The organism is Klebsiella sp. X13 (assembly GCF_003323835.1).
GTDB lineage: Bacteria > Pseudomonadota > Gammaproteobacteria > Enterobacterales > Enterobacteriaceae > Klebsiella > Klebsiella ornithinolytica.
The window spans coordinates 1,540,620-1,655,962 of record NZ_CP030874.1; the positions used below are offsets into that span (position 1 = coordinate 1,540,620).

The 115,343-nt window shown below is 56.6% G+C and carries 93 protein-coding genes, 1 tRNA gene and 1 pseudogene (2 of these 95 cut by a window edge); 56 read left to right on the forward strand and 39 right to left on the reverse strand.

Going from position 1 to position 115,343, the window contains the following annotated elements:
• From nuoJ to nuoN, 5 genes are all read left to right on the forward strand, one after another.
• A protein-coding gene (gene nuoJ, locus DSD31_RS07545; protein ID WP_015583796.1) for an NADH-quinone oxidoreductase subunit J crosses the window boundary here: on the forward strand, positions 1-529 show its 3' portion. It extends 26 nt beyond the left edge of the window; only the last 529 of its 555 coding nucleotides appear in the window; its start codon lies off the left edge, out of view; it ends in the stop codon at positions 527-529.
• Positions 526-828 carry an NADH-quinone oxidoreductase subunit NuoK gene (gene nuoK / locus DSD31_RS07550; protein ID WP_004865088.1) on the forward strand — a complete coding sequence of 101 codons (303 nt, stop codon included), beginning with the start codon at positions 526-528 and terminating at the stop codon, positions 826-828. The genes nuoJ and nuoK overlap by 4 nt, the downstream gene beginning before the upstream one ends.
• Positions 825-2,666 carry an NADH-quinone oxidoreductase subunit L gene (gene nuoL / locus DSD31_RS07555; RefSeq protein ID WP_015583797.1) on the forward strand — a complete coding sequence of 614 codons (1,842 nt, stop codon included), beginning with the start codon at positions 825-827 and terminating at the stop codon, positions 2,664-2,666. Before nuoK ends, nuoL begins: the two co-directional genes overlap by 4 nt.
• A 239-nt stretch (positions 2,667-2,905) precedes the next feature.
• Entirely contained in the window at positions 2,906-4,435 is a 1,530-nt protein-coding gene (gene nuoM / locus DSD31_RS07560; RefSeq protein ID WP_015583798.1) for an NADH-quinone oxidoreductase subunit M, read from the forward strand.
• A gap of 6 nt (positions 4,436-4,441) precedes the next feature.
• Positions 4,442-5,899: an NADH-quinone oxidoreductase subunit NuoN gene (gene nuoN, locus DSD31_RS07565; RefSeq protein WP_015583799.1), complete on the forward strand. Its 1,458-nt coding sequence runs from the start codon at positions 4,442-4,444 to the stop codon at positions 5,897-5,899.
• 109 nt (positions 5,900-6,008) lie between these two features.
• Here the strand turns inward: nuoN and rnz are convergent, their stop codons facing one another.
• Positions 6,009-6,929 carry a ribonuclease Z gene (gene rnz, locus DSD31_RS07570; RefSeq protein WP_015583800.1) on the reverse strand — a complete coding sequence of 307 codons (921 nt, stop codon included), beginning with the start codon at positions 6,927-6,929 and terminating at the stop codon, positions 6,009-6,011.
• Positions 6,930-6,983: 54 nt separating this feature from the next.
• Between rnz and DSD31_RS07575 the strand changes: the two genes are divergently transcribed.
• From DSD31_RS07575 to menE, 7 genes are all read left to right on the forward strand, one after another.
• The gene (locus DSD31_RS07575; protein ID WP_015583801.1) at positions 6,984-7,445 is read left to right on the forward strand and encodes a GNAT family N-acetyltransferase; all 462 of its coding nucleotides are present in this window, start codon (positions 6,984-6,986) and stop codon (positions 7,443-7,445) included.
• 161 nt (positions 7,446-7,606) lie between these two features.
• Positions 7,607-8,902, forward strand: a complete 1,296-nt coding sequence (menF, locus tag DSD31_RS07580) for an isochorismate synthase MenF (RefSeq protein WP_032717988.1) — start codon at positions 7,607-7,609, stop codon at positions 8,900-8,902.
• Between the two features lie 76 nt (positions 8,903-8,978).
• The gene (gene menD, locus DSD31_RS07585; RefSeq protein WP_088883750.1) at positions 8,979-10,649 is read left to right on the forward strand and encodes a 2-succinyl-5-enolpyruvyl-6-hydroxy-3-cyclohexene-1-carboxylic-acid synthase; all 1,671 of its coding nucleotides are present in this window, start codon (positions 8,979-8,981) and stop codon (positions 10,647-10,649) included.
• Complete coding sequence (menH, locus tag DSD31_RS07590; RefSeq protein WP_015583804.1) at positions 10,646-11,404, forward strand: 2-succinyl-6-hydroxy-2,4-cyclohexadiene-1-carboxylate synthase; 759 nt, start codon at positions 10,646-10,648, stop codon at positions 11,402-11,404. Before menD ends, menH begins: the two co-directional genes overlap by 4 nt.
• A 14-nt stretch (positions 11,405-11,418) precedes the next feature.
• A complete protein-coding gene (menB, locus tag DSD31_RS07595; protein WP_032686654.1) occupies positions 11,419-12,276 on the forward strand; it encodes a 1,4-dihydroxy-2-naphthoyl-CoA synthase in 858 nt (285 codons plus the stop codon).
• On the forward strand, positions 12,276-13,241 hold the full coding sequence (gene menC / locus DSD31_RS07600; RefSeq protein ID WP_064368159.1) for an o-succinylbenzoate synthase: 966 nt from the start codon (positions 12,276-12,278) through the stop codon (positions 13,239-13,241). Before menB ends, menC begins: the two co-directional genes overlap by 1 nt.
• Positions 13,238-14,614: an o-succinylbenzoate--CoA ligase gene (gene menE, locus DSD31_RS07605; RefSeq protein WP_064359088.1), complete on the forward strand. Its 1,377-nt coding sequence runs from the start codon at positions 13,238-13,240 to the stop codon at positions 14,612-14,614. The genes menC and menE overlap by 4 nt, the downstream gene beginning before the upstream one ends.
• Positions 14,615-14,646: 32 nt before the next feature.
• Here the strand turns inward: menE and nudI are convergent, their stop codons facing one another.
• A complete protein-coding gene (nudI, locus tag DSD31_RS07610; protein ID WP_015583808.1) occupies positions 14,647-15,072 on the reverse strand; it encodes a nucleoside triphosphatase NudI in 426 nt (141 codons plus the stop codon).
• 229 nt (positions 15,073-15,301) lie between these two features.
• On the opposite strand from nudI, the gene DSD31_RS07615 reads away from it, so the two are divergent.
• The 6 genes from DSD31_RS07615 (at position 15,302) to yfaU (ending at position 21,510) form a co-directional block, all read left to right on the forward strand.
• Positions 15,302-15,844, forward strand: coding sequence for a YfaZ family outer membrane protein (locus DSD31_RS07615; RefSeq protein ID WP_015583809.1), 543 nt, complete (start codon positions 15,302-15,304; stop codon positions 15,842-15,844).
• A 103-nt stretch (positions 15,845-15,947) separates the two neighbouring features.
• Positions 15,948-17,144 (forward strand): nicotinamide mononucleotide deamidase-related protein YfaY, encoded by a 1,197-nt coding sequence (locus DSD31_RS07620; protein ID WP_015583810.1) that lies wholly within the window; start codon positions 15,948-15,950, stop codon positions 17,142-17,144.
• A 204-nt stretch (positions 17,145-17,348) separates the two neighbouring features.
• On the forward strand, positions 17,349-18,131 hold the full coding sequence (locus tag DSD31_RS07625; protein ID WP_015583811.1) for an IclR family transcriptional regulator: 783 nt from the start codon (positions 17,349-17,351) through the stop codon (positions 18,129-18,131).
• 13 nt (positions 18,132-18,144) lie between these two features.
• Complete coding sequence (gene rhmD / locus DSD31_RS07630; RefSeq protein ID WP_113990927.1) at positions 18,145-19,350, forward strand: L-rhamnonate dehydratase; 1,206 nt, start codon at positions 18,145-18,147, stop codon at positions 19,348-19,350.
• 52 nt (positions 19,351-19,402) lie between these two features.
• Positions 19,403-20,692: an MFS transporter gene (locus tag DSD31_RS07635; RefSeq protein ID WP_015583813.1), complete on the forward strand. Its 1,290-nt coding sequence runs from the start codon at positions 19,403-19,405 to the stop codon at positions 20,690-20,692.
• A 14-nt stretch (positions 20,693-20,706) separates the two neighbouring features.
• On the forward strand, positions 20,707-21,510 hold the full coding sequence (gene yfaU, locus DSD31_RS07640) for a 2-keto-3-deoxy-L-rhamnonate aldolase (protein ID WP_015583814.1): 804 nt from the start codon (positions 20,707-20,709) through the stop codon (positions 21,508-21,510).
• Positions 21,511-21,745: 235 nt separating this feature from the next.
• Here yfaU and glpC read toward each other — a convergent pair whose 3' ends face one another.
• Genes glpC through glpA form a run of 3 tightly spaced genes read right to left on the reverse strand, consistent with a single transcriptional unit; the run spans position 21,746 to position 25,792 of the window.
• Positions 21,746-22,924, reverse strand: a complete 1,179-nt coding sequence (glpC, locus tag DSD31_RS07645; RefSeq protein WP_015583815.1) for an anaerobic glycerol-3-phosphate dehydrogenase subunit GlpC — start codon at positions 22,922-22,924, stop codon at positions 21,746-21,748.
• Positions 22,921-24,180, reverse strand: a complete 1,260-nt coding sequence (gene glpB / locus DSD31_RS07650) for a glycerol-3-phosphate dehydrogenase subunit GlpB (RefSeq protein WP_015583816.1) — start codon at positions 24,178-24,180, stop codon at positions 22,921-22,923. Before glpB ends, glpC begins: the two co-directional genes overlap by 4 nt.
• Positions 24,170-25,792, reverse strand: coding sequence for an anaerobic glycerol-3-phosphate dehydrogenase subunit A (glpA, locus tag DSD31_RS07655; protein WP_048023213.1), 1,623 nt, complete (start codon positions 25,790-25,792; stop codon positions 24,170-24,172). Before glpA ends, glpB begins: the two co-directional genes overlap by 11 nt.
• A gap of 270 nt (positions 25,793-26,062) precedes the next feature.
• On the opposite strand from glpA, the gene glpT reads away from it, so the two are divergent.
• Both glpT and glpQ read left to right on the forward strand, forming a co-directional pair.
• Complete coding sequence (gene glpT, locus DSD31_RS07660) at positions 26,063-27,409, forward strand: glycerol-3-phosphate transporter (protein WP_004864901.1); 1,347 nt, start codon at positions 26,063-26,065, stop codon at positions 27,407-27,409.
• Positions 27,410-27,418: 9 nt separating this feature from the next.
• Positions 27,419-28,489 (forward strand): glycerophosphodiester phosphodiesterase, encoded by a 1,071-nt coding sequence (gene glpQ / locus DSD31_RS07665; protein WP_004864899.1) that lies wholly within the window; start codon positions 27,419-27,421, stop codon positions 28,487-28,489.
• A 77-nt stretch (positions 28,490-28,566) separates the two neighbouring features.
• Here the strand turns inward: glpQ and yfaE are convergent, their stop codons facing one another.
• From yfaE to ubiG, 4 genes are all read right to left on the reverse strand, one after another.
• Positions 28,567-28,821, reverse strand: a complete 255-nt coding sequence (yfaE, locus tag DSD31_RS07670; RefSeq protein ID WP_004201692.1) for a class I ribonucleotide reductase maintenance protein YfaE — start codon at positions 28,819-28,821, stop codon at positions 28,567-28,569.
• Positions 28,821-29,951, reverse strand: a complete 1,131-nt coding sequence (gene nrdB / locus DSD31_RS07675; protein WP_015583818.1) for a class Ia ribonucleoside-diphosphate reductase subunit beta — start codon at positions 29,949-29,951, stop codon at positions 28,821-28,823. Before nrdB ends, yfaE begins: the two co-directional genes overlap by 1 nt.
• A 103-nt stretch (positions 29,952-30,054) precedes the next feature.
• Positions 30,055-32,340: a class 1a ribonucleoside-diphosphate reductase subunit alpha gene (gene nrdA / locus DSD31_RS07680; protein ID WP_004864894.1), complete on the reverse strand. Its 2,286-nt coding sequence runs from the start codon at positions 32,338-32,340 to the stop codon at positions 30,055-30,057.
• A gap of 356 nt (positions 32,341-32,696) precedes the next feature.
• Entirely contained in the window at positions 32,697-33,425 is a 729-nt protein-coding gene (ubiG, locus tag DSD31_RS07690) for a bifunctional 2-polyprenyl-6-hydroxyphenol methylase/3-demethylubiquinol 3-O-methyltransferase UbiG (RefSeq protein ID WP_004864892.1), read from the reverse strand.
• A 234-nt stretch (positions 33,426-33,659) separates the two neighbouring features.
• Here ubiG and gyrA point away from each other — a divergent pair, with 234 nt between their 5' ends.
• A complete protein-coding gene (gene gyrA, locus DSD31_RS07695) occupies positions 33,660-36,299 on the forward strand; it encodes a DNA topoisomerase (ATP-hydrolyzing) subunit A (protein ID WP_004864890.1) in 2,640 nt (879 codons plus the stop codon).
• Positions 36,300-36,466: 167 nt separating this feature from the next.
• Positions 36,467-39,322 (forward strand): two-component system sensor histidine kinase RcsC, encoded by a 2,856-nt coding sequence (rcsC, locus tag DSD31_RS07700; protein ID WP_097357955.1) that lies wholly within the window; start codon positions 36,467-36,469, stop codon positions 39,320-39,322.
• 63 nt (positions 39,323-39,385) lie between these two features.
• Here the strand turns inward: rcsC and rcsB are convergent, their stop codons facing one another.
• Positions 39,386-40,036, reverse strand: a complete 651-nt coding sequence (gene rcsB / locus DSD31_RS07705) for a response regulator transcription factor RcsB (RefSeq protein WP_002913007.1) — start codon at positions 40,034-40,036, stop codon at positions 39,386-39,388.
• Between the two features lie 16 nt (positions 40,037-40,052).
• Entirely contained in the window at positions 40,053-42,710 is a 2,658-nt protein-coding gene (gene rcsD, locus DSD31_RS07710; protein WP_015583820.1) for a phosphotransferase RcsD, read from the reverse strand.
• Between the two features lie 774 nt (positions 42,711-43,484).
• On the opposite strand from rcsD, the gene DSD31_RS07720 reads away from it, so the two are divergent.
• From DSD31_RS07720 to mgtE, 6 genes are all read left to right on the forward strand, one after another.
• The gene (locus DSD31_RS07720; protein ID WP_004864882.1) at positions 43,485-44,597 is read left to right on the forward strand and encodes a porin OmpC; all 1,113 of its coding nucleotides are present in this window, start codon (positions 43,485-43,487) and stop codon (positions 44,595-44,597) included.
• Between the two features lie 102 nt (positions 44,598-44,699).
• Positions 44,700-45,752 carry an FAD:protein FMN transferase ApbE gene (gene apbE, locus DSD31_RS07725; protein ID WP_015583821.1) on the forward strand — a complete coding sequence of 351 codons (1,053 nt, stop codon included), beginning with the start codon at positions 44,700-44,702 and terminating at the stop codon, positions 45,750-45,752.
• 72 nt (positions 45,753-45,824) lie between these two features.
• The gene (ada, locus tag DSD31_RS07730) at positions 45,825-46,889 is read left to right on the forward strand and encodes a bifunctional DNA-binding transcriptional regulator/O6-methylguanine-DNA methyltransferase Ada (protein ID WP_064359085.1); all 1,065 of its coding nucleotides are present in this window, start codon (positions 45,825-45,827) and stop codon (positions 46,887-46,889) included.
• A complete protein-coding gene (gene alkB, locus DSD31_RS07735) occupies positions 46,889-47,545 on the forward strand; it encodes a DNA oxidative demethylase AlkB (protein WP_015583823.1) in 657 nt (218 codons plus the stop codon). The genes ada and alkB overlap by 1 nt, the downstream gene beginning before the upstream one ends.
• A 68-nt stretch (positions 47,546-47,613) precedes the next feature.
• On the forward strand, positions 47,614-49,257 hold the full coding sequence (locus DSD31_RS07740; protein WP_004864873.1) for a multidrug ABC transporter permease/ATP-binding protein: 1,644 nt from the start codon (positions 47,614-47,616) through the stop codon (positions 49,255-49,257).
• Between the two features lie 142 nt (positions 49,258-49,399).
• Entirely contained in the window at positions 49,400-50,836 is a 1,437-nt protein-coding gene (gene mgtE, locus DSD31_RS07745; RefSeq protein WP_004864871.1) for a magnesium transporter, read from the forward strand.
• Here the strand turns inward: mgtE and DSD31_RS07750 are convergent.
• Positions 50,799-52,046 (reverse strand): SulP family inorganic anion transporter, encoded by a 1,248-nt coding sequence (locus DSD31_RS07750; RefSeq protein ID WP_064356828.1) that lies wholly within the window; start codon positions 52,044-52,046, stop codon positions 50,799-50,801. The genes mgtE and DSD31_RS07750 overlap by 38 nt on opposite strands.
• 274 nt (positions 52,047-52,320) lie before the next feature.
• Here DSD31_RS07750 and mqo point away from each other — a divergent pair, with 274 nt between their 5' ends.
• Positions 52,321-53,952, forward strand: coding sequence for a malate dehydrogenase (quinone) (gene mqo / locus DSD31_RS07755; protein ID WP_015583824.1), 1,632 nt, complete (start codon positions 52,321-52,323; stop codon positions 53,950-53,952).
• 52 nt (positions 53,953-54,004) lie between these two features.
• Here the strand turns inward: mqo and eco are convergent, their stop codons facing one another.
• From eco to DSD31_RS07780, 5 genes are all read right to left on the reverse strand, one after another.
• Entirely contained in the window at positions 54,005-54,496 is a 492-nt protein-coding gene (gene eco, locus DSD31_RS07760; RefSeq protein WP_004864866.1) for a serine protease inhibitor ecotin, read from the reverse strand.
• Positions 54,497-54,850: 354 nt separating this feature from the next.
• Entirely contained in the window at positions 54,851-55,960 is a 1,110-nt protein-coding gene (locus DSD31_RS07765) for an AI-2E family transporter (RefSeq protein WP_044349592.1), read from the reverse strand.
• 232 nt (positions 55,961-56,192) lie between these two features.
• Positions 56,193-56,269: transfer RNA gene (locus tag DSD31_RS07770), tRNA-Pro, on the reverse strand.
• A gap of 77 nt (positions 56,270-56,346) precedes the next feature.
• Positions 56,347-58,107 carry an LPS biosynthesis-modulating metalloenzyme YejM gene (gene yejM / locus DSD31_RS07775; protein WP_113990928.1) on the reverse strand — a complete coding sequence of 587 codons (1,761 nt, stop codon included), beginning with the start codon at positions 58,105-58,107 and terminating at the stop codon, positions 56,347-56,349.
• A 19-nt stretch (positions 58,108-58,126) separates the two neighbouring features.
• Positions 58,127-58,354, reverse strand: coding sequence for a YejL family protein (locus DSD31_RS07780; RefSeq protein ID WP_015583825.1), 228 nt, complete (start codon positions 58,352-58,354; stop codon positions 58,127-58,129).
• Between the two features lie 189 nt (positions 58,355-58,543).
• On the opposite strand from DSD31_RS07780, the gene yejK reads away from it, so the two are divergent.
• Positions 58,544-59,551 (forward strand): nucleoid-associated protein YejK, encoded by a 1,008-nt coding sequence (gene yejK, locus DSD31_RS07785; RefSeq protein ID WP_004864857.1) that lies wholly within the window; start codon positions 58,544-58,546, stop codon positions 59,549-59,551.
• Between the two features lie 48 nt (positions 59,552-59,599).
• Here the strand turns inward: yejK and DSD31_RS07790 are convergent, their stop codons facing one another.
• Positions 59,600-60,364 carry a DeoR/GlpR family DNA-binding transcription regulator gene (locus DSD31_RS07790; RefSeq protein ID WP_113990929.1) on the reverse strand — a complete coding sequence of 255 codons (765 nt, stop codon included), beginning with the start codon at positions 60,362-60,364 and terminating at the stop codon, positions 59,600-59,602.
• Between the two features lie 81 nt (positions 60,365-60,445).
• On the opposite strand from DSD31_RS07790, the gene DSD31_RS07795 reads away from it, so the two are divergent.
• Positions 60,446-61,066, forward strand: a complete 621-nt coding sequence (locus tag DSD31_RS07795) for an NUDIX domain-containing protein (protein WP_004864852.1) — start codon at positions 60,446-60,448, stop codon at positions 61,064-61,066.
• Here the strand turns inward: DSD31_RS07795 and DSD31_RS07800 are convergent.
• Positions 61,063-62,376 (reverse strand): serine hydrolase domain-containing protein, encoded by a 1,314-nt coding sequence (locus tag DSD31_RS07800; RefSeq protein WP_064359083.1) that lies wholly within the window; start codon positions 62,374-62,376, stop codon positions 61,063-61,065. The genes DSD31_RS07795 and DSD31_RS07800 overlap by 4 nt on opposite strands.
• A 105-nt stretch (positions 62,377-62,481) precedes the next feature.
• Here DSD31_RS07800 and DSD31_RS07805 point away from each other — a divergent pair, with 105 nt between their 5' ends.
• Positions 62,482-63,372 (forward strand): LysR family transcriptional regulator, encoded by an 891-nt coding sequence (locus tag DSD31_RS07805; RefSeq protein WP_004864847.1) that lies wholly within the window; start codon positions 62,482-62,484, stop codon positions 63,370-63,372.
• A 56-nt stretch (positions 63,373-63,428) separates the two neighbouring features.
• Here DSD31_RS07805 and rplY read toward each other — a convergent pair whose 3' ends face one another.
• Both rplY and DSD31_RS07815 read right to left on the reverse strand, forming a co-directional pair.
• The gene (gene rplY / locus DSD31_RS07810; RefSeq protein WP_004864846.1) at positions 63,429-63,713 is read right to left on the reverse strand and encodes a 50S ribosomal protein L25; all 285 of its coding nucleotides are present in this window, start codon (positions 63,711-63,713) and stop codon (positions 63,429-63,431) included.
• Positions 63,714-63,850: 137 nt separating this feature from the next.
• Positions 63,851-65,608 carry a DEAD/DEAH box helicase gene (locus tag DSD31_RS07815; protein WP_032717968.1) on the reverse strand — a complete coding sequence of 586 codons (1,758 nt, stop codon included), beginning with the start codon at positions 65,606-65,608 and terminating at the stop codon, positions 63,851-63,853.
• Between the two features lie 147 nt (positions 65,609-65,755).
• Here DSD31_RS07815 and rsuA point away from each other — a divergent pair, with 147 nt between their 5' ends.
• From rsuA to DSD31_RS07835, 3 genes are all read left to right on the forward strand, one after another.
• Positions 65,756-66,475 (forward strand): 16S rRNA pseudouridine(516) synthase RsuA, encoded by a 720-nt coding sequence (rsuA, locus tag DSD31_RS07820; RefSeq protein ID WP_004864842.1) that lies wholly within the window; start codon positions 65,756-65,758, stop codon positions 66,473-66,475.
• The gene (locus DSD31_RS07825; RefSeq protein ID WP_004864839.1) at positions 66,472-67,668 is read left to right on the forward strand and encodes a Bcr/CflA family multidrug efflux MFS transporter; all 1,197 of its coding nucleotides are present in this window, start codon (positions 66,472-66,474) and stop codon (positions 67,666-67,668) included. Before rsuA ends, DSD31_RS07825 begins: the two co-directional genes overlap by 4 nt.
• Before the next feature lie 333 nt (positions 67,669-68,001).
• Positions 68,002-68,346 (forward strand): YejG family protein, encoded by a 345-nt coding sequence (locus DSD31_RS07835; RefSeq protein WP_004864837.1) that lies wholly within the window; start codon positions 68,002-68,004, stop codon positions 68,344-68,346.
• A gap of 3 nt (positions 68,347-68,349) precedes the next feature.
• Here the strand turns inward: DSD31_RS07835 and yejF are convergent, their stop codons facing one another.
• From yejF to DSD31_RS07880, 9 genes are all read right to left on the reverse strand, one after another.
• Positions 68,350-69,939 (reverse strand): microcin C ABC transporter ATP-binding protein YejF, encoded by a 1,590-nt coding sequence (gene yejF / locus DSD31_RS07840; RefSeq protein ID WP_064359082.1) that lies wholly within the window; start codon positions 69,937-69,939, stop codon positions 68,350-68,352.
• A 1-nt stretch (position 69,940) separates the two neighbouring features.
• On the reverse strand, positions 69,941-70,966 hold the full coding sequence (locus DSD31_RS07845) for a microcin C ABC transporter permease (RefSeq protein WP_004864833.1): 1,026 nt from the start codon (positions 70,964-70,966) through the stop codon (positions 69,941-69,943).
• A complete protein-coding gene (locus DSD31_RS07850) occupies positions 70,966-72,060 on the reverse strand; it encodes a microcin C ABC transporter permease YejB (RefSeq protein WP_004864831.1) in 1,095 nt (364 codons plus the stop codon). The genes DSD31_RS07845 and DSD31_RS07850 overlap by 1 nt, the downstream gene beginning before the upstream one ends.
• Before the next feature lie 9 nt (positions 72,061-72,069).
• Entirely contained in the window at positions 72,070-73,881 is a 1,812-nt protein-coding gene (locus DSD31_RS07855) for an extracellular solute-binding protein (RefSeq protein WP_113990930.1), read from the reverse strand.
• Positions 73,882-73,924: 43 nt separating this feature from the next.
• On the reverse strand, positions 73,925-75,487 hold the full coding sequence (locus DSD31_RS07860) for a cyclic di-GMP phosphodiesterase (RefSeq protein WP_004864826.1): 1,563 nt from the start codon (positions 75,485-75,487) through the stop codon (positions 73,925-73,927).
• 187 nt (positions 75,488-75,674) lie between these two features.
• Positions 75,675-76,247 (reverse strand): bifunctional murein DD-endopeptidase/murein LD-carboxypeptidase, encoded by a 573-nt coding sequence (gene mepS / locus DSD31_RS07865; protein WP_004864824.1) that lies wholly within the window; start codon positions 76,245-76,247, stop codon positions 75,675-75,677.
• 425 nt (positions 76,248-76,672) lie between these two features.
• Complete coding sequence (locus DSD31_RS07870; protein WP_004864822.1) at positions 76,673-77,380, reverse strand: phosphatase PAP2 family protein; 708 nt, start codon at positions 77,378-77,380, stop codon at positions 76,673-76,675.
• Between the two features lie 42 nt (positions 77,381-77,422).
• Positions 77,423-78,400: a CobW family GTP-binding protein gene (locus DSD31_RS07875; protein ID WP_004864820.1), complete on the reverse strand. Its 978-nt coding sequence runs from the start codon at positions 78,398-78,400 to the stop codon at positions 77,423-77,425.
• Between the two features lie 121 nt (positions 78,401-78,521).
• Positions 78,522-79,988 (reverse strand): mannitol dehydrogenase family protein, encoded by a 1,467-nt coding sequence (locus DSD31_RS07880; RefSeq protein WP_113990931.1) that lies wholly within the window; start codon positions 79,986-79,988, stop codon positions 78,522-78,524.
• A 206-nt stretch (positions 79,989-80,194) separates the two neighbouring features.
• On the opposite strand from DSD31_RS07880, the gene uxuA reads away from it, so the two are divergent.
• Positions 80,195-81,385, forward strand: a complete 1,191-nt coding sequence (uxuA, locus tag DSD31_RS07885; protein ID WP_004864817.1) for a mannonate dehydratase — start codon at positions 80,195-80,197, stop codon at positions 81,383-81,385.
• Between the two features lie 587 nt (positions 81,386-81,972).
• Here the strand turns inward: uxuA and yeiP are convergent.
• Positions 81,973-82,545, reverse strand: coding sequence for an elongation factor P-like protein YeiP (gene yeiP, locus DSD31_RS07890; protein ID WP_004864815.1), 573 nt, complete (start codon positions 82,543-82,545; stop codon positions 81,973-81,975).
• 149 nt (positions 82,546-82,694) lie between these two features.
• Between yeiP and DSD31_RS07895 the strand changes: the two genes are divergently transcribed.
• On the forward strand, positions 82,695-82,949 hold the full coding sequence (locus tag DSD31_RS07895; RefSeq protein WP_015583834.1) for a YkgJ family cysteine cluster protein: 255 nt from the start codon (positions 82,695-82,697) through the stop codon (positions 82,947-82,949).
• On the opposite strand, the gene setB is transcribed toward DSD31_RS07895, so the two are convergent.
• Complete coding sequence (gene setB, locus DSD31_RS07900) at positions 82,946-84,127, reverse strand: sugar efflux transporter SetB (RefSeq protein WP_032717962.1); 1,182 nt, start codon at positions 84,125-84,127, stop codon at positions 82,946-82,948. The two genes, DSD31_RS07895 and setB, sit on opposite strands and share 4 nt — an antisense overlap.
• 331 nt (positions 84,128-84,458) lie before the next feature.
• Here setB and fruB point away from each other — a divergent pair, with 331 nt between their 5' ends.
• From fruB to fruA, 3 genes are read left to right on the forward strand one after another with little or no spacing between them, the layout of a single operon-like run.
• Positions 84,459-85,589, forward strand: coding sequence for a fused PTS fructose transporter subunit IIA/HPr protein (fruB, locus tag DSD31_RS07905; RefSeq protein WP_015583837.1), 1,131 nt, complete (start codon positions 84,459-84,461; stop codon positions 85,587-85,589).
• On the forward strand, positions 85,590-86,528 hold the full coding sequence (gene fruK, locus DSD31_RS07910; protein ID WP_004864796.1) for a 1-phosphofructokinase: 939 nt from the start codon (positions 85,590-85,592) through the stop codon (positions 86,526-86,528).
• 16 nt (positions 86,529-86,544) lie between these two features.
• Positions 86,545-88,236 carry a PTS fructose transporter subunit IIBC gene (fruA, locus tag DSD31_RS07915; protein ID WP_004864795.1) on the forward strand — a complete coding sequence of 564 codons (1,692 nt, stop codon included), beginning with the start codon at positions 86,545-86,547 and terminating at the stop codon, positions 88,234-88,236.
• 115 nt (positions 88,237-88,351) lie between these two features.
• Here the strand turns inward: fruA and nfo are convergent, their stop codons facing one another.
• Both nfo and DSD31_RS07925 read right to left on the reverse strand, forming a co-directional pair.
• The gene (nfo, locus tag DSD31_RS07920) at positions 88,352-89,209 is read right to left on the reverse strand and encodes a deoxyribonuclease IV (protein ID WP_004864792.1); all 858 of its coding nucleotides are present in this window, start codon (positions 89,207-89,209) and stop codon (positions 88,352-88,354) included.
• A gap of 93 nt (positions 89,210-89,302) precedes the next feature.
• Positions 89,303-90,352 (reverse strand): YeiH family protein, encoded by a 1,050-nt coding sequence (locus tag DSD31_RS07925; protein ID WP_004864791.1) that lies wholly within the window; start codon positions 90,350-90,352, stop codon positions 89,303-89,305.
• Positions 90,353-90,723: 371 nt separating this feature from the next.
• Here DSD31_RS07925 and yieE point away from each other — a divergent pair, with 371 nt between their 5' ends.
• The 5 genes from yieE (at position 90,724) to DSD31_RS07945 (ending at position 97,486) form a co-directional block, all read left to right on the forward strand.
• A complete protein-coding gene (gene yieE, locus DSD31_RS07930) occupies positions 90,724-91,590 on the forward strand; it encodes a DNA-binding transcriptional regulator YeiE (RefSeq protein ID WP_004864789.1) in 867 nt (288 codons plus the stop codon).
• A 191-nt stretch (positions 91,591-91,781) separates the two neighbouring features.
• Positions 91,782-93,251 carry an amino acid permease gene (locus tag DSD31_RS07935; RefSeq protein WP_004864786.1) on the forward strand — a complete coding sequence of 490 codons (1,470 nt, stop codon included), beginning with the start codon at positions 91,782-91,784 and terminating at the stop codon, positions 93,249-93,251.
• Positions 93,252-93,309: 58 nt separating this feature from the next.
• Entirely contained in the window at positions 93,310-93,576 is a 267-nt protein-coding gene (locus DSD31_RS26135; protein ID WP_004864783.1) for a hypothetical protein, read from the forward strand.
• The gene (cirA, locus tag DSD31_RS07940; protein WP_015583841.1) at positions 93,564-95,537 is read left to right on the forward strand and encodes a catecholate siderophore receptor CirA; all 1,974 of its coding nucleotides are present in this window, start codon (positions 93,564-93,566) and stop codon (positions 95,535-95,537) included. Before DSD31_RS26135 ends, cirA begins: the two co-directional genes overlap by 13 nt.
• Before the next feature lie 425 nt (positions 95,538-95,962).
• On the forward strand, positions 95,963-97,486 hold the full coding sequence (locus DSD31_RS07945; RefSeq protein ID WP_004864779.1) for an EAL domain-containing protein: 1,524 nt from the start codon (positions 95,963-95,965) through the stop codon (positions 97,484-97,486).
• A 75-nt stretch (positions 97,487-97,561) separates the two neighbouring features.
• Here DSD31_RS07945 and fghA read toward each other — a convergent pair whose 3' ends face one another.
• A complete protein-coding gene (gene fghA, locus DSD31_RS07950; protein ID WP_086816104.1) occupies positions 97,562-98,395 on the reverse strand; it encodes an S-formylglutathione hydrolase in 834 nt (277 codons plus the stop codon).
• 370 nt (positions 98,396-98,765) lie between these two features.
• Between fghA and folE the strand changes: the two genes are divergently transcribed.
• The 6 genes from folE (at position 98,766) to mglC (ending at position 105,802) form a co-directional block, all read left to right on the forward strand.
• Positions 98,766-99,434, forward strand: coding sequence for a GTP cyclohydrolase I FolE (gene folE, locus DSD31_RS07955; protein ID WP_004864775.1), 669 nt, complete (start codon positions 98,766-98,768; stop codon positions 99,432-99,434).
• A 17-nt stretch (positions 99,435-99,451) separates the two neighbouring features.
• Complete coding sequence (gene yeiB / locus DSD31_RS07960) at positions 99,452-100,609, forward strand: DUF418 domain-containing protein YeiB (protein ID WP_004864773.1); 1,158 nt, start codon at positions 99,452-99,454, stop codon at positions 100,607-100,609.
• Positions 100,610-100,764: 155 nt separating this feature from the next.
• Positions 100,765-101,787 carry an HTH-type transcriptional regulator GalS gene (gene galS / locus DSD31_RS07965; RefSeq protein WP_004864771.1) on the forward strand — a complete coding sequence of 341 codons (1,023 nt, stop codon included), beginning with the start codon at positions 100,765-100,767 and terminating at the stop codon, positions 101,785-101,787.
• Between the two features lie 293 nt (positions 101,788-102,080).
• A complete protein-coding gene (gene mglB, locus DSD31_RS07970; RefSeq protein WP_004864769.1) occupies positions 102,081-103,079 on the forward strand; it encodes a galactose/glucose ABC transporter substrate-binding protein MglB in 999 nt (332 codons plus the stop codon).
• A gap of 176 nt (positions 103,080-103,255) precedes the next feature.
• Entirely contained in the window at positions 103,256-104,776 is a 1,521-nt protein-coding gene (gene mglA / locus DSD31_RS07975; protein ID WP_004864767.1) for a galactose/methyl galactoside ABC transporter ATP-binding protein MglA, read from the forward strand.
• Between the two features lie 15 nt (positions 104,777-104,791).
• Positions 104,792-105,802, forward strand: a complete 1,011-nt coding sequence (gene mglC / locus DSD31_RS07980; protein WP_004864765.1) for a galactose/methyl galactoside ABC transporter permease MglC — start codon at positions 104,792-104,794, stop codon at positions 105,800-105,802.
• Between the two features lie 240 nt (positions 105,803-106,042).
• Here the strand turns inward: mglC and sanA are convergent, their stop codons facing one another.
• The 4 genes from sanA to DSD31_RS08000 form a co-directional block, all read right to left on the reverse strand.
• Positions 106,043-106,756, reverse strand: coding sequence for an outer membrane permeability protein SanA (gene sanA / locus DSD31_RS07985; protein WP_004864763.1), 714 nt, complete (start codon positions 106,754-106,756; stop codon positions 106,043-106,045).
• 126 nt (positions 106,757-106,882) lie between these two features.
• Positions 106,883-107,767 carry a cytidine deaminase gene (cdd, locus tag DSD31_RS07990; protein WP_004864761.1) on the reverse strand — a complete coding sequence of 295 codons (885 nt, stop codon included), beginning with the start codon at positions 107,765-107,767 and terminating at the stop codon, positions 106,883-106,885.
• 127 nt (positions 107,768-107,894) lie between these two features.
• Positions 107,895-108,590, reverse strand: coding sequence for a CidB/LrgB family autolysis modulator (locus DSD31_RS07995; RefSeq protein WP_004864760.1), 696 nt, complete (start codon positions 108,588-108,590; stop codon positions 107,895-107,897).
• Complete coding sequence (locus DSD31_RS08000; protein WP_113990932.1) at positions 108,580-108,987, reverse strand: CidA/LrgA family protein; 408 nt, start codon at positions 108,985-108,987, stop codon at positions 108,580-108,582. The genes DSD31_RS07995 and DSD31_RS08000 overlap by 11 nt, the downstream gene beginning before the upstream one ends.
• A gap of 369 nt (positions 108,988-109,356) precedes the next feature.
• Between DSD31_RS08000 and dusC the strand changes: the two genes are divergently transcribed.
• The 5 genes and pseudogenes from dusC to DSD31_RS08025 all read left to right on the forward strand — a co-directional run.
• The gene (gene dusC, locus DSD31_RS08005) at positions 109,357-110,289 is read left to right on the forward strand and encodes a tRNA dihydrouridine(16) synthase DusC (RefSeq protein WP_004864755.1); all 933 of its coding nucleotides are present in this window, start codon (positions 109,357-109,359) and stop codon (positions 110,287-110,289) included.
• Between the two features lie 352 nt (positions 110,290-110,641).
• Entirely contained in the window at positions 110,642-112,006 is a 1,365-nt protein-coding gene (locus tag DSD31_RS08010) for a carbohydrate porin (protein WP_113990933.1), read from the forward strand.
• Positions 112,007-112,182: 176 nt separating this feature from the next.
• Positions 112,183-113,016 (forward strand): transcriptional antiterminator BglG, encoded by an 834-nt coding sequence (gene bglG, locus DSD31_RS08015; RefSeq protein ID WP_004864750.1) that lies wholly within the window; start codon positions 112,183-112,185, stop codon positions 113,014-113,016.
• A 31-nt stretch (positions 113,017-113,047) separates the two neighbouring features.
• A pseudogene (bglF, locus tag DSD31_RS08020) lies at positions 113,048-115,017 on the forward strand (PTS beta-glucoside transporter subunit IIABC).
• A 15-nt stretch (positions 115,018-115,032) separates the two neighbouring features.
• A protein-coding gene (locus DSD31_RS08025; RefSeq protein WP_004864744.1) for a glycoside hydrolase family 1 protein crosses the window boundary here: on the forward strand, positions 115,033-115,343 show its 5' portion. It continues 1,084 nt past the right edge of the window; only the first 311 of its 1,395 coding nucleotides appear in the window; its start codon is at positions 115,033-115,035; its stop codon lies off the right edge, out of view.

Below are 115,343 nucleotides of genomic sequence, written 5' to 3' on the forward strand. Positions count from 1 at the left end.
CCTCATCGCCATCCTCGCAACCCTGCGGGTGATCACCCACACCAATCCGGTGCATGCGCTGCTGTACCTGATTATTTCGCTGTTGGCGATTGCTGGGGTGTTCTTCTCGCTGGGCGCCTACTTCGCCGGGGCGCTGGAAATCATCGTCTACGCCGGGGCCATCATGGTGCTGTTCGTCTTCGTGGTGATGATGCTCAACCTGGGCGGCAGCGAAATCGAGCAGGAGCGCAAGTGGCTGCAGCCGGGGATCTGGATTGGCCCGGCTATCCTGTCCGCGGTACTGCTGGTGGTTATCGTGTATGCCATCCTCGGTCTTAACGATCAGGGCATTGAAGGCAACGCGATAAGCGCGAAAGAGGTCGGTATTACGCTGTTTGGGCCGTATGTACTGGCGGTGGAGCTGGCCTCCATGCTGCTGCTGGCCGGTCTGGTTGTTGCCTTCCACATTGGCCGCGAAGAGCGCGCCGGTGAAGTGCTGAGCAACCGTCAGGGCGATAGCGACAAAAGAAAAACGGAGGAACACGCATGATTCCCTTAACACATGGGCTGATCCTCGCCGCGATCCTGTTTGTGCTCGGCCTGACGGGTCTGGTTATCCGCCGCAATCTGCTGTTTATGCTGATTAGCCTGGAAATCATGATCAACGCCGCGGCGCTGGCTTTCGTGGTGGCAGGCAGCTACTGGGGTCAGACCGACGGTCAGATAATGTATATCCTCGCCATCAGCCTTGCGGCTGCGGAAGCGAGTATCGGCCTGGCGCTGTTGCTGCAGCTCCATCGTCGCCGCCAGAACCTGAACATCGATTCAGTAAGTGAGTTGCGTGGATGAACATGCTTGCCTTAACCATTCTTCTGCCATTGATTGGCTTTGTTCTGCTGTCATTCTCCCGTGGCCGCTGGTCGGAAAACCTCTCCGCCACCGTGGGAATGGGGTCAGTCGGCCTGGCGGCGCTGGTGACCGCGTTTGTCGGCGTCGACTTCTTTGCTAACGGCAAACAGGCGGTCAGCGTACCGCTGTGGACCTGGATGTCGGTGGGTGATTTCAACATCGGTTTTAACCTGGTGCTGGACGGTCTCTCGCTGACCATGCTTTCCGTGGTGACCGGCGTTGGCTTCCTGATCCACATGTTCGCCTCCTGGTATATGCGCGGGGAAGAGGGATACTCCCGCTTTTTCGCCTACACCAACCTGTTTATCGCGAGCATGGTGGTGCTGGTACTGGCCGATAACCTGCTGCTGATGTACCTCGGCTGGGAAGGCGTGGGCCTGTGCTCCTATCTGCTGATCGGTTTCTACTATACCGATCCGAAGAACGGTGCCGCCGCAATGAAAGCCTTCGTGGTGACCCGTGTCGGTGACGTCTTCCTCGCGTTCGCACTGTTCATTCTCTACAACGAGCTGGGCACCCTGAACTTCCGCGAAATGGTCGAACTGGCGCCTGCGCACTTTGAAGCCGGCAATAATATGTTGTGGTGGGCAACCCTGATGCTGCTGGGCGGTGCGGTCGGTAAATCGGCACAGCTGCCGTTGCAGACCTGGCTTGCGGACGCCATGGCCGGCCCGACGCCGGTTTCTGCCCTGATCCACGCCGCCACCATGGTTACCGCGGGCGTTTACCTGATTGCCCGTACCCATGGCCTGTTCCTGATGACCCCGGAAATTCTCCATCTGGTCGGTATCGTCGGAGCGGTGACGCTGGTGCTGGCAGGCTTTGCCGCGCTGGTTCAGACGGACATCAAACGCGTACTCGCTTACTCCACTATGAGCCAGATTGGCTACATGTTCCTGGCGCTGGGCGTCCAGGCATGGGATGCGGCGATTTTCCACCTGATGACCCACGCGTTCTTTAAAGCGCTGCTGTTCCTCTCGTCCGGCTCGGTCATTCTGGCCTGCCACCACGAGCAGAACATCTTCAAAATGGGCGGCCTGCGTAAGTCGATTCCGCTGGTGTATGTCTGCTTCCTGGTGGGGGGCGCGGCGCTGTCCGCACTGCCGCTCATCACCGCAGGCTTCTTCAGTAAGGACGAAATCCTCGCCGGCGCGATGGCGAATGGTCATATCAACCTGATGGTTGCGGGTCTGGTCGGCGCATTTATGACTTCGCTCTACACCTTCCGGATGATCTTCATCGTCTTCCACGGCAAAGAGCAAATCCATGCGCACGCAGGGAAGGGGATTACCCACCACCTGCCGCTGATTGTGCTGCTGATTCTGTCGACCTTCGTTGGCGCGCTGATTGTTCCGCCGCTGCAGGGCGTACTGCCGCAGACAACCGAACTTGAGCACGGCCGTGTGATGACGCTGGAGATTGCCTCCGGGATTATCGCCATTGCCGGTATTCTGATCGCCGCCTGGCTGTGGCTGGGTAAACGCACGCTGGTGACCTCTGTCGCCAACAGCGCGCCGGGCCGTCTGCTGGGTACCTGGTGGTACAACGCATGGGGCTTCGACTGGTTGTACGACAAAGTGTTCGTGAAACCATTCCTCGGCATCGCCTGGCTGCTGAAGAGCGATCCGCTGAACGCCATGATGAACATTCCGGCCATCCTCTCCCGCTTTGCAGGTAAAGGCCTGCTGCTAAGCGAGAACGGTTATCTACGCTGGTATGTGGCGTCTATGAGCATCGGCGCGGTTGTCGTGCTGGCGTTGCTGATGGTATTGCGTTGAGTTTGTTGGCTGGATGAGCGATTGCCTGCTTATCCGGCCGACAAACCCTAAAAGAATTTTAGAATTCGTTGAAAATCTGTTCCTGAGGTACAGGCGTCATCGGCGAAGTCAGACCGGAGACCGCCAGCGCAGAGCAACCGCAGCGTACTAAAGTACGTGAGGAGTGCGAGCACTGCCGGAATTCGGGCTGACGAGCGAGATAGCCTGAGCAGGAGTAAATATAAGGGACATACTCAGCTATGTTATTACCCTGGTTAATACTCATCCCCTTTATCGGCGGGTTTCTGTGCTGGCAGACTGAACGCTTTGGCGTGAAGATGCCGCGCTGGATTGCGCTGATTACCATGGGACTGACGCTGGTGCTCTCCCTGCAGCTGTGGCTACAGGGCGGTTATTCGCTGACGCAATCCGCGGGTATTCCGCAGTGGCAGTCAGAATTCGTGATGCCGTGGATCCCACGCTTCGGTATTAGCATTCATCTGGCTATCGACGGTCTGTCGCTGCTGATGGTGGTGCTGACCGGTCTGCTCGGCGTGCTGGCCGTGCTCTGTTCGTGGCGCGAAATCGAAAAATACCAGGGCTTCTTCCACCTCAACCTGATGTGGATCCTGGGCGGCGTTATCGGCGTGTTCCTTGCCATCGACATGTTCCTGTTCTTCTTCTTCTGGGAAATGATGCTGGTGCCGATGTACTTCCTGATCGCGCTGTGGGGCCATAAGGCTTCCGACGGTAAAACGCGTATCACGGCGGCAACCAAGTTCTTCATCTATACCCAGGCGAGCGGCCTGGTGATGCTGATTGCCATCCTGGCGCTGGCCTTCGTTCACTTTAACGCGACCGGCGTGTGGACCTTCAACTATGAAGACCTGCTGAAAACCCCGATGTCCCATGGCGTCGAATACATGCTGATGCTCGGCTTCTTCATCGCCTTTGCGGTGAAAATGCCGGTGGTTCCGCTGCACGGCTGGCTGCCGGATGCCCACTCTCAGGCACCGACCGCTGGTTCCGTTGACCTCGCCGGTATTTTGCTGAAAACGGCGGCCTACGGTCTGCTGCGTTTTGCGCTGCCGCTGTTCCCGAATGCCTCCGCCGAGTTTGCTCCCATCGCCATGTGGCTGGGCGTTATCGGTATCTTCTACGGCGCGTGGATGGCTTTCTGCCAGTACGATATCAAACGCCTGATTGCTTACACCTCCGTTTCCCACATGGGCTTCGTGCTGATTGCTATCTACACCGGCAGCCAGCTGGCGTACCAGGGGGCGGTGATTCAGATGATTGCCCACGGTCTGTCCGCGGCGGGCCTGTTTATTCTGTGCGGCCAGCTGTATGAACGCCTGCACACCCGCGATATGCGTCTGATGGGCGGTCTGTGGAGCAAAATTAAGTGGCTGCCGGCGCTGTCGATGTTCTTCGCCGTGGCAACGCTGGGGATGCCGGGTACCGGTAACTTCGTCGGCGAATTCATGATTTTGTTCGGCAGCTACAAAGTGGTGCCGGTGATTACCGTGATCTCCACCTTTGGACTGGTCTTCGCTTCCGTCTACTCGCTCTCAATGCTGCATCGCGCGTACTTCGGTAAAGCGAAGAGCGAGATCGCGGCGCAGGAGATGCGGGGAATGTCTCTGCGTGAACTGTCGATTGTTCTGCTGTTGGTGGTTCTGCTGGTGCTGCTGGGCTTCTTCCCTCAGCCGATTCTGGACACCTCACACGCTGCGATGAGCAACATTCAGCAGTGGTTTGTTAATTCCGTTTCTACTACAAGGCCGTAATTCGCCATGACAATAACTCCACAACAACTGATCGCACTGCTACCGCTGCTGATCGTCGGCTTGACGGTGGTGGTTGTGATGCTCTCCATTGCGTGGCGACGCAATCATTTCCTTAATGCCACGCTGTCGGTTCTTGGTCTGAACGCTGCGCTGATCTCACTCTGGTTCGTGGGTCAGAACGGCGCGATGGACGTGACGCCGCTGATTCGCGTTGACGGCTACGCCATGCTCTATACCGGGCTGGTGCTGCTGGCAAGCCTGGCCACCTGTACCTTCGCGTACCCGTGGCTTGAGGGATACAAGGACAACAAAGAAGAGTTCTACCTGCTGGTGCTTATCGCCGCGCTGGGTGGCATTCTGCTGGCGGGCGCCAACCATCTGGCGGCGCTGTTCCTCGGTATCGAATTGATTTCGCTGCCGCTGTTCGGCCTTATCGGTTATGCCTTCCGCCAGAAGCGTTCGCTGGAAGCGAGTATTAAATACACCATTTTGTCTGCCGCAGCCTCTTCATTCCTGCTGTTCGGTATGGCGCTGGTCTATGCGAACTCGGGCAACCTGTCCTTCCTGGCGCTGGGTAAAAGCCTGGCTGATAACACCCTGCACGAACCGCTGCTGCTGGCGGGTCTGGGCCTGATGATCGTCGGCCTCGGCTTTAAGCTGTCTCTGGTTCCGTTCCACCTGTGGACGCCGGACGTTTACCAGGGCGCGCCGGCGCCGGTATCAACCTTCCTGGCAACCGCCAGCAAGATTGCTATCTTCGGCGTGGTGATGCGTCTGTTCCTGTACATGCCGGTGGGCAACAGCGAAGCGGTACGCGTGGTGCTGGGCCTGATTGCCTTTGCCTCTATCATCTTCGGTAACCTGATGGCGCTGAGTCAGACCAATATTAAACGTCTGCTCGGCTACTCCTCCATCTCGCATCTTGGCTATCTGCTGGTGGCGCTGATTGCCCTGCAGAGCGGTGAAATGTCGATGGAAGCCGTGGGTGTCTATCTGGCCGGCTATCTGTTCAGCAGCCTCGGCGCGTTCGGCGTAGTGAGCCTGATGTCCAGCCCATACCGTGGTCCGGATGCCGACTCGCTGTACTCCTATCGTGGCCTGTTCTGGCATCGTCCGATTCTGTCGGCGGTCATGACGGTGATGATGCTGTCGCTGGCGGGTATCCCGATGACGCTGGGCTTTATCGGTAAATTCTACGTGCTGGCCGTCGGTGTACATGCGCACCTGTGGTGGCTGGTTGCCGCCGTGGTGATCGGTTCGGCGATTGGTCTGTACTACTACCTGCGCGTGGCGGTGAGTCTGTACCTGAGCGCGCCGGATAAACTGAATCGCGATGCGCCGTCGAACTGGCAGTACAGCGCCGGCGGTATCGTGGTGCTGATCTCCGCGCTGCTGGTCCTCGTGCTTGGCGTGTGGCCGCAGCCGCTGATTAGCATTGTGCAGCTGGCAACACCGCTGATGTAATCGCCAGGGCCGGGGTTAACACTACCGGTCCTGTAACTCTGCCTGCCCGTTGTGATACGGGCAGGCATTTTTTTTGCCGCCTTTCGCTGTTTTCTCCCCTCCAGATCGACTAGCTCAGGCTGTACACCATAAAGTCTTCGGCCAGCAGCGTCCGGGGAAAAACGTCCCGACACTCCGCCAGCAGGCGCAGACAGCCTTCAGCGTCATAGCGCGAACTAAAATGGGTCGCGATAAACATGCTGACGCCGGCATCGCGGGCCAGCGCCGCTGCCTGCTGACTCGACGAATGACCGCGGCTATTGGCTTTTTCCGCCATCGCCTGCTCCAGCGTCGTTTCATGAACCATCAGGTCAACGCCGCGCGCCAGCTCAAGCGCCGTCTCGCAGGGGGCGGTATCGCCAAAAATCGCCAGCGTTTTGCCGGGCGTCGCCGGGCCGAGATAGTGCCGACCATCGATCTTCCGCCCGTCTTCCAGCTCCACCGTCTCCCCCTGTTTCAGACGTTGAAACAGCGGACCCGGGCGGACGCCGTCGGCAACCAGTCGCGCAGCATCGAGAGTGCCGGGGCGGGCATGCTCTTCGATACGATAGCCGTAGCATTCAACCGGATGATTCAGCGGATAAGCGCTGACCCGATAGCCCCCTTCATCAAAGACCAGGCCGGGCCCCACTTCCACTATGGTGAGCGGATAATCGGTCCATGAGCCGCTTAAGCGCAGCGCGGTTTCAACAAACTCCCTGAGTCCCGTCGGGCCGTACAGCGTCAGCGGCAGCGAGTTGCCCTGCATGGAGCGGCTGCACAGCAGGCCGGGAAGGCCGAACAGATGATCGCCGTGGAGGTGAGTAATAAAAATCTTATTCAGTTTTCCTGGGTGGTACGGGGTATGTAAAAACTGATGCTGGGTACCTTCTCCGCAGTCGAACAACCACATCTCCGCTGCCGTCGGCTGTTGCAAATTCAGCACGATAGACGTCATATTACGTGTACGGGTCGGCACGCCTGCGGATGTCCCCAAAAATGTCAATTCCATCGTCCAGTGTCCTCAGGGCGTGGGTGAAAAAACTCAAGTATACAGGAGCAGTCAATGATTACATGGCAGGATCTTCACCACGCAGAGCTGACCGTCCCGCAGCTGTACGCTTTGCTACAGCTGCGTTGCGCGGTATTTGTCGTCGAACAAACCTGCCCCTATCAGGATGTTGACGGTGATGACCTGATCGGTGAAAACCGCCATCTGCTCGGCTGGCGAGGGGATGAACTGGTGGCCTACGCGCGTATTTTGAAAAGCGACGATGATATTGAGCCGGTGGTGATTGGACGGGTCATTGTCAGCCCGGCGGTGCGCGGCGAAAAGCTGGGTTATCAGCTGATGGAGCGAGCGCTGGCCAGCTGTCGTCGTCACTGGCCGCACAAGGCCATTTATCTCGGCGCCCAGGCGCATCTGCAGCGTTTTTACGCCAGCTTCGGTTTTCAGCCGGTGACCGACATTTACGATGAGGACGGGATTGCGCATATCGGTATGGCCCGCGAGGCGGTCACCGGTTAAGCGCCGTTAGCGTAACCGCGTAAAGGATCAATACTTTTTTTCCCTCAGCCTGCTCTGGCTGGCGGCGGCCACCTGCGGAAAGTCCGCTCCCTCATTATGGGTACTGCAATTTCACGCCAGTACCCCGTATAATCTGTGGTTTTTATTCTCTGGAGGTTTGCGTGCTGTCTGTTTCCACTGCGCTGGAACGCTTACGTGACTGCCTGTCTGACGATTTTCCGCCGTCGTCCGGTACGCGAATTTTCGATATTCCTTTCCCTCTTCATGACGCTTTTGACCCTCTTCTGTGGTGCGGTCATCAAGCGCAGTGGCCACAGTTTTACTGGCTGCAGCGCAATGGCGATGAAGAGCTTGCCGCGCTCGGCGCGGTTAAAACCTTCCCGTCTTTGGCCGGGGCTCACGACTTCTTGCAGCGTCAGGGGTTGGCTGATTTACGTATTTGCGGCCTGAATGCGTTTAATCCGCAGGAAGGGAGGCTCTTTCTGCCGCGGCTGGAGTGGCGTCGGGTCGGGGGAAAAGCCACTCTGCGTCTGCTGCTGAATAGCGAGACGTCACTGCGCGAAGATGCCATTGCGGCCCGGGCGTTTCTCCAGGCGCTAACGCCTGATCAGGCGCAGCCCGCCGCTCTGCCGCCGGTGCTCAGTGAACAACACTCCCCGGACTATCCGCAATGGCATGCGCTGATTGAACAGGCAACTCAGGCGATTGCCGCAGGGGAGATGGATAAAGTGGTGCTGGCGCGGGCCACGGATGTTCAGTTTGCGGCGCCGCCGGATCCGCTGGCCATTGTGGCCGCCAGCCGGCGCAGTAATCACCGCTGTTTTCATTTCATGATGGCCTTTAACGCGCAGCGGACATTCTTTGGTTCAACGCCGGAGCGGCTTTGGCGCCGGCGCGGGACGCTGCTGCGCACCGAAGCACTGGCCGGGACCGTTGCCAGCCATCCTGACGATCGCCAGGCGCAATTGTTGGCCGACTGGCTGATGAAAGATGATAAAAATCAGCGCGAGAATATGCTGGTGGTGGAGGATATCTGCCAGCGTATGCAGGATGAGGTCCGTTCGCTGGATGTCCTGCCGCCGCAGGTGGTGCGGCTGCGTAAAGTGCAGCATCTGCGCCGCTGCATCTGGGCTGAACTCTCTCAGCCTGACGATACCCGCTGCCTGCATCAGCTGCAGCCGACCGCCGCAGTCGCCGGATTACCGCGCCGGGCGGCGCTGGCATTTATTACCCGCCATGAACCTTTTACCCGGGAATGGTACGCCGGCTCCGCTGGCTACCTGTCGCTGGCGCAAAGCGAATTCTGCGTGGCCCTGCGTTCGGCGCAAGTCGAAAACGCCACGCTCAGGCTGTATGCCGGAGCCGGGATTGTCAGCGGCTCCGATCCTGAGCAGGAGTGGCAGGAGATAGAAAATAAGGCGGCGGGGCTGCGTTCCTTGTTATTGACAAAAACGTAGATAAACGATGCATATCAATACTCCATTGCTTTGTATTACCTATACTTAGCCTCAATATTTGATACCGGACAATTTCATGTCAGTAAGCGCATTTAACCGACGCTGGGCGGCGGTGATCCTCGAAGCATTAACTCGCCACGGCGTGCAGCATATTTGCATTGCGCCGGGTTCGCGCTCGACACCTCTTACGCTGGCAGCGGCGGAAAACCGCGCGTTTATTCCCCATACCCATTTCGATGAACGCGGTCTTGGCCATCTGGCGCTGGGGCTGGCAAAAGCCAGCCGGCAGCCGGTGGCGGTGATTGTCACGTCCGGAACGGCGACGGCTAACCTCTATCCGGCCTTAATTGAGGCGGGGCTGACCGGTGAAAAGCTGATACTGCTTACCGCCGATCGTCCCCCGGAGCTGATTGACTGCGGTGCGAACCAGGCGATCCGCCAGCCGGGCATGTTTGCTTCTCATCCCTCGCAGACGCTGTCGTTGCCGCGTCCGTCGCAGGATGTGCCCGCGCGCTGGCTGGTGTCGACGATTGACCAGGCGCTGGGCACCCTGCATTCCGGCGGTATCCATATTAACTGTCCGTTCGCCGAGCCGCTGTACGGCGAGATGGATGACACCGGCGTGGAGTGGCAGCAGCAGCTCGGCGCGTGGTGGCAAAGCGATAAACCCTGGCTGCGTCAGTCCCTGCACCTGGAAAGCGAAAAGCAGCGCGACTGGTTTTTCTGGCGGCAAAAGCGGGGCGTGGTCGTCGCGGGCCGCATGAGCGCCGCCGAAGGTAAAAAAGTCGCCGAGTGGGCAAAAACGCTCGGCTGGCCGCTGATTGGTGACGTCCTTTCCCAGACCGGGCAGCCGCTGCCGTGCGCCGACCTGTGGCTGGCGAACGGCAAAGCGGTGAGCGAACTGCAGCAGGCGCAAATCGTTGTGCAGCTGGGCAGCAGCCTCACCGGTAAACGCGTACTGCAGTGGCAGGCCACCTGTGAACCGGAAGAGTACTGGGTCGTGGATAATCTCCCCGGCCGCCTCGACCCGGCTCATCACCGCGGTCGTCGGCTGGTCTGCCCGGTGGGACAGTGGCTGGATCTGCATCCGGCGGAAAGCCGCCAGCCGTGGGCGACGACGATCCCTGTGCTGTCGCGGCAGGCCTGGCAGGCGGCGGCCGACCGCAGCGAGGCATTTGGCGAAGCCCAGCTGGCTCACCGAATCCACCGCTATCTTCCGGATCAGGGGCAGCTGTTTGTCGGTAACAGCCTGGTGGTTCGGTTGATTGATGCCCTGGCGCAGCTTCCGGCGGGATACCCGGTTTATAGCAACCGCGGCGCCAGCGGTATTGATGGTCTGCTGGCGACGGCGGCAGGGGTTCAGCGCGCCAGCGCCCGCCCGACGCTGGCGATCGTCGGCGATCTCTCCGCGCTCTACGATCTGAACTCGCTGGCGTTGCTGCGTCAGGCCTCTGCGCCGCTGGTGCTGATCGTGGTCAACAACAACGGCGGGCAGATCTTCTCTTTGCTGCCGACGCCGCAGGATCAACGGCGCCAGTTTTATCTGATGCCGCAGGATGTCAATTTCGGCCATGCGGCGGCGATGTTTGGTCTTCATTATCACCGCCCGGGCACCTGGGAGGCTCTGGAAGCGGCGCTGGCCGGGGCCTGGCGTCTTCCTGGCGCCACGCTGATTGAGCTGGTGGTGAATGAGACGGAAGGCACCCATACTCTGCAACAGCTGCTGGCGCAGGTCAGCCGGCTATGAGTCTGCACGCCCGGTGCGAAAAGGGGCAGTCGGGCTATCCCTGGCTGGTCTTTTTACACGGTTTTTCCGGCGACAGCCGGGAGTGGCAAACGGTAGGCGCCGCGTTCAGCGCTTATCCGCAGCTGTATATCGATCTGCCGGGTCACGGTGGTTCGCGCGAGGTCAGGGTCAGTGGTTTCGCCGAGGTTAGCCTGCGGCTGGAGAAAACGCTGGCGCACTATCATGTTCGGGACTACTGGCTGATTGGCTATTCGCTGGGCGGGCGTATTGCGATGTTTTTTGCCAGCCAGCCGCGGCGCGGGCTGTGCGGGCTGGTCGTAGAGGGCGGCCATCCCGGTCTCCAGGATGCGCACCAACGCCGCCAGCGTGCTTGTAGCGATGCCGCCTGGGCGGAGCGTTTTCGTCGCGAGCCGCTGGCGCAGGTTTTTGCCGACTGGTACCAGCAGCCGGTTTTCGCCGGCTTAAGTACGGCGCAGCGGGAAGCGCTTGTGGCGCTGCGCAGCCACAACTGCGGCACCAGTCTTGCCGCGATGCTGGAGGCAACTTCCCTCGCCGTACAGCCCGACCTGCGTGCGCAGCTCCGCGCCCGGCGCTACCCTTTTCATTATCTTTGCGGCGAGCGCGATGCGAAGTTTCGCGCCATTGCGCGCGACGTCGCCGCCACGACACATATTATTCATCATGCCGGGCATAACGCGCATCGGGAAAATCCCGCGGCGGTGGTGTCATGTCTGGCCCAGTTTTTAGCGAGTTAACCAAAGGACATTCTATGATCTCTCTTGATGAAGCAATGCTCTACGCCCCTGTGGAATGGCACGATTGCTCCGAAGGCTATACCGACATTCGTTACCAGAAGTCGACGGACGGGATTGCTAAAATCACCATTAACCGTCCGCAGGTGCGCAATGCGTTCCGCCCGTTGACCGTGAAAGAGATGATTCAGGCGCTGTCCGATGCCCGATATGACGATAATATCGGCGTCATTATCCTCACCGGCGAAGGCGACAAAGCATTCTGCGCCGGCGGCGACCAGAAGGTCCGCGGCGATTACGGCGGCTACCAGGATGATTCCGGCGTTCACCACCTGAACGTGCTCGATTTTCAGCGCCAGATCCGCACCTGTCCGAAGCCGATTGTGGCGATGGTGGCGGGATATTCCATCGGCGGCGGTCACGTTCTGCATATGATGTGCGATCTGACGATTGCCGCAGAAAATGCCATCTTCGGTCAGACCGGTCCGAAAGTCGGCTCATTTGACGGCGGCTGGGGCGCATCCTACATGGCGCGGATCGTCGGCCAGAAAAAGGCGCGCGAAATCTGGTTCCTGTGCCGTCAGTACGATGCGCAGCAGGCGCTGGACATGGGGCTGGTCAACACCGTCGTCCCGCTGGCGGATCTGGAAAAAGAGACCGTACGCTGGTGTCGCGAAATGCTGCAAAACAGTCCGATGGCGCTGCGCTGCCTGAAGGCGGCGCTGAATGCCGATTGCGATGGTCAGGCGGGGCTGCAGGAGCTGGCGGGGAACGCCACCATGCTGTTCTACATGACCGAAGAGGGGCAGGAAGGGCGTAACGCGTTCAACCAGAAACGTCAGCCGGACTTCAGCAAATTTAAACGGAATCCATAATGCGTCAGGCGCAGGTTTACCGCTGGCAGGTACCGATGGACGCGGGCGTGGTACTGCGTGAACGGCGGTTAAAAACTCGCGATGGGCTGTTCATCCACCTGCAGGACGGTGAACGTCAGGGATGGGGTGAAATTGCGCCTCTGCCGGGCTTTAGCGTGGAAACGCTGGAGGAGGCGCAGTCCGCGCTGGTGGCGTGGTCGCTTGCCTGGCGGCAGGGCGAGAACCCGCCCGAGCCGTCTCTGCCTTCCGTGGCCTTCGGCGTCAGCTGTGCGCTGGCGGAGCTGAACGATGAACTGCCGCTGGAGGCGGAGTATCGCGCGGTGCCGCTGTGCACCGGCGACCCGGACGAACTGTTTGCCAGGCTGGCGGCACTGCCCGGTGAAAAGGTCGCGAAGGTCAAGATCGGGCTGTATGAAGCGGTGCGTGACGGCATGGTGGTTAACCTGCTGCTGGAAGCGATTCCCGACCTGCAGCTACGTCTGGACGCCAACCGCGCCTGGACGCCGCTCAAAGCGCAGCAGTTTGCGAAATATGTCCACCCGCAGTACCGCGACCGTATTGCCTTCCTTGAAGAACCGTGTAAAACCCGCGACGACTCACGGGCTTTTGCCCGGGAAACCGGCATCGCGATTGCCTGGGATGAAAGCCTGCGTGAGGCGGATTTTCGTTTTCAGGCAGAGCCGGGTTTGCGTGCGCTGGTGATCAAGCCGACGCTCACCGGTAGCCTGCGTAAAGTGCGGGAGCAGGTTGCCACGGCTCATGCGCTGGGGCTGACGGCGGTGATCAGCTCATCGATCGAATCAAGCCTTGGACTGACGCAGCTGGCGCGGATTGCCGCCTGGCTGACGCCGCAGACCCTTCCCGGCCTGGATACGCTGGCATTGATGCGCGCGCAGCTGATTCGCCCCTGGCCTGACAGCCCGTTACCCTGCCTGAGTTGTGATGAGCTGGAGCCGCTGCTGTGACCTTTAGCGACTGGCCATGGCGCCACTGGTGCCGGCTGCGTGGCGATGCGCCGGCGGTACGTCTGAACGACGTTGTCCTGAGCTGGCGGCAGCTGTGCGCTGAGGTTAACGCGCTGGCCGCGGGATTCCGCGCTCAAGGGGTCAACGAAGGGGAGGGCGTGCTGCTGCGGGCCTATAACCAGCCGTCGGCATTGCTGGCATGGCTGGCGCTGCTTCAGTGCGGCGCCCGGGTGCTTCCTCTGAATCCTCAGCTACCGCCTTCGCTGCTGGCGGCATTGTTACCCTCCCTCGATCTGCGTTATGCGCTGGTGCTGAACGGCGATCCGCTCGCCCTCGACTTTACGCCGCTGACGCTGCAACGGGCGGCGGGGGATTCGACGTTGCCCTGGCGCGAAGAACGTCTGGCGTCGATGACGCTCACCTCCGGTTCTACGGGGCTGCCGAAGGCCGCCGTGCACAGCTGTCGGGCGCATCTTGCCAGCGCTGAAGGCGTGCTGGCGATGATTCCGCTGGCGTCGGATGACGACTGGCTGCTGTCGCTGCCGCTGTTTCATGTTTCCGGCCAGGGCATTCTCTGGCGTTGGCTGCTGGCGGGGGCTCGCCTGACGGTAGGAGAAAAACAACCGCTGGAACAGGCGCTGCGAGGCTGTACGCATGCCTCGCTGGTGCCCACTCAGCTCTGGCGATTGCTCAATAGCGAGGCTGATGTGTCGTTGAAGGCGGTGCTGCTGGGCGGCGCGGCGATTCCCGTCGCGCTGACCGAACAGGCGCGCGCCCGGGGCATTCGCTGCTGGTGTGGCTATGGCCTGACGGAGTTCGCCTCGACGGTTTGTGGTAAAGAGGCGGATGGCGCGCCGGACGTCGGCCAGCCGCTGCCGGGGCGCGCGCTGAAAATTGTTGCCGGCGAAGTCTGGCTGCGGGCCGATAGCATGGCCGCTGGCTACTGGCGCGAAGGCGGGGTGCAGCCGCTGGTCAACGAACAGGGCTGGTTTGCCACGCGCGATCGCGGCGAGATCAGGGAGGGCAAACTGACTCTGCTTGGGCGGATGGATAACCTCTTTTTCAGCGGAGGGGAAGGGATTCAGCCTGAAGAGGTGGAAAGAGTACTCCTGGCTCATCCGCAGATTCAGCAGGCGTTTATCGTGCCGTTAGACGATGCGGAGTTTGGCCAGCGTCCGGTGGCGGTGGTGGAGTGCGATGCGCAGTGCGATGTCGCCGCGCTGGCGGCCTGGGCACAGGATAAGCTGGCACGTTTTCAGCAGCCGGTACGCTGGTTGACGTTACCTGAGTCGCTGAAAACCGGCGGGATTAAAATCTCCCGCCGGGCATTACGTGACTGGGTTAATGCGTTGCCAGGCAGCCAGACCAGTTAACCTGGGTTGGCCTCGGCACGGTGCCGGGGCGCTCAGAGCAGGCCTTTCAGGGTTAATGTTTTGCGGGTCGCCACATTCAGATCGTAGCGGGGCAAATCTTCCGGTTTCACCCAGGCATACGCCTGAAACTCGTCGTTGAGGGTGATTTCGCGGTTGGCGCTAAGGCAATCAAAAATCAGGTAAATCATATAAATCTCTTCCTGACGGCCGTCGGCATAGGTTTTGACCCGAATATCATCGCTGAAGGTCCACGGCGTAATCTGCGTCAGCTGCAGCGCCTCGCCAAGCTCCTCAGCAACTTCCCGGCGTAGCGCCTCTTCAATGCGTTCGCCCGGTTCAACGCCGCCACCGGAAAGCGCCCACTGTCCGGGAAAAACGCCGCGATCGTCAGCCATTTTGCAGAGCAAATAGTGTCCCTCATTCTGAATCAGCGGGCAGACGATGGTCCTTTGGCGCATGGTGATCTCCTTGACTAAACGGTAGGGAAAAGATGTTGGAGCACCAGTTTGCGAGCCGTCTCGCTAAACCGCAAGCTGCATTGTCCGTATTTAGCCGACATTATCCGTAGCAACTGGTTACAATCACGAGAGTAAAGGTCGTTTTAGTGCATTGATTCCTCAGCGTTCGGCAGTACAATTCTGCGGTTTTTGGGACTTTTTTGATTCTTGTTTTCTGGATAGAGTAAAAATGAAAAAGAGCATTTTATTAGGTCTTGCCGGCATGATGTTCGTCTCTACGGCGGCCCATGCAATCAGCGTAACCGGGCAGGCTGGCGAGCACTACACCAACCTTGGCGTGGGTTTCGGGACTGAGTCATCTGGTCTGGCAGTGACCGGCAACTGGATGCACAGCGACAATGACGGCGACGCGGCGGGGTTAGGCCTTGGTCTGAATATTCCGCTGGGGCCGTTCCTCGCGACGGTTGGCGGCAAGGGCGTTTATACCAACCCGAAGAGCGGCGATGAAGGGTATGCGGCGGCCGTCGGCGGCGGCCTGCAGTGGAAAATTGGCGACAGCTTCCGTCTGTTCGGCGAATACTATTATTCCCCGGATTCTCTCTCCAGCGGCATTCAGAGCTATCAGGAAGCTAACGCCGGTGCGAGCTGGACGATTATGCGTCCTCTGAGCATCGAAGCCGGTTATCGCTATCTGAACCTCGAAGGGAAGGACGGCAACAAAGACAGCACGATTGCAGACGGTCCGTATCTCGGCGTCAGCGCCAGCTTCTAATCCCCCCAACGGCGCGAACGTTTCCCGCGCCGTATTCCTGTCTACTCCGCCTGCGCCTTGCGCTATAGTATTGCCACCTGGCAGGCAAGGAGTGAAGTGAATAATGATAAATGTGGAAATGCTGTCCACCGGCGATGAAGTGTTGCACGGGCAAATCGTCGATACCAATGCCGCGTGGCTGGCCGATTTCTTTTTCAATCAGGGATTACCGCTAACGCGCCGTAACACCGTGGGCGATGACCTTGACTCCCTGGTCACGGTGCTACGTGAGCGCAGCGAACAGGCGGATGTGCTGATCGTCAACGGTGGCCTGGGGCCAACCAGTGACGATCTGAGCGCGCTGGCCGCGGCGACCGCCAAGGGCGAAGGGCTGATTCTGCACGAAGAGTGGCTGGAAACGATGACCCGTTTCTTTGCCGAGCGCGGTCGCCCGATGGCCGCAAGTAACCGTAAGCAGGCGGAGATCCCCGCCAGCGCGGAGATGATCAACAATCCGGTGGGGACGGCCTGCGGTTTTGCCGTTCAGCTCAACCGCTGTCTGATGTTTTTCACCCCCGGCGTTCCATCGGAATTCAAAATCATGGTCGAGCAGGAAATTTTACCCCGCTTGCGTGAGCGTTTCCCGCTCTCTGCCCCGCCGCTGTGTCTGCGTCTGACGACGTTTGGCCGTTCGGAAAGCGATCTGGCGCAAAGCCTCGATCCGCTGGCGCTGCCGCCGGGCGTCGTCATGGGCTACCGCTCTTCAATGCCGATTATTGAGCTGAAGCTCACCGGGCCGGCGGAGCAGCGCGAAGCGATGCTGGCGATATGGCCGGAAGTGAAAAAAGTGGCGGGAGAGAGCATGATTTTCGAGGGCACCGAAGGGCTGCCCGCGCAGATCGCGCGTTGTTTACAGGAGCGCCAGCTGAGTCTGACGCTGAGTGAACAGTTTACCGGCGGTTTGCTGGCGCTTCAGCTTTCGCGGGCAAATGCGCCGCTGCTGGCAAGTGAAATTGTCCCTTGCCAGGAGGAGTCGCTGGCGCAGTCCGCCCGCTGGGCCGCAGAACGGCGGGTCAATCATTTCGCCGGTCTGGCGCTGGCGGTGAGCGGCCAGGAAGCCGATCACCTGAATTTCGTCCTCTCGACGCCGGAAGGCACCCATGCGCTGCGGGTTAAATTCAGCGCCACGCGCTACAGCCTGGCAGTGCGTCAGGAAGTCTGTGCCATGATGGCGCTGAATATGCTGCGCCGTTGGTTGCACGGTCAGCCGGTCGCCGGTGAACACGGCTGGATTAACGTCGTCGAATCGCTCTCGGTTTAAACCAACCTCTGCGTCGGGAACCTCTCCCGACGCGCAATGAGTCCAACCTGTTGTACTTGCTTTTAAATATTCTGTGCGCCATCTCGCATTTTCCTCCCTCCGAATGTCCACCCGGCTGGAATAGCGTCGTCATTTGAAGTCGCTCACAATTTACCGCCCGGACAACCGCAACACTGATTCCAGTATTCAGGATTGGAGTCCAGCATGTTGGAATCAAGCAAAGTCCCGGCGCTGACCCGCGCCATCGACATTCTCAATTTAATCGCCCGTATCGGCCCCTGCAGCGCGGCGACCATTATTGACGAACTGGGTATTCCGAAAAGTACCGCCTATCTGCTGCTGGGAGAGCTGAGAAAACAGCGCTTCCTCAGCATGGATAATCAGGATAACTACTGCCTGTGGACCAAGCTGGTTGAGCTGGCCGGGCAGGCGCTGAGCAAAATGGACCTGCGCGAACTGGCGCGGCCGCGCCTGACGCAACTGATGGATCAGTGCGGTCTACTCTGCCACCTGGGCATTATCGACAGCGGCAACGCCTACTACATTCTGAAGATTGAATCCCCGGCGACCATCAGCGTGCGTTCGCACGAGGGTAAGAGCCTGTCGCTGTATCGTTCCGGTATTGGTAAATGCCTGCTGGCCTGGCAGCCCGAGCGGGTTCAGGAGTCGATTATCAGCGAGCTGCAGTGGGAGCGGGCGACGCCAACCACCATCACCAGCGCCCAGCAGCTTCGCGATGAGCTGGGGCGTATCCGCGCCCGCGGCTGGAGCTTCGATAACGGTGAAGATTATCCCGACGTTCGCTGCGTGGCCGCGCCGGTTTTTAACGCCAACAACGAGCTGACCGCCGCCATTTCCGTGGTGGGTACCCGTCTGCAAATCAATGAAGACAATCGCGATTACCTCGCCGGTAGGGCGATTGCCTGCGCTAAAGATATTTCCCGTCTGCTGGGGTGGAAGAGCCCCTTCGAACAACAGGCCTCATAATAAGGAGAAGATCATGACCCTACCGAAAATTAAACACGTCCGCGCCTGGTTTATCGGCGGAGCTACCGCAGAGAAAGGCGCTGGCGGCGGCGATTATCATGACCAGGGGGCAAACCACTGGATTGACGATCATATCGCCACGCCGATGAGCAAATATCCACAGTATGAACAGTCCCGTCAGTCGTTTGGCATCAACGTTCTCGGCACGCTGATTGTGGAAGTCGAAGCCGAAAACGGACAGACCGGCTTTGCGGTGTCGACCGCCGGTGAGATGGGCTGCTTTATCGTCGAAAAGCACCTGAGCCGCTTTATCGAAGGCAAGTGCGTCAGCGATATCAAACTGATCCATGACCAGATGCTCAACGCCACCCTGTACTACTCCGGCTCCGGCGGCCTGGTGATGAATACCCTCTCCTGTATCGACCTGGCGCTGTGGGATCTGTTTGGCAAAGTGGTTGGACTGCCGGTTTACAAACTGCTGGGTGGCGCGGTGCGCGATGAAATTCAGTTCTACGCCACCGGGGCACGTCCGGATCTGGCGAAAGAGATGGGCTTTATTGGCGGCAAAATGCCGACCCACTGGGGGCCGCACGATGGCGATGCGGGGATCCGCAAAGATGCCGCCATAGTGGCCGATATGCGTGAAAAATGCGGCCCGGACTTCTGGCTGATGCTGGATTGCTGGATGAGCCAGGACGTTAACTACGCCACTAAACTGGCCCACGCCTGCGCGCCCTATAACCTCAAGTGGATCGAAGAGTGCCTGCCGCCGCAGCAGTATGAAGGCTATCGCGAGCTTAAACGCAATGCGCCAGCCGGAATGATGGTCACCAGCGGCGAGCACCACGGCACGCTGCAATCCTTCCGCACGTTGTCGGAAACCGGCATCGATATTATGCAGCCTGACGTGGGCTGGTGCGGCGGCCTGACCACCCTGGTGGAGATTGCGGCGATCGCCAAATCGCGCGGCCAGCTGGTGGTTCCGCACGGCTCATCGGTCTATTCGCACCATGCGGTCATTACCTTTACCAACACGCCGTTCAGCGAGTTCCTGATGACCAGCCCGGACTGCTCAACGATGCGTCCGCAGTTTGATCCGATTCTGGTTGACGAGCCGGTACCTGTGAAAGGTCGCATTCATAAAACCGTGCTGGATAAACCGGGCTTCGGCGTCGAGCTGAACCGCGACTGCAACCTGAAACGCCCTTACAGCCACTGATCCCGTCGTGCCGCACCGCGCTGATGTGCGGCCCCATGTTGAGGATATTACGATGAGCAACACCTTGCTTGAGAGCGTGGTGAAGAAAAACCGCGCCCGTTTGATCCCCTTTATGCTGGCGCTGTATGTGCTGGCGTTTCTTGACCGCTCGAATATCGGCTTTGCCAAGGAGACCTACCAGCTGGATACCGGTCTCAGCAACGAAGCCTATGCGCTGGGGGCAGGGATTTTCTTTGTGGTGTATGCCTTTCTCGGGGTGCCGGCCAACCTGCTGATGCGCAAATTCGGCGCCAGAAAATGGATTGGCTGCACCACCTTGCTGTGGGGCATTCTTTCCGCGGCGATGGCATGGGCGGATACGGAAGCGAAATTTCTGCTGGTGCGCACTCTGCTTGGCGCCGCCGAAGCGGGCTTCTTCCCGGGGATGATCTACCTGACCTCTCAGTGGTTTCCCCAGCAGAACCGCGCCAGCATTATGGGGCTGTTTTATATGGGCGCGCCGCTGGCGCTGACCCTCGGTTCACCGCTATCCGGCGCCCTACTGGAAATGCACGGTTTTATGGGACATCCCGGCTGGTTCTGGATGTTTATCATTGAAGGGCTGCTGGCCGTCGGCGCGGGATTCTTCACCTTCTTCTGGCTCGATGATACGCCGCAAAATGCGCGTTTCCTGACTTCTGTCGAAAAGCAGGCGTTAATTAGCGAGCTGGCCAGAGAAGAGCAGAAGAAGGTCACCTCGCGGTTGTCCGATGCGCTGCGCAACGGTCGCGTCTGGCAACTGGCCATTATCTACCTGACTATTCAGGTGGCGGTTTACGGTCTGATTTTCTTTCTGCCGACCCAGGTTGCCGCGCTGCTGGGCACCAAAGTCGGGTTCGTAGCCTCGGTGGTGACCGCCATCCCGTGGGTGGCGGCGCTGTTCGGGACCTGGCTGATTCCACGGTACTCCGATCGCACCGGCGAGCGGCGTAATATTGCGGCATTCACCCTGCTGGCGGCGGCCATTGGCATCGCGGTCTCCGGGCTGGTGTCGCCGGTGCTGGCCATTATCGCGCTGTGCGTCGCCGCCGTCGGCGTCATTGCCGTGCAGCCGGTCTTCTGGACCATGCCGACGCAGTTATTGTCCGGCACGGCGCTGGCCGCGGGTATTGGTTTCGTCAACCTGTTTGGCGCCATCGGTGGGTTTCTGGCCCCTATCATTCGGGTTCAGGCCGAAACGATGTTCGGCAATAATTCTGCCGGATTGTTGACGCTCGCCTGCGTGGCGATTGTCGGGGTGGTTATTATCTTTTCACTGCGCGTGAATCGCACGGTGCCACAGGCTGGCAGCGTACAGCATTAATGTAAGGGAGAACTATGAACGCAATTTTATCGAACCCATTTAAAGCGGGATTATTGCAAGGAGAAGCGCAGATTGGCCTGTGGCTGAGCTCGACCTCTTCGTATATGGCTGAGATTGCCGCCACCTCGGGTTACGACTGGCTGCTGATTGACGGCGAACATGCGCCCAATACCATCCAGGACCTTTATCATCAGCTGCAGGCCATCGCACCCTATGCCAGCCAGCCGGTGATTCGCCCGGTGGAGGGCAATCGCAGCCTGATTAAGCAGGTGCTGGATATTGGCGCCAGAACGCTGCTGATCCCGATGGTCGATACCGCCGAACAGGCGCGGGAGATAGTCTCGGCGACCCGCTATCCGCCGCTGGGCACCCGCGGCGTCGGGGCCGGGGTGGCGCGCGCCGCACGCTGGGGACGGGTGGAAAACTATATGGCGCTGGCCAACGATGAGCTGTGCCTGCTGATTCAGGTAGAGAGCAAAACCGCTCTCGACAACCTGGATGCCATCCTCGAAGTGGAGGGTATTGACGGCGTCTTTATCGGCCCGGCTGATTTATCGGCTTCGCTGGGCTACCCGGACAACGCCGGCCATCCGGAAGTGCAGCGCATCATTGAACAGAGTATCCGCCGCATTCGCGCGGCGGGGAAAGCCGCAGGTTTCCTCGCCGTTGACCCGGAAATGGCGCACAACGCGCTGGCGTGGGGGGCAAATTTTGTCGCCGTTGGCGTCGATACCAACCTCTATACCCGGGCGCTGGATACACGGCTGGCGATGTTCAGACCGGTCGCCGAACCGGCGGAAGGAAAGGGGAGCTATTAGTTAAGACTACTGACAAAACGCGCTCTTGAGGAATTGCCCGGTGGCGGCTGCGCCTTACCGGGCCTACGAGGTCGGCAAGGGGGCTGGTAGTCAACCGGGGCAATTTCCGTTCTGAATCCGCCAGCACCAGTAGGCCGGGTCAGGCGTTAGCCGCCACCCGGCACAAACCCGGGCTCCGTATTCAAACCCGGTTTGTCATCAGCCGCATTGGTTTTACTGGTTTCTGGCGCCGATGTCAGGCCAGCGCCTGCGCCAGCAGAGTGATGGGATGTTCACAGCGTTTGCTGGTGGACATCTCGATTTGCCATTTGCAGGTTTCGCAATCGGTGATCGCCAGGTCGGCGCCGCTCTCCTCAATTTGCCGGAACAGCGGTGCGCCGATGGCCTGCGAAGAGGGGTAGTTTTCCGATTTAAACCCGTAGGTACCGGCGATGCCGCAGCACTGTGAATCCAGCACTTCCAGCTGTAAACCCGGGATCAGCCGCAGCAGTTCGAGGGTATACAGCGACCAGCCCATCTTCTCCATATGACACGGCGTGTGATAAACCACCTTCAGCGGCAGCGGCCGAAGCGGCAGGGTACGCCCGGCATCAAGCTGGCGCCAGATCCAGCGAGTTGCCAGTTCAATCCGGTCGCGAAGGTCCTGATTATCGACATCCAGCAGATGCGGGTATTCGTCGCGCAGGGTAAACGTGCAGGTTGATGAGGTGGCAATGACCGGCAGCGGAGTCTCTCGCATGGCGGCGACGTTGCTCTGCGCCTGGCGGCGGGCTTTGGCAAAAAAGCCGTTGGCGATAAGCGGCACGCCGCAGCATTTTTCTTTACTTAACAGCTGTACGCCGGTGCCCATCGCATTCAGCACGCGGATAAGGTCGTGGCCAAGCTGCGGATGGTTGTAGTTGACGTAACAGCCGTGAAAAAAAGCGACCTGTTCACTGAACTGCGCCTGGCGGTCCGCCTGCTGGCGGTAAGCGCGGCGAAAAGTGCCGAAACCATATTTCGGCAGCGTCCGGCGGTGGTCAATCTTTAGCGTCGCATCGAGCAGGCGGCGCACCGGTTTGAGCCCCGTTGCGGCGTTGACCAGCGGGGCAAACGGCGTGGAGAGGGTGCCCATCAGGTCGGTATGGCTGAGGATAGCATCGCGCAGCGTGGGTTTTTGCTGGCTGTACTGCGCCCGTGCCCTTTGGATAATATCGCCAATTTTTACATCAGAGGGACAGGCGACTTCACAGCGCTTGCAGTTAATACAATATTTTAAGGCTTCGTCGTACAGCGCCCCATCTTTCAGCCGCAGGCGCTCACCGTCCGGACCCGCCTGTTTCGGGCCCGGATAGCGGGGATTAACCCGGCTGACCGGGCAGCTGGTCGTACAAACGGTACATTTAATGCAGCTCTCAAAGCGGGTATCGTTCATCGCGTGCCTCCGGCAAGGTCATGAATCTGTTTCGCGACGTGCAGCGCGGTGACCGCGCAAACGCCGCCGCCGCATCCAAGCTGGATGGCATCAAAACCGCCGAGTAGCGAACCGATGGCGAACAGGTTGCCCAGCGGCTGGCCGTCGAGCAGCGGGCGCAGCATCGTATCCGTTTTCAGGCCGAAGCGTTGCCAGGGTTGCGAAGCAAAGAAATCGCGCTGATACCAGTTCTCACGCGGAGTGGTCTGCTGAAGGTCGAGGCCGAGAATGGGTTCCCGAACGCGCGCTTTATCGGCGATCAATCCATTACTGAAGAAACTGCCGCTGGCCAGAACGGCAAAACGGGGACGCAGCGGAACATCGCCGTGCTGCCGGGTCCAGACTTCGTTGACTTTCCCCTCCTGATGGCCGATCCGTGTGACTTCATCGCCAGCCAGCCAGGTACCTCCGGTTCGAATAAAACGACGCTGAAGCTGGTTATGCAGGCGTATGCCGGGAACCGAAGGCGGCAGCGTCGGCAGCAGGCGCAGCGGGCAGGGTAGCTGTTCCTGTAGCCAGCGATACAGCCCGGCGTCATTCAGACCGAAACAGGCGGGCATGATCAGCAGGTCGTGCGCCAGCGCCAGCGGACGTAACGCGGCGAGGAGCGCGGGCCAATGACACTCTTCGTCGAGCATTCTGGCGATATTCACCGCGCGAAATTCGCTCGGGTTATCCCGCAGAACATCCAGTATCGGTAAGTCTATCTCGCTGGCGGTCGCCTTCACCCCCTGCCGGGTGAGCGAGGCGGCGGCCAGATGCGGCTGGAAGTCGGCGAAGCCGCCGATACCCACCACGCCAACGCTACGTGCGGACAGTGGCGCCACGGGAACTTCCAGCGGCGAAAGCCATGTCGGGCGCAGGGTGCCCAGCGGCGTAACGCGTTCATGCGGCTGGCTGGCCGCGCCGCGCATCGCGATCCCGTTGATAGCCAGCAGCGCCTCGGTTTGCGCGGCGTACGCCATCACCCGTTCGGCACCCAGCATCGCGTAGGGATGTTCGGGAAGCTGTTCTGCCAGGCGGTCTATCCCGTGAGCCACATCGCTGACGCGTTCCCCGTCGGGAAGGGCGCAGAGCAGATCCAGCGAAGCGGAGGAAAAGTGCAGCGCGCTTTGACCCCGACTGACGATGACGCAGCGCAGGCCGAACTGATTAAGCGTTAGCCCGCAGAGCAGGCCCGCGAGGCCACCGCCGATAATCACGCTATCAAATTTCATCCTGAGACTCCTTTTGCAGCCCGCACAGTCCGAGGTAGACCCAGCGGGTGAATTCACTTTCCCTGAGCGCATCGCCCCAGGCAATGGGCTGCACGCCTTTCCAGCGTTCGTTTAAAAAATCAGAAAGCTGGGTCAGCGACTGGGCGGGAGTGGTGATGTTAAACCGTTGCAGAAGCCCGGCCGCCCGGCAGGCGCACAGCTCTCCCTGGCAGGTGCCCATGCCGATGCGCGTGCGGCGGCGTAGATCGAGCAGGCTGTTAACCGCTAAGTTTTCCACCGCGTACTGCACTTCTCCGGCGGTCACCATCTCGCATTCACAAATCAAGCTGCGATGCTGGCGGGTATCGCCCAGCCAGGCAGGCGTGCGGTCGCCGTGGCGATAGAGGGCGGAACCGCGCAGCGGCGCGGGTAGCGAGATGATTTTTTTTACCGTGGCTTCGGGGGACTCCGTTGAGCCCGGGAGCGGAGTGTCGGCAGTAGAGCAGGGGACGCTGTTGCCCAGCTTACGGCACACCGCATCCGTGGCCCACTCTGCCATCAAACGGTAGGTCATTAGCTTGCCGCCGGTAATGGTGATAAAGCCCTCCATGCCATCGCGTTTGGCGTGGTCGAGCAGAACGATACCGCGGCTGACGCTGCGTCCGCTGGGATCATCATCGCTGGCCACCAGTGGGCGCACGCCGGAATAGGCGCGCAGCACGCGAGTACGCCCAAGTACCGGAGCCAGCTTTTCCCCCTCCCGCAGCAGCGTGTCGACTTCGGCCGTTGTGACCCGGTTGTCATCAATTTCGTCGTAAGGGATATGTTCCGACGTCGTGCCAATCAGCGAAATGGTATCGCCGGGCACCAGAATATCGGCATCGGCAGGTTTACGGCAGCGGTTGATGACCTGTCGGTTGATACGATGGTCGAGGATCAGCAGCGATCCCTTGGCCGGGAACATGGCGATGCGCAGATCGGCATATTCCGCGATCCGCTGTCCCCAGATCCCGGCAGCATTGACCACAACCCCGGCGTGTAGCGTACGTCTCTCACGATGCTGATGATCATAAAACTCGACCCCGCAAACGCGTTCTCCACGGCGGATGAGCCCGGTCATTTCGCAACCGGTCAGAATGGTCGCGCCATGCTCCCGGGCGTCGAGCATATTGGCCGCCGTCAGGCGAAACGGATCGATGGTGCCATCGGGGACCTGTACGGCGCCAAGCAGGGCCGGATTGACGGTGGGTTCAAGGCGCAGCGCCTCTGCTGGCGACAGCGGCCGGGTTTCGATCCCCGCCTGCTGACAGGCGTTGATAAAGGTTCGTTGCCAGGCCAGATCGTCCTCGGGAAGAGTAATGAAGAGTCCACCGGTCGGTTCAACGCAGTGACGGGCGATGCGGCGCAGAATCCGGTTCTCAGTGATGCACTCGCGGGCCGATTCACTATCGGTGACGGCATAGCGGGCGCCGCTGTGCAGCAGACCGTGATTACGGCCGGTTGCTCCGGTGGCAATATCGTGACGTTCCAGCAGCGTTACCTGCAGCCCGCGGAGCGCGCAGTCCCGCGCAATCCCTGCGCCGGTGGCGCCGCCGCCGATGATAATAACATCGCATTCACGGGTTTCGGCCATCTTCCTGTCCCTCTGCTTTCGTTTTACGCCATTTAGCCATACAAACAGTACGTATTGTTTGATTTCGAGCATATTCGCGCGTAATTCGAGCGTTTTATGTGATTTCATGCTCATAATGGAATGTTTTGTCATATTTTTGTAACAAAGCGTGCGATGTTTCACAGTATCCGGGGCCAGCTTTGCCTACCATCCCGCCTCATCAGAAGTGGGTGATTAGATTAGATTTTTCTTATCGCTGTCAGTAGAGAAGAGATGGCCACGGAGGCTGCTATGTTAACTATTTTTAAACCTGCGCCACACAAAGCGCGTTTGCCCGCGGCGGAAATCGATCCGCTGTACCGTCGACTGCGCTGGCAAATTTTCATCGGTATTTTCTTTGGATACGCTGCTTACTATCTGGTGCGTAAGAACTTTGCTCTGGCTATGCCCTATCTGGTGGAGCAAGGTTTTTCCCGCGGCGATCTGGGTTTCGCCCTCTCCGGTATTTCGATTGCCTATGGATTTTCGAAATTCATCATGGGGTCGGTTTCGGATCGCTCGAATCCGCGCATTTTTCTGCCCGCGGGGCTGATCCTGGCTGCGCTGGTGATGCTGGTGATGGGGTTTGTGCCCTGGGCGACCTCCAGCATTATGGTGATGTTCGTGCTGCTGTTCCTCTGCGGCTGGTTCCAGGGGATGGGCTGGCCGCCGTGCGGGCGGACGATGGTGCACTGGTGGTCGCAGAAAGAACGCGGCGGCATTGTCTCGGTGTGGAACTGCGCGCATAACGTGGGAGGCGGGATCCCACCGCTGCTGTTCCTGCTGGGGATGGCCTGGTTTAACGACTGGCACGCGGCGCTGTATATGCCGGCATTCGGCGCGATTCTGCTGGCGGTGTTTGCCTTCGCGATGATGCGCGATACGCCACAGTCCTGCGGCCTGCCGCCAATTGAAGAGTATAAAAATGACTATCCTGATGATTACAGCGAAGAGCATGAACAGGAGCTGACCGCCAGCCAGATCTTTAAGCAGTATATCCTGCCGAACAAGCTGCTGTGGTATATCGCCGTGGCGAACGTCTTTGTCTATCTGCTGCGCTACGGCATTCTCGACTGGTCGCCAACCTACCTGAAAGAAGTGAAGCACTTTGCGCTGGATAAATCCTCCTGGGCCTACTTCTTATATGAGTATGCGGGGATTCCAGGCACGCTGATTTGCGGCTGGATGTCCGATAAGGTGTTTAGGGGTAATCGCGGAGCCACCGGCGTCTTCTTTATGACGCTGGTGACGATTGCGACCGTGGTCTACTGGCTCAACCCGCCGGGTAATCCGGGTATCGATATGACCTGTATGATTGTGATTGGCTTCCTGATCTATGGCCCGGTGATGCTGATTGGCCTGCATGCCCTGGAACTGGCGCCGAAAAAAGCGGCTGGCACTGCCGCCGGTTTTACCGGTTTGTTTGGCTACCTGGGCGGTTCCGTTGCCGCCAGCGCGATCGTAGGCTATACCGTTGACTTCTTCGGTTGGGACGGCGGTTTCATGGTGATGATCGGCGGCAGCGTGCTGGCGGTTCTGCTGCTGGTGGTGGTGATGATTGGCGAAAAACGCCATCACCAACAACTGAAACAGGCTTAAGGAATGCGCATGAAAACGGTAGCCACAACGTTAATGACGGCGATTTTACTGGCCGGTTCTACTCTGAGCTTCTCCGCCTCTGCGGCGGATAAGCTGGTCATCGCCCACCGCGGCGCCAGCGGCTATCTGCCGGAGCATACGCTGCCGGCAAAAGCGATGGCCTACGCTCAGGGCGCCGATTATCTTGAGCAGGACCTGGTCATGACCAAAGACGATCGGCTGGTGGTGCTCCATGACCACTATCTCGATCGGGTGACCGACGTCGCGGAGCGTTTCCCGCAGCGCGCACGGCAGGATGGGCGCTTCTACGCCATCGACTTTACCCTCGCGGAGATAAAATCACTGCGGTTCAGCGAAGGGTTTGAGCCGAAGGACGGCAAGAATATACAGACCTTCCCTGGCCGCTTCCCGATGGGGAAATCAGACTTCCGCATTCATACTTTTGAAGAGGAGATTGAGTTTGTTCAGGGGCTGAACCATTCAACGGGGAAAAATATCGGAATCTACCCGGAAATTAAGGCGCCGTGGTTCCACCATCAGGAAGGCAAGGATATCGCCGTCAGCGTCCTGCAGGTGCTGAAGAAATACGGGTACACCCGCAAGCAGGATAAGATCTATCTGCAGTGCTTTGATGCTAACGAGCTCAAGCGGATTAAGCATGAGCTGGAGCCGAAGATGGGGATGGACCTGAAGCTGGTGCAGCTGATCGCTTACACCGACTGGAATGAAACCCGGCAACGCCAGGCGGATGGCAAATGGGTTAACTACAGCTATGACTGGATGTTTAAGCCCGGCGCGATGACGCAGATTGCGCAATATGCCGACGGAATTGGTCCGGACTACCATATGCTGGTGGCGGCGAATGCCAGGCCGGGTCAGGTTGCGCTCAACGAGATGGTGAAAGAGGCGCATCGCCAGCGTCTGGTGGTGCACCCGTATACCGTCCGCGCTGACCAGCTACCGGATTATGTCACCGATGTGAATCAGCTGTTTGACCTGCTGTACCACCAGGCTGACGTCGACGGCTTGTTTACCGATTTCCCGGATAAAGCGGTGCAGTTTCTGAAAGCGAAGCACTAAAAAGCCGGGTGGCGCTGCGCCTTGCCCGGCCTGTGAACTGCGGTTTTGTCGGGTAAGCGCAGCGCCACCCGACAAAACTACATCTCGATTTCAATATCGCCTTTCGCCCGGCAGCAGCAGGGCAAAATCTCTCCCGGCTGGATGAACGCCAGCGGTTCGGTCAGCCAGTCAACCTGACCGGAAACCAGCCGCGTGCGGCAGGATCCGCAATAGCCGGCGCGGCACTGATACTCCACGTCGATATTATGTGATTCCAGGGCGGCCAACAGGGAAGGGTGTTCATCCTGACACTCAAGACGAGTGTCAGAGATTTTCAGAAAAATGCGTTTCATCAGAGCTGGAAGTTGCTCAGATCGTCGGCATCGACTTCGGCATCGATCTGGCCAACCAGGTAGGAGCTGACTTCCACTTCCTGCGGCGCAACCTGCACGTTATCGGACACCAGCCAGGTGTTGATCCACGGAATCGGGTTGGAGCGGGTCTGGAAGGGCAGGTCGAGACCCACCGCCTGCATGCGGATATTGGTGATGTATTCCACGTACTGGCAGAGAATATCTTTGTTCAGGCCGATCATTGAACCGTCACGGAACAGGTAGTCCGCCCACTCTTTCTCCTGCTGCGCCGCCAGCACGAACAGATCGTAGCACTCCTGCTTGCACTCTTCGGCAATTTCCGCCATTTCCGGGTCGTCGACGCCGGAGCGCAGCAGATTCAGCATGTGCTGGGTGCCGGTCAGATGCAGCGCTTCGTCACGGGCGATCAGGCGGATGATTTTGGCGTTGCCTTCCATCAGCTTACGCTCGGCGAATGCGAACGAACAGGCGAAGCTGACGTAGAAGCGAATCGCTTCCAGCGCGTTGACGCTCATCAGGCACAGGTAGAGTTTCTTTTTCAGCTCGCGCAGGTTAACGGTGATGGTTTTCCCGTTGACGGTGTGCGTGCCTTCACCCAGCAGATGCCAGTAGCTGGTCAGCTCGATCAGCGTGTCGTAGTAGTGGGAGATACCTTCCGCGCGTTTCTGGATTTGCTCGTTGGTGACGATATCGTCGAAGACCATTGCCGGATCGTTCACGATATTACGGATGATATGGGTGTAGGAGCGCGAGTGAATCGTCTCTGAGAATGCCCAGGTTTCCACCCAGGTTTCCAGTTCCGGAATCGAAATCAGCGGCAGCAGGGCGACGTTCGGGCTACGGCCCTGGATAGAGTCCAGCAGCGTCTGATACTTCAGGTTGCTGATAAAGATATGTTTTTCGTGTTCCGGCAGCGCCTGGTAGTCGATACGGTCGCGGGAGACGTCAACTTCTTCCGGACGCCAGAAGAAGGAGAGCTGTTTTTCGATCAGCTTTTCGAAGATGTCATATTTTTGCTGATCGTAACGGGCGACGTTAACCGGTTGGCCAAAAAACATCGGCTCAAGCAGCTGGTTGTTTTTCGTCTGTGAAAAAGTGGTATATGCCATGAGTGGGGATCCTGTCCTGGAATTATACGCCGGGTGGCGCTTCGCAAACCCGGCCTACAATAGACCGTAGGCCCGGCAAGCAAGGCGCCGCCGGGCAATATTATCAAATCTTACATGCGCCGCTTTCGCAGCCGTCGTCCTGGATGGACGGCGCCAGATCGTCCTGGGCATCCTCCGCGCCATCACGGGTGTTGTGATAGTACAGAGTTTTTACGCCGAATTTATAGGCATTGAGCAAGTCTTTCAGCAACTGCTGCATCGGTACTTTACCCGACTGGAAACGCGTCGGGTCATAGTTGGTGTTGGCCGAAATCGACTGGTCGATAAACTTCTGCATGATACCAACCAGCTGCAGGTAGCCGTCATTGTTCGGCATTTCCCACAGCAGCTCGTAGCTGCCCTGCAGTTTTTCGTAGTCCGGTACCACCTGACGTAGAATGCCGTCTTTCGAGGCTTTAATGCTAACATGTCCGCGCGGCGGCTCAATACCGTTGGTGGCGTTGGAGATCTGCGAAGAGGTCTCTGACGGCATCAGCGCAGAGAGCGTAGAGTTACGCAGGCCGTGCTCTTTAATGGATTCGCGCAGCGCTTCCCAGTCGTAGTGCAGCGGCTCGTTGACGATGGCATCGAGATCTTTTTTATAGGTATCGATCGGCAGCACGCCCTGAGCATAGGTGGTCTCGTTGAACCACGGGCACGCGCCCTGTTCAATGGCCAGCTCGTTTGACGCTTTCAGCAGGTAGTACTGAATAGCTTCAAAGGTTTTATGCGTCAGGTTGTTGGCGCTGCCGTCAGAGTAGCGTTTACCGTGCTTCGCCAGGTAGTAGGCGAAGTTGATCACGCCAATACCCAGCGTACGACGGCCCATCGCGCCGCGTTTAGCCGCCAGAATCGGGTAGTCCTGATAATCCAGCAGCGCGTCCAGCGCACGCACCGCCAGTACCGCCAGCTCTTCCAGCTCGTCGAGGCTTTCAATGGCGCCGAGGTTAAAGGCAGACAGGGTACAGAGCGCGATTTCGCCGTTTTCGTCGTTGACGTCATCCAGCGGTTTGGTCGGCAGCGCGATTTCCAGGCACAGGTTGGACTGGCGAACCGGCGCCACCACCGGGTCAAACGGGCTGTGGGTGTTGCAGTGGTCAACGTTCTGGATGTAGATACGGCCGGTGGAGGCGCGTTCCTGCATCATCAGGGAGAACAGCTCAACCGCTTTGATGCGCTGCTTACGAATGCTGTCGTCTTTTTCGTACAGGGTGTACAGACGTTCGAATTCGTCCTGATCGGCGAAGAAGGCGTCGTACAGGCCCGGGACGTCGGACGGGCTGAACAGGGTAATGTCTTCACCTTTCAGCAGGCGGGTGTACATCAGTTTGTTGATCTGTACGCCGTAGTCCATGTGGCGAACGCGGTTGGCATCGGTACCCCGGTTGTTTTTCAGCACCAGCAGACTTTCGACTTCCAGATGCCACATCGGGTAGAACAGCGTGGCGGCACCGCCGCGTACGCCGCCCTGCGAGCAGGACTTCACCGCGGTCTGGAAGTGCTTATAGAACGGGATACAGCCGGTGTGGAACGCTTCGCCGCCGCGGATCGGGCTGCCCAGCGCACGAATGCGACCGGCGTTAATACCGATACCTGCGCGCTGGGAAACATATTTCACGATGGCGCTGGAGGTGGCGTTGATGGAGTCGAGGCTATCGCCGCACTCGATCAGCACGCAGGAGCTGAACTGACGCGTTGGGGTACGCACGCCGGACATAATCGGCGTCGGCAGCGAGATTTTAAACGTGGAGACGGCATCATAGAAACGTTTGATGTAGTCCAGACGCGTCTCGCGCGGGTAGTTGGAGAACAGGCAGGCGGCAACCAGAATGTAGAGGAACTGGGCGCTCTCGTAAATTTCGCCGGTAACACGGTTCTGGACCAGATATTTGCCTTCCAGCTGCTTAACGGCAGCGTAGGAGAAGCTCATATCGCGATCGTGAACAATGAACGAATCCATCTGCTTGAACTCTTCTTCCGTGTAGTCTTCCAGCAGATGAGTATCGTATTTGCCTTTTTTCACCATCTTCGTGACGTGGTCATACAGCGCTGGCGGCTCAAACTGGCCGTAGGCTTTTTTACGCAGATGGAAGATAGCCAGGCGCGCGGCGAGATACTGGTAATCCGGCGCTTCGCGGGAGATCAGGTCCGCCGCTGCCTTAATGATGGTTTCGTGGATATCGGCAGTTTTGATGCCGTCGTAAAACTGAATGTGAGAGCGCAGTTCTACCTGAGAAATCGAAACGTTATTCAGTCCTTCTGCCGCCCAATCCAGTACACGATGGATTTTATCGAGATTAATGCGCTCGGTGCTACCGTCACGCTTTGTCACCAGCAGACTCTGATTCATGTGGATTATACCTGTCCGTGAGAGAAAATATCCCCCGCTTATCCACAGAACGCCGTTGTGACTAACTCTGTGGATAAATACTATATGTAGGGGGTTGTAGATAAAAGAAACGCTATATGGTGAGTATTTTAGTAAGGATTCTTTTGAGTACAAGGGTTGATTTTGGCGTTAATTTGAGGTTGCGGAAGCGTAATGATCGCTAAGTCCACGCCGCGTAAGGCCTGGCGGAGATGTCAATAAACTGGAAAATAAATATGAAAATTTGATCGAATGCTGATTTCTTCGACGGATGTAAAAATTACGCGGCTTGATGCCGCGCAATCATCAAATAATCATCATATGAAAAACTGCTGACGTTATGCGCTTTTCGCGGTTGTATGCAACATATAGTTAACATCTACCCCCGGTGCCAGCTTGAAGGTATTGGTCAGCGGATTGTAATGCAGGCCGATAATATGCTGCTCTTTCAGAGTAGTCTGATCAACCCAGCCAATCAGCTCCGCCGGCTTAATGAATTTTTTCACGTCATGAGTCCCTTTGGGCACCATTTTCATCACGTATTCAGCGCCGACTACCGCCATCAGCCACGCTTTACCATTGCGGTTAATGGTCGAGAAGAAGACCTGACCGCCGGGCTTCACCAGCCGTGCACAGGCGTGAACCACCGAACGCGGGTCCGGAACATGCTCCAGCATCTCCATGCAGGTCACCACATCGTACTGACCGGCGTGCTTCGCCGCGTGCTCTTCTACCGTCTCCTGGACATAGTCGACCTGAACGCCGCTTTCCAGCGCGTGCAGCTTCGCCACCTGCAGCGGTTCAAAGCCCATGTCGAGCCCGGTTACCGTTGCGCCTTCACGCGCCATGCTCTCGGCAAGGATGCCGCCGCCGCAGCCAACATCGAGTACCTTTTTACCAAACAGGCCGCCAGAACGCTCCGCAATATAGCCAAGACGCAGCGGGTTGATACGATGTAAGGGCTTGAACTCGCCCTCTAAGTCCCACCAGCGCGAGGCGACGGCTTCAAATTTAGCAATTTCATGATGATCAACGTTGTGGGCCACCGGCTGTTTTTCGGCATTCATGGGCGCTTCGACTCCTTTTCTGTTCAGACCGGCGAGTATATCAGGTGACCGACATGAATAAACCGTCTATCCCCATCGCCTTTTGCCGCGACCCGATGACGCGAATCGGAGCGCCTGCGTTTACCGCCACGATGCGGCGCGAAATTCATTGGGTATAGGTTTACCCGTATCACCGTGGCTGTGTTATAATTTGCGACCTTTGAATCCGGGATACAGTAGAGGGATAGCGGTTAGATGAGCGACCTTGCGAGAGAAATTACACCGGTCAACATTGAGGAAGAGCTTAAGAGCTCGTATCTGGATTATGCGATGTCGGTCATTGTTGGCCGTGCGCTGCCGGATGTCCGAGATGGCCTGAAACCGGTACACCGTCGCGTACTTTACGCCATGAACGTATTGGGCAATGACTGGAACAAAGCCTATAAAAAATCCGCCCGTGTCGTTGGTGACGTAATCGGTAAATACCACCCTCATGGTGATACCGCCGTTTATGACACCATTGTACGTATGGCACAGCCATTCTCCTTGCGTTATATGCTGGTCGATGGCCAGGGTAACTTCGGTTCTGTCGATGGCGACTCCGCCGCAGCGATGCGTTATACGGAAATCCGTATGTCGAAAATCGCCCACGAGCTGATGGCCGACCTGGAAAAAGAGACGGTTGATTTCGTTGATAACTATGACGGTACGGAACGTATTCCTGACGTCATGCCGACGAAAATCCCTAACCTGCTGGTGAACGGTTCGTCCGGTATCGCCGTCGGGATGGCAACCAACATTCCGCCGCACAACCTGACGGAAGTGATCAACGGCTGCCTGGCCTATATCGACGATGAAAATATCTCCGTCGAAGGGCTGATGGAGCACATCCCGGGTCCGGACTTCCCGACCGCCGCCATTATTAATGGTCGTCGTGGGATTGAGGAAGCTTACCGCACCGGTCGTGGCAAAATTTATATTCGCGCCCGCGCTGAGGTGGAAACCGATGCGAAGACCGGTCGTGAAACCATCATCGTGCACGAAATTCCGTATCAGGTGAACAAAGCGCGCCTGATCGAGAAAATTGCCGAGCTGGTGAAAGACAAACGCGTTGAAGGCATCAGCGCGCTGCGTGACGAGTCTGATAAAGACGGGATGCGCATCGTGATTGAAGTGAAACGCGATGCGGTGGGCGAAGTGGTGCTTAACAACCTCTACTCCCAGACGCAGCTGCAGGTCTCCTTCGGTATTAACATGGTTGCGCTGCACCATGGTCAGCCGAAGATCATGAACCTGAAAGATATTCTTTCAGCGTTCGTGCGCCACCGCCGCGAAGTGGTGACGCGTCGTACCATTTTCGAACTGCGTAAAGCCCGCGATCGTGCGCATATCCTTGAAGCGCTGGCGATTGCGCTGGCCAACATCGACCCGATCATCGAGCTTATCCGCCGTGCGCCAACGCCTGCGGAAGCGAAAGCTGGCCTGATCGCGCGTCCATGGGATCTGGGCAACGTGGCGGCGATGCTGGAACGTGCCGGTGATGATGCCGCGCGTCCGGAGTGGCTGGAGCCAGAGTTCGGCGTGCGCGACGGTCAATACTATCTGACCGAACAGCAGGCCCAGGCGATCCTGGATCTGCGTCTGCAGAAACTGACCGGGCTTGAGCATGAAAAACTGCTCGATGAATACAAAGAGCTGCTGGAACAGATCGCTGAACTGCTGCATATCCTCGGCAGCGCCGACCGTCTGATGGAAGTGATTCGTGAAGAGCTGGAAGCCATGCGCGAACAGTTCGGCGACGCGCGTCGTACCGAAATCACCGCCAACACCGCGGATATCAACATCGAAGATCTGATCAACCAGGAAGATGTGGTGGTCACCCTGTCTCACCAGGGCTATGTGAAGTATCAGCCGCTAACCGACTATGAGGCACAGCGTCGCGGTGGCAAAGGTAAATCGGCCGCACGTATTAAAGAAGAAGACTTTATCGACCGCCTGCTGGTGGCCAATACCCATGACACGATCCTCTGCTTCTCCAGCCGTGGCCGCCTGTACTGGATGAAGGTCTATCAGCTGCCGGAAGCCAGCCGTGGTGCGCGCGGGCGTCCAATCGTCAACCTGTTGCCGCTGGAAGCTAACGAACGCATTACCGCTATTCTGCCGGTACGCGAATACGAAGAAGGCGTGAACGTCTTTATGGCGACCGCCAGCGGTACCGTGAAGAAAACCGCGCTGACTGAGTTCAGCCGTCCACGTTCTGCCGGGATCATCGCGGTGAACCTGAACGAAGGCGACGAGCTGATTGGCGTTGACCTGACCAACGGTAATGATGAAGCGATGCTGTTCTCAGCCGCCGGTAAAGTGGTGCGCTTTAAAGAGAGCGCGGTCCGTGCCATGGGCCGTACCGCTACCGGCGTTCGCGGCATCAAGCTGGCGGGTGACGATAAAGTGGTTTCGCTGATCATTCCACGCGGCGAAGGCGCTATCCTGACCGTCACGCAGAATGGTTACGGTAAACGTACGGCGGCGGCAGAGTATCCGACTAAGTCCCGTGCAACGCAGGGCGTGATCTCCATTAAGGTCACCGAGCGTAACGGTTCCGTGGTCGGCGCTGTGCAGGTCGATGATTGCGATCAGATCATGATGATCACCGATGCCGGCACCCTGGTGCGTACGCGCGTGTCGGAAGTCAGCATCGTCGGTCGTAACACGCAGGGCGTTATTCTGATCCGTACCGCGGAAGATGAAAACGTCGTAGGCCTGCAGCGCGTAGCCGAGCCGGTTGATGACGAAGAGCTGGATGCCATCGACGGCAGCGTAGCGGAAGGCGACGACGAGATCGCGCCGGAAACTGACGCTGACGCCGATGATGACGCTGTCGAAGATGAAGAATAATCTGCGCTAGTGATGCGAAAAGGGCCGGGAGAGACTCCGGCCCTTTTTATTTGTACGCTGCGCCTTTATCCGAGGCGAAATCCAGAGAGTATAACGTTGCGACGAAACGTGTTTACCGCTACCTTAACCCCATTCTGTTGAGTCCCTGACGGCCGAGTATCGCCCCATTGAAATATCTTGCCTCTTTTCATACCACGCTAAAGGTTTCACGCTACCTGTTCAGAGCGCTGGCGGTACTGCTCTGGATGCTGATCGCTTTCGTTTCCGTGTTCTATATCGTCAACGCCCTGCATGACAGAGAGTCGGAGATCCGCCAGGAATTTAACCTCAATGCCGATCAGGCGCAGCGCTATATTCAGCGAACCGCGGATGTGATTAAAGAGCTGAAATACGTGGCCGGCAACCGTCCGACCAGCGGCGACGAGGGCGGGGCGACTCCCGCTCCGGGCGGCAATATCGCCGTTCCTGATTTTGAACCGCTGTACCCTGATTCTGATTGCGGGACAATGGGCGCGACCTGGCGCAACTCCCTGCAGTCGCTGGCGTGGTTTATGCGCTACTGGCGCGATAACTTTTCCGCGGCCTATGACCTCAACCGCATCTTTCTCATTGGCAGCGATAATTTGTGTATGGCCAACTTTGGCCTGCGGGAGATGCCGCTGGAGCGCGATCAGGCGCTGAAAGTGCTGCACCAGCGTATTGAGCAGTACCGCGATGCGCCGCAAAACGAGCGCGGCAACAACCTGTTCTGGATAAGCCAGGGCGTGCGTCCGGGCGTGGGCTATTTTTACGCCCTGACGCCGGTTTATATGGCAAACCGCCTGCAGGCGTTGCTGGGTATTGAGCAGACCATTCGTATGGAGAGCTTCTTTACGCCGGGCAGTCTGCCAATGAGCGTCACGATTCTCGACGACAACGGACAGCCGCTTATTTCTCTTGCCGGGCAGGATAACAAAATCAAGAGCGAAGCCCGCTGGATGCAGGAGCGGATCTGGTTTGGCTACACCTCGGGTTTCCGCGAGCTGGCGCTGAAGAAGAGTCTGCCGCCGTCGTCGTTAAGCATCGTCTATTCCGTGTCGGTCGATCAGGTGCTCGAACGTATCCGGATGCTGATTATCAACGCGATTGTCCTGAATATCCTCACCGGGGTGATTCTGTTTGCCCTGGCGCGGATGTATGAGCGGCGGATCTTTATCCCGGCGGAGAATGATGCCCAGCGGCTGGAAGAGCATGAGCAGTTCAACCGTAAAATCGTCGCATCGGCGCCGGTGGGGATTTGTATTCTGCGCACCCTCGATGGCACCAATATTCTGAGCAACGAACTGGCGCACAACTACCTCAATATGCTGACCCATGAGGATCGGCAGCGGTTAACGCAGATTATTTGCGGCCAGCAGGTCAACTTTGTGGATGTGTTGACCAGCAACAACACCAACCTGCAGATTAGCTTCGTCCATTCGCGCTATCGCAATGAAAACGTCGCGATTTGCGTGCTGGTGGACGTCAGCGCCCGCGTCAAGATGGAGGAGTCGTTGCAGGAGATGGCGCAGGCTGCGGAGCAGGCCAGCCAGTCGAAATCGATGTTCCTCGCCACCGTCAGCCACGAGCTGCGAACGCCGCTGTACGGAATAATCGGTAACCTTGACCTGTTGCAAACCAAAGAGCTGCCGAAGGGCGTCGACAGGCTGGTCACGGCGATGAATAACTCCTCGAGCCTGCTGCTGAAAATCATCAGCGATATCCTCGACTTCTCGAAAATCGAATCCGAGCAGCTGAAAATCGAACCCGGTGAGTTTTCGCCGCGTGAGGTGATGAACCATATCTCGGCCAACTATTTACCGCTGGTGGTGCGTAAACAGCTGGGGCTCTACTGCTTTATCGAGCCTGACGTTCCGCAGCTGATGTCCGGCGACCCGATGCGTTTGCAGCAGGTCATCTCTAACCTGTTGAGCAACGCCATTAAGTTTACCGACACCGGCTGCATCGTCCTGCACGTGCAGTGCGCCGGGGATTACCTGCAAATTAGCGTGCGCGATACTGGCGAAGGGATCCCGGCAAAAGAGGTGGTGCGCCTGTTTGACCCGTTCTTCCAGGTGGGGACCGGCGTGCAGCGCAACTTCCAGGGGACCGGTCTGGGGCTGGCGATATGTGAAAAGCTCATCAGCATGATGGACGGCGATATTGCCGTCGAAACCGAACCGGGAATGGGCAGTCGCTTTACCATTCGTATTCCGCTGTACGGCGTGCAAAACCGCTCGCCGCTGGTGATTGATGGCCTGGCGGGTACGTGTTGCTGGCTGGCGATCCGCAACGCCTCCCTGGCGCTGTTTGTCGAGTCGCTACTCACCTGTCACGGTCTTCACTGCCAAATCTATGACGGCCAACGGCCCGGCGCAGATGATATTTTGCTGACTGATGATGAGCCGGACGCGCGCTGGCAGGGGAGTGCGGCGGTGATTTTCTGTCGTCGTCATATCGGTATTCCGCTGGAACGCACGCCTGGCGTGTGGATACACAGCGTGACGACACCGCACGAACTGCTGCCGCTGCTGGGACGTATCTTGCGGATTGCGGTGACGACCACCGAACACGGCCCGGCGCTCGCCGCTCCGGAAACGCAGGTCGCCAGCAATGACGATATGATGATCCTGGTGGTGGACGATCATCCGATTAACCGCCGGCTGCTGGCCGACCAGCTTGGCTCGCTGGGCTATCAGTGCGTGACGGCAAACGATGGGGTCGATGCGCTGGGCGTGCTGAGCAAACAGCATATCGATATCGTGCTGAGCGATGTCAACATGCCGAATATGGATGGCTATCGCCTGACGCAACGTATCCGCGAGCTGGGAATGACCCTGCCGGTCATCGGGGTGACCGCCAACGCGCTGGCTGAGGAGAAACAGCGCTGCCTGGAGTCGGGTATGGATAACTGTCTGTCGAAACCGGTGACGCTCGATATTATCAAGCAGACGCTGGCGATCTACGCCGCGCGGGTGCGCAAAGAACGTCAGGAAAGGGAGTAGGGCAGGGAAGCGGTGGTGGACTTGCCCGGAGAAGGCGCAGAGCCGTTATCCGGGCAGGCAGCGTTACTCTTTGTCGGTGGCGCTCAGAGAAACGGAAGACAGGTAGTTCAGCAGCGCGATATCGTTTTCCACGCCCAGCTTCATCATCGCCGATTTCTTCTGGCTGCTGATGGTTTTAATGCTGCGGTTCAGCTTTTTGGCAATCTCGGTCACGAGAAACCCTTCGGCGAACAGGCGTAGCACTTCGCTCTCTTTCGGCGACAGGCGCTTGTCGCCGTAACCGCTGGCGCTGATTTTTTCCAGCAGGCGCGAAACGCTTTCCGGGGTGAATTTTTTGCCTTTCTGCAGCGCCGCCAGCGCTTTAGGCAGATCGGTCGGGGCGCCTTGTTTCAGCACGATCCCTTCGATATCCAGATCCAGCACTGCGCTAAGGATCGCCGGGTTGTTGTTCATCGTCAGAACGATGATAGACAGATCCGGAAAATGGCGTTTGATGTATTTGATCAACGTGATCCCGTCGCCGTATTTATCGCCAGGCATCGACAGGTCGGTAATCAAAACGTGTGCGTCTAATTTAGGAAGATTATTGATAAGTGCCGTTGAATCTTCAAATTCGCCGACTACGTTGACCCATTCGATTTGCTCAAGGGATTTACGAATACCGAACAGTACGATCGGGTGGTCATCGGCAATAATTACGTTCATAGTGTTCATGTATTAGGCTACCTTGCTACAGCAAGCTCTTGACGTAAACGTCAATGTCGCTGATATATTTTTCTATGCCTTGCGCATCTTTCTCGCGAATCAGATGCTCAAGCGTTTCACATAACTGTTTGCCGGGTATCAGATTAAGCATAGCAAACGCCCCTTTGAGGCGGTGCGCTGTCTGCGCCAGCGCAGCTAAATCGCTCGTTGCCAGTTCAGTATACAGCCTCTTAACATCATCCGGAACTGTGTCGGCAAACAGTGCGTAATAGCCGCTGGCATGGAGTTCGGCGTTACTTTCGCTTCCCGCAGAGGGAGATTGCCCCTCTTCCTGCGCCAGCTGCTGTTCAATCAGTTGCAGAATCGCTTCCTGCATAGCCGTGCTGATATTAAAATTGACACGCAGCTGGCCTGGGCCAATTTTGCGTATCCCGACCTCATCATCGCTTAAAAGCAAGCCCGAAGCAGTAAGATTAGACGGATTATCCGTTAAAAAGAGATCGTATTCTTGACTTGCCAGCCTTTCATCCGGCGTGATGCAGGTTGCTCCCCAGCTTTCGAGCTGGCGCACCACAATCCGGCGGACCTCATTGGCGGTAATATCGAGCATCACCACGACATCATCCAGCAGATGTTCGCCGGAATCGCTCTCTTCTTCGCTGGCCGGCATTTTGAGATGGAGAGAATAGCGGGTTCCCAGCGACTCGCGCGCCTTGATGTTCATCTGACCGCCAAGCCTGCGCGTCAGGCGATCGCAGAGCCAGAAGGTGAGGGCGTTGGCTTTACCATACAGGTCGGACTGGGTCTCGTTCAGGAACGGGAAGTGCATATTGTCGATTTCATTGCCGGAAACGCCGTTGCCGGTATCCAGAATACGGAAGGTCAGCCGGTCGTCAGCGGACTCATCTTTACTCACTTCAAGCGTGATTTTGCCAATTTGCGTCGTGGTCACCGAGTATTGAATGAGTAACAGCAGCGTGCGGCGCAGCGCATCGCGATCGCCATAGCGTTGTTCATTGGCCGGCAGCGCATTGTTGATCAGCAGCTGCAGACCTTTGCGTTTAATGATCGGCAGCACCTCAGGCACCACTTCATCGATCAGCTCCTGAATGGAGAACAGCCCAGGATTACTTTTCCAGCTGTCGCTCTCCAGAAGATTCGCCAGCTGAATTTCATCGACCAGCTGTACCAGCTGGTCAGCATGCTGCGCAAGCTGAAGGCTTTGGGCAATCCCAATGGCAGCCGCTTCTTCGGCCAGGCTCTGCGCCGGCTGTTTTAAGGCGCTGCCGATATGCTGCATAAATGCAATGCGCCCCTGCTGGTTTTTCTCGTACAGGCGCTGGGCCTGTTTCAGTTTTTTATTGACCAGAACCTCCCGGTCCTGATCGCGAATAATGAAGATCTGCGTCCGCGGCGCGACCTGGCTGCGATACTGACGTATTTCATACAGCTCGTTATTGATTGTCGCCTGGATAACCCCCTGATGCTGATCGGCCATGTTGGTGATGTTTTGCAGATTGAGGTGCGGCAGGAGATGATCGGCAATCGGGTTACTGATAATTGTACGGTTGGCTTCCTGATCGTGAACCAGCAGCCCCAGCGGCAGCAGCGAGACGATCTCTTCGTTAATGGCGCGCAGGGTGCGCAATTCGCTATTGGCGGCGGGAGAGACGGCGGTACCGGTCTGACGGCCGCGGCCATTGTAATGGCGAAACGTCGTAAAACCGAACAGCGTTAACGCCAGCAGGCCGATAATCAGCAGCAGCGGCAGGAGAACGTTCTGCAGTGACTCCAGCAGCAGCGACCCGAAGGGAACCACCCAGATCAGGCGCATACCGGTGGTGCTAATGCTGGTGATGATCTCAATTCGCGCCCCGTTAAAGTCGATATTAACGCTATCGGTGGCCTCTTTTTCCGGGTTGCTGACCGCGCTTTGCGCCGGGTCGGGTTCAATACGGAAATTATCCAGCGGCATGCCGGGCGGAATCAGGTCGTTAATCGGCAGGTCAAAGGCGACAACGGTTGCCAGGTGGCCCGGCTGGTTAAAGGTGGTGCGCAGGGTAAAATAGTGGCCATTCTGCCAGGAGAGGCGGCGCAGAGAGGAAAAGGTTTCCCTCTCGTCCAGGGTGTTTGCCTGCAGCAGCATTTCTGCGCGACGGGATTCAACCACGCTGGTAATCGTTGACTCTTTAAAGCTGGATGACAGATCTTTCAGCGGCAGCGTCGACACAAGGATCAGACTGTTATCCAGACCATTCAGATAGTACATCGACCAGGGGATGGTTTCCGCTCCCCACAAGATGTCGAGGTAGCTGGACATTTTCTGCGTCATCTCCAGGGTGGAGCTGTCGTGGGATCCAAAGATCAGCGCTTCGGTTTTCCGCCGCGGTTTTTCCAGGTAGTAAACATCCTGCTTCAACCGCGTTTCTTGCAGGCCATCGCTGACGGTGCTGGAAGGGGTGGCGGCGATATTGTCGTAAATCTGCCAGGTTGCGTAGCGCCAGGTATCGATGCGTTTATGCAGCGCGTGGCTGACATCAATGACCTGATAACTTTTATCTTTCAGCCAGGTATTGACCGCGCTTTGGATCATAACACCCATGGTCGCCAGCAGGACGATGACCATTAAAATGAAGAAGCGGGTGATGCTGCCTGGCATCAGGGAGAATTTTTTCTGGGTCATCGTGTGACGGAGCGACTCATCAAGGTTTGTAAGCAGGGCATCGCCCCAGGTAGCTGCTAGCAGAGTGAATACGCTAAGCAGTATAAAGGCTAATTTATCAAATCCATACTACAGATTGCGGTTCTGCAATTTTTTTTAATCGTAAGAATTATCTTAAAAAATCGCGCGCAATAAGATGTACACCAGGGCGAACCTTGTACAATTATTTACCCGTTTCTGGCAATAAATAGCACTAAATAACAAGAAATTATCTGGATAAGACTTTACTCACTTGCGAGGTGATTGATTAATAACCGTTATTTTTTTCCGTGGATATCGCCGGGTAATTAAAGTTATGTAAAGAAGGGTAAAAAAAAACCGAATGCGAGGCATCCGGTTGAAATAGGGGTAAACAGACATTCAGAACTGAATGACGGTAATAAATAAAGTTAATGATGATAGCGAGAGTTATTCTAGTCGCCGGGGTGGATTTTGTTTTGTCATTCAGTGCTATACATGAAACAACGTGTAACTGCATGAACTTCATTGAAAAAATTTATTTTCTTGATTATTGGTGCTTATTTTAGTGCTTTTTAGCGATGAAGAAAAGTTCCCCCGTGTTTACAATTTGAAACATCTTGTGCGCATTTTGAAACACCTTAGAAGTTTTCGTATCATATTCTTGTTGGATTATTCTGCATTTTACAGCACAATGAATATAGCCGACTGATTAGAAGGGTAATCAGTAAGCAGTGGCAATAATAAAAGGCATATAACAAACAGAGGGTTAATAACATGAAAGTTAAAGTACTGTCCCTCCTGGTACCGGCTCTGCTGGTAGCAGGCGCAGCGAATGCGGCTGAAATTTATAACAAAGACGGCAACAAATTAGACCTGTACGGTAAAATCGACGGTCTGCACTATTTCTCTGACGACAAGAGCGTTGACGGCGACCAGACCTACATGCGTGTAGGCGTTAAAGGCGAAACTCAGATCAATGACCAGCTGACCGGTTACGGCCAGTGGGAATACAACGTTCAGGCGAACAACACTGAAAGCTCAAGCGATCAGGCATGGACTCGTCTGGCGTTTGCTGGTCTGAAATTTGGCGACGCGGGCTCTTTCGACTACGGTCGTAACTACGGCGTTGTTTACGACGTAACTTCCTGGACCGACGTTCTGCCGGAATTCGGCGGCGACACCTACGGTTCTGACAACTTCCTGCAGTCCCGTGCTAACGGCGTTGCAACCTACCGTAACTCTGACTTCTTCGGTCTGGTTGACGGCCTGAACTTTGCTCTGCAGTATCAGGGTAAAAACGGCAGCGTTAGCGGCGAAGGCGCAACCAACAACGGTCGTGGCGCTCTGAAACAGAACGGCGACGGTTTCGGTACTTCCGTAACTTATGACATCTGGGACGGCATCAGCGCTGGTTTCGCTTACAGCCACTCCAAACGTACTGATGATCAGAACTCTCTGTCCAAAGGTCGTGGTGATAACGCTGAAACCTACACCGGTGGTCTGAAATACGACGCGAACAACGTTTACCTGGCAACTCAGTACACCCAGACCTACAACGCGACCCGTTTCAGCGGTAATGGCAATGCAGACGCTATTAGCGGTTATGCAAACAAAGCGCAGAACTTCGAAGTGGTTGCTCAGTACCAGTTCGACTTCGGTCTGCGTCCGTCCGTTGCTTACCTGCAGTCTAAAGGTAAGGACATCGAAGGTTTCGGCGATCAGGATATCCTGAAATACGTTGACCTGGGTGCGACCTACTACTTCAACAAAAACATGTCTACCTACGTTGATTACAAAATCAACCTGCTGGACGACAATGAATTCACCCGTCGTGCCGGTATCTCTACCGACGACGTGGTTGCTCTGGGCCTGGTTTACCAGTTCTAAGCACGCTGAAGTGACGAAAAAGGCGCCTCTGGCGCCTTTTTTTATGCCCGGTTTAACCTCGCTGGTGTAATCTTGCTGCCTTAGCAAGAGGAACCTGATTGTATGGATATCACTTTTTTCCGTAGCGCGCTGTTCAGCGTCTGCGTACTGCTTTCCGGCTGCGATTCAGCCACAACTCCCACTGCGCCAAAAAGTGCCGCGACCGTACTGGATGGTAAGACGATGGGCACATTCTGGCGGGTCAGCGTCATTGGCGTTGATGAAGCCAAAGCCGAGGCGCTGCGACAGAAGGTCCAGGCGCAGCTCGATGCCGACGATCGTCTGCTCTCCACCTGGAAGAACGATTCTGCGCTGATGCGCTTTAACCATGCCACCACGACCGAGCCGTGGCCGGTCAGCGAAGCGATGGCTGATATTGTCACTCTCTCGCTGCGCATCGGCGCCAAAACCGCGGGCGCCATGGATATTACGGTGGGGCCGCTGGTGAACCTCTGGGGGTTTGGCCCCGACAAGCAACCGGTTAAAACGCCGGATCCTCAGCAGATCGCCGCCGCGAAAGCGCGCACGGGGCTCCAGCATCTGACGGTCATTAACCACGCGGATCGGCAATATCTGCAAAAAGACATCCCGGATCTGTTTGTCGATCTCTCCACCGTTGGCGAAGGCTATGCCGCCGATCATCTGGCTCGCCTGATGGAGCAGGAGGGCATTTCCCGCTACCTGGTTTCGGTCGGCGGGGCGTTGGTCAGCCGGGGAATGAACGGCGACGGGCAGCCGTGGCGGGTGGCCATCCAGAAACCAACCGATCGCGAAAATGCCGTGCAGGCGATTGTTGATATCAACGGACATGGGATCAGCACCTCCGGCAGCTATCGCAACTACTATGAGCTGGACGGTAAACGTATTTCCCACGTTATCGATCCGCAAACCGGCCGGCCGATTGACCATAAGCTGGTCTCGGTCACGGTCATCGCCCCAACGGCGCTGGAAGCGGACGGCTGGGATACCGGCCTGATGGTGTTGGGGCCGGAAAGGGCGCAGGAAGTGGTGCGCCAGCAGGGGCTGGCGGTTTACATGATCGTCAAAGAGGGCGACGGGTTTACAACCTGGATGTCGCCGCAGTTCCGCACTTTCCTCGTCGGCGAAAAGAATTAAACAGCAAGATTTCGGGTTTTTTTCATCGGGCGCGGATTCAGACTGACGATACACTTAAAGCAGGAGCCCGTTATGAAACCGATAATTGCTGATACCGACGATCGCCGCTGGCAGGCGGTGTGCGATCGCGATGTGCGAGCCGATGGTCAGTTTGTCTTTGCCGTACTGACCACCGGTATCTGTTGCCGCCCGTCCTGCCGTTCGCGGCGAGCGCTGCGGGAGAATGTGCGCTTTTACCCCGCGGTTGAGGCGGCGATCGCCGCTGGCTTTCGTCCTTGTAAGCGCTGCCAGCCGGATAAACGCGATCCGCAGCAGCAGAAGGTGGACAAAGTCACCCGGGCCTGTCGCCTGCTGGAACAGGAATCGCCCGTGACCCTTGAGGCACTGGCGCAGGAACTGGCGGTCAGCCCCTTTCATTTTCATCGTTTATTCAAATCCGTCACCGGAATGACGCCGAAAGCCTGGCAACAGGCATGGCGTGCGCGACGTTTGCGCGAAGCGCTGGGGCAGGGGGAAAAAGTGACGCCCGCCGTGCTAGCGGCAGGCTTTCCCGGAGGCAGCAGTTATTATCGTCAGGCGGATGCCGCGCTTGGGATGACCGCCCGCCAGTTTCGCCGCGGCGGCGAGGATACCGACATTATCTATACTGTCGGCGACTGCGCGGTCGGCCGCTGCCTGGTTGCGGAAAGTGAACGGGGGGTGTGCGCCGTTTTACCAGGGGAAGAGGACGCAGCGCTGCTTGATGCGTTATCCCGTCTCTTCCCTCACGCCCGGCTTCTGCCGGGGGATGCGCATTTTTGCCAGCGGGTAGCCGAGGTTTTCGCCCATCTGGACGATCCTCGCAAGGCCGTTAATCTACCGCTGGATCTGCGCGGTACCGCGTTTCAGCTGCGCGTCTGGCAGGCGTTGCGCCAGATCCCGGCAGGAGAGACCCGCAGCTATCGTCAGGTCGCGCAGAGCATTGGCCAACCCCGTGCGGTGAGAGCCGTGGCAGGCGCCTGCGCGGCCAATAAACTCGCCATTGTTATCCCGTGCCATCGGGTGGTCCGCGAGGGCGGGGTGCTCTCAGGCTATCGCTGGGGAACGGCCCGTAAAGCGCAATTGCTGGCCCGGGAAGCGCAAACCGAGGAGAAGTGATGCTCGATTTATTCGCCGATACGCCCCCCTGGCAGGAGCCGCTGGCGCCGGGGGCCACCATTCTGCGGCGCTTCGCCCACCGGCGCGCGGCGGCGTTGCTGCAGGCGATAATGCAGGTCGCCAGCCGCTCGCCGTTTCGTCAAATGGTGACGCCGGGAGGCTATACCATGTCGGTGGCGATGACCAACTGCGGCAGAGTGGGCTGGACCACCGATATGCACGGCTACCTCTATGCTCCTGACGATCCGTTAACCGGTCAGCGCTGGCCGTCGATGCCGACGATCTTTCGTCAACTGGCTGCGGAGGCGGCGCTTGCCTGCGGCTATCCTGATTTTGCTCCCGATGCCTGTCTGATTAACCGCTATCAGCCCGGGGCAAAGCTGTCTCTGCATCAGGATAAAGATGAACGCGATCTGCGGGCGCCTATTGTGTCGGTGTCACTGGGGCTGCCCGCCGTGTTTCAGTTTGGCGGTCTGCGGCGCAGCGATCCGCTGCAGCGCGTGCTGCTGGAGCATGGCGATGTGGTGGTCTGGGGGGGAGAATCGCGCCTGTTTTACCACGGTATCCAGCCGCTGAAAGAGGGCGACCATCCGCAGACCGGCGCCTGTCGCTATAACCTCACCTTCCGTCTTGCCGGTGCGAGAGAACAAAAATAAGAATTATTCTTGATGTCATGGGCGAGCAGTTTAAACTGCTGGCTGTTTTGCTGCCCGGATTGTGAGTTATGGAACTTCTGCTGCTTGTCTGGCGCCAGTATCGCTGGCCGTTTATCTCCGTCATTGCCCTGAGTCTGCTCAGTGCGGCGCTGGGAATCGGGCTTATTGCCTTTATTAATCTGCGTCTGATGACCGTGGTCGATACCTCGCTGGCGGTGCTGCCGGAATTTCTCGGTTTGTTGCTGCTGCTGATGGTCGTGACGCTGGGTTCCCAGCTGGCCCTGACCACCCTGGGCCACCATTTTGTCTTCCGCCTGCGCGGCGAATTTATCAAACGCATCCTTGATACCCAAATCGAAAAGGTCGAGAAGATCGGTAGCGCTTCGCTGCTTGCCGGTTTAACCAGCGACATTCGCAATATCACCATCGCTTTTGTGCGCCTGCCGGAGCTGGTGCAGGGGATTATCCTGACCTTTGGTTCCGCCGCCTATCTGGCGTGGCTGTCGGGCAAAATGATGATGGTGACCGCGCTGTGGATGGCGCTGACCATCTGGGGCGGGTTTGTGCTGGTGGCTCGCGTCTACAGGCATATGGCGACGCTGCGGGAAACGGAAGACAAGCTGTACCACGACTACCAGACGGTGCTGGAGGGGCGCAAAGAGTTAACCCTTAACCGGGAACGCGCGGAATACGTGTTTAATCAGCTTTATTTGCCGGATGCCCGCGAATATCGTCACCATATTATCCGCGCCGATACGTTCCATCTCAGCGCGGTGAACTGGTCGAATATTATGATGCTGGGGGCCATCGGACTGGTGTTCTGGATGGCAAACAGCCTCGGCTGGGCGAATACCGCGGTGGCGGCGACCTACTCGCTGACTCTGCTGTTCCTGCGCACGCCGCTGCTCTCGGCGGTCGGAGCGCTGCCGACATTGCTCAGCGCCCAGGTGGCGTTCAACAAGCTGAATACCTTCTCGCTGGCACCGTATCGCGCCGACTTCCCGCAGCCGGAACCGCACCCGCACTGGCAGACTCTGGAGCTGCGCGACGTCTGCTTCCACTATCCGGATAACAGCTTTGCTGTCGGGCCGATTAACCTGACCCTGCAGCGCGGCGAGCTGGTGTTTTTAATTGGCGGCAACGGCAGCGGTAAATCGACGCTGGCGATGCTGCTGACCGGGCTGTATCAACCGGCTTCCGGGCAGATTCTGCTCGATGGCCAGCCGCTTGCGGCAGACAAGCCCGAAGATTACCGCAAGCTTTTTTCGGCGGTCTTTACCGATGTCTGGCTGTTCGATCGGCTGCTGGGGCCCGGCGGCAAAGCGGCGGACTCCGCGCTGGTTGACCAGTGGATGGCGTACCTGAAAATGACGCATAAACTGCAGCTGGATAACGGCAGGATTGTCGATTTGAAGCTGTCGAAAGGGCAGAAAAAACGCGTTGCGCTGCTGCTGGCGCTGGCGGAGGAGCGGGATATCATTCTGCTTGATGAGTGGGCGGCGGATCAGGACCCGCATTTCCGGCGCGAGTTTTACCAGCAGCTGCTGCCGCTGCTGCAGCAAATGGGGAAAACCGTTTTCGCCATTAGCCACGACGATCACTACTTCCAGCATGCCGACCGCCTGCTGGAGATGCGAAGCGGCCAGCTGACAGAACTGACGGGAGAAGAGCGCGAGCTGGCTACCCGGGATGCGGTGGCCCGCACCGCCTGATTGATCGCGTCGCCGGCTCGCCGGCGGCGCGGTTGTTGATTTTTCCGCCGCCTGAACGCGGCGACGGTTATTTTTTCTCCCTCCCCGCGCTATGCTTATGGCTCCTGGCCTGCCACATGTTCTCAAAAGGATTGCCTGACCGATGTCCGTTTCGCATAAAAAAAGTGCCAGATTACGTGATGAAGAGCGTGCCCGCCTTATCTGGCTGCTGACCACCGATAAAGCCGTCACCTCGGCGCTGCTGGGAAAGCTGACGCTTGCTGAACGCTATGACGACGGCACGCTGGCAGACGATCTGGCGGAGGTCGAGGTGCTGGTCTCTCACCTGCCGCCACCGGACCTTGCCGATGCCCTCGAAGCGCTGCCGTACGACGGGCGTAATGCGCTCTGGCAGCTGGTCAGCAACGATAAACGCGGCGAGGTGCTGCTCGAGGCATCGGAAAACGTCTGGGGCGATCTCATCGATAAGATGAGCGACCACGAGCTGCTCGACGCGCTGCAAACCCTGGATATCGACGAACAGGTCTATCTGGTTCAGCACCTGCCGCGTAACCTGACCGGTCGCTTACTGGCGACGATGCCGCCGGATAAACGCGCGCGCGTCCGCCAGATTATGCGTTACGCCGACAATACCGTTGGGGCAATCATGGAGTTCGAAGTGATTGTCGTGCGTCCGGAAATGACGCTGGCGGCGGTACAGCGCTACCTGCGGCGGTTGGGCAAAATGCCGGCGAACACCGATAAGCTGTTTGTGACCACCCGCAATAAGCTTCTGCTGGGTGAGCTTCAGCTGCAAACGATTCTGCTCAATGCGGCGCAAAAACGGGTCGGCGACGTCATGGAAGGGGACCCGGTCACCTTCCAGCCGCACGAAGAGGCTGAAAAGGTGGCGCGTACCTTTGAACGTGACGACTTGATCAGCGCCGCGGTGATTGATGCAGAAGGGAAGCTGATGGGCCGTCTGACCATCGATGAGATTGTTGACGTCGTCTATGAAGAGACGGACAGCGATCTGCGCGGTATGGGCGGTCTGAGCAGCGAAGAGGATGTCTTTGCGCCGGTCAGCAAAGCGGTGAAGACCCGCTGGGCCTGGCTGGCGGTTAATCTGTGCACCGCCTTTATCGCCTCGCGGGTGATTGACGGGTTTGAACACACCATTTCACAGCTGGTGGCGCTTGCCTCACTGATGCCGATCGTCGCCGGGATCGGCGGCAACACCGGCAATCAGACGATCACCATGATCGTGCGCGCTATGGCATTACAGCACATTCAGCCCGGCAGCTTTTCGTTTCTGATTCTGCGCGAGATGGGCGTCGCGCTGATTAACGGCCTGGTATGGGGCGGGATCATGGGGGCGATCACCTGGTGGTTGTATCAGGACCCGCAGCTGGGCGGCGTGATGACGCTGGCGATGATGCTGAATCTGCTGATGGCCGCGATGATGGGGGTGATTATTCCGATGGTGATGGTCAAGCTGGGGCGCGATCCGGCGGTCGGCTCCAGCGTGATGATCACCGCGATCACCGACACCGGCGGCTTCTTTATTTTTCTCGGTCTGGCGACGATATTTCTGATGTAAGCGTCGGCCTGCTGCGCAGCCGGCGAGGAATCAGCGCCATCACTGCCAGTCCGGCCACAACGCCAATGGCCAGATTGCTGGTTCCGACCGTCGCGCCGACGGTCGCCAGCATAACCAGCGTTTCCGGCCACGGATGGCGCGCCACTTCCGCCGGCCGAATGCTGTGCCAGCTGAAGGTTTTTGCCGCCACAATCACCATCACTCCGGCCAGCACCACCATCGGAATTTTAGCCATCACTTCACTCAGCGCGGTGACCAGCAGCAGCAGTACAAGGCCTGCCGCAACGGTTGAGACGCGGCTTCGGCCCTTGCCCATTTCGACGTTAACGATGGTCTGCCCGATCATGGCGCAGCCGGCGATACCGCCGTACAATCCGGCGAGAATATTGGCGATGCCCAGCCCGGTGCTCTCGCGCGCTTTGCTGGATGGCGTGTGGGTCAGATCATCCACGAGTTTAGCCGTCAGCAGCGACTCCAGCAGGCCAACGAAGGCGATACTCAACGCGCAGGGCCAGATAATGCTCAGCGTGTGCAGATCGAGCGGTACCCGCAGAGCGGTAAGTCCGGGCAGTCCACCGCTCATAGTGCCTTCATCACCGACGGTGGGCAGCAGCTGGCCGCTGGTGACGGTAAACAAGGTCAGCAGGATGATGGCGATCAGCGGCGAAGGGATGGCTTTGATATAGCGTGGCGCCCACAGCACAATCAGCAGCGTCAGCACGAACAGGCCGAGGATCAGCGGCCGTGTGCTCCAGAAATGTGGCAGCTGGGCAAAAAAGATCAGTATCCCCAGCGCATTCACAAATCCGGTCATCACCGATTGCGGAATAAATCGCATCAGTCGGGCCATACCGCACAACCCAAACAAAATTTGAATAATACCAGCCAAAATGACAGCGGGCAGGATATAGCCCACGCCGTGTTGATGCACCATAGGGCCAATGACCAGCGCCACCGACCCCGCCGCTGCGGTGACCATGGCCGGTCTGCCGCCAAGCACCGACATCGCCAGACAGAGCACGACGGACGCAATCAGGCTGACTTTCGGGTCAACCCCGGCAATCACAGAAAAGGAGATAACCTCTGGAATCAGGGCCAGCGCGGTGAGTACGCCAGCCAGCGCTTCGCGGGTCAGTAGCGACGGCGAGCGTAATACATGGCGAAGCGCGCCGTTCGAAGAGGGTGGTGCGGGGTTGGTGGCCTGATGCATAAGCGTTTCGCTGGTAGATAAAAGCCGGAACCACGAGCCGGAGCTTGTGTGCGGTCTGTCACAAAACAGGGGATGATAGCGCGTGGACGTGACATATACCAGTACAAAATATGATTTAGCGTACACGTTTATTAAACATTTTTATAACAGATCTCAAAACTCAACTTAAATTTTAAACAATATTTAATTTTTTGATCTTCGGTGTTACCTTGATTCTCGATAATCGTTTCACCTGCGCTAAATCCAAAAGCGAGTAAAGTAAGGCTCAAATCCGATGAAGAAAAAGATGGCCGTACCCAGCTCACCGGCTGTTGGTTCAAATACACCTCGGACCAACACCCGCCATGAGCAAGAGACGGATGTATTGTTGATTGGCGGCGGCATCATGAGCGCCACGTTGGGAACCTGGCTTCAGGAACTTGAGCCGGACTGGTCTATTACCATGGTCGAGCAGATGTCCAGCGTGGCTGAAGAGAGCTCGAACGGCTGGAACAATGCGGGTACCGGTCATGCGGCTTTGATGGAGCTGAACTACACGCCACAAACCGCCAGTGGGATTAATATCGACAAAGCGGTCGATATCAACGAATCCTTCCACATCTCCCGGCAATTTTGGGCTCACCAGGTGACACGCGGCATACTCAGTAAGCCGAAATCGTTTATTAACAGCGTGCCGCACATGAGCTTTGTGTGGGGCGAAGACAATGTGAATTTCCTGCGCGCGCGTTACGCGGCGCTCCAGCAGAGTGAGCTGTTCCGCGGGATTCGCTATTCTGAAGATCATCAGCAGATCAAAGAGTGGGCGCCGCTGGTGATGGAAGGGCGCGATCCGCAGCAAAAAGTGGCCGCGACCCGCACCGAAGTCGGGACCGACGTCAACTACGGGGAAATCACCCGCCAGCTGATTGCCGGACTGCAGACCCATGATAACTTCTCTTTGCAGCTTGGTACCGTTGTGCGTCGCTTTAAGCGCAACGCGGACAAGAGCTGGACAGTGACCCTGGCCGATGCCGATAATCGTCGCCAGAAGCGCGTTATTAAAGCCAAATTTATCTTTATTGGCGCCGGCGGCGCCGCGCTGACGCTGCTTCAGGAAACCGGTATTCCTCAGGCGAAAGAGTACGCGGGCTTCCCGGTGGGGGGACAGTTCCTGGTGTGCGAAAACCCGGAGGTGGTGAACCATCATCTGGCGAAAGTCTATGGCCAGGCCGAAGTGGGCGCGCCGCCGATGTCGGTTCCGCATATCGATACGCGGATTATCGATGGCAAGCGGGTAGTACTGTTTGGACCGTTCGCGACTTTCTCGACCCGCTTCCTGAAAAATGGTTCGCTGTGGGATCTGCTGGCATCAACCAACACCTCGAATATTCTGCCGATGCTCAATGTCGGTCTGGATAACTTCGATCTGGTGAAATATCTGATTAGCCAGGTGATGCAGAAAGATAACGATCGTCACGAGGCGCTGCGCGAATACTATCCGGAAGCGAATAAAGAGGACTGGCGCTTGTGGCAGGCCGGCCAGCGCGTACAGATTATCAAACGCAACGGTAAGAAGGGCGTACTGCGTCTGGGCACGGAAGTGGTCAGCGATGACGAAGGTACCGTTGCAGCGCTGCTGGGAGCTTCTCCGGGAGCATCGACGGCGGCGCCTATCATGCTACAGCTGATGGAGAAGGTCTTTAAAGAGAAGGTGCAGTCGGCCGCCTGGCAGGCGAAACTGAAAGAGATCGTTCCCTCCTACGGTCTGCGTCTGGATGGTAACCCGGCGGCGATTGAACAGGCGCTGGCGTGGACCAGTGAAGTACTGCAGCTGCATTACGAGCCGGTAGCGGTGGTTGATCAGGTCCCGCTGGCGGAGCTGAAGCCGCTCTCCGGTGACAAACCTATGGCGGATATTGCGCTGTAGAACGACATCCGGCGGCTGATGCCGCCGGATAGTGACAGTTTATCGCTTCGCGTTAGCGTACAACGGCATTGCCGATGGTTTCGTCTGCTTTCCAGATTCGGTATTTCACTTCGACGTTATCTGGGGTGTAGACCACGATGGGCAGCTTGCTGTTGTAGCGCAGCATGGCATCATCACCCAAGCCTGCCAGCACAAATTTACGCTCTTTTTTGCCGTCCGGGCAGGCCATCATGGTTGAAACCGGTCCGGTCACTTTATCAAAAACGTAGTAATCGTAACCCCAGCCTTCCAGCGTTTTGCTTTCCAGTTGACCGCCGAGGCGATGGCGGTTGCAGTCAACCTCAAGGGTCTGGCCGATCATCAGCTCGACTTTAAATGCGGATTCGTCCTGCTGCTGCGGCAGCTGAATCACCTGACGCTTCATGCCTTTTTCCGCCTTCGGATAGGGGGCGACCTTTTCCAGAGGCTGTTCAGCGGCCAGCGCGCTGGTGGAAACACAGGCAACGGCCAGCAGAGAAACAGCAAGCGTAGAGATTTTCTTCACGATTCATCATCCTTTGTTATCGATCTTTAACGGCAAAAGACTAGCACTCTTTTGCCTAATGGTAAGAATAATTTACCATTATTTTCATATATTGTGGTCTTATTGACTGGCTTTATTGGCTGGTTTGCAAGTATTCACTACCCACATTCACTCTCTGAGCGAAAGGTTCTTTGGGTATCCCTGACGGGATATTGCCGCCAACGGCAACCGGCAACCCGGCGTTAATAATCATCAGCAAGCGAAGACGTTTTCAGGTGCGATGATTCCAGTCCGACCGGCCAATACCCGCGAATAAGGGGCGCTATAACAGTAACAGAAGGGGAGACGGGGGAAGCGAAATGCTCCCCCCGATGCCTACTCATCGCGACTGACTTTTCCTTCCTCGATGAACTCTTCATCGATTTCGTCGGTGTTGCCCGCGTGCTCGCGCCCCGATAGCAGATTCCAGCAGGCAATAAACAGGGCGGCGATCAGCGGCCCGATGACAAAGCCATTAATCCCATAAATCTCCATGCCGCCGAGGGTGGCAATCAAAATCAGATAGTCCGGCATTTTGGTATCTTTGCCCACCAGCAGCGGGCGCAGAATATTATCCACCAGGCCTATCACAATCACGAAGAAGCCGACGATAAACGCCCCTTGCCATAGCTGATCGGTGGCAAACAGGAAGATGGCAGCCGGTACCCAGACTATGGCGGAACCGATCGCCGGAATCAGCGACAGAAACGCCATGATGGCGCCCCACAAAATGCTGCCGTCGAGGCCGGCGATAGAAAACGCGATGCCGCCAAGTATCCCCTGGGCGAGGGCGACGGCGGCGGTACCTTTTACGGTTGCCCGTGATACGGCGGCAAATTTGGCAAACAGATGCTGCTTAACGTAGTTAGACAGCGGCAGGGACTCAAGGATGAGCATGACCAGATAGGGGCCATCTTTGAGCAGGAAAAACAGCAGATACAGCATGATGCCGAAGCTAACGGTAAAGCCGAAAGTCCCTTTACCAATCAGGAACGCGCTGCCGGCCAGATATTGCCCGCCTTTCAGAGCGGCGTCAGAGAGCTGTTTCTGAATCTGCTCTGCGCTGTCAAGGTTATGTTCGGAGAGAAAGCTTCTGGCCCACTCAGGCAGATGGGCAAACAGATTGGCCACCACCACAGGAAACTGGGTGTCGTTATGCTGAAGCTGGGTGTAAACCAGGTTGAGCTCAATCGCCAGCGATGAAATGATGATCGCCAGCGGCGTGAAAACAATCAGGCAGATAATCACGACGGTCAACAACGAGGCCAGGCCATTGCGCTCCCCGAGGCGAGCACGCAACTTGTTCTTCACCGGGTTGAAGATGACCGACAGAATCGCGGCCCACAGTATGGCTGAATAATAGGGGGAAAGAACATTAAAAAAGGCGAGGCTGACCATCAGCAAAATCAGGATAAAAAATCCCTTCGTAAGTCCATTAACTCTCATATTAATTGTTCCGGTGTCAGGCAAGTACGACGAATAATAGAAGCTATTCTTCGATTTACAATCAGTAAGGTCGGAGTTTCTTCATCAGCAGTGCGGAAACGGGGATAGATTCGACCGCGGACCGCGACCGTGTCGGCGGGGTGATTCGGGCATTAAAAAACCCGCAGGCTCAGAGAGGATGCGGGTTCTTAAGGGGTTACCGGTTGTTAAGATAACTTACCGGTGAATGATTTGGTCGGCACGAGAGGATTTGAACCTCCGACCCCCGACACCCCATGACGGTGCGCTACCAGGCTGCGCTACGTGCCGACGTATGGAGGACAATATTACCCGTTCCCCGACCGAATGCAAGCCGGGGAACGGCTGATTGATTCATAATTAATCAATCAGTTAGCGATAAAGCGTTTTTCGTCAGTCAGGATCTGCAGCAGCAGGCTGAGCTGAGGTTTGCGGTTATCAATCTTTTTGCCGTCGCTGTTCCAGGTGCTGTAGGTGCCGTTGTGGTTCAGCACCACGGTCACCTCTGGCGACGTGACCGCCAGCGTATCGCCGTTGGCCGCCGTCACCCAGGCCCTACGACGCGCGGGGCTGAACAGGTCTTCACCCTGTGAATATTCGTTGGCAGGCGTGGAGACGTGCAGCAGGCGCTGCATCAGCGTCGTCATCACATCTTTGTTGCTGGTCAGCGTCGCGATGTTCTGCGCCGGAATCCCTGGCCAGTGAATAACCAGCGGAACCTGCAGCTGCTCCCGGGACCAGTCAAACTTACCGCACTGCGGATTCAACGGCATACCGTGCGCGGCGGTAATAATCACCACCGTATTATCCAGTTTTCCGGCATCGCTCAGGGCGCTCAGTACCCGGCTGATTTGGTTATCAACATCTCCCGCCGCACGGCTGTAGCGACGCGCGAAGTTTTGCTGCTGACTGTTATCCAGCGTGGTGCCGTTCAGCGAAATCCATGAGAACCAGCGGTTTTCATCCTGCGCATAGCGATTGAGCCAGCCAATCCACTGGTCCGCCGTTTGCTCATCGCTTTGCGTTTTCTCATTTGGCAGCGAGAAATCGGACAGCAGCGCCTGGCGATAGAGCGGACTGCTGAAACCATCGGAGGAGAACAGCCCCAGCTGATATCCCTGCTGGTTAAAGGCCGTAATCAACGCGGCCGGGATACGGGCTGACAGGACGCCATCCATATAGCCCGGCGAAATCCCGTAGAACAGGCCAAACATCCCGCTATCGGTGGTATTGCCGGAGCTCATATGCTGGGTAAAGTTGACGTTCTCTTGCGCGAAACGGGCCAGTTCCGGCATATTTTTCTCAAACCGCGAATAGTTCAGGTTATCGACGGTAATGAGCAGAACGTTGTAGCCAGCCCCCAGATCGCGATAGCGCAGGGTGCTCAGCGGATACTCAACGGAGACGGCTTCCGGCGCCCCCTGTTCTACCAGACGACGCTGGTAATCCTGGGCGTCGAGCAGGCCATGTTTCTCAAGGAAACGGCGGGCCGTCATCGGATAGGAGAGCGGCAGATTCGCCCGTTGCATGGTGATCGGGCGATAAAAATTCGCATCCGCCCAGATATAAATCAGGTGGCTGCTGATAAAAGAGAGAAAGAAAAACCAGGCGACAGGCCGGGCGTAGTGGCGGCGACGCGTCAGGCTACGCAGCTTCTGCCAGCTCCAGGTCGCAAACAGCATTTCCAGCAGAAAGATAATCGGCACGCTGATAAACATCAGCTGCCAGTCGCGCGCCATCTCATTCTGGTCAGGGTTGATGACCAGTTCCCAGACAATAGGGTTAAGATGCAGGTGGAAACGGGTAAAGACTTCGCTATCGATCAGCAGGAGCGTCATGCCCGCGGTCGCCAGAATGACCGACAGGAAGCGCATCAATCGCTGCGATACGACGATAAAGGTCAGCGGGAAGAGAATCAGGACATAGCTGGTAAATACCAGAAAACTGAAGTGACCCACGAGGCTGACATACGAGAAAATACGTCCGCCCAGAGTCGTGGGCCAGTCGGCGACAAAAAGATAGCGGCTGCCGAGCACCATGGCCAACAACATGTTGAACAGGGCGAACCAGTGCCCCCAGCTGACCATCTGGGAGATTTTTTCTCGGTAGGGCTGACGAAGAGTCACCATATACAGTTGTTGGTTATCCTTAGTGCGCCGGATCGTCGTTGATTGAAGACTGCAGAGCCTGGGCAAAAGAACGGGCGATAGCCTGACGCTGCGCCGGCGCGACGCTACTATTGATCAGGTTAGTCACCATATTGCCTAGCACCATCAGTGAAAGGTCAACGGGGGCTTTGTGTGTTTCCAGCACGTTGGTCAGCTCGCTAAGCAGCTGTTCGACGTGTTCATCACTATAGCGGGATAATTGCGGCATAAACTCAAAATCTGTTTGTTCGTGAAAGGGCAACATATTACCGTAGCAGCAGCTTTTTTTCCGCATTTTTTCGCCACGGCGCAAAAGCGCGCACGATCGCGAGTCTCTGGTCGTCGAAGAGTCACGCGGCGGTTGCGTCGCCGTCCCGGCGGTGGTTGAATACCGGCCGGTCTAAAAGGAGAGTTTAACATGAGTCTGGATATCGACCAGATTGCCCTGCATCAGTTAATTAAACGTGATGAACAAAACCTCGAACTGGTGCTGCGCGATTCCTTACTGGAGCCGAATGCGACGGTCGTGGAAATGATGGCCGAGCTGCATCGTGTCTACAGCGCTAAAAACAAGGCCTACGGTCTGTTTAACGAAGAGAGCGAGCTGGCGCAGGCCCTTCGCCTGCAGCGCCAGGGCGAAGAAGAATTTCTCCCGTTCAGCCGGGCGGCAACCGGCCGTCTGCGTGATGAACTGGCGAAATATCCTTTCGCAGAAGGCGGTATCGTTCTGTTCTGTCAGTATCGTTATCTGGCGGTTGAGTATCTGCTGGTGGCGGTGCTGAACAACCTGAGCAGTATGCGCGTTAATGAAGATCTGGATATCAGCTCAACCCACTATCTGGATATCAATCATGCCGATATTGTGGCGCGCATTGACTTAACTGAATGGGAAACCAATCCGGAGTCGACCCGCTACCTGACCTTCCTCAAAGGCCGGGTCGGGCGTAAAGTGGCCGATTTCTTTATGGACTTCCTCGGCGCCAGCGAAGGGCTGAATGCCAAAGCGCAGAACCGCGGCCTGCTCCAGGCGGTCGATGATTTCGCCTCCGATGCTCAGCTCGATAAGTCCGAACGGCAGAACGTTCGTCAGCAGGTATATGCTTATTGCAACGAGCAGCTGCAGGCGGGAGAAGAGATTGAACTGGAATCTTTATCCAAAGAGCTGGCCGGCGTCAGCGAGAAGAGCTTCCAGCAATTTACCGCTGAACAGGGGTATGAGCTGGAAGAGAGCTTCCCGGCGGATCGCAGCACGCTGCGTCAGTTAACCAAGTTTGCCGGCAGCGGCGGCGGGTTAACGATCAACTTTGATGCCATGCTGCTGGGCGAGCGGGTGTTCTGGGATCCGGCAACGGATACGCTGACCATCAAAGGCACGCCGCCTAACCTGCGCGATCAGCTGCAGCGTCGGACTTCCGGCGGTAGCTGATTCTCCGCCAGCCCCGGTGAAGGCCGGGGCTGGCGGCCCGCGGCGTTGTTACTCAGCGTCGGCGCGGATCGTCTCGATCCCGTGCTGAGTCAGCTTCGCCTGCAGGGCCTCATCCAGCAAACCATCGATAATCAGGGTACTGGCAAGGCTTAGCTCGCCGATGGCAAACGCCGATGCCGAGTTCAGTTTTTCCTGCGACGCCATCACAATGGTTTCCGCTGCCCGCGCGGCGAGTGCCCGCTTGATAGCCGCCTCTTCATAATCGCCGGTAGTGAAACCCGAGCGGTCATGCACCCCGGTAACGCCCATAAAAAACAGATCGGCATTGATCCGCGCAATACCTTCCAGCGCGCTGGCGCCGACGGTGACCACCGAATGTTTAAACAGCCGCCCGCCGATCAGAATGACCTCAATCAACGGTCGTTCCACCAGCGCGACGGCAATACCTGGGCTGTGGGTTACGACGGTACAGGCCAAATCAGCCGGCAGACAGCGGACCATTTCTTCTGTCGTGGTCCCGCCATCGATAATCACCACCTGCCCCGGCTGGATCAGCGCCGCCGCCCGGCGGGCAATGGCCTGCTTTGAAGCGATTTGCACGTTTTTTCTTGTTTCGATCGGCGCGATGGCCGCCGAAACCGGCAGCGCGCCGCCGTGGACCCGCTGCAGCTTGCCTTCCCCCGCCAGCTCGCGTAAATCCCGGCGGATAGAGTCTTCAGAGACGTTAAACCGCTGGCTAAGCTCGCCGGACATCACCTGTTTTTCGACGGCGAGAATCTGCAGTATTTGCTGTTTTCGTTGGCTGGCAAACATATTCCTTCCTTCATGTTTGATCTTGTTTGTGCGTTATTTTGCATGTTATCGTGGCCGCTGTCATCTCATCAGGAGAAAAATATGTCCAGGGATACCTCCCGCGTTCGCCACGTGCGTGAAACGCTGCTGTCCGACAACTGGTATACGTTAAAAAAATACACTTTTGAATTGCTGCGCCGGGATGGCCGTTGGCAGGAACAGAGCCGTGAGGCCTACGATCGCGGCAACGGCGCGGTGATTCTGCTCTATAACCGGGTAAAGCAAACCGTTGTACTTATACGCCAGTTTCGTTTTCCGGTGTGGATTAATGGTCATGATGGTTTTTTGATCGAGGCGGCTGCCGGGCTGCTGGATAATGTGTCGCCGGAAGAGCGCATTATCGCCGAGGCGGAAGAAGAGACCGGCTTCCGCGTCACCGGCATTGAACCGGTTTTTACCGCCTACATGAGTCCGGGGTCGGTCACCGAAAAGCTCTATTTTTTCATTGCCGAATATTCGGCGGACGATCGCCGCGGCGAAGGCGGCGGGCTGGCGGCGGAAGGGGAGGATATCGAAGTGCTGGAGTGGCCACTGGCCCGGGCGTTACAAGCGATACGCGAGGGGGAAATTGTGGATGCCAAAACCATTATGCTACTACAACACCTGGCTCTCACGATTTCGTCGCGCCTTGCCCCGGATGAAACAAGGCGCGATAACCCTTAGTGTAGTTTGCGGGCGATAGCGCTGTACATCAGCGCGGCTTCCAGCGGTTGGGCGTTAAACGAAGGTTCGGCCTGCGGCCAGGTTGACCACTGTACGATCACCAGATGTTCCGCGCGGTTGACCATAATCACCTGGCCGTAGATACCCAGCGCCCACAGCGAACCTTTCAGGCCCTGGCGGGCGCTGGGGTCGACATGCTGTGCGTTGGCCGGAATCGCGTTATTCCACCATTGATAGCCGTAAATGCCCTCCGGGTGTGCCGGGGAGACTGATTTCTGCGCCTGGGTCCAGGCGGAGGATTGGTCAAACCAGCCTTCAGGCACCAGCCGTTGGCCATCGGCCAGACGTCCATCCCGGGCGACAAACTCGCCGAAACGACCCCAGTCTTCCAGCGTGGCGTTAAAGCCGTGCGCCCCGACGTCATGCTTGCCCTGCTGATAAGCGTGCCAGACGCCGTCATGCGCCATTCCGGCGGGTTGCCACAGGGCCTGCTCCAGCCATGCGGCAAGCGGCATTCCGGTGGCCCGCTCCAGAACATCACCCAATAGCCAGGCGCCCCCTGACGAGTAGGACCACTGCTCGCCGGCGGGATGCGTGCGCTTCAGGGAGGCCACGATCTTGCGCACGCACGTGTAGGCGCCTGGATGGGCTTCACACTGAGTCAGGCGGGCGAAATGGGATTGCGGGTTGGTGTAATCTTCATTCCACTCGACGCCGGAGGTGTGCTGAATCAGCTGTTTAAGGGTGACATCGTCCCAGGCGCTGCCTTTCAGGTCGGGCTCGTAATCGGTGATCCGATCATTAAGCGAATGGATTTTACCTTGCTGAATCGCTATACCGACCAGGGTGGAGACCACCGCTTTACCTACCGAGCGGGAGGTCCACAGCGTGGTGTCGGTATTGCCTGCGCCGAGATATTTGTAGGCAATCTTACCCTCTTTGAGTACCAGAAAACCGGTGACGTTCTGGCGCTTCAGGTAATCCTGCAGGTTCCATGTCTGGCCGTTTACCGTATAGCTGACGTCGGTCAGCGGCTTATCTGACGGCAACAGCGGCGTGGCGTTACCGTGATGGAAGATATCGCCGGCATAGTTACGGTAGTCGTTGCGAAAACCGATAACCCGGGCGGACCGATCCCAGTTGAGCATATCTTTTGTTGCAGGCAGAACGGGATCAAAAGGTGTCGGGCAGACATCCAGCATGACTCCGCCGCAGGCCTGCGGTGACGGGGCCTGCGCCATGCTGACGGTAGGGCAAAGCGCGAACAGCAACGCCAGGGCCAGCGGTGTGGTTTTTTTTATCTTTGTCATCAGAGATTCCTTATTAGCCATAACAACCAGGCCTGCAGTATATAAATCGCCTTCGGCAGGCTAAAATCAGCCGATGGGGGATTTTCCCCCAAAGGAAACCACGGGATGAAAACGCTGCATTACTCATTTGCCCAGATTGAGGCTTTTGCCACCATCGCGGAAACCGGGAGTCTTTCGCGGGCGGCGATTCGGCTCGGAAAAGACCGCACCACGCTGCGCGATCTGCTGGATTACCTGGAAGATGCGCTGGGATATGCGCTGTTCCTGCGCGAAGGGCGAAGCCTGGCGTTAACCGCCGAAGGGGAACAACTTTTTCGCCAGGCGCATTTATTGCTGCGCCAGGCCCAGGCCTTTGAGTCGTTTGCGCAGACGCTACCGCGCACCGCGGGGCAGGGGCTGCGGGTGGTGTACGATCCGTTTGTACCGCGATCCTTTCTCTGCGCACTGGCAGATCGCCTTGCCCGATGTCAGCTGCGAATGAGCTGCTGGAGCGCATCGCGCCGCGAGGCGGAGCAGGCGCTGGCCGACGGGCAGGCCGATCTGGCTATTTGCCAGGCCAATAACCGGACTCTCGGCAGCGAAATGGAGTGGCGCGCGTTGGGAACCGTCGATCTGCGCTTTTATGCGGCCGAGCGACTGTTTGCGGACTGCGCGCGTCCGTTGACTCTGCTCAATCTGTCGTTGGTCCCGCAGCTGGTGATGCATCGCCGCGCAGACGAGCAAATTGCCCGCCGGGTGCAAATCTCGGGACATACGCTGTACATGAATGAAAAAGCGTTATTGCGCCATGCGCTGCAGCAGGGGCAGGGGTGGGGATTCTTACCTGACCATTTTCAGGCGGCCGGCTGGGAAGGCGTGGAGGAGATCGATACCGAAGTCGGTACCCAGGGGCTGAATGTCACGATGGTGATGCTGTGGCAGCCGGGAATGAACAAGCATCCGACGCTGGGAGAGGTGGTTGATTTTGCGCCTTTGCTATGGAAACAAGACGCATAACAAAACGCCCCGGACCTTGCGGGCCGGGGCGTTTGCCACTCAACTTGCTATCGCGATTAAGCGCGAACGAAGTCGATGTGAGTCAGTTTTGGCTTGAACGCGTGACGCTGAACAGCCTGAACTTTTACTTTTTCTTCTTTGCCATCGATAACGATGGTCAGAACTTCACCGTAGAACTCAGCTTTGCTCTGAATGTTCCACAGTTTGTCCTGGTCCAGCTCGATTGCTACCGGAGTAGCTTCACCGCCATAAATGATGGCCGGGAATTTGTTAGCTGCACGCAGGCGGCGGCTCGCACCCTTACCCTGCTCTTTACGTACTTCTGCGTTGATAGTAAACATTGATGTCTCTCTATATTTAAATCCTGCTACAGGCGACCCAGCAGCAGGCAGATGATCTGCTTTGCGAATGCAAAAGCGGGCGGCATTATATCCACCTATGGCGTTGACGGCAATGAAAACCTCAGGCGCGGCGGTGATTAACGCAGTTCATTTGCCCGGCGGAAGCGGCCTTGATAGTCGAAGACTTTTTCCCTGACCTGCCAGTACTGGCCCTTCATGCGCGCGACGACAAAGTCCGGATGCCGCAACAGCGGCTGCTGGGCAACAATGTCGGCAGGGGTTATCCAGCGCAGCGGCACGCCCGGCGTGCGGGTATGGGGACGGATAAACAGCTGCTCAAACGCGGTACGCTGGGCCGGCGTCTGCAGGCGGAAGCGCTCGCTGACATCGGCGCCGTCCTCATCGTAATAGGTGATTTTCAACCACGGACCTTTATCGTCGCCACCGTGCTGCAGGTCCATGCCGCTGCAGCGCAGCACCAGCGCGTCTTTGAGCTTCAGCGCGGCCTTCAGCATATCGTCGGGGTCGACCAGAATTGTGTCACACTCGCGGCAGCGGCGGGCGGCAATATCATTTTCCGCATTGCACTGCGGACAGTTTTTGAAGCGAAAACGAAAATCGCACTGTTCACGATGACCGTCGTCATCTTCAAACCAGCCCTGGCAGCGGCGGCCAAAGTGTTCAATCAGCGTACCGTCGGCGGTGGTCTTTCCCCAGAAGGTATTGGCAAAGCCGCAGGCCGGGCAGAATACCTGTACGGGGACGTTATCGCTCTTGCCCTTCGGCGAACCCACCTCCGGCGCGTAGAGATCGTGAGGATTTCCGGCATAGTCGAGAATCAGGCAGTCGGTTTTCCCCGGCGCCAGGCGCAGGCCGCGGCCGACAATTTGCTGATAAAGGCTGACCGACTCCGTGGGGCGCAGGATGGCGATCAGATCGACATGCGGGGCATCAAATCCGGTGGTGAGCACCGCCACGTTCACCAGATAACGATACTGCTGCGCTTTAAATGCTTCGATGATGCGATCGCGCTGCGGGCCGGGCGTTTCACCGGTAATCAGCTCCGCCTCGCCGGCGGGCAGCAGGCCGGTAATTTCCCGCGCGTGTTCTACCGTGGAGGCGAAAATCATCACGCCCTTACGCGTGCGGGCGAATTCGACGATCTGGCTGACGATATGCGGCGTAATGCGCCGCTGCTTTTTTAGCTCAAGGTTCAAGTCCGCTTCGCTAAACAGACCGTTGCTCTGCGGCTGAAGGCGGCTGAAATCGTACTGCACGACCGGCATATCCAGCCGTTCCGGAGGCGTCAGATACCCGTGCTTGATCATATAGCGCAGCGGCAGTTCGTAAATACAGTCGCGGAACAACGCCTTCTCATCACCGCGAACCATGCCGTGATAATGAAACTGGTAGATCCAGCCCTTGCCGAGGCGGAACGGCGTGGCGGTTAACCCGAGCAGGCGCAGCTGCGGGTTGACCTGTTGCAAATGGCTGATAATTTGCTGGTACTGGCTGTCATCATCGTCGCTGATGCGGTGGCATTCATCGACAATCAGCAGTGAAAACTCGGCCTGGAACTGTTCAAGGTTACGGGCTACCGATTGCACGCTGCCGAAGACCACCTTGCCGTGGCTCTCTTTACGCTTCAGCCCGGCGGCAAAAATATCCGCCTCCAGCCCAAGCGCACAATACTTGGCGTGGTTTTGCGCGACCAGCTCCTTGACGTGCGCCAGCACCAGAACGCGGCCGCGCGCCAGGCGTGCCAGCTCGGCGATGACCAGGCTTTTACCCGCGCCGGTGGGCAGGACGATTGCGGCAGGCTCATGATGGCGACGAAACCAGGCGAGCGTGGCGTCGACGGCCTCTTTTTGGTAGGGACGTAATGTAAAAGTCATGGCTATACTGGCGTTAATTAACTCGCAAATAGTATGCCACGAATCTTTTCCCTTGAGTGGCGTTAAGAGCCCGTTATACTAGCCAGCGAACTTCTTCTTTTTCGGGCGTTTGCCCGCTCCAGCATTATTACAGGCTAAAAAAATCTCATGCGACTTGATAAGTTTATCGCTCAGCAACTTGGCGTCAGTCGGGCTATTGCCGGGCGTGAAATCCGCAGCAGCCGCGTTCTCGTAGACGGCGAAATCGTCAAAGATGCGTCGTTTAAGCTCCAGCCGGAGCACGACGTGGAGTATGACGGCAATACGCTGACCCAGCAGAACGGCCCGCGCTACTTTATGCTCAACAAGCCGCAGGGGTACGTCTGCTCCACGGACGATCCGGATCATCCAACGATTCTCTATTTCCTGGATGTCCCGGTCGCGCATAAGCTGCACGCCGCAGGTCGACTGGATATCGACACCACCGGACTGGTGCTGATGACTGATGACGGGCAGTGGTCGCACCGCATCACTTCTCCGCGCCATCACTGCGAGAAAACTTATCTGGTGACTCTGGAAAACCCGGTGGATGAGCAAACGGCGGAACAGTTTGCTAAAGGCGTTCAGCTGCACAATGAAAAGGATCTGACGAAACCTGCGCGTCTGGAAGTGCTGACGCCAACGGAAGTTCGCTTAACGATAAGCGAAGGGCGCTACCATCAGGTGAAACGCATGTTCGCGGCGGTGGGTAACCACGTCGTCGGCCTGCATCGTGAACGTATTGGCGACATTATGCTGGATGAGTCTCTGGAGCCTGGCGAGTATCGCCCGCTGACGGAAGACGAGATCGCCAGCGTTGGCCTCCAGCATGCACGGAGTAAAACGTGACGGCAAAGCAGAATTCTTCACTGGGGATTGTGTTTATTCTTGGCCTGCTGGCCATGTTGATGCCACTGTCGATTGATATGTATCTCCCGGCGCTGCCGGTGATTTCGGCGCAGTTTAATGTGCCGGACGGCAGTGCGCAGATGACGCTCAGTACCTATATTCTGGGCTTTGCTTTCGGTCAGCTGCTGTATGGCCCGATGGCGGACAGCATCGGCCGTAAGCCGGTGATCCTCGGAGGAACGCTGATTTTTGCGGCGGCTGCGGTGGCCTGCGCGCTGTCGCAGACTATCGACATGCTGATTACCATGCGTTTCTTCCACGGTCTGGCGGCCGCGGCGGCGAGCGTGGTCATCAACGCCCTGATGCGCGATATCTATCCGAAAGAAGAGTTTTCGCGGATGATGTCGTTTGTCATGCTGGTCACCACTATCGCGCCGCTGGTTGCGCCGATGGTGGGGGGCGCCGTGCTGGTGTGGTTCAGCTGGCACGCGATCTTCTGGATTCTTGCGCTGGCGGCGCTGCTGGCCTCCGCGATGATCGCTTTTTTCATCAGCGAAACGCTGCCGGTTGAACGGCGGCAAAAATTTAGCCTGCGTACCACGCTGGGCAACTTTGCGACGTTGTTCCGTCATAAGCGGGTGTTGAGCTATATGCTGGCGAGCGGCTTCAGCTTTGCCGGGATGTTCTCCTTCCTGAGCGCCGGGCCGTTTGTCTACATCAATATCAACCACGTTTCGCCACAGCACTTTGGTTACTATTTTGCGCTGAATATTGTCTTCTTGTTCATCATGACCATCATTAACAGCCGCTTTGTCCGACGGGTCGGGGCGCTGAATATGTTCCGCGCCGGGCTGTGGATTCAGTTTGTGATGGCGGTATGGATGGTGGTCTGCGCGCTGCTGGATGTCGGATTCTGGGCGCTGGTGGTCGGCGTTGCGGCGTTTGTTGGCTGCGTTTCAATGGTCTCCTCCAATGCGATGGCGGTCATTCTCGACGAGTTTCCGCATATGGCGGGCACCGCCTCATCGCTGGCGGGGACCTTCCGCTTTGGCATCGGGGCGATTATTGGCGCACTGCTCTCCATGGCCACCTTTACTACCGCCTGGCCGATGCTGATTTCGATCGCCTTTTGTGCCAGCAGCTCCATCCTTTTTTATCTCTACGCCAGCCGGCGGCGCAAAAACGCGCACTAAAATACCTTCCACAAGGGGCGATTTCCGCCCCTTTTTTGATGCACATCAACCGCGATGGGCTTCCCGGTTCTGTAATTTGTTTCTTTTATGTAAAATCAATTAGTGTAAAAAGTCGCATTGTTGCGATAAAAAAGTTGTTTTGGATCACAGAAACGGGTACATATAGCCCCGATCTGTTTCCGCAGAGAAACTATAAAGTTCTGGATTATAAGTCGTTAACCCTGGCGTGACGCGGGTGTAAACGTTTTCTATGCTGATGCAGGACTATTTGTCAACGATGTGTTAATATTGATGTAAATTTATTGTGAAGCATTTTGCTTCCGGGGAAACTAAGTGAATACACAGCAACTCTCTATCGTACACCGTCTGCCGCAGAGCTATCGCTGGCTGGCCGGTTTTGCGGGTTCAAGAGTTGAACCGATTCCGCAAAACGGCGCCGAAAGTGAAAACAGCCTCGTTGCGCTGAAGCTACTCAGCCCGGACGGGGAGAAAGCGTGGCCGGTGATGCATAAGCTCAGCCAGGCCCTCAGCGACATCGAAGTCGATTGCTCCATCGTTGAGTGTGAAGGGGAGCCGTGCCTGTTTGTCAATTTACAGGACGAGTTTGCGGCAACCTGTCGACTGAAAAATTTCGGCGTGGCGATTGCCGAACCGTTCTCAGGCCACAACCCATTCTGACCGTCAGCTCAGCGCCAGAAGCTGGCGGGTATATTCCTGCTGCGGAGCGGTAAAAACGCGTTCGCACTCTCCCTGCTCGACGACTTCTCCCTGCCGTAACACCATCACCTGATGACACAACGTCCGCACTACGCGTAAATCATGGCTGATAAAAATATAGGCCAGCCGATGTTTTTGCTGTAACGCTTTCAGCAACGCCAGAATTTGCGCCTGGACAGTCTTGTCCAGCGACGACGTGGGCTCATCCAGCACGATAAGCTGAGGCTTCACAATCAGCGCCCGGGCAATCGCAATACGTTGACGCTGGCCGCCGGAAAACTCAGCCGGATAGCGATGCCGCGTTTGCGGATCGAGCCCCACCTCTTGCATCACCTGTATCACCGCGTGTTCACGCGCGGCCGGCGTTAACCCTGGGCGGTGGACGCGCAGACCCTCTTCAATAATCTGTAGCACGTTCAACCGGGGATTCAGCGACGAGTTGGGATCCTGGAAAACTATCTGCATCTGGCGGCGCAGCGGCAGCATTTGCCGACGGCTACGTCCCTGCAGCGCTTGCCCTTCAAAGGCGATCGTCCCTTCCGAGGCAATCAGGCGCAGCAGGGCCAGCCCGGTAGTGCTTTTCCCCGATCCCGACTCGCCCACCAGGCCCAGGGTTTCCCCGGCGCGCAGCTGGAAGTTCAGCGCGTTGACCACCCGGTTATGATCCACCACCCGGCGGAGGAGCCCTTTGCGCACCGGGAAGGCGACGCTCAGATCGACGGCCTTCAGCAGCAGCGGCGCATCGGCGGCCAGCGGTACCGGACTGCCGGAGGGTTCGCTGTCCAGCAGGCGACGGGTATAAGGATGTTCGGGGGCGGCAAAAAGCGCCCGACAGGCCTTTTGTTCGACGCAGCGGCCGTTTTGCATCACCGCCACGCGGTCAGCGAGCCGGCGAACAATGCTTAAGTTATGGGTAATAAACAGCAGTCCCATATTCAGTTCATTTTTCAGCTCGCGTAACAGCTGCAGGATTTGCGCTTGTACGGTCACGTCGAGGGCGGTCGTGGGTTCGTCGGCAATCAGCAGTTCTGGACGGGTGAGCAGCGCCATGGCAATCATGATCCGCTGGCGTTCGCCGCCGGAAAACTGATGCGGGTAGTCCGCCAGTCGGCGTACGGCATGACGGATACCGACTCGTTCCAGGCAGTTAAGGATCTCGCCACGCGCGGCCTCTTTACGCATACCGCGATGCAAAGACAGGACTTCATACAGCTGTTTTTCCAGCGTATGCAGGGGATTGAGCGAGACCATTGGTTCCTGAAAAATCATCGCGATACGGTTCCCGCGCACCTTACTTAGCGTGCGCTCATCGGCATGGAGCAGCGACTGACCGTGAAAGCGAATGTCTCCGCCGGGGTAGCAGACCGGCGGAGAGGGAAGCAGGCGCAGCACCGAGAGCGCGGAGACGCTTTTACCGGAGCCGGATTCTCCCACCAGCGCCAGGGTTTCCCCGGCGCCAATATCCAGGGAGAGCTCGCTGACGACGGTCTGCATTTTCCCCTGCTGGCGGAAGGCGATGGAGAGGTTGTCTATCTCTAACAAAGGCTGCGTCATGTTATACCGCCTTACCGGGGTCGAAGGCGTCGCGGACGGCTTCACCAATGAAAATTAATAGCGATAACAGCACCGCGACCGACAGGAAGGCGGCGATGCCCAGCCACGGCGCCTGCAGATTGTTTTTCCCCTGCAGCAGAAGCTCCCCCAGAGAGGGCGAACCTAACGGCAGGCCGAAGCCGAGAAAATCGAGTGAAGTCAGGGTGGTGATTGAACTGCACAGAATAAACGGCAAGAAGGTCAGGGTCGCGACCATGGCGTTAGGCAGCATGTGGCGGAAAATAATATGGCGATCGCTGACCCCCAGCGCCTGCGCCGCGCGAATATAGTCATAGTTACGGGTGCGCAGGAATTCCGCCCGCACGACGCCGACCAGCGCCATCCAGCCGAACAGTACCGTAATGGCCAGCAGCCACCAGAAGCCCGGCTGGACGACACTTGAGAGCAAAATAATCAGGAACAGGGTTGGCATGCCTGACCACACCTCGATAAATCGCTGGCCCCACAGGTCAATCTTGCCACCGTAGTATCCCTGAATCGCACCCGCCAGTACCCCCAGCACGCTGGAGAAAAAGGTCAGCAGCAGGCCGAACAGAATCGATATTCGCGTGCCGTATAAAATACGAGCCAGCACATCGCCGCCGTTGGCATCGGTACCCAGCCAGTTTCTCGTCGAGGGAGGGGAAGGGAAGGGCGTCTGGGTGGCGAAGTCGATAGTGGTGGCACCAAATCGGATCGGCGCCCACAGTACCCAGCCGTTATCATCCAGCTGCTTTTGCAGCCACGGATCCTGGTAGTCGGCGGCGGTAGCAAACGGGCCGCCAAAGGTCGTCTCGCTATAATTTTTCAATGCCGGAACGTACAGGCTGCCGCGATACTGCACCAACAGCGGGCGGTCGTTGGCAATCAGCTCGGCGCCCAGGCTGCACAGGAAAAGAAGCATAAACAGCCACAGCGACAGATAGCCGCGGCGATTGTGACGAAAACGCGCCCAGCGGGCCTGATTAACGGGACTCAGGAAAGACATCAGCGGCCCTCAAAATCAATACGCGGATCGACCAGCGTGTAGCAGATATCGCTGACAATATTCAGCAGCAGGCCGATCAGCGTAAAAATATACAACGTACCGAACATCACCGGGTAATCACGGGAAACGGTCGCCTCATAGCCCAGCAGTCCCAGGCCGTTGAGGGAAAACATCACCTCAATCAGCAGGGAACCGGTGAAAAACATGCTGATAAACATCGCCGGGAAACCGGCGATCACCAGCAGCATGGCATTGCGAAAAACATGGCCCCATAAAATTTGCTTTTCGCCTACCCCTTTGGCGCGAGCGGTCACGACATACTGCTTGCGGATCTCATCAAGAAAGCTGTTCTTGGTCAGCATGGTGAGCGCCGCAAAGCCGCCGATGACCGTCGCCAGCACCGGCAGCGTAATATGCCAGAGATAGTCGAGAACCTTCTGATACCACGTCAGGCTATCGAAATTAGCGGACACCAGCCCGCGCAGCGGAAACAGATCCAGATAGCTGCCCCCCGCGAAGAGCACGATCAGGATAATGGCGAACAGAAAGGCCGGGATGGCGTAGCCAATAATGATCAGCGTACTGCTCCAGATATCAAACTGGCTGCCGTTATGGACGGCTTTGCGGATGCCGAGCGGAATCGAGACCAGATAGATAATCAGCGTACTCCACAGCCCCAGGGTGATGGAGACCGGCATGCTGTTTTTGATCAGCTGCAAGACCGACGCGCTGCGAAAAAGGCTGTCGCCAAAATCGAAGCGCAGATAGTCGCCGAGCATTTTCAGGTAGCGTTCGTGGAGCGGTTTATCAAAGCCGTAGCGGTGGGTGATTTCGGCAATCACTTCCGGATCGAGCCCGCGGCCGCCGCGATAATGACCTTCGCTGATGTTGCCGACGCCGGTCCGGGCATGGCTGGCGGCCATACCGCTTTCTCCGGCGCCCGGTAAGCCGCCGCGGTTGCCAAACTCAATGGCGGCGATGGCCTGATCGACCGGGCCACCCGGGGCTATCTGGACAATGAAAAAGTTGATCGTAATGATCGCCCACAGCGTGGGGATTATCAGCAACAGCCGGCGGATCAGGTATGCGCCCATCGTTATTCCTTACCGTTTGTCCGCGGGCAGTTTTGCCGCTTTGTTCACGTCATACCACCAGGTGTCAAACCCGGATGAATAAACGGGACGGGTCTGCGGGAAGGAGAATTTATCCCAGTACGCCGTCCTGTCCTGCGCCATATACCACATCGGCAGCATGTAATAGTTCCAGGTCAGCACCCGGTCCAGCGCGCGACCCAGGGGCAGGAGCTTTTGCTTATTACCCTGCCAGCGGATGATCTGCGCAATCAGTTTGTCTACCACCGGACTCTGAACCCCGGGCGCATTGTAGCTGGAGTGAATATATGACGAATCCCAGGATATTTGCAGGTCGGTTCCGGGCCAGGGCGTCGCGCGCCAGACGATGGGCATCATATCGTAGTCACGACTGCGTCTGCGGTTACTGTACTGCGAATTATCGACCTGGCGAATATCCATCGTAATACCGAGGCGCTGGAGATTATGCTGGAACGGCAGCACCCAGCGATCGTTGCCCCCGGAAGGCAGCAGCAGTTCAAAGCGCAGCGGCTTACCGGTGACGGCGTTGATCCGGCGCTGGTTTTTCAGCACCCAGCCCGCCTGCTTAAGCAACGCATCGGCCTGCAGCAGATTGGTGCGATCGAACCCATCGCCGCGGGATCGCGGCGGCTGATAGACGGAGGTGAAGACCTCCGGCGGCAGATCGGCTTTCATTGGCATCAGCAGAGCGAGCTCTTCGGCATCGGGCGCCTGACGCGCCGCATACTCTGTATTCTGAAAGTAGCTGCTGGCCCGGCTGTAGGCGCCATAAAACAGCGCCTTGTTCATCCACTCGAAATCGAAGGCGAGGGTGATGGCTTCCCGGACCTGGCGGTCGTTGAACACCGGGCGCTGGATATTGAATGCCAGCCATTGGGTATCCTGTGCCGAGGTATTCGGGTACTCATCTTTGACGATATAGCCGTGGGTAAAATTGCGTCCGACATAACGGGTCGACCAGTTTTTGGCCATCGTCTCTGCTCGCCGGTCGACGGCGCCGGCCTTAAAGGCTTCAAAGGCGACATTATCATCGAGGTAGTAGTCGTAGCGTAGCGTGTCGAAGTTCCAGCGCCCACGGTTCACCGGCAGGTCGGCCGCCCAGTAGTCCTTCACCCGGGAGTAGATGATGTACTGACCCATCCGCCAGTCGGTAATCCGATAGGGGCCGCTGGCCAGCGGCGGGGTAGAGAGCGGGTCGCTGAGCTTATGGTGACGCCAGAATGCCTCCGGCATCACCGGCAGGGAGAGCAGACTCAGCATGTTCTCCTTGCCGGGCTGCGCCAGGGTAATACGCACGGTGCGCAGCGCAATGGCCTCGACGCGGGTCCCCTTGTAGAACAAGCGGAACTGCGGCACCCCTTCGGTCATAAATTTGTGGAACGTGAAGGCGACATCGCCGGCGGTAATCGGGCTGCCATCATGAAAACGGGCGCGCGGATTGAGGGTTATCTCCATCCACGAGAAATCATCGGCGTAGCGCGTGTCCGCGGCAATGAGGGGATAATAGCTGCCCGGTTCATCATCGGACGTAGTGAACAGCGTGTCGTACAGCGCGTCGGTACGTACTCCCGGGTTGCCGCGCAGCGCATAGCGGTTGAAGTTGTCGAAGGTGCCAATGGTGGCGTTGACCAGGGTTCCCCCTTTCGGGGCATGGGGATTAGCATAATCAAAATGGTCAAAGCCGGCGGCGTATTTCGGTTCGCCAATGATGGCAAAAGTGCTGCCCTCTTTTATGGTTATGGTTTGCGCCTGACTATTCAGGCTGAACAGGGTCAGTAATATCAGGCAGACACGCGCAAACATAGCCAGATTAATATCCTCTGTGGGCAGACATCATAAAGGACCGTTACCGGGCGGCAAAATATTTAGCCGGTTCATCATGTGCCGCGATCAGCTCTTCCAGCGGCAGCGGACGGCTCAGCCAATAGCCCTGCAGGAAGTTTACGCCATGTTTGCGTAACCACTCCGCTTGCTCCGGCGTTTCGACCCCTTCCGCAACGGTCATGAGCTGCAGGCGGCGGCTCAGCGTCAGTACCGCATCCAGCACCGGGGAGGTGACGGTCTCGGTTCCGATAGCCTGCACGAAGCCGCGATCGATTTTCAGATAGTCAAATTTATAACGCTCGAGGTAGATAAGCGCACTATGCCCGGTACCAAAATCGTCAATCGCAATCTCAAATCCCTGCTCATGCAGCCAGTCAAAGATGGCCAGCGACTTGTTTTTATCGATCATCGCACGTTCGGTAATTTCGAGAACCACATTGAAGTGGTTGGCTGGCATGGAAGCAGCGAACTGCCGAAGATCATCCTGAAACTCGTCGGCGTGCAGATGGGACGGTGAAATATTCAGCCCCAGCTTGCTGCCGGCGGGCAGAACTTTTTGCAGGGCCGGCGCGTCGCGAGCGATCAGCGCTAATAAATGATGCGTGAGCGGCACAATCACTTGCTGCGTTTCAGCCAGGTTAATAAACACGTCGGGCGGAATTTCCCCGGCTACCGGATGGCGCCAGCGCATCAGTACTTCAATACCGCTAATGCGCAGGGTATCGGCTTTGACTACCGGTTGATAAACAACATAGAACTGATTGTTTTTTATCCCCAGCAGAATGGCTTTACGCGGATCGGATTTCAGCGTCAGCACGTAGTAACTCACCAGGCCTGCCAGCAGACCGCACATGACGCCGAGCAGCAGCGAGAATTGTGTATTTTCCGAGAGCCAGCTGTTGGCATAGAGATAGACCTTCAGCGGCACCCCTTTGATTTGTATCTGGCGAATGGGCTCTGCGTGCAGGCTTTGCGGGTCAATAAGGCGGTTGGTCAGGGTGGAAAGGGCGGTATCGTTGACAACCAGCGCGATGCTGCTGAAATCGTTCTGTCGGGCGGAGTAAAGAATATAGGGTGTCAGGTTGGTATTGATTGAGACGAAAACGCCATCGTTACCGCCGTGCGGGTTGCGTACCCACATCGCCAGGGCGGCATTACCAGGCATCATCGGCGTCCCCGGCAGGAGCAGCATATCGACCGCTTTATGGGTATCGAGATGTGGAATGAGCTGTACCAGAGGGGTGTTCATGGGGCCGGTGGCGGAGGAGCAAAAGGCGACGCCATCTTTCACCAGCAAAAACGCGCGCACGTTTGGGCTAAAGGCTGCCCGTGCGGTCAGGCCTGACGCAATATTTTCACATTTTTGATCGACCAGCGGCTGCAGGTCGGCCATGGTCTTCTCGAGCTGGCTAAAGTAATCGGTCAGGTAGACGTTGACGTTGTCGATGATACTGTCAAAACGTTCAGACCGGCTATGGTAAATCACCATAACCTGAATGCTACCGGCCAGCAGGGCGACGATCACTCCGATGAGTATGCTGGTCAGCCAGATATTACGCCGGGGTGACAGGTAACGGGTAAGCATAGGCTATATAGTCGGTCCGTGTTAATGAGTTGCGCCAATGGGTTGATAGAAAACGTTTTCTCTATCGCCACTAAAAGGGATAGCTTATATTGCGGCATTCATATGTAAACAGGCAAAAAAAAACACCGCCTCAGCAGTGTTTTTTTGTTCTGAACGTCAGCCAAGGGATAACTGACGACAGAAAGGATTACGAGCGGCTCAGAACTCGTCGCGCTTCGTTATAGCGCTTCTTCCAGTACGGCTCGTTCATGCTGGAGATAGTCACACCGCTGCTGGTGGAAGCATGGACGAACTGATCGTTGCCGATATAGATACCGACGTGGCGACCGGTGGAACCCGCCCGGAACAGAACTAAATCGCCAGTACGCAGTTGAGAGCGTGAAATGGACTTGCCGGAATCCTGCTGCTCTGAAGTGGAGCGCGGCAGTTCCAGACCAAATTGTTCACGGAAAGTACGCTGCACGAAAGCAGAGCAATCAATGCCTTTCCGGGTGCTGCCGCCGAGGCGGTAACGCACGCCTTTCCAGCTGGCATACTGGTCCATCAAACGGGACTTAACGTCCAGATTGCTGACCATCTTTTCAAATTCATCCTGAGAGGCTTGCAGTGATGATAAATCGCCACTACCCACAGCATGCGTCTCAGAATGCATATTCTTTGCGGTACTACTTGTCGAACTACAGGCAGAGAGCAAAACTGCCACTGCTATCGCGGGCACTACCCGCAAGATATATCTCAAAATCGGCTGAGATTTGACCATGTGGTTTGTTTTCCCTTGTTGTCCTTAACGACAATGTCGTTATAAAAAATGCCAAACGTGTTAGAGCCTAAATACCTGCCAGCAATGAGACAATTCCTTAAACCTAAATTTGTGGGATACCGCACAAATTTATTTTTGAGCCGGATTGAGGTTACTGGAAAGGCAAAACGAGATTGAGATTACCCTATCAAACGTGGGATGGCGAGCGGTTTTGCGAGATTTCTTATAAGAATTTGTGCATCTAAAAGTGAATCGTCGGGAAAGCGCAAAATAGCGGCAATTGTGGGTAAAAAATATGCAATTGCTTCATTTGTAAGACGATTAATGTGACAGGAAGATGACGTTGGCGATAAAAACACGGGCAAATAAAAAAGGGACCGAGAACGATCCCTTATGGATATAGTTAATAATATGTAAGGAAGAGATTAATTTTTACCCACTCCGCCGGGAAGCGAACGGTTAAACCAGGCGATCAATATGTCGCTTAACGGTGTCATCAGAACCCAGGGAATGCCAATGAGGACGGCGGTCAATGAGCCAACGGCAATATCGGTAAACCAGTGGGCGCCGATCATGACCCGCGGAAAAGCGAAAACAACAAAAATAGTCAGGGCAATAGCAAACGCCCGACGGCCAAAATAGCGCCACATGAAGGTGGCGAAGATCAGCAGCATCATGCCGTGATCGCCGGGAAAACTGTCTTTCGACGCATCTTTGGTCGGGAAGGCGACAACATCACTCACTTTTACAATATCGCTGAACGCGAGCGACGGGCTGGCGCGTTTAACCGGCATCAGATGCTGCGCCAGCTGATTAATGACTACCGCGAACAGCAGCATGACCAGGCCGATAATGACGATCCGACGGCGACCGGCGCTTTGCTCCTTCAACCAGAAGCTCAGCATCAGGGCGCCCATCGCCAGCAAAGAGCAGGCGTCGAAAGCCCGGTTATTGATGATAGCCAGCAGCCAGGCATAGGCCTGACTCTTTCCTACACCCTGGTTAAAGAAGTGGAAAATGGCGGAATCCAGCGGCAACCAGAAACCATGATTCGCGGGCAAATACCACGAAAAAAAGAGAGCAAAGCCCGCAGCGTTAAGCAGCAGGATCAGGGGAATTCGGTTTTTAATCATAACAGTTGCGAGTTGTGTAAGACGGCGGGAAACATACCCACCTTAACCTAAACGAAGTTTCAACAAAGAGGCTTGTAACGCATTCCAGTCCGCCTCGGATTCGGTAATCAGCTCAATACGGCTGTCCGGGGGCGCAACGTTTTGGGTTTCAATATGCAGATCAAGTCCCTGACGGTTAATACGTACCAGGCCTTCGGCAATACGCATCACGCCTTTGACGCGGGCAACCGGCGCCAGACGAGCCCACTCAAGCAGGCCAATCGTATCAAAGGTCGTATCGGCATCAAAGATCCAGCCGCAGGCCTGGTAGCCCTGACCGCTGTTGAGGCTCCGTCGCCAGCGTTGGTGGGCCGGCAGGCTGAGCGCGGCCAGACCTTTTTTATGCCCGTGACTGTGCGCATGTTCGGCACTTTCCGGCAGCGGTGTCAGATTCCGGCGCGGTAAATCCAGCAGCTTCGGGTCGATATTGCCGTGGGTGGCGCCAATATGCAGTCGCTCGCCCGCGTGTTCCTGCCACCAGGCGTCAAAGGCCTGTTCGCTTTCCGCCGTCATCCGGTCCGTTTTATTGCTGATAATGACATCGGCCGCCGCCAGCTGATCGCGGAAGTTGTCGTTCGCCATGACTTTACTGTCCAGCAGCTGGCGGGGATCCAGCACGCACAGGGTGGCGCGAAGATCGATCCACGGCTCGTAGACGGCGGCGGTCAGAATATCGAGAATTTGTTTGGGATGGCCGAGCCCGGTAGGCTCAATCAGCAGACGATCCGGTTTCCCCTGGCGCAGCAGGGTATTCAACCCCACCTGCATCGGCAGGCCGTTGACGCAGCACATACAGCCGCCGGGAATTTCTTTGAGCAGGGCGCCGCTATCGGCCAGCAAAGCGCCATCGATACCCACTTCGCCAAACTCATTAACCAGCACGGCCCATTTTTCATCTGCAGGCTTGTGGGCCAGCAGATGAAGAATCGAGGTCGTTTTACCGCTGCCGAGAAACCCCGTGATCAAGTTGGTTTTGGTCACATTTTCTCCAGGATACAAATGTAATGTTGTAACAGTTGAGACTATCCTGACGAAAAAAAGGGGAAAAGAGAAGGGCTACGGCGGACAGAAAAGAATTCTGTCCGCAAAAGAGCAGCAATTGTTAAATCCCGGGCACGTTGGCGATAGCCTGGCGGGCACCGACGGTACAAAGCTGATGCCAGGCGGCGGTGATGTTGTCTACAAACTGCGTATTGCCCGGCAGGTCGCGACCGAAGATTTCTTCCAGGGATAGCAGGGCGCTGACGCGTTCCTCGTTGCGGCTGCCGGCAACCAGAGCCTGAATCTTCTCGCTCAGCGGGTCGCGAATATCGATAGCCTGACCGGCATCATCTATACCGCTGACGTAGCGCATCCAGCCCGCCACGCCGAGCGCCAGCAACGGCCAGCGGCTACCGCGCTGCAGGTGAACGCGAATACCGTCAAGCATACGCTGTGGAAGCTTCTGACTGCCGTCCATCGCTATCTGCCAGGTGCGATGTTTAAGCGCTGGATTGCTGAAGCGCGCGATCAGACTGTCGGCATAGTGCGTCAGATTGACGCCTTCGATAGCCAGCGTCGGGGCCTGTTCGTCAAGCATCAGTCGGCGAGCGGCGCTGCGCAGCACCGCATCCTGCATGCAGTCACTGATATGCGCATGGCCGGCAAGGTAGCCGAGCCAGGCAAGGAAGGAGTGGCTGCCGTTGAGCATCCGCAGTTTCATCTGTTCCCACGGCAGCACGTTATCGGTCATCTGGGCGCCGGCAATTTCCCACGCCGGGCGGCCCGCCACGAAGTTATCCTCAATCACCCACTGAATAAATGGCTCACAGCTGATGGCGCATGGGTCTTCTACGCCGAGTGCGGCGCTGATTTCAGCCAGCGACTCATCGGTGGCGGCGGGCACAATACGGTCAACCATGGTGCCGGGAAAACTGACGTGTTCAGCGATCCACTGCGCCAGTTCGGGGGCGCGCTTTTCCGCCATGCCCAGAACCGCATTTTTAACCACGTGGCCGTTATCAGGAATATTATCGCAGGAGAGTACCGTAAACGGCGGCAGGCCTCGTTCGCGGCGGCGGGACAAGGCTTCGACCAGAATCCCCGGCACCGACTGCGGCAGCGTGGGATTGTCCAGATCGTGAATAATGCGCGGCTGCGTCAGGTCCAGCGTGCCGCTGGCGGGATCGATACAGTAGCCTTTCTCTGTAATGGTGAGCGAGACGATGGCCACCTGCGGTTCGCAGAATTTTTCAATGATAGCGGGCAGAGAGTCCAGCTTTGCATTCAGACATTCGTGAACGGCGCCCACGACAATCGGCTGGTTGCCATGCGCGCCTTTTTCCAGCACGGTGAACAGGTGGTCCTGCTGACGGAGCTGGCTCATCAGCCGGTCGCCGCTGAACAGGCTAATTTCGCAGATCCCCCAGTCTCCGCCGCAGGCGTTCAGCACCCGATCGGTAAGCAGGGCCTGATGAGCGCGATGAAACGCCCCGAAGCCAAAGTGCACAATGCGCGAGCGCAGCTGGCTGCGATCGTACTGAGGAAGCTGCACGCTTTCTGGCAGCGTAGCGGTAGCAATAGTTGTCATTCTTTACACACCTGATTAACCAATGATTAACAATGCCAGTGTAAAGTTATATGACAACAAATTAAATTGGTGAGCCGTATTTATACGCTTAGTGTGAGCTGGATCAATCAATTTAGCGGGATAAATTGATCCCCGGCGAGAAGCCTGTATGGTAGTCATCATTGATGTTGGTGTTATTGGTATAACAACTTTGAGAGGGCATAGCGATGGAACAAACCTGGCGTTGGTATGGACCGAACGATCCGGTGTCGCTTGATGATGTACGGCAGGCTGGCGCGACGGGTGTGGTCACTGCACTGCACCATATTCCTAATGGTCAAGTCTGGCCGGTTGACGAAATTAAACAGCGTCAGGCGCTGCTGGCGGAAAAAGGGTTGACGTGGTCGGTCGTGGAAAGTATCCCGGTACACGAAGAGATCAAAACCCAAAGCGGGCAGTGTGCGACCTGGATCGCCAACTACCAGCAGAGCATTCGTAACCTGGCAGCCTGCGGGATTGATACCGTCTGCTATAACTTCATGCCAATTCTCGACTGGACGCGCACTGACCTTGAGTACCAGCTGCCGGACGGTTCGAAAGCATTGCGTTTTGACCAAATCGCGTTTGCCGCTTTTGAGTTACATATCCTTAAGCGCCCTGGCGCCGAGGCGGATTACAGTGAAGAGGAGCAGCGCCAGGCGCAGGCTCGTTTTGCGGCGATGAGCGAAGCAGATATTGAAAAGCTGACCCGCAATATTATTGCCGGTTTACCGGGCGCAGAAGAGGGCTATACCCTCGAACAGTTCCGCGCGCGGCTGGCGGAATATGACCATATCAATAAAGCGCAGCTGCGTGAGAACATGGCCGTCTTCCTGCGTGCTATCGTACCGGTATGCGAAGAGGTTGGCGTACGGTTGGCCGTACACCCGGACGATCCGCCGCGTCCGATCCTCGGTCTGCCGCGTATCGTTTCGACTATCGAAGACATGCAGTGGCTGAAAGAGACCGTGGACAGCATCAACAACGGCTTTACGATGTGCACCGGTTCTTACGGCGTGCGTGCCGATAACGATCTGGTGAAAATGGTCGAAACCTTCGGCGACAGGATCCACTTCACTCATCTGCGTTCGACCTGCCGTGAAGAGAACCCCAAAACGTTCCACGAAGCGGCGCATCTGACCGGTGACGTCAATATGGTGGCGGTGGTGGATGCGATTCTGAGCGAAGAGCTACGTCGCAAGCATGCGGGCGATCTGCGTCCGATTCCGTTCCGTCCGGACCATGGCCACCAGATGCTGGACGATCTGCGTAAGAAAACCAACCCGGGCTATTCGGCGATTGGTCGTCTGAAGGGGATGGCGGAAGTACGCGGCGTTGAGCTGGCGCTGAAGATGACGAAGTATCCGGAACTGCTGTAATTCTGGCGGCGGGAAGGTAAGAAGTAGAAAGGACAGCCTCTGGATTGATGCCGATCGTTTACGGGTCGGCTGACCGATCCGGCGGAGGTGTAAGAATCCGTCATCTCAAAGAAATTGCCGGTTTTGTATGTGGCGCTGTCAGGTTTTCAACATTTCTGCAGGCGAGCCTGTCCTGGAGATTGTTGTTAAGCCGGGGATGGCGTTTTTATGGTGGTTTGCGTGAAAGGGGGCTTCGCACTCCGAGCATGTGTTCTGTGGGATATTCCGTTCACCACCGGTCCCGCGTATTTCTGTTTTCAGCGCAATGCCGTTCACCTGCAGCGGGTGTGAGAACAGTGTCGGATGCATCGTGAACGGAACATGCCACAAAAGTGAACGGAATACTCCACGGCACCCACGCGACAGACCCCTTTCGTACCAACCACCGTTTACCGGCATCGCCCTGACCTGAGATAAAGCAAAAAAAATGCGGGTCACCTTTAAGTGACCCGCATTAGCCTCTGGCCGTTTTTTTTGTCTTACTGCCCGGCTCATGCGGCGGGCGGTCTGGACAGGGCGTTTCCGCCCTTATCCGCCACGACGCGATATTAGTCCGCGCGACCCATATAGCGGCTTTCTTCGATATGAATACGAATTTTCTCGCCGGTGGTCAGGTATTCCGGAACCTGAATCACCAGGCCGGTGCTCAGGGTCGCCGGTTTGGTGCGAGAGCTTGCCGAGGCGCCTTTAATGCCCGGTGCGGTTTCCACGATTTCCAGATCCACGGTCTGCGGCAGCTCCAGCGCCAGCAGCTGGCCATCCCAGGTCAGAACCTGCATATCAGGCATGCCGCCTTCCGGAATGAACAGCAGCTCTTCTTCAATCTGCTCTTTGGTGAAGGTGTACGGCGTGTAATCTTCTTTATCCATAAACACGTACTCGTTGCCGTCAACATAGGAGAAGTCAACGAAACGGCGGGTCAGGGTCACGGTGTCAACGATATCGTCGCCTTTAAAGCGCTCTTCCACTTTCAGACCGGTACGTACATCAGAGAAACGCATTTTGTACAGCGTTGCTGCGCCACGGGCGCTCGGTGACTGAATATCAATATTTTTTACAATCAGCAGCTTGCCGTTGTAATTCAGCACCATACCTTTTTTAATTTCATTCGCTCTTGGCATTGCAGTAATCCTGTCACTTAACGGTTCAAAAAATATCGCGTAAAACTACTCGTGCCGGGGCTTTCAGGCAAGTGGAATTCGCGAGTTTTGCTATCTCCGGACAAAACGTTTAGGCTGGGCCGTGAACCGCAACATCAAGAGAGTCATTTATGGAATGTCGTATCGATTGCGGTGCCTGCTGTATCGCCCCCTCTATTTCATCCCCGATCCCCGGAATGCCTGACGGCAAGCCTGCTAACACGCGCTGCGTCCAGCTTTCGGAACAGAATCTGTGCAACATCTTCACGTCGCCGCTCAGACCGAAAGTCTGCGCCAGCCTGCAGCCTGTCTTTGAGATGTGTTCGACAAATCGCGAAGCGGCCATGACCTATCTTATCCAGCTGGAAGCGAGCACCGCGCCTTAAACGTCTTTAATGCGCCACAGGCAAAGCAATGACACCGCGCCCATGCCGAGGGCAATCCAGAAAACAGCGTGATAGCTCCAGATTTCTGCCACCACGCCCGCCAGCGAACCGGCGATAATCCAGCCGACGCGGGTGGTATTGGTATACAGCGTGGTGGCAGCGCCGGCCTGGCCGGGCATCAGATCCTGGAAGTAGAGCATGCCAATACCGGCCAGAATACCGATGAATATCGCGTTCAGCGCCTGCAGAGCCAGCAGTAAAGCGGGCGTATGCACCAGCAGCATCCCTACGTAAAACAGTATTCCGGCGGCCGCGGCGAGGCGCATCAAAAAGCGCTTACCAAAGCGCCGGGCATAATAGCCGGCAATCAGCATCGTCGGGATTTCCAACCCGGCGGCGGTCCCCATCATCAGCCCGGCCAGCTTCTCGGATAAATGCAGCTCATTAATGATATAGAGCGGCATATTAATAATGTACAGGCTGTTAATACCCCACATTAATGTGCAAACGCTGAACAGCAGCAGCGCATCGCGACGATGGGTACGCGGCGCTTCCAGATGACCGACTGCCGCCAGTTTCTCTTTGCGCATGCTGGGCAGAAAGAACCATACCATCGCTCCGCAGACCACAAAGGCGATCGCGGCGCAGAGATACATCACGGTAAAGCCGAACCCCATTGCCAGCGCGTAGGCCAGCGGCGGGCCGATCACCCACGCCAGCGAGACCTGGGCACGCAAAATGGAGCTGAACATCACCGCTTCGCGGCCGGTTTTATCGGCATGCTCGCGCGCCAGGGCGAACATCTGCGGGTTGGCGGTGGAGCCGAAGCTGCTGAGGAAGACCCCGACGAAGAGCAGAATAAAGTAGTTGCGGTTCCAGGCGAACAGCAGGCAGGCCAGGACCCCAAGCAGGCAGCAAAAGACAATCAGCTGCTTGCGATCGCCCTGGCGGTCCGAGCGTCCGGCGAGAAACTGGCTGACCAGAATACCGATCACCGCGCTACCGGTAAAAAAGAAGCCGACCATCGCCGGGCGCACATGCACTTCGTTGGTTAAAAACAGGCTCAGGGTCGGCGTTTGCAACGCGCCGGCAATGCCCGTCAGGAAGGCAACGATCAGGAAAGCAGAAGAGGTTAAATCGAACCCGCGTCGGGGGAGGGCGGCGCTACTGTTTTGCATGGGTGGTTATCTGTAATTGTCTGAGCAGCGGAGTTTACGCCGTCACTCAGAAAATGAACAGTAGTATGGTATGTAAAATTAAAAAGCAGTTTCAAATTAGTCATTTCAGCAAAAAGCTGAAGCCTGGCTGAATGCGAACGTCGGGCTTCAGCAAAAGTGTGCTGCACCTCTAATTTCCGTTATCAGGTTGATAACAGATCTTGCGCAGTGGATAAGAAAGGTACAGACTCATTGAAACGTTTCAGCGTCATCGGGAGTTTCTCCATCAGGAAGATGACGCCTTTTTTCGCAAAATAGCTGAAACGATTCAATACAGCAGGAGAGGAGAACCATGTTCCAGTTATCTGTGCAGGATATTCATCCCGGCCAGCAGGCCGGTAATAAAGAAGAGGCGATTCGTCAGGTTGCCGCAGCGCTGGTCAGCGCGGGCAACGTGGCGGAAGGCTACGTTAACGGGATGCTGGCTCGCGAGCAGCAAACCTCCACATTCCTTGGCAATGGCATTGCCATCCCGCACGGGACTACCGACACGCGTGACCAGGTGCTGAAAACCGGCGTTCAGGTCTATCAGTTTCCGCAGGGCGTAACCTGGGGAGAAGGGCAGACCGCGTACGTGGCAATCGGTATCGCCGCCAGCTCGGATGAACATCTGGGGCTTCTGCGTCAGCTGACCCACGTCCTGAGCGATGATTCAGTCGCTGAACAACTTAAATCAGCGACCACGGCGGAAGAGCTGCGGGCCCTGTTGATGGGTGAAAAGCAGAGCGAAGCGCTGAAACTGGATAATGACACGCTGAGCCTGGATATCGCTGCCAGCGACCTGATGACCTTACAGGCGCTGAACGCCGCGCGTCTGAAAGAGGCTGGCGCCGTTGACGCCTCTTTCGTCAGCCGCACCATCAATGATAAACCGCTTAATCTCGGGCAGGGCATCTGGCTGAACGACAGCGCGGAAGGCAACCTGCGCAGCGCGATTGCGGTCAGCCGTGCCGCCAGCACATTTACCGCCGATGAGCAGCCGGTCTCGCTGCTGATAACCGTCGCGATGGCAGATGAACAGCCTACCGCGGTACTGAATCGCCTGAGCAATCTGCTTATTGATAAAAAAGCTGACCGTCTGCTGAAGTCTGATGGCGCGACGTTGCTGGCGCTGCTGACCAGCGACGAGGCTATCGCCGACGACGTGCTGAGCGCCGAGTATGTGGTGCGCAATGAGCACGGGCTGCACGCCCGTCCGGGCACGATGCTGGTGAACACCATTAAACAATTTTCCAGCGACATTACCGTCACCAATCTGGACGGATCCGGCAAGCCGGCAAATGGCCGCAGCCTGATGAAAGTCGTGGCGCTGGGCGTGAAGAAAGGCCACCGTCTGCGCTTCACCGCGCAGGGTGAAGATGCGCAACAGGCGCTGGATGCGATTGGCGAAGCGATCGCCGCAGGCCTTGGGGAGGGCGCATAAATGAGCAGACGTGTAGCAACGATTACATTAAACCCGGCGTATGACCTGGTGGGTTTCACACCGGAAATTGAACGCGGGGAGGTCAACCTTGTGCGGACCACCGGTCTGCATGCCGCCGGGAAAGGTATCAACGTGGCGAAAGTGCTGAAAGATCTCGGCATTGACGTCACCGTTGGCGGATTTCTTGGTAAAGATAACCAGGATGGTTTTCAGCAGCTGTTCAGCGAGCTGGGGATTGCCAACCGTTTCCAGGTGGTGCAGGGGCGGACGCGCATCAACGTCAAGCTGACGGAAAAAGATGGTGAAGTGACCGATTTCAACTTCTCCGGTTTTGAAGTGACCCCGGCCGACTGGGAACGCTTTGTGAATGACTCCCTGAGCTGGCTGGGTCAGTTCGACATGGTGTGCGTCAGCGGCAGTCTGCCGTCAGGCGTTAGCCCGGAAGCCTTCACTGACTGGATGGTTCGCCTGCGCAGCCAGTGTCCGTGCATCATCTTTGACAGCAGCCGCGAAGCGCTGGTTGCCGGTCTGAAAGCCGCGCCGTGGCTGGTGAAGCCAAACCGTCGCGAGCTGGAAATTTGGGCGGGCCGTAAGCTGCCGGAAATGAAAGACGTGATTGATGCGGCGCATGCGCTGCGCGAGCAGGGCATTGCCCACGTGGTTATCTCCCTCGGCGAAGAGGGTGCGCTGTGGGTTAACGCCTCGGGCGAATGGATTGCGAAACCGCCTTCCGTCGAAGTGGTCAGCACCGTTGGTGCCGGGGATTCCATGGTTGGCGGTCTGATCTACGGCCTGCTGATGCGTGAATCCAGCGAGCATACGCTGCGTCTGGCTACTGCCGTTGCGGCGCTGGCGGTTAGCCAGAGCAATGTCGGTATTACCGATCGTACCCAGTTGGCCGCCATGATGGCGCGTGTCGACTTAAAACCCTTTAATTGACAGCAGGAGAGGCATAATGAAAACGCTGCTGATTATTGATGCCGGACTTGGACAGGCGCGCGCCTATATGGCGAAAACCCTGCTGGGTACCGCAGCGCATAAAGCGCATCTTGAATTGACCGATAACCCGAACGACGCTGAACTGGCGATCGTTCTCGGCACTGCCCTGCCGGCGGATAGCGCGCTGAGCGGTAAACAGGTGTTCCTCGGCGATATTAATCGCGCCGTTGCGCATCCGGAGCTGTTCCTGAGCGAAGCGAAAAGCCATGCGACGCCGTACGCTGCTCCGGCAGCTGCGTCACTGCCGGCCGCGACCGGTGGTGCAAAACGCATCGTGGCGATCACCGCTTGCCCTACCGGCGTTGCGCATACCTTTATGGCGGCAGAAGCCATTGAAACCGAAGCCAAAAAACGCGGCTGGTGGGTGAAGGTGGAAACTCGCGGCTCGGTCGGCGCAGGTAACGCCATCACGCCGGAAGAGGTGGCGCAGGCGGATCTGGTGATTGTGGCTGCCGATATTGAAGTCGACCTGGCAAAATTTGCCGGCAAACCGATGTATCGCACCACTACCGGTCTGGCGCTGAAGAAAACGGCCCAGGAACTGGATAAAGCCGTTGTTGAAGCGAAACCGTACCAGCCATCCGGTCAGAGCGGCAAGCAGGCTGATGCGGCGAAGAAAGAGGGCGGCGGTGCCTATCGTCACCTGCTGACCGGCGTCTCTTATATGCTGCCGATGGTCGTTGCCGGCGGTCTGTGTATTGCGCTCTCCTTTGCCTTTGGTATTAAAGCCTTTGAAGTGAAGGATACCCTTGCCGCCGCGCTGATGCAGATTGGCGGAGGTTCAGCCTTTGCGTTGATGGTTCCGGTGCTGGCGGGCTTTATCGCCTTCTCCATTGCCGACCGTCCGGGCCTGACGCCGGGTCTTATCGGCGGGATGCTGGCCGTCAGCGGCGGCTCCGGCTTTATCGGCGGGATTATCGCCGGTTTCCTTGCCGGTTACGTTGCTAAACTGATCAGCACTAAATTGAAGCTGCCGCCGAGCATGGAAGCGCTGAAACCGATTCTGATCATTCCGCTGGTCTCCAGCCTGATCGTCGGCCTGGCGATGATCTACCTGATTGGCAAACCTGTTGCCGGTATTCTGGCAGGGCTGACCCACTGGCTGCAAACGATGGGAACGGCGAACGCCGTACTGTTGGGCGCAATTCTCGGCGCGATGATGTGTACCGACATGGGGGGCCCGGTGAACAAAGCAGCCTATGCCTTCGGCGTCGGTCTGCTGAGTACCCAAACCTACGCACCGATGGCGGCGATTATGGCGGCCGGTATGGTGCCACCGCTGGCAATGGGTATCGCCACGCTGGTTGCCCGCAATAAGTTTGATAAAGGGCAACGGGAAGGGGGGAAAGCGGCGCTGGTTCTGGGTCTGTGCTTTATCTCTGAAGGGGCCATTCCGTTTGCTGCCCGTGACCCGATGCGTGTCCTGCCATGTTGTATCGTAGGCGGCGCGGTGACTGGTGCTATCTCTATGGCTATCGGAGCGAAACTGATGGCGCCGCACGGCGGTCTGTTCGTCCTGCTGATTCCTGGCGCGATTACCCCAGTGGTTGGTTATCTGCTGGCGATTGTTGCCGGTACCCTGGTGGCCGGTCTCTCCTATGCGGTGCTGAAACGTCCGGAAGGACAGACCGCGGAAAAAGCGGCCTGAGTTATCCTCCGCGATAGAGCGTCGTAATAAAACAAAAGGGCCGAATATTCGGCCCTTTTTCTGTTCTACTTCTCTACGTAGCGATACGTTTCACACGGCCCGCACGCGGCTGGCGTCAGGCCGAGGCCTCTTCCGTTTGTTGCGCTCGCAGCCAGGCAATCTCTTCTGCCCAGATATCCGGGTTAATGGTTTCCAGAATCAACGGGATACCATCGAAGCGGCTGTCCTGCATGATCCAGCGGAAAGCGTCGTGGCCGATATTGCCTTCGCCCAGGCTGTGGTGGCGGTCAACGCGGCTGCCGAAGGCGCTTTTAGCATCGTTGAGGTGCATGCCGCGCAGATAGCGGAAACCGACAATACGTTCGAAGTCGGCGAAGGTTTTCTCACACGCTTCTGCGCTACGCAGGTCATAACCGGCGGCAAAGGCGTGGCAGGTATCAATGCAGACGCCGACGCGGGATTTGTCCTCCACGCCGTCAATAATGGCGGCCAGGTGTTCAAACTGGAAACCGAGGTTGCTGCCCTGGCCGGCGGTATTTTCAATGACGGCGGTCACGCCTTCGGTTTTAGCCAATGCAATATTAATGGACTCGGCAATACGCGCCAGGCACTCGTCCTCCGGTATCTGCTGCAGGTGGCTGCCGGGATGGAAATTGAGCAGCGTCAGTCCGAGCTGCTGGCAGCGGCTCAGTTCATCGATAAAGGCATCGCGAGATTTTTCCAGCGCCTCCTCAACCGGGTGGCCGAGGTTAATCAGGTAGCTGTCGTGCGGCAGGATTTGTCCGGGACCAAAGCGGTATTTTTCGCAGGCGGCTTTGAATTCAGCAATTGTTTCGTCGCTGAGCGGGGCAGCTCGCCATTGCCGCTGGTTTTTGGTAAACAGCGCGAAGGCGGTGGCGTCGATTTCGGCGGCGCGAATGGCGGCATTGGCCAGTCCGCCGGAGGCGCTGACGTGCGCTCCAATGTATTTCATAAAAAAGCTCCAGTTAAGCCGCTGGGTGGAGAGTAATGATAGCGGCTTAACTGCAGAGTTACATCAACGAATGCGTGCGTTCACGCGACCGGGTTATGCCATCAGGCTGTGAATCACCAGGTTGATGGCACCCCCGCCGACGATCAGCCAGACGAACAGTATCAAGGCCATCAGCAGCGGTTTAGCACCGGCTTTTTTCAGCGCGCTGACGTGAGTGGTCAGCCCCAGTGCCGCCATCGCCATCGCCAGCAGGACGGTATCGAGCGTCACCAGCATGTCGACGACCGGTTTTGGCAACAGGTGGAAAGAGTTAAACACCGCCACCAGAATGAACAGGATGGCAAACCACGGAATGGTGATTTTGCTTTTTTCTCCCTGGCCCTCTGGCGCCAGCTGTTTGACGCGAGCGGCCATAAACAGCAGGAACGGAGCCAGCATCATCACGCGCAGCATTTTCGCAATCACCGCGGCATTTTCCGCATCCGGGCTGATTGCATGTCCTGCGGCTACGACCTGCGCCACCTCATGCATCGTAGAGCCCATATAGATGCCATAGGCTTCCGGTGTGAACCAGTGCGCCAGCATCGGATACATCGCCGGATAGAGGAAGATAGCCAGGGTACCGAAAATGACTACCGTAGCCACCGCGACGGTCACTTTACTGGCTTCCGCCTTGACGACCGGCTCGGTAGCCAGAATTGCGGCGGCGCCGCAGATGCTGCTACCGGCGCCAATCAGCCAGCTGGTATGTTTGTCGAGGCCGAAGACCTTCTGCCCGAGGTAACAGGCGATAAAAAAGGTGCTGGTCAGCGTCAGTACGTCGATAGTGATACCGCTGACGCCGACATCGGCGATTTGGGCGAACGTCAGGCGAAAACCGTATAAAATAATGCCGAGTCGTAACAGATGTTGTTTGGCAAAGATCACGCCGCCATCACAGGATTGCCAGAGCTTAGGGTAAATCGTGTTACCGATGACCATACCGAATAAGATGGCCAGCGTCAGGGCGCTGAAGCCGGCGCCGGCGATAGCGGAAAAGCTACCAGCCCAAAGCGCAGCGCCGGTCAGAACGGCGGTCAGCGCAAGTCCCGGGATAAAATGCCATAGGGTGCGATGTTTAGTCGGTAAAGTGAGTGCTGTCATAACCTTCTCCTTTGTCTGTGTAAAGATTACGACGGACTGGTTTAAATATAAAATTGATTATATATTTATAATCAATCGGAATAAGTGGTATACCCGCCATACATCAAGGTGCTGTGCGTTGGCTGCGCTCACTTACCCCAGTCACATGTTTCAGTAAGTGCCTGGGGGACTTGCTCTCTGGCCGCATGATTCGGCCTATGGCCTGAACCCTTTGGGGCCAGCGTAAACGCTGTTCAGGACGGTTAACCGTCTTGTCCTGCAACTCGAATTATTCAGGGTATATGCGAATATTTTCGCGTCTGGAGTGGCATTCTCACGATCGACCGGTTGTCGGAGAGCCACGCTGTATATAAATGAAGGCAGGATGAGTTATGCATATCACGCTACGGCAGCTGGAAGTATTTGCTGAGGTGCTAAAGAGCGGGTCAACGACCCAGGCGTCACAGATGCTGGCGCTTTCTCAATCGGCGGTCAGCGCGGCGCTGACCGATCTGGAGGGGCAGCTGGGCGTGCAGCTGTTTGACCGCGTCGGCAAGCGGCTGGTGGTAAACGAACATGGCCGGCTTCTCTACCCGCGGGCGCTGGCATTACTGGAGCGCGCGCTGGAGATTGAGCAGCTGTTTCGCGGTGACAATGGCGCGATCCGGGTTTATGCCAGCAGCACGATCGGCAACTATATCCTGCCGGAAATTATCGCCCACTATCGCCGAGATTTTCCCGACCTGCCGCTGGAGCTGAGCGTGGGCAATAGCCAGGACGTGATTAATGCGGTCGCCGATCTGCGGGTGGATATCGGGCTTATCGAAGGGCCATGTCATGCGGCAGACATTATCGCCGAGCCATGGCTGGAAGATGAGCTCGTGGTGTTCGCCGCACCGGATTCGCCGCTGCTGGAAGGGGAGGTGACGCTGCAACGGCTGGCGGAAGCGCCGTGGATCCTGCGTGAACATGGCTCCGGCACCCGCGAAATCGTTGACTACCTGTTGCTGTCGCATCTGCCGGCGTTTCATCTGGGCATGGAGCTCGGCAATTCGGAAGCTATCAAACACGCCGTGCGTCACGGCCTGGGCATCAGCTGCCTCTCCCGGCGGGTTATCGCCGAACAGCTGGAGGTGGGATCGCTGGTTGAACTGCCGGTCCCGCTGCCTAATCTGACCCGCACTCTGTGGCGGATTCACCATCGGCAAAAGCATATTTCCAAGGCATTACAACGTTTTCTGCGCTACTGTCAGGTATAAATCATCGGCGGCTAGCAAGGGTATTATCGTGAGAGATCAGCAGATTATGACTGGCATTTCCGGGGATTAGTGCTTTACTAATAATCCATTGTCGATCATGAAGCTCTCTTATAACTTCGCATTTGTACCGGATAGAACCCGGATCGTCTGCTACAATCGCGCCTCGTTTTTTGGATGGATAGCATTTTCACATGGTTTCGGATACTAAAACCACAGAAGCGCCCGGCCTACGCCGTGAACTGAAGGCGCGCCACTTGACCATGATCGCTATTGGCGGTTCCATCGGTACAGGTCTTTTCGTTGCATCTGGTGCAACTATTTCTCAGGCAGGCCCTGGCGGCGCACTGCTTTCCTATATTCTGATCGGTCTGATGGTCTATTTCCTGATGACCAGCCTGGGTGAACTGGCGGCGTATATGCCGGTATCTGGTTCCTTTGCGACTTACGGTCAGAACTATGTCGAAGAGGGCTTTGGCTTCGCGCTGGGCTGGAACTACTGGTATAACTGGGCGGTGACCATCGCCGTTGACCTCGTGGCGTCTCAGCTGGTAATGAGCTACTGGTTCCCGGATACGCCGGGTTGGGTCTGGAGCGCCCTGTTCCTCGGTATTATGTTCCTGCTGAACTGGATCTCGGTTAAAGGCTTTGGCGAAGCGGAATACTGGTTCTCGCTGATCAAAGTGGCCACCGTGATTATCTTTATTGTTGTCGGCGTGATGATGATCGTCGGTATCTTTAAAGGCGCGCAGCCTGCGGGCTGGAGCAACTGGGCCATTGATGACGCGCCGTTTGCCGGTGGTTTCTCCGCGATGATAGGCGTGGCGATGATCGTCGGCTTCTCGTTCCAGGGCACCGAGCTTATTGGTATTGCCGCGGGCGAATCCGAAAATCCGGAAAAGAATATCCCGCGTGCGGTGCGCCAGGTGTTCTGGCGTATCCTGCTGTTCTATGTCTTCGCGATTTTGATTATCAGTCTGATCATTCCGTATACCGATCCAAGTCTGCTGCGTAACGACGTGAAAGACATTTCCGTCAGCCCGTTCACCCTGGTGTTCCAGCATGCGGGCCTGCTGTCTGCGGCGGCAATCATGAACGCGGTTATCCTGACGGCGGTGCTGTCGGCGGGTAACTCGGGAATGTATGCGTCAACGCGTATGCTCTATACCCTGGCCTGCGATGGCAAAGCTCCGCGCATCTTCTCGAAGCTGTCCCGTGGCGGCGTGCCGCGTAATGCGCTGTATGCCACGACGGTGATTGCCGCGCTGTGCTTCCTGAGCTCGATGTTTGGTAACCAGACCGTTTACCTGTGGTTGCTGAACACCTCCGGGATGACCGGTTTCATCGCCTGGCTGGGGATCGCCATCAGCCACTATCGTTTCCGTCGCGGCTACGTGCTGCAGGGCAACGATCTAAACAATCTGCCGTACCGTTCAGGGTTCTTCCCGCTGGGGCCGATCTTTGCCTTCGTGCTGTGCCTGATTATCACGCTGGGCCAGAACTATGAAGCGTTCCTGAAAGACACCATCGACTGGGGTGGCGTGGCCGCAACCTATATCGGTATCCCGCTGTTCCTGGTGATCTGGTTTGGTTATAAGCTGGCAAAAGGTACCCGTTTCGTCCGCTATAGCGAAATGAAGTTCCCACAGCGATTTAAAGGCTGACGGCCGAAGCTTATTGTAACCGTTCCCGCAAAACCCTCTTTTAAAGAGGGTTTTTTTTATGCTGTACGCCTTACAAATTGATACAGTTCTTCATAATTTTATTGATAATCGAAATCATTATCTTTATCATCCTCATCAAAATCAGGATGAAGCCAATCTCCCTGTCTTGCCGGTCATGAACAACCAGCAAGGGGCGACCAGCCACGTCAACTGTAAAAAAAGACCGCGCGTACCGCCAATGAGCGGTGCGCCGACAGTACGTGTTAATTGCACCTTTTGTTTGATTCGTTATAGACCTCATGGAGATATGGAATGTTCAGGTTAAACCCTTTTGTCCGGGCGGGATTGTGCGCATCCGTCGTATCGCTGGCGTTTCCGGCCGCAGCCGAAGTGAATGAAGAAACGCTGGTCGTCACCGCCGCGGCGACTGAACAGAGCGTCAAAGATGCGCCAGCCAGTATCAGCGTTATTACTCAGCAAGATCTGCAGCGCCGCCCGGTCCAGAACCTGAAGGATGTCCTGCGCGACGTGCCAGGTGTGCAGCTCACCAACGAAGGCGACAACCGCAAGGGCGTCAGCATTCGCGGCCTCGACAGCAGCTATACGCTGATTCTGGTCGACGGCAAACGCGTCAACTCGCGCAACGCGGTCTTCCGCCATAACGATTTCGATTTAAACTGGATCCCGGTCGATGCCATCGAGCGCATTGAAGTGGTCCGCGGGCCGATGTCCTCCCTCTATGGTTCCGACGCCCTCGGCGGCGTGGTGAACATCATCACCAAAAAAGTCGGCCAGAAGTGGACCGGAACCCTGAGTGCCGATACCACGATTCAGGAACATCGCGATCGCGGTGATACCTACAACGGTCAGTTCTTTACCAGCGGCCCGCTGATTGACGGCGTGCTGGGGATGAAAGCCTACGGCAACCTGGCAAAACGCGCGAAAGACGATCAGCAGCCCTCCAGCAATGCCGCCGGCGAAACGCCGCGTATTGAAGGTTTTACCAGCCGCGATGGCAACGTTGAGTTTGCCTGGACGCCGACCGATAACCAGGACATCACCGCCGGCTATGGCTTCGATCGCCAGGATCGCGATTCCGACTCCCTCGACCGCAACCGTCTGGAACGCCAGAACTACTCCCTGAGCCATAACGGCCGTTGGGACGTGGGCAATAGCGAACTGAAGTTTTATGGCGAAAAAGTCGATAACAAAAACCCGGGCCAGGACGGGACGATCACCTCTGAAAGCAATGCCGTTGACGGCAAGTACGTTCTGCCGCTGGGGATGATTAACCAGCTGCTGACCTTCGGTGGCGAATGGCGCCACGATAAACTGAAAGATCCGGTCAACCTGAGCAGCGGCGGAAAATCCACCTCTGCCAGCCAGTACGCGCTGTTTGTTGAGGATGAGTGGCGTATTTTCGAACCGCTGGCGCTGACCACCGGTATTCGTATGGACGACCATCAAACCTACGGCGATCACTGGAGTCCACGTGCTTACCTCGTCTACAACGCAACCGATACGGTCACCGTAAAAGGCGGCTGGGCCACGGCCTTTAAAGCGCCGTCGCTGCTGCAGCTGAACCCGGACTGGACCACCAACTCCTGCCGTGGCTCGTGCAGCATCATTGGTAACCCGGACCTGAAGCCGGAAACCAGCGAAAGCTTCGAACTTGGCCTCTACTACCGCGGCGAAGAGGGGCTGCTGGATGGCGTAGAAGGCAGCGTGACCACCTTCCAGAATAACGTCGACGATATGATCGATATTCTGCGAACCTCCAGCGCCAGCGAAGCGCCGGGCTACCCGAACTTTGTCGGCTGGAAAACGGTCAACGGCAAACGCGTACCGGTCTTCCGCTACTTCAACGTCAACAAAGCGCGTATTAAAGGGGTGGAAACCGAAGTCAAAGTGCCGTTCGGCGACGAGTGGAAGCTGACGGTGAACTACACCTATAACGATGGCCGCGATCTCAGCAACGGTGGCGACAAACCGCTGCAATCGCTGCCGTTCCACACCGCCAACGGGACGCTGGACTGGAAACCGCTGGATGACTGGTCCTTCTACGTCACCGCGAATTATACCGGCGAGCAGCGCGCTGTCAGCGCCACCTCGAAAACCCCGGGCGGCTACACCATGTTTGATATCGGTGCGGCCTGGCAGGTGACGAAGAGCGTGAAGCTGCGTTCAGGCGTGCTGAACGTGGGGGATAAAGATCTGAGCCGCGACGACTATAGCTATACCGAAGAAGGTCGTCGCTACTTTATGGCCGTGGACTACCGCTTCTGATCGAAGCGGAAAGAGGGCAGATGGCGACTGCTGTCTGCCCCTGGATAAACCTCTGGCCGGCTTTGCATCATGATGGCCTGACCTTACATCGCCGTCGGTGTTTCCACAATGCCGACGGTGAGTTGTTTTTGCAGATGTTTTTCAATGCGCTGGCGCCGTTATCACACAAACAGGCGCGGCGCGAAATGGCGTATACACTATAGGGAGAGACGCTCCCATTCTCTATCAGGATGGATGACTTCCTCCGGTTTGTTCAGAACTGAAATTCGACGGTGAGTGGTAATATCCGCCGGTTATTTCCGCTGGTGTCCAGAACACATTCAGAGGGCAGGGTTAAGATTGAGAACATGACTGACGTCATGAGGATCAATGGTGAGCATGTCGACGTTATTCATTAATCGCATCTCCATTGACAGAGAACAATAATGCGCAATGTCATACTCCCTGTTTTCGTTGCTGTATTTTTTATCCTCATCGGCGTGTCTATTTTGAATATACAGCTGTGGTACTCCGCCAGAATAAATAGCGCCAATGCCGCACATCATGCCGCGAAAAGAATTGATGCCATCCTTGAGGAGGCGCGCCAGGCGACAACAACCGCGCTGGAGGTGGCGAGCAGAGGCTGTACGCCGGAAGGCCAGTTTCAACTTGGGACGGAGGCGGCGCTTAAACCACACCTCAGAACGATTTTGATTATTAAGGACGATAAAATCTGGTGTTCTTCCCTGCCGGGAAATCGGGTTCTGCTGTTGAATTTCAACGATATGCCGGACACCCGGTTAATGCTGATTCCCGCGAGAAATACCGTGAACAGTCGGCCGATTCTCGCCTGGCAAACGCGTTTTCCGGCCGGAAAAGCCGTCATCAGCATCAGCGATGTACATATTCGCGATGCGCTGAGCAGCAATATACAGAATACGCAATTTGCCTTAGTGGTGGGCGACCGCACTATCGGAACGGCAGGCGATGTCAGAAACACCGACTTAAGCCGCAGTACCACCGCATATTTCCGATCGGCCGAATTTATGTTTGCTATTGAATACAATCTCCCGGCGTTTTTTAGTGTTAAACGAATGATTAATCAGGGGGCTGGTTTGTTGATCTTTATTCTGTTCGTGGCATGCGCCCTGGCCTGGATCCTGCTGAAGTATGCGAACAAATACACGACCCCCGAGGATAACTTGCGTAAAGCCATTGAAAACGGGGAGATCGTTCCTTTTTACCAGCCGGTGGTTAATGGCCGCAGCGGGGCTATCTATGGCGTCGAGGTGTTGGCCAGATGGAAACATCCGCGACTGGGGCTTATTTCACCGGTGACATTTATCCCCCTCGCGGAACGAACGGGACTGATTATTCCCTTAACCCAAAGCCTGATGGCGCAGGTGGTGGTGCAGATGAACAAAATCACCAGCAAGCTGCCCGATGGTTTTCATATTGGTATCAACTTCAGCGCTTCACATATCAGTTCGCCTCAGTTTATGGATGACTGTCTGAAATACCGCGACGGTTTCCAGAACAAGAATTTAACGCTGGTGCTTGAAGTCACCGAACGTGAACCGCTCCACGTCGATGAGCAGCTGATCGCGAATCTGAACACTCTGCACGCCCGCGGTTTTACAATTGCGCTGGATGATTTTGGCACCGGGTATTCAGGGCTGTCTTATCTTCATGATTTGAACATTGACTACATAAAGATCGATAAAAGCTTTGTCGGTCGGGTGAACGGCCTCGATGAATCGACGAAGCTGCTGGACTGCGTGCTTGAAATGGCGCGCAAGCTCTCATTGCGTATTGTGGCTGAGGGCGTTGAAACCGTAGAGCAGCTGAATTATCTCAACCGGAAAAATATCACGCTGTTACAAGGTTATTATTTTTTTAAACCGGTTTCTTATATTGAGCTGATAAAGATCCTGCTGTCGAAGAATAAAGAAACGGTGATTGTTGAATGACGCATGCCATTGCGCGGCGGTCGGGCCAGCGGGAAACGGTGCGCCGCGACGAGGCTGCGGCACACCGGCAGGCAATCAGGCCAGCAGATAGCGGGCATGAAAACGCAGATGATCTTCGATAAATGAAGCAATGAAATAGTAGCTGTGATCGTAGCCGGGCTGAATTCTCAGGGTTAACGGCCACGCCTTCTGCCGCGCGCACTCTGCCAGCACCGCCGGCTGCAGCTGTAGCGCGAGGAATGTGTCGTTATCGCCCTGGTCTATCAGCGTCGGAATGGCATCGCCGGGCTGGCTGGCCTGCATTAATGCGCAGCTGTCCCACGCCTGCCAGGTCGACTCATCGGCCCCCAGATAGGCGGTGAAGGCTTTTTGCCCCCAGGGAACCTGCGTAGGGTTAACGATGGGCGCGAAAGCGGAAACGCTGGTAAAGCGACCCGGGTTTTTCAGCGCCATGATCAGTGCGCCGTGCCCGCCCATCGAGTGACCGCTGATTGCGCAGCGCTCGCTGACGTGAAACTGCGAACGGATGAGCTGCGGCAGTTCGTCACGCAGGTAGTCGTACATCTGGAAATGCGCAGACCACGGCGCCTGGCTGGCATTCAGGTAAAAACCTGCGCCTTTGCCCAGATCCCAACCGCTATCGTCGGCGACATCATCGCCGCGAGGGCTGGTATCCGGCATCACCAGCACAAGGCCAAGTTCGGCAGCGATACGCTGGGCGCCCGCTTTGGTGGTGAAGTTTTCATCATTGCAGGTCAGCCCCGACAGCCAGTAGAGCACCGGCGGCGTCTCATCACGCAGGGGAGGTAAAAAAATACTGAACGTCATTGCACAGTTCAGGGTACTGGAGTCGTGCCGCCAGCGTTGCTGCCGACCTTCATAACAGCGATGCTCTTCAAGCAATTCCATGCAGGGCTCCTCAGGAAGGTAAATGCGGGTGTCAGGTCATAATACAGATATTTCATCTACCCGTGAGTAACTTTCACTTCCTCCTTTGAGGAACATATTGCATCATTAATGCAACTTTTAGCCAACATGCCCGCAGCTGCCCGCCCGCCGGAAACGGTGCCATACCGCGTGGCGCTAAGTGGCTGAGTGAAAGGCGAGTAGGGCAAGTTTAATGAGCGGCAGGCAGGGCCCGTCGCGAGGGATCAATAGCTCACGCAAATTTCAATAATTATCGTTTCGGCTACTGGATTATGTGCGCCACCTCACGCACAATGAATGCAAACTTTGCCCGCAGAAGAGCAAAGAGCGCCACACCTGCAGGAGAACCTAAATGTCAGCACTGAGTAAAGAAGCCATACTCGTTCATGAAGCGCTGGTCGCTCGTGGGCTGGAGACGCCGCTGCGTCCGCCAGTACAAGAAATTGATAATGAAACTCGCAAGAGCTTGATTGCCGGACACATGACCGAGATTATGCAACTGCTGAATCTTGATCTAACTGATGACAGCCTGATGGAAACGCCACGACGCATCGCCAAGATGTACGTCGATGAGATTTTTTCCGGGCTGGATTATGCCAGGTTCCCAAAAATCACCGTTATCGAAAACAAAATGCAGGTCGATGAAATGGTCACCGTGCGTGACATTACCTTGACCAGCACCTGTGAACACCACTTTGTCACTATTGATGGTAAAGCGACGGTAGCCTATATCCCGAAAGATTCGGTCATCGGCCTGTCGAAAATTAACCGTATCGTGCAGTTCTTTTCTCAGCGCCCGCAGGTGCAGGAGCGACTGACTCAGCAGATTTTAACGGCGCTGCAGACGCTGCTGGGCACCAGCAACGTTGCGGTATCCATTGATGCGGTGCATTACTGCGTCAAAGCGCGCGGCATCCGTGATGCCACCAGTGCCACGACGACGACCTCTCTGGGCGGCCTGTTTAAATCCAGCCAGAATACTCGCCAGGAGTTCCTGCGCGCCGTACGTCACCACAACTAAAATACGGAGCAGGGCAGATGGAGCGAAATGTCACGCTGGACTTTGTGCGCGGCGTCGCCATCCTTGGGATCCTGCTTCTCAATATCAGCGCCTTCGGCTTGCCGAAGGCCGCCTACCTCAACCCGGCGTGGTCCGGGAGCATTTCCCTCAGCGATGCCTGGACCTGGGCAATTCTCGATCTGTTTGCGCAGGTCAAATTTCTGACGCTGTTTGCCTTGCTGTTTGGCGCCGGACTACAGATGCTGCTGCCTCGCGGCAAGCGCTGGATCCAGTCGCGCCTGACGCTCCTGGCGCTGCTGGGTTTTATCCACGGTCTGTTGTTCTGGGATGGCGATATCCTGCTGGCCTATGCCCTGGTGGGGCTGGTGGCGTGGCGCATGGTGCGCGATGCGCATCACATCAAATCGCTGTTTAACACCGGCGTCGTGCTCTACGTCATCGGTGTTGCGGTGCTCGTGCTGCTCGGCGTGATTTCCGGCGGCGCGCCGAACCGTTCATGGGTGCCCGATGCGGCCAATTTACAGTATGAGCAATACTGGAAGCTGAACGGCGGGCTGGAGGCGGTCAGCAACCGTGCCGATATGCTCTCCGATAACCTGCTGGCGCTGGGGGCGCAGTACGGCTGGCAGCTGGCGGGGATGATGCTAATGGGAGCGGCGCTGATGCGCAGCGGCTGGTTAAAAGGGCAGTTTAGCCTCAGCCACTATCGCCGCACCGGCGCCCTGCTGATTGTCGCCGGCATGGCCGTCAATCTGCCGGCTATTTTTGCCCAGTGGCATCTGGGGTGGAATCCTCGCTGGTGTGCGTTCCTGTTACAGGCTCCTCGCGAACTGGGCGCCCCGCTGCAGACCATAGGCTATGCCGCGCTGGCATGGGGCTTCTGGCCGCAGCTGTGCAGGCTGCGGCTGGTGGGGGCTATCGCCTGCGTCGGGCGGATGGCGCTGACCAACTATCTGCTGCAAACGCTGGTCTGCACCACTATTTTTTACCGTTTTGGCCTGTTTATGAAGTTTGACCGTCTGCAGTTGCTGGCTTTCGTGGTGCCGGTCTGGGCGGTAAATATCACCTTCTCTCTCTTTTGGCTACGTCATTTCCGTCAAGGGCCGGTGGAATGGCTGTGGCGTCAGTTAACCCTGCGTGCGTCGGGGACATCACTAAAAAACACATCCAGATAACGATCTCGATCACAATCATTAACAAAACGGATGTAACCGTTTCCAGCCTTGTGACATCTCTCACGTAGCGTGCAGCACGTCGCTGCCAGAATAGCCACCTTGCTGAACACAGGAGGTGGGTGTGACGTATTGCAATTCTCTTAAGGGCGGTAAGCATGATCACCATTCGTGATGTCGCCCGTCAGGCGGGCGTTTCCGTGGCGACCGTCTCGCGCGTGCTGAACAACAGCGCGCTGGTGAGCCCGGATACGCGGGAAAATGTAATGAAAGCGGTAACGCAGCTGGGCTACCGGCCGAACGCCAACGCCCAGGCGCTGGCGACGCAGGTCAGCGACACCATTGGCGTGGTGGTGATGGATGTGTCGGATGCCTTTTTCGGCGCGCTGGTCAAAGCGGTGGATACGGTCGCTCAGCAGCACCAGAAATATGTGTTGATCGGCAATAGCTACCATGAGGCGGAAAAAGAGCGTCATGCCATCGAGGTGCTGATTCGCCAGCGCTGTTCCGCGCTGATCGTCCATTCCAAAGCCCTCAGCGATGAAGAGCTTGGCGACTTTATGGAGCATATTCCGGGGATGGTGCTGATTAACCGCATTGTGCCCGGCTACGCGCACCGCTGCGTGGGGCTGGATAACGTCAGCGGGGCGCTGATGGCCACGCGGATGCTGCTGAACCACGGCCATCAGCGCATAGGCTACCTCTCCTCAAACCACGGCATTGAAGATGACGATATGCGCCGGGAAGGGTGGTGTAAGGCGTTACAGGAACAAAATATTATTGCGCCAGATAGCTGGATCGGCTCGGGCACGCCGGATATGCAGGGTGGAGAAGCGGCTATGGTTGAGCTGCTGGGGCGCAATTTAGGCCTCACCGCGGTCTTTGCCTACAATGACAGCATGGCGGCCGGGGCGCTGACGACGCTCAAAGATAACGGCATTGCGGTACCGCAGCATTTGTCGTTGATCGGCTTTGACGACATCCCTATTTCTCGTTACACCGACCCACAGCTGACGACCGTGCGCTATCCTGTTATGTCAATGGCAAAGCTGGCAACGGAGCTGGCGCTGCTGGGGGCGGCAGGCAAACTGGATCATGAAGCGCGTCATTGCTTTATGCCAACGCTGGTACGCCGTCATTCGGTGATGCCGCGACAAATTGCGGGGCCGATCACTAACTGATGATGTGCCTTATGTAACCGCTTTCAATCTGTGAGTAAATTCACAGTATATTAACATTCAACTGATTATGATGGCCTCGTTTACCAGTCTGAACCACTATGTCACGGTGATTAATCACTTTTACCGTAGCAATAAGGCGCTAAACGCTTAATTAAGTCCTATTTCTGGAGCGTTACCCTACACGGAAGACAGAATTTACAGTCGTGAATGTTGTTGTGCGGTAACACTAATGTAACAAGTCCCCGCCGGCTATTTTCACACCAACGACCCTGCATAATAAAACCGGAGATTCCATGAATAAGAAGGTGTTAACCCTGTCTGCTGTTATGGCTAGCATGTTATTTGGTGCCGCGGCACACGCAGCGGATACCCGCATCGGCGTAACCATTTATAAATATGACGACAACTTTATGTCGGTCGTGCGCAAGGCGATTGAGAAAGACGGCAAATCAGCGCCAGACGTTCAGCTGCTGATGAATGACTCGCAGAATGACCAGTCCAAACAGAACGATCAGATTGACGTCCTGCTGGCAAAAGGGGTGAAGGCGCTGGCGATTAACCTGGTGGACCCGGCAGCGGCTGGCACCGTTATCGAAAAAGCGCGCGGCCAGAACGTACCGGTGGTGTTCTTTAACAAAGAGCCGTCTCGCAAAGCGCTGGATAGCTATGACAAAGCCTTCTACGTCGGGACTGACTCCAAAGAGTCCGGGATTATTCAGGGCGACCTGATTGCCAAGCACTGGAAAGCCAATCCGAACTGGGATCTGAACAAAGATGGTCAGATTCAGTATGTCCTGCTGAAAGGCGAGCCGGGCCACCCGGATGCTGAAGCGCGTACCACTTACGTGGTTAAAGAGCTGAATGACAAAGGTCTGAAGACTCAGCAGCTGCAGATGGACACCGCGATGTGGGATACCGCTCAGGCGAAAGATAAGATGGATGCCTGGCTGTCAGGTCCGAACGCGAACAAAATCGAAGTGGTTATCGCCAACAACGATGCGATGGCAATGGGCGCGGTTGAAGCGCTGAAGGCTCACAATAAGAGCAGCATTCCGGTATTCGGCGTCGATGCCCTGCCTGAAGCACTGGCGCTGGTAAAATCTGGCGCGATGGCCGGTACCGTGCTGAACGATGCTAACAACCAGGCGAAAGCGACCTTCGATCTGGCGAAAAACCTGGCCGATGGTAAAGAAGCGGCAGCGGGTACTAACTGGAAGATTGAGAATAAGATCGTCCGCGTACCTTATGTTGGCGTAGATAAAGACAATCTGAGCCAGTTTATCGGTAAATAATTATTGAGTTACGGGCGTGAGCGCTCCCGGAACAGCTCCGCTTGCCGAACAGCGAATGCTGCGGCAAGCGGAAATACCCGGATATTCACGCCCGATTATTCCTGATACAGAACCCGACCCTGATAGCGACGCGTCTGCGTCGGTTGGGGTGTGCATGAACGCAGCCAGGTATAACTATGGTCAGCAATAATAGCGAACGGTCAGGCGAATTCTTGTTGGAAATGAGCAATATCAACAAATCGTTTCCTGGCGTCAAGGCACTCGATAATGTCAATCTGAAAGTCCGTCCTCATTCTATTCATGCATTAATGGGAGAGAACGGTGCGGGTAAGTCGACATTATTAAAATGCCTTTTTGGAATCTATCAAAAAGATTCCGGTAGTATTCTTTTTCAGGGAAAAGAGATCGATTTCCATTCCGCGAAAGAAGCGTTGGAAAACGGTATTTCAATGGTTCACCAGGAGTTAAACCTGGTATTGCAACGTTCGGTGATGGACAACATGTGGCTGGGGCGTTATCCCACCAAAGGCGTGTTTGTCGATCAGGAAAAAATGTATCGCGATACCAAGGGAATATTTGATGAACTGGATATTGATATCGATCCGCGCGCTCGCGTCGGCACGTTATCAGTATCGCAGATGCAGATGATTGAAATCGCCAAGGCATTTTCTTATGACGCCAAAATTGTCATTATGGATGAGCCTACGTCATCATTGACGGAGAAAGAAGTTAATCACCTGTTTAAGATTATCCGTAAGCTGAAAGAACGCGGCTGCGGTATTGTCTATATTTCTCACAAGATGGAAGAGATCTTCCAGCTATGCGATGAAATCACGATTCTGCGTGATGGTCAGTGGATTGCCACCCAGCCGCTGGAAGGCCTGGATATGGATAAGATCATCGCCATGATGGTCGGGCGCTCGTTAACCCAGCGCTTCCCGGAGAAGCACAACACGCCCGGTGAAACCATTCTGGAAGTGCGCAACCTGACCTCGCTGCGTCAGCCGTCGATTCGCGATGTCTCCTTCGATCTGCGAAAAGGGGAGATCCTCGGTATCGCCGGGCTGGTGGGAGCGAAGCGTACCGATATTGTCGAAACCCTTTTCGGCATCCGCGAAAAATCAGGCGGCACGATTACGCTGCACGGCAAGAAGATCAATAACCATAGCGCGAATGAAGCCATTAACCACGGTTTTGCGTTAGTCACCGAAGAACGCCGTTCCACCGGTATTTATGCTTATCTGGATATCGGCTTTAACTCGCTGATCTCCAATATTAAGAAATATAAAAACAAGGTGGGTCTGCTGGACAATTCCCGCATGAAAAGCGATACCCAGTGGGTGATTGACTCGATGCGCGTGAAAACCCCCGGACAGCATACGCAAATTGGTTCGTTGTCCGGTGGTAACCAGCAAAAGGTTATTATTGGTCGCTGGCTTTTAACCCAGCCGGAAATTCTGATGCTTGATGAACCCACGCGCGGGATTGATGTTGGCGCGAAGTTCGAAATTTATCAGCTGATTGCTGAGCTGGCGAAGAAAAATAAAGGGATCATCATTATTTCCTCCGAGATGCCGGAGCTGCTGGGTATTACCGACCGTATTCTGGTTATGAGCAACGGTCTTGTTGCCGGAATTGTTGAGACAAAAACTACTACGCAGAACGAAATTTTACGTCTTGCGTCGTTGCATCTTTAAGAGCAGGGGCTTCTCATGAGTGCGTTAAATAAAAAAAGTTTTCTCACGTACCTGAAAGACGGTGGGATTTACGTTGTGCTGTTGGTTTTGCTGGCGATTATTATTTTCCAGGACCCCACGTTCTTAAGTTTGCTGAACTTGAGTAACATCCTGACTCAGTCTTCGGTGCGTATTATTATCGCGCTCGGCGTTGCCGGGCTGATTGTGACCCAGGGTACCGACCTCTCTGCCGGTCGTCAGGTCGGGCTGGCGGCGGTTATCGCCGCAACCATGCTCCAGGCGGTCGATAATGCCAACAAGGTGTTCCCGGAGATGGCGACTATGCCGATTCCGCTGGTGATCCTGCTGGTCTGCGCAATCGGTGCGGTTATCGGGTTGATTAACGGGATCATTATCGCTTACCTGAACGTGACGCCGTTTATCACCACCCTCGGTACGATGATCATCGTCTATGGCATCAACTCCCTGTACTACGATTTTGTCGGCGCATCGCCTATTTCCGGCTTTGACAGCCACTTCTCACACTTTGCCCAAGGGTTTATCGCGCTGGGGTCGTTCCGCCTGTCGTACATTACGTTCTACGCGGCGATTGCGGTCTTCTTCGTGTGGATCCTGTGGAATAAAACCCGTTTTGGTAAAAACATTTTTGCCATCGGCGGTAACCCGGAAGCGGCCAAAGTTTCCGGTGTTAACGTGGCGCTGAACCTGCTGATGATTTATGCCCTGTCCGGTGTGTTCTATGCTTTTGGCGGTCTGCTGGAGGCCGGGCGTATCGGTTCGGCGACCAACAACCTCGGCTTTATGTATGAGCTGGATGCGATCGCGGCCTGCGTCGTCGGCGGCGTGTCGTTCAGCGGCGGTGTGGGGACGGTGCTTGGTGTGGTGACCGGGGTGATCATCTTCACCGTTATCAACTACGGCCTGACCTATATCGGCGTAAACCCCTACTGGCAGTACATCATCAAAGGGGCGATCATTATCTTCGCCGTGGCGCTGGATTCGTTGAAATACGCGCGCAAAAAATAACCGTCCGTTGTTATCCCGCCCGTGCATTTGCGCGGGCTTTTTTTCGTCTGTTTACCACGGCCAGGGTGAAAGCGGGAGAGGGGTGTCGCGGTCTCTGCCTGGTTACTGGCGGGCCGCTGTAGAGCGCACTTAGCGCAACGCTTCGCCCGAACACCCGTTTACCTGAACCAGACCACGATAAATAGCTGACCGCGCAAGGCGGAGTGGGCCGGCGGAAAGCATACCGCCATCAACGACCCGTCATTTACTCTTTTGCAGTTCCAGCAGCTGTTCTGGCGTTACGGCAGGATAGGACTGCGCTCCCTCCGGCACTTCCTGCAAAGTTGGTATCGGTATCAGCGGCCCTAAAAAGCGGGGTTCGCGTTTGAACACGTACAAATCCGCCAGCGCGCCAAACCGGGCGCCAAACTCACGTAAACGCACGTTCCACATATCCTTCGGCGAAGGTACGGCGTAACACTGCGCCTGAATCCCCATATGCAGGGCGATAAACAGCGCCCGTTCGCAGTGGAAGCGTTGGGTAATGATAATAAAGTCGTTGGTATCGAAAACCTTGCGGGTGCGCACGATAGAGTCGAGGGTGCGGAACCCGGCGTAATCGAGCACGATATCGGCAGGGTCGACGCCGCCTTTGATTAAATCGCGGCGCATGGTCATCGGTTCGTTGTAGCTTTGCAGCGCATTATCGCCGCTCAGCAGCAGGTAGTTCACCTTGCCGCTATTGTAAGCGTTCAGCGCACCCTGAATACGATAGCGATAATACTGATTAATCACTCCGGTGCGATAGTACTTGGCGGTACCGAGCACCACCCCAACCTGGCGGTAGGGCAGATCCTGGAGTTCATCATAGATATAGGGAGCGGTTTTCCAGCTCATCCAACGGTCAAGACCCAGCACGGTCAACAGCAGCAGGCCGAACAGGACTAACAGGCTGTATAACACACGCTTTAACATTCACCTGACTCATGTGGACAATGGAGCTATCAGGCTACTTTACCCGCCGGGCAAGAGCAAGAAACCATCGTTTAATTGCGGGGATTTTCAACAATGCGGGCCAACAGGGCCCGCATGACGGGTCACTTAGCCGAGCAGGACGCGATCAATATTGTGGCAACCCAACGCTTTCAGCGTTGCTACGGTTGCATCCCACTGAATCAGCGCCGCATCGGCTTTCTCAGCCAGAATGGCGCGCTGAATATCCGGATAGTCATATCCGTTGAGGCTCAGCAGGTTGAGCGCTCCCTGCAGCGGCGGCAGCGTTGGGTTAAATGCCGCGTTTTCCGCATAGCTACCGGCGAAAATGGTGCCGTCTTTCAACTCCAGCGCCACGCCGGAAGGCGACTGGCTGTACGGCATGTGGCAGCGGTTGGCTGCCTGAATGGCCGCCTGCGCCAGGGTGTCGCCGGTCAGCGGAAAACCATGATCCTGTTCATCCATCAGCAGCGTTTTAATCTCGAGATCTTTCGGACCGAAGGCATCCGGCAGATAGTGCTGTAGAGAATGCGCTTCGCGACCCGGCAGATGAATACGCAGAACCTGGCTGCTGTTCAGCTCATTCATAAACTGACGACAGTGGCCGCAGGGGGTGTAGTTGACGGTAATAGCATTGAGCGAGCGTTCGCCGCGCAGCCACGCGTGGCTAATGGCGCTTTGCTCGGCGTGCACGGTTTGCTGCATCGTGGCGCCGAGGAATTCCATGTTGCCGCCAAAATACCAGGTACCGCTAATACCGCGGGCGATGGCGCCAACGTTAAAATGGGACAGGTCGGCGCGCGCACAGGCCGCCGCGAGCGGCAGCAGCGCAAAGGCCAGCGCGTCTTCATCGAGGCCTGTTGCATTCCGCAGCGTGGCGACCTGACCGGCATCCAGCAAAGCCGGGAAGTGTGGGTCGATCAGCATCGGTGCGATGGCCGTTTGCAGGTCTGCCGCCAGGTGGGGAAGAGCAGCGTGAAAACGTGGGTGCATGGCGTTGCCTCATAACAATGTAATGGGAATCTAGTGTACGGGCGGGGGTAGCCCGTATATGTGATTAATATCTCATTGTTTATGCAACATGTTTATGTTGCACTGATAAATGTGACGTAAGTCACGATTATCCGACGATAGCCAGAATCAGCGGGAACAAAAAGGGGGCCACCAGCGAGGTGATAATCCCGCACAGCACCAGCGCCAGGGAGCTGAAAGCCCCTTCCTGATAATCCAGCTCCGCGCAGCGGGCGGTCCCGAGGGCATGCGATGCGGTCCCCATCGACAGGCCGCGCGAGGCTTTGGTGCGAATGCGCATCAGGTTAAGCAGGCTGTGGCCGAAAACCGCGCCGAGAATCCCCACGAAAATGACGCACACCGCGCTGATGGCCGGAATACCGCCAATGCTCCCGCTGACCGCCATCGCAATCGGCGTGGTGACCGACTTCGGCATAATCGACGCGGCGATTTGCGGTGTCGCGCCGAGCAGCAGCGCGACGGTAGTGCCGGTTACCATCGCCACGACGCTACCGATAAAGCAGATCGTAATGATCGATTTCCAGCGGGCGCGGATCTGATGCAGCTGCTCATACAACGGGAAGGCCAGCGCCACAACCGCAGGCTGAAGTAAATCGTTGAGAATTTTACTGCCCTGAAAATAGCGATCGTAGGAGATACCGCTGAGCAACAAAAAGGGGATGATCACCACCATCGCCACCAGCAGAGGATTCAGCAGCGGAAATTTAAACCGCGCGGCCAGCTTGCGGGCGAGGAAAAAGACGATCAGCGTCAGCGGCAAGGACCACCAGATTTCATGCATCATCTTTGACGTCCTCCGTTTGACCGACCACTTTACGTTCGCCGTGAACCAGATGTGAGCTCCAGCTCACCACCAGGAAGACCACTAATGTACTGATCGTGCAGGAGATTGCCACCGGGCCGAGCTGCGCACGCAGCAGATCCCAATATTGCATGACGCCAACGCCAATAGGCACGAACAGCAGCGCCATATAGCGAATCAATATGTTACAGCCGGGGTTGACCCACTTCGGCGGCATAATCTGTAGCGCCAGAAGAACGAACAAAATCAGCATGCCGATGATGCTGCCTGGAATGGTAATGGGCAGCAGGGAAGCAATAAAAATCCCGGTGTATAAACAAGCATAGATCAGGACAAAAGCCCGCAGGTACTGCCAGATAATATTCAGCGATTTACTCATGGTAATAACCCTTGATGAACCGTATTCATCATACAATTAAACCTTGAAATGTGCTACCGATCACATCATGAATTCCAGGCATAGATTTAATAGAGTAATGGAACCTTCGGGCATGCGGAATGCATGTTGATGAATCCTGCGATAAATAATAGTGAAAGCGCCGCGGGGAGAGCGGGGCGCTGCGCTTTTGTCCCACCGCCCGGCGCAACTCTGCTGTTCGCGGCGTGGCAAATTGCGCGTGACGCGAAGGGCGGTATCCCTGCCTTATCGCACCTCTCGACCTGCCAGGCGCAGCCGAACCACATTGAGATCTTTCAACCGACGCAAAGAGGCGCTACCATAGCGCCTCTTTTTTTTCCGGGTAACAATATGCGTGTATTACTGGCGCCGATGGAAGGCGTGCTCGATTCGCTGGTGCGCGAGCTGCTGACCGAGGTTAACGATTACGATCTGTGCATCACCGAGTTTCTGCGGGTGGTGGATCAGCTGCTGCCGGTAAAATCGTTCTATAAACTGTGCCCGGAACTCCATCATCAAAGCCGCACCCCTTCCGGTACCCGCGTTCGGGTGCAGCTGCTGGGGCAATATCCGCAGTGGCTGGCGGAAAATGCCGCGCGGGCGGTGGAGCTGGGCTCCTGGGGCGTTGACTTGAACTGCGGCTGTCCGTCAAAGCTGGTGAACGGCAGCGGCGGCGGGGCGACGCTGCTTAAAGACCCGGAGCTTATCTATCGCGGTGCAAAAGCAATGCGCGAAGCGGTACCGGATCATCTGCCGGTGACGGTCAAAATTCGCCTGGGCTGGGACAGCGGAGCGCGGCAGTTCGAAATTGCCGATGCGGTAGAGCAGGCCGGCGCGACGGAGCTCGTGGTTCACGGCCGCACGAAAGAAGACGCTTATAAAGCGGAGCGGATCAACTGGGCGGCGATTGGCGAAATCCGCCAGCGGCTGTCAATTCCGGTTGTCGCTAACGGCGAAATCTGGGACTGGCAAAGCGCACAGGCGTGTCTGGCGGTCACCGGTTGCGACTCGGTAATGATTGGTCGCGGCGCGCTAAACGTGCCAAATTTAAGTCGGGTCATCAAATATAATGAACCGCGCATGCCGTGGCCGCAGGTCGTGGAGCTACTGAAAAAATATACGCGCCTGGAAAAACAGGGCGATACCGGGCTGTATCATGTTGCGCGAATTAAACAGTGGCTCAGTTATTTACGCAAAGAATATGATGAGGCGCTGGTCGTGTTTAATGAAATACGCACGCTGAAAACCTCGGCGGACATTGCGCTAGCCATTGCCCGTTATTAGGGAAGATTGTTAAATCGCTCACACTTTATTACTCGGGAACCATCTGCTGATGGGCATTTCTGTCGCTGAGTGATATTGTGTAACTTATATATTCAGGGTTGCTACTGATACAGGCAAAACCTAAGCACTTCCGCCATTTGTGGCTGGAGTGCTTAGGTTTTTTTTTGCCTTTTATTTTTGAGGAATTAAATGTTCATTTAAAGCAATGACTTATGATCTGCCCATGTGTGTCAACAAAGCCGTTGAATGGCTGACGGGCAGGTATTGAAAAAATAAATATAAAGACGAAAAACGGGCGGGTTTATTGCCTGGGGCCAGCTATTACCCTTATTCAGTCACAACGGATATCATTATGCACAACAAAAAAATAAATCCCCTCCTGTTGATAGTGACATTTTCGCTGTTAACGCCCGGCGCTTTTGCCGCGGAAACGGAAAAATGGAACGGTACGGTATTAGGTTTTGAGAACCCGCAAAAAGGGTTGCTCGGGGAGATGTCAGGGATTCGTCCAATCCTTGAAAATAACGGATTTCATTATAATCTCGGCTACCTCAATGAAATGGGTTACAACGCGGGCGGCGGATATAACCATGATAAACAGCTGGCTTATATCGATCAGGTCGCTCTGACCTTTACGCAGGACCTGGAGCGCTGGACCGGGATCCCGGATGCACGTATCGAAGGTAATATCGTTAACCGTAACCACGATGACAACCTGACCACCCAGCGGCTGCAGGATCCGCGGGTTAATTTTAACGATCTGGCGCAGGAGAGCTGGGGAGGCCAGTCTATTACCCGTCTTGGCTGGCTGACCTTTGCCCGTAGCTTCGATGACCGTCGTCTGACGTGGCGTATCGGGATGATGAATAAGGTGCAGACCTTCGATCAGATTATCCCCTGCGATTTCCAGCTGCTTTCACAGTGCGGCGGCAAGTCCGCTAACTCGATGACCTGGAACAACTGGAACGTCCATACCTGGGGAACGACCGTCGAATATAAGCTGACCCCGACGCTGACGCTGAAGGGCGGTGTCATGGAGCAAAACCCGGAAGCCTCTTCCCGTAGCCACGCGTGGAGCTGGTCGACAAAAGGCAGCAAAGGCATTCTGCTGCCGGTAGAGATTGAAGCGCTGCCGGTCATCAATGGCCTTTCCGGCGCGTATAACCTCGGTGTGCTCTACACCAACGCGCCGCAGAGCGATCTGTATAGCGGAAAATCCGGCGGCCCCGGAGCCACTGACCCACAAGGATATGCGCAACACGATCGCACCTGGTTTCTGTATGCCGGGATGAACCAGCAGATAACCCGCCATGCCGACGACCCCGATCGCGGGATGAGCGTCTCGCTGAGCGGCAGCTATAGCGATCAGCGCAGCAACTACATCCATACCGCCGTAGCCGCATCAATGCGCTATCGTGGCCTGTTTGACGCCCGTCCGCAAGACTGGCTGGGCTTTGGCCTGACCTGGATGGATATGAGCAACCATTACGAGCGCAATCAGCAGTATATGAATGAGGTCAGCGGGGCCACGGACTACTACGCGGCGAACTATCAGCCGGTGGCCGGGCATTCGGTGAATGCTGAACTGTACTACCGCCTGCGTCCGGTTTCGTGGCTTGAGCTGCAGCCAGGACTGCAGTACTGGCATCGTCCGGGCGGCGTCGCTCAGACTCAGGATGCCTGGGTCATCGAGTGGAAAACCGTGGTGACTTTCTGACGGTCTATACCGCGTCGAGTGATTAGTCGCGATCCGTATCACGTTTTTCGGCTTCGCAGGTTGAGCCGACGGAAGAAATTGCTACAGTGCGGGTGTTGGATTGCTACTGCTTCGGCAGGCAAAACCTGATTTCCCGGCTTTGTCGGGGGTCAGGTTTTTTTGTTTCTGGGGTTCATATGCAAATCGCCAAAGTTCTTAATAATAATGTGGTGGTTGTTTTAGATGAGCAGCGACGCGAACAGGTGGTGATGGGGCGAGGGCTAGCCTTTCAGAAACGCGTCGGTGACTCACTGGACGAAAGTAAAATTGAAAAGATCTTCGCGCTGCAGAGCGATGAACTGGTTGGCCGTTTAGGTGAATTACTCAGTCAGATACCGTTAGAAGTGATGACCACCTGCGATCGGATTATTGAACTGGCGCGCGGGCGGTTGGGTAAGTTGCAGGAGAGCCTGTATATCACCCTGACCGATCACTGCCATTTTGCCATTGAACGGCAAAAGAATGGGGTGACGATCCGCAACGTACTGCTGTGGGAAATTAAGCGGCTTTATCCGAAAGAGTTTGAGCTCGGGCAGGAGGCGCGGGCGATTATCGCCAGGCGGCTCGGCGTTGAGCTCGCCGAAGATGAGGCCGGATTTATTGCGCTGCACCTGGTCACCGCGCAGCTCAACAGCGAAATGCCGGAAGTGATGCATGTCACCCGGGTGATGCAGGAGATCCTGCAGCTGGTGAAGTATCAACTGCAGTTGAACTATGACGAAGAGTCGCTGAGCTACCAGCGCTTTGTCACTCATCTGAAGTTTTTTGCCCAGCGGATGCTGACGCGCACGGTGGTGGCAGATGATGACGTCACTTTGCACAGCGCGGTGAAAGATAACTACGCCAAAGCGTGGAAATGTGCCGAAACCGTCGCGATTCATCTACAGAAAAGCTATCAGCGGTCGCTGACGACGGAAGAAATTATGTTTCTCGCCATTCATATCGAGCGGGTGAGAAAAGAAGGGCGTTAATTCCCTTTACTGAAAACTGGATTGTTACTGCATAACGCAGGCAAAACCTGAGCGCGACGCCATCCGGCGTGGTTCTCGGGTTTTTTTTATTTTTACACTCAGTCACGGTTGCCTGCGGGCAGCGGAAGTAAGGAAAACAGCATGGAATATAAAGCACTCGCGCAGGATATTCTTAGCCGGGTTGGTGGCAAAGAGAATATCGTGAGTCTGGTTCACTGCGCCACACGGCTGCGCTTTAAGCTCAAAGAGAACAAGAAGGCGGACGCGGAAGGACTGAAGACCAACCCTGGCGTCATCATGGTGGTGGAAAGCGGTGGTCAGTTCCAGGTGGTGATTGGTAACCACGTCCACGATGTCTGGCAGGCGGTACGCACTGAAGCGGGTCTGACGGACGACAGCGAACCGGTGACCGGTTCCGTGGAAAAAACCTCGGTGCTTGGCCAGGTGATTGATGTGGTCTCCGGTATCTTTACGCCGTTTATCGGCGTGCTGGCGGCCTCGGGGATCCTGAAAGGGCTACTGGCGCTGGCGGTGGTTTGCGGCTGGCTGACTCCGCAGCAGGGGACCTATAAAATCTGGTTTGCCGCCAGCGACGCGCTGTTCTTTTTCTTCCCGCTGTTTCTGGGCTATACCGCCGGGAAAAAATTCGGCGGTAATCCGTTTATTACCATGGTGATCGGCGGGGCGTTGACCCATCCGATGATGATTCAGGCCTTTGACGCGGCCCAGCTTCCCGGTAGCGAGGCGGCGCACTTTCTCGGCATCCCGGTAACCTTTATCAACTACAGCTCCTCGGTGATCCCGATTATCCTCGCATCGTGGGTGAGCTGCTGGCTGGAGCGCAAAAGCAACGCGCTGCTACCTTCAGCAATGAAAAACTTCTTTACGCCGCTGTTTTGCATCGCCGTAGTGGTTCCGCTGACCTTCCTCGCGATCGGCCCGGTGGCCACCTGGCTCAGTCAGCTGTTGGCCCACGGTTACCAGATTATCTACACCGTCGCGCCATGGCTGGCGGGCGCGGCGATGGGCGCGCTATGGCAGGTATGCGTTATTTTTGGCCTGCACTGGGGGCTGATCCCCTTGATGATTAATAACCTGACGGTGCTGGGACAGGACTCGATGCTGCCGATGCTGCTGCCGGCGGTGATGGGCCAGGTTGGGGCGGCGCTGGGGATCTTCCTGCGCACCCGCGATGCGCGGCAAAAAGTGCTGGCCGGATCTGCGGTATCCGCCGGGATCTTTGGTATCACCGAGCCGGCGATTTATGGTCTGACTCTGCCGCTGCGTCGCCCGTTTATCTTCGGCTGTGTGGCCGGCGCCATCGGTGGGGCCATCGTTGGGCTGAGCGACAGCCACGTCTACTCCTTTGGCTTTGCCAATATTTTCACTCTGGCGCAGATGATTCCGCCGCAAGGAATCGACAACACCGTATGGGGCGGGGTGATTGGCATCGTGGCTGCACTGGTTATCTCTTGCGCGCTGACCTTTATCGCCGGACTGCCGGCAAGTCGGGCGGAAGCATCGGACCTTCCGCTTGCTCCGGTATCGGAAAACGATATTCTTGCCCCGATGACCGGTACCGTACTGGCGCTGGATCAGGTCCCCGATAGCACCTTCGCCAGCGGTCTGTTGGGAAAAGGCGTGGCGATCATTCCCAGCGTCGGCAGAGTGATTGCGCCGTTCTCCGGAGAAGTGGCGTCACTCTTTCAGACCAAACATGCGATTGGTCTGCTCAGCGATAGCGGCATTGAGCTGTTAATCCATGTTGGTATTGACACCGTGAAACTCGATGGCGTGCCGTTTACCGCCCATGTTAAAGAAGGCGATAAGTTCAAAGCCGGTGATGTGCTGCTTGAATTTGACCGCCAGGCCATTCTGGACGCCGGTTATGACCTGGCGACCCCGATTATTATCAGCAACAGCGACGATTATCGTTCCGTAGACATCGAATCCACCAGCGTGGTTGATGCCGGCCGGCCGCTGTTGTCCGTCAGCCATTAATCAGAGGAGAGAAAGATGAAGAGATTCCCGCAGACCTTTTTATGGGGCGGCGCAACCGCGGCAAATCAGGTGGAAGGCGCGTATCTGGAAGATGGCAAAGGATTATCAACCTCAGATGTACAGCCGCATGGCGTCTTTGGCGACGTCGTTGAACGGGTGCCGGGCGACAGCGGCATCAAAGATATCGCGATCGATTTTTACCATCGCTACCCGCAAGATATCCGCCTGTTTGCGGAGATGGGCTTCAACTGCCTGCGGGTGTCGATTGCCTGGACGCGGATTTTTCCGGACGGCGACAATGCCGAACCAAATGAGGCCGGGCTGGC

What these genes read in the sequence shown, in the direction of transcription:
- nuoK (WP_004865088.1), top strand. Translation starts at nt 526, where the DNA reads ATGATTCCCTTAACACATGGGCTGATCCTCGCCGCGATCCTGTTTGTG.
- nuoL (WP_015583797.1), top strand. Translation starts at nt 825, where the DNA reads ATGAACATGCTTGCCTTAACCATTCTTCTGCCATTGATTGGCTTTGTT.
- nuoM (WP_015583798.1), top strand. Translation starts at nt 2,906, where the DNA reads ATGTTATTACCCTGGTTAATACTCATCCCCTTTATCGGCGGGTTTCTG.
- nuoN (WP_015583799.1), top strand. Translation starts at nt 4,442, where the DNA reads ATGACAATAACTCCACAACAACTGATCGCACTGCTACCGCTGCTGATC.
- rnz (WP_015583800.1), bottom strand. Translation starts at nt 6,929, where the DNA reads ATGGAATTGACATTTTTGGGGACATCCGCAGGCGTGCCGACCCGTACA.
- DSD31_RS07575 (WP_015583801.1), top strand. Translation starts at nt 6,984, where the DNA reads ATGATTACATGGCAGGATCTTCACCACGCAGAGCTGACCGTCCCGCAG.
- menD (WP_088883750.1), top strand. Translation starts at nt 8,979, where the DNA reads ATGTCAGTAAGCGCATTTAACCGACGCTGGGCGGCGGTGATCCTCGAA.
- menH (WP_015583804.1), top strand. Translation starts at nt 10,646, where the DNA reads ATGAGTCTGCACGCCCGGTGCGAAAAGGGGCAGTCGGGCTATCCCTGG.
- menB (WP_032686654.1), top strand. Translation starts at nt 11,419, where the DNA reads ATGATCTCTCTTGATGAAGCAATGCTCTACGCCCCTGTGGAATGGCAC.
- menC (WP_064368159.1), top strand. Translation starts at nt 12,276, where the DNA reads ATGCGTCAGGCGCAGGTTTACCGCTGGCAGGTACCGATGGACGCGGGC.
- nudI (WP_015583808.1), bottom strand. Translation starts at nt 15,072, where the DNA reads ATGCGCCAAAGGACCATCGTCTGCCCGCTGATTCAGAATGAGGGACAC.
- DSD31_RS07615 (WP_015583809.1), top strand. Translation starts at nt 15,302, where the DNA reads ATGAAAAAGAGCATTTTATTAGGTCTTGCCGGCATGATGTTCGTCTCT.
- DSD31_RS07620 (WP_015583810.1), top strand. Translation starts at nt 15,948, where the DNA reads ATGATAAATGTGGAAATGCTGTCCACCGGCGATGAAGTGTTGCACGGG.
- DSD31_RS07625 (WP_015583811.1), top strand. Translation starts at nt 17,349, where the DNA reads ATGTTGGAATCAAGCAAAGTCCCGGCGCTGACCCGCGCCATCGACATT.
- rhmD (WP_113990927.1), top strand. Translation starts at nt 18,145, where the DNA reads ATGACCCTACCGAAAATTAAACACGTCCGCGCCTGGTTTATCGGCGGA.
- DSD31_RS07635 (WP_015583813.1), top strand. Translation starts at nt 19,403, where the DNA reads ATGAGCAACACCTTGCTTGAGAGCGTGGTGAAGAAAAACCGCGCCCGT.
- yfaU (WP_015583814.1), top strand. Translation starts at nt 20,707, where the DNA reads ATGAACGCAATTTTATCGAACCCATTTAAAGCGGGATTATTGCAAGGA.
- glpC (WP_015583815.1), bottom strand. Translation starts at nt 22,924, where the DNA reads ATGAACGATACCCGCTTTGAGAGCTGCATTAAATGTACCGTTTGTACG.
- glpB (WP_015583816.1), bottom strand. Translation starts at nt 24,180, where the DNA reads ATGAAATTTGATAGCGTGATTATCGGCGGTGGCCTCGCGGGCCTGCTC.
- glpA (WP_048023213.1), bottom strand. Translation starts at nt 25,792, where the DNA reads ATGGCCGAAACCCGTGAATGCGATGTTATTATCATCGGCGGCGGCGCC.
- glpT (WP_004864901.1), top strand. Translation starts at nt 26,063, where the DNA reads ATGTTAACTATTTTTAAACCTGCGCCACACAAAGCGCGTTTGCCCGCG.
- glpQ (WP_004864899.1), top strand. Translation starts at nt 27,419, where the DNA reads ATGAAAACGGTAGCCACAACGTTAATGACGGCGATTTTACTGGCCGGT.
- yfaE (WP_004201692.1), bottom strand. Translation starts at nt 28,821, where the DNA reads ATGAAACGCATTTTTCTGAAAATCTCTGACACTCGTCTTGAGTGTCAG.
- nrdB (WP_015583818.1), bottom strand. Translation starts at nt 29,951, where the DNA reads ATGGCATATACCACTTTTTCACAGACGAAAAACAACCAGCTGCTTGAG.
- nrdA (WP_004864894.1), bottom strand. Translation starts at nt 32,340, where the DNA reads ATGAATCAGAGTCTGCTGGTGACAAAGCGTGACGGTAGCACCGAGCGC.
- ubiG (WP_004864892.1), bottom strand. Translation starts at nt 33,425, where the DNA reads ATGAATGCCGAAAAACAGCCGGTGGCCCACAACGTTGATCATCATGAA.
- gyrA (WP_004864890.1), top strand. Translation starts at nt 33,660, where the DNA reads ATGAGCGACCTTGCGAGAGAAATTACACCGGTCAACATTGAGGAAGAG.
- rcsB (WP_002913007.1), bottom strand. Translation starts at nt 40,036, where the DNA reads ATGAACACTATGAACGTAATTATTGCCGATGACCACCCGATCGTACTG.
- rcsD (WP_015583820.1), bottom strand. Translation starts at nt 42,710, where the DNA reads ATGACCCAGAAAAAATTCTCCCTGATGCCAGGCAGCATCACCCGCTTC.
- DSD31_RS07720 (WP_004864882.1), top strand. Translation starts at nt 43,485, where the DNA reads ATGAAAGTTAAAGTACTGTCCCTCCTGGTACCGGCTCTGCTGGTAGCA.
- apbE (WP_015583821.1), top strand. Translation starts at nt 44,700, where the DNA reads ATGGATATCACTTTTTTCCGTAGCGCGCTGTTCAGCGTCTGCGTACTG.
- ada (WP_064359085.1), top strand. Translation starts at nt 45,825, where the DNA reads ATGAAACCGATAATTGCTGATACCGACGATCGCCGCTGGCAGGCGGTG.
- alkB (WP_015583823.1), top strand. Translation starts at nt 46,889, where the DNA reads ATGCTCGATTTATTCGCCGATACGCCCCCCTGGCAGGAGCCGCTGGCG.
- DSD31_RS07740 (WP_004864873.1), top strand. Translation starts at nt 47,614, where the DNA reads ATGGAACTTCTGCTGCTTGTCTGGCGCCAGTATCGCTGGCCGTTTATC.
- mgtE (WP_004864871.1), top strand. Translation starts at nt 49,400, where the DNA reads ATGTCCGTTTCGCATAAAAAAAGTGCCAGATTACGTGATGAAGAGCGT.
- DSD31_RS07750 (WP_064356828.1), bottom strand. Translation starts at nt 52,046, where the DNA reads ATGCATCAGGCCACCAACCCCGCACCACCCTCTTCGAACGGCGCGCTT.
- mqo (WP_015583824.1), top strand. Translation starts at nt 52,321, where the DNA reads ATGAAGAAAAAGATGGCCGTACCCAGCTCACCGGCTGTTGGTTCAAAT.
- DSD31_RS07765 (WP_044349592.1), bottom strand. Translation starts at nt 55,960, where the DNA reads ATGAGAGTTAATGGACTTACGAAGGGATTTTTTATCCTGATTTTGCTG.
- yejM (WP_113990928.1), bottom strand. Translation starts at nt 58,107, where the DNA reads ATGGTGACTCTTCGTCAGCCCTACCGAGAAAAAATCTCCCAGATGGTC.
- DSD31_RS07780 (WP_015583825.1), bottom strand. Translation starts at nt 58,354, where the DNA reads ATGCCGCAATTATCCCGCTATAGTGATGAACACGTCGAACAGCTGCTT.
- yejK (WP_004864857.1), top strand. Translation starts at nt 58,544, where the DNA reads ATGAGTCTGGATATCGACCAGATTGCCCTGCATCAGTTAATTAAACGT.
- DSD31_RS07790 (WP_113990929.1), bottom strand. Translation starts at nt 60,364, where the DNA reads ATGTTTGCCAGCCAACGAAAACAGCAAATACTGCAGATTCTCGCCGTC.
- DSD31_RS07795 (WP_004864852.1), top strand. Translation starts at nt 60,446, where the DNA reads ATGTCCAGGGATACCTCCCGCGTTCGCCACGTGCGTGAAACGCTGCTG.
- DSD31_RS07800 (WP_064359083.1), bottom strand. Translation starts at nt 62,376, where the DNA reads ATGACAAAGATAAAAAAAACCACACCGCTGGCCCTGGCGTTGCTGTTC.
- DSD31_RS07805 (WP_004864847.1), top strand. Translation starts at nt 62,482, where the DNA reads ATGAAAACGCTGCATTACTCATTTGCCCAGATTGAGGCTTTTGCCACC.
- rplY (WP_004864846.1), bottom strand. Translation starts at nt 63,713, where the DNA reads ATGTTTACTATCAACGCAGAAGTACGTAAAGAGCAGGGTAAGGGTGCG.
- DSD31_RS07815 (WP_032717968.1), bottom strand. Translation starts at nt 65,608, where the DNA reads ATGACTTTTACATTACGTCCCTACCAAAAAGAGGCCGTCGACGCCACG.
- rsuA (WP_004864842.1), top strand. Translation starts at nt 65,756, where the DNA reads ATGCGACTTGATAAGTTTATCGCTCAGCAACTTGGCGTCAGTCGGGCT.
- yejF (WP_064359082.1), bottom strand. Translation starts at nt 69,939, where the DNA reads ATGACGCAGCCTTTGTTAGAGATAGACAACCTCTCCATCGCCTTCCGC.
- DSD31_RS07845 (WP_004864833.1), bottom strand. Translation starts at nt 70,966, where the DNA reads ATGTCTTTCCTGAGTCCCGTTAATCAGGCCCGCTGGGCGCGTTTTCGT.
- DSD31_RS07850 (WP_004864831.1), bottom strand. Translation starts at nt 72,060, where the DNA reads ATGGGCGCATACCTGATCCGCCGGCTGTTGCTGATAATCCCCACGCTG.
- DSD31_RS07855 (WP_113990930.1), bottom strand. Translation starts at nt 73,881, where the DNA reads ATGTTTGCGCGTGTCTGCCTGATATTACTGACCCTGTTCAGCCTGAAT.
- DSD31_RS07860 (WP_004864826.1), bottom strand. Translation starts at nt 75,487, where the DNA reads ATGCTTACCCGTTACCTGTCACCCCGGCGTAATATCTGGCTGACCAGC.
- mepS (WP_004864824.1), bottom strand. Translation starts at nt 76,247, where the DNA reads ATGGTCAAATCTCAGCCGATTTTGAGATATATCTTGCGGGTAGTGCCC.
- DSD31_RS07870 (WP_004864822.1), bottom strand. Translation starts at nt 77,380, where the DNA reads ATGATTAAAAACCGAATTCCCCTGATCCTGCTGCTTAACGCTGCGGGC.
- DSD31_RS07880 (WP_113990931.1), bottom strand. Translation starts at nt 79,988, where the DNA reads ATGACAACTATTGCTACCGCTACGCTGCCAGAAAGCGTGCAGCTTCCT.
- uxuA (WP_004864817.1), top strand. Translation starts at nt 80,195, where the DNA reads ATGGAACAAACCTGGCGTTGGTATGGACCGAACGATCCGGTGTCGCTT.
- yeiP (WP_004864815.1), bottom strand. Translation starts at nt 82,545, where the DNA reads ATGCCAAGAGCGAATGAAATTAAAAAAGGTATGGTGCTGAATTACAAC.
- DSD31_RS07895 (WP_015583834.1), top strand. Translation starts at nt 82,695, where the DNA reads ATGGAATGTCGTATCGATTGCGGTGCCTGCTGTATCGCCCCCTCTATT.
- setB (WP_032717962.1), bottom strand. Translation starts at nt 84,127, where the DNA reads ATGCAAAACAGTAGCGCCGCCCTCCCCCGACGCGGGTTCGATTTAACC.
- fruB (WP_015583837.1), top strand. Translation starts at nt 84,459, where the DNA reads ATGTTCCAGTTATCTGTGCAGGATATTCATCCCGGCCAGCAGGCCGGT.
- fruK (WP_004864796.1), top strand. Translation starts at nt 85,590, where the DNA reads ATGAGCAGACGTGTAGCAACGATTACATTAAACCCGGCGTATGACCTG.
- fruA (WP_004864795.1), top strand. Translation starts at nt 86,545, where the DNA reads ATGAAAACGCTGCTGATTATTGATGCCGGACTTGGACAGGCGCGCGCC.
- nfo (WP_004864792.1), bottom strand. Translation starts at nt 89,209, where the DNA reads ATGAAATACATTGGAGCGCACGTCAGCGCCTCCGGCGGACTGGCCAAT.
- DSD31_RS07925 (WP_004864791.1), bottom strand. Translation starts at nt 90,352, where the DNA reads ATGACAGCACTCACTTTACCGACTAAACATCGCACCCTATGGCATTTT.
- yieE (WP_004864789.1), top strand. Translation starts at nt 90,724, where the DNA reads ATGCATATCACGCTACGGCAGCTGGAAGTATTTGCTGAGGTGCTAAAG.
- DSD31_RS07935 (WP_004864786.1), top strand. Translation starts at nt 91,782, where the DNA reads ATGGTTTCGGATACTAAAACCACAGAAGCGCCCGGCCTACGCCGTGAA.
- DSD31_RS26135 (WP_004864783.1), top strand. Translation starts at nt 93,310, where the DNA reads ATGCTGTACGCCTTACAAATTGATACAGTTCTTCATAATTTTATTGAT.
- cirA (WP_015583841.1), top strand. Translation starts at nt 93,564, where the DNA reads ATGTTCAGGTTAAACCCTTTTGTCCGGGCGGGATTGTGCGCATCCGTC.
- DSD31_RS07945 (WP_004864779.1), top strand. Translation starts at nt 95,963, where the DNA reads ATGCGCAATGTCATACTCCCTGTTTTCGTTGCTGTATTTTTTATCCTC.
- fghA (WP_086816104.1), bottom strand. Translation starts at nt 98,395, where the DNA reads ATGGAATTGCTTGAAGAGCATCGCTGTTATGAAGGTCGGCAGCAACGC.
- folE (WP_004864775.1), top strand. Translation starts at nt 98,766, where the DNA reads ATGTCAGCACTGAGTAAAGAAGCCATACTCGTTCATGAAGCGCTGGTC.
- yeiB (WP_004864773.1), top strand. Translation starts at nt 99,452, where the DNA reads ATGGAGCGAAATGTCACGCTGGACTTTGTGCGCGGCGTCGCCATCCTT.
- galS (WP_004864771.1), top strand. Translation starts at nt 100,765, where the DNA reads ATGATCACCATTCGTGATGTCGCCCGTCAGGCGGGCGTTTCCGTGGCG.
- mglB (WP_004864769.1), top strand. Translation starts at nt 102,081, where the DNA reads ATGAATAAGAAGGTGTTAACCCTGTCTGCTGTTATGGCTAGCATGTTA.
- mglA (WP_004864767.1), top strand. Translation starts at nt 103,256, where the DNA reads ATGGTCAGCAATAATAGCGAACGGTCAGGCGAATTCTTGTTGGAAATG.
- mglC (WP_004864765.1), top strand. Translation starts at nt 104,792, where the DNA reads ATGAGTGCGTTAAATAAAAAAAGTTTTCTCACGTACCTGAAAGACGGT.
- sanA (WP_004864763.1), bottom strand. Translation starts at nt 106,756, where the DNA reads ATGTTAAAGCGTGTGTTATACAGCCTGTTAGTCCTGTTCGGCCTGCTG.
- cdd (WP_004864761.1), bottom strand. Translation starts at nt 107,767, where the DNA reads ATGCACCCACGTTTTCACGCTGCTCTTCCCCACCTGGCGGCAGACCTG.
- DSD31_RS07995 (WP_004864760.1), bottom strand. Translation starts at nt 108,590, where the DNA reads ATGATGCATGAAATCTGGTGGTCCTTGCCGCTGACGCTGATCGTCTTT.
- DSD31_RS08000 (WP_113990932.1), bottom strand. Translation starts at nt 108,987, where the DNA reads ATGAGTAAATCGCTGAATATTATCTGGCAGTACCTGCGGGCTTTTGTC.
- dusC (WP_004864755.1), top strand. Translation starts at nt 109,357, where the DNA reads ATGCGTGTATTACTGGCGCCGATGGAAGGCGTGCTCGATTCGCTGGTG.
- DSD31_RS08010 (WP_113990933.1), top strand. Translation starts at nt 110,642, where the DNA reads ATGCACAACAAAAAAATAAATCCCCTCCTGTTGATAGTGACATTTTCG.
- bglG (WP_004864750.1), top strand. Translation starts at nt 112,183, where the DNA reads ATGCAAATCGCCAAAGTTCTTAATAATAATGTGGTGGTTGTTTTAGAT.